The 115,343-nt window shown below is 63.1% G+C and carries 95 protein-coding genes, 1 tRNA gene and 1 riboswitch (1 of these 97 running past the window's edge); of the genes, 58 read left to right on the top strand and 38 right to left on the bottom strand.

Annotated features, from left to right (window positions below; all coding sequences use genetic code 11):
* The first annotated feature begins 177 nt into the window (after positions 1–177).
* From GVL04_RS10215 to GVL04_RS10190, 6 genes are all read left to right on the top strand, one after another.
* Positions 178–678 carry an HNH endonuclease gene (locus GVL04_RS10215; RefSeq protein WP_159703451.1) on the top strand — a complete coding sequence of 167 codons (501 nt, stop codon included), beginning with the start codon at positions 178–180 and terminating at the stop codon, positions 676–678.
* 42 nt (positions 679–720) lie between these two features.
* Complete coding sequence (locus GVL04_RS10210) at positions 721–1,626, top strand: NTP transferase domain-containing protein (RefSeq protein WP_159703449.1); 906 nt, start codon at positions 721–723, stop codon at positions 1,624–1,626.
* Positions 1,623–2,981 carry a molybdopterin molybdotransferase MoeA gene (locus tag GVL04_RS10205; RefSeq protein ID WP_159703447.1) on the top strand — a complete coding sequence of 453 codons (1,359 nt, stop codon included), beginning with the start codon at positions 1,623–1,625 and terminating at the stop codon, positions 2,979–2,981. Before GVL04_RS10210 ends, GVL04_RS10205 begins: the two co-directional genes overlap by 4 nt.
* A gap of 51 nt (positions 2,982–3,032) precedes the next feature.
* Positions 3,033–5,339 (top strand): FdhF/YdeP family oxidoreductase, encoded by a 2,307-nt coding sequence (locus GVL04_RS10200; RefSeq protein ID WP_159703445.1) that lies wholly within the window; start codon positions 3,033–3,035, stop codon positions 5,337–5,339.
* A gap of 1 nt (position 5,340) precedes the next feature.
* Positions 5,341–6,231: a formate dehydrogenase accessory sulfurtransferase FdhD gene (gene fdhD, locus GVL04_RS10195; RefSeq protein ID WP_159703443.1), complete on the top strand. Its 891-nt coding sequence runs from the start codon at positions 5,341–5,343 to the stop codon at positions 6,229–6,231.
* Between the two features lie 149 nt (positions 6,232–6,380).
* Positions 6,381–9,410, top strand: coding sequence for a glycoside hydrolase family 38 C-terminal domain-containing protein (locus GVL04_RS10190; RefSeq protein WP_159703441.1), 3,030 nt, complete (start codon positions 6,381–6,383; stop codon positions 9,408–9,410).
* A gap of 33 nt (positions 9,411–9,443) precedes the next feature.
* On the opposite strand, the gene GVL04_RS10185 is transcribed toward GVL04_RS10190, so the two are convergent.
* The 7 genes from GVL04_RS10185 to GVL04_RS10155 all read right to left on the bottom strand — a co-directional run bounded on the left by GVL04_RS10185 (position 9,444) and on the right by GVL04_RS10155 (position 15,361).
* Positions 9,444–10,502 (bottom strand): hypothetical protein, encoded by a 1,059-nt coding sequence (locus GVL04_RS10185; RefSeq protein ID WP_235036239.1) that lies wholly within the window; start codon positions 10,500–10,502, stop codon positions 9,444–9,446.
* Between the two features lie 3 nt (positions 10,503–10,505).
* On the bottom strand, positions 10,506–11,414 hold the full coding sequence (locus tag GVL04_RS10180; protein WP_159703439.1) for a hypothetical protein: 909 nt from the start codon (positions 11,412–11,414) through the stop codon (positions 10,506–10,508).
* A gap of 13 nt (positions 11,415–11,427) precedes the next feature.
* Positions 11,428–12,234, bottom strand: coding sequence for an amino acid ABC transporter ATP-binding protein (locus GVL04_RS10175; RefSeq protein WP_159703437.1), 807 nt, complete (start codon positions 12,232–12,234; stop codon positions 11,428–11,430).
* Entirely contained in the window at positions 12,221–12,880 is a 660-nt protein-coding gene (locus tag GVL04_RS10170; protein WP_159703435.1) for an amino acid ABC transporter permease, read from the bottom strand. The genes GVL04_RS10175 and GVL04_RS10170 overlap by 14 nt, the downstream gene beginning before the upstream one ends.
* Positions 12,881–13,696 (bottom strand): amino acid ABC transporter substrate-binding protein, encoded by an 816-nt coding sequence (locus GVL04_RS10165; RefSeq protein WP_159703433.1) that lies wholly within the window; start codon positions 13,694–13,696, stop codon positions 12,881–12,883.
* A 238-nt stretch (positions 13,697–13,934) separates the two neighbouring features.
* A complete protein-coding gene (locus tag GVL04_RS10160) occupies positions 13,935–14,642 on the bottom strand; it encodes a hypothetical protein (protein WP_159703431.1) in 708 nt (235 codons plus the stop codon).
* Positions 14,639–15,361, bottom strand: coding sequence for a hypothetical protein (locus GVL04_RS10155; protein ID WP_159703429.1), 723 nt, complete (start codon positions 15,359–15,361; stop codon positions 14,639–14,641). Before GVL04_RS10155 ends, GVL04_RS10160 begins: the two co-directional genes overlap by 4 nt.
* A 210-nt stretch (positions 15,362–15,571) precedes the next feature.
* Between GVL04_RS10155 and GVL04_RS10150 the strand changes: the two genes are divergently transcribed.
* Together GVL04_RS10150 and GVL04_RS10145 are read left to right on the top strand one after the other, a co-directional pair.
* A complete protein-coding gene (locus GVL04_RS10150; RefSeq protein WP_159703427.1) occupies positions 15,572–17,233 on the top strand; it encodes an ABC-F family ATP-binding cassette domain-containing protein in 1,662 nt (553 codons plus the stop codon).
* A 2-nt stretch (positions 17,234–17,235) separates the two neighbouring features.
* Positions 17,236–19,149 (top strand): ABC transporter ATP-binding protein, encoded by a 1,914-nt coding sequence (locus tag GVL04_RS10145; RefSeq protein WP_159703425.1) that lies wholly within the window; start codon positions 17,236–17,238, stop codon positions 19,147–19,149.
* Here the strand turns inward: GVL04_RS10145 and GVL04_RS10140 are convergent, their stop codons facing one another.
* From GVL04_RS10140 to GVL04_RS10130, 3 genes are all read right to left on the bottom strand, one after another.
* Entirely contained in the window at positions 19,150–19,548 is a 399-nt protein-coding gene (locus GVL04_RS10140) for an NUDIX domain-containing protein (protein WP_159703423.1), read from the bottom strand.
* Positions 19,545–20,003, bottom strand: coding sequence for a DUF6314 family protein (locus tag GVL04_RS10135; protein ID WP_159703420.1), 459 nt, complete (start codon positions 20,001–20,003; stop codon positions 19,545–19,547). The genes GVL04_RS10140 and GVL04_RS10135 overlap by 4 nt, the downstream gene beginning before the upstream one ends.
* Before the next feature lies 1 nt (position 20,004).
* Positions 20,005–20,077: transfer RNA gene (locus GVL04_RS10130), tRNA-Arg, on the bottom strand.
* 108 nt (positions 20,078–20,185) lie between these two features.
* Here GVL04_RS10130 and GVL04_RS10125 point away from each other — a divergent pair.
* Positions 20,186–20,989: a hypothetical protein gene (locus tag GVL04_RS10125; protein WP_159703417.1), complete on the top strand. Its 804-nt coding sequence runs from the start codon at positions 20,186–20,188 to the stop codon at positions 20,987–20,989.
* Positions 20,990–21,059: 70 nt separating this feature from the next.
* Positions 21,060–21,887 (top strand): DUF998 domain-containing protein, encoded by an 828-nt coding sequence (locus tag GVL04_RS10120; RefSeq protein ID WP_159703415.1) that lies wholly within the window; start codon positions 21,060–21,062, stop codon positions 21,885–21,887.
* On the opposite strand, the gene GVL04_RS10115 is transcribed toward GVL04_RS10120, so the two are convergent.
* Positions 21,826–22,452 (bottom strand): hypothetical protein, encoded by a 627-nt coding sequence (locus GVL04_RS10115; RefSeq protein ID WP_159703412.1) that lies wholly within the window; start codon positions 22,450–22,452, stop codon positions 21,826–21,828. The genes GVL04_RS10120 and GVL04_RS10115 overlap by 62 nt on opposite strands.
* 33 nt (positions 22,453–22,485) lie before the next feature.
* On the opposite strand from GVL04_RS10115, the gene GVL04_RS10110 reads away from it, so the two are divergent.
* The 7 genes from GVL04_RS10110 (at position 22,486) to GVL04_RS10080 (ending at position 29,562) form a co-directional block, all read left to right on the top strand.
* Positions 22,486–23,331 (top strand): inositol monophosphatase family protein, encoded by an 846-nt coding sequence (locus GVL04_RS10110; RefSeq protein ID WP_159703409.1) that lies wholly within the window; start codon positions 22,486–22,488, stop codon positions 23,329–23,331.
* A gap of 142 nt (positions 23,332–23,473) precedes the next feature.
* The gene (locus GVL04_RS10105; RefSeq protein ID WP_159703406.1) at positions 23,474–24,763 is read left to right on the top strand and encodes a choice-of-anchor G family protein; all 1,290 of its coding nucleotides are present in this window, start codon (positions 23,474–23,476) and stop codon (positions 24,761–24,763) included.
* Positions 24,764–24,805: 42 nt separating this feature from the next.
* The gene (locus tag GVL04_RS10100) at positions 24,806–24,988 is read left to right on the top strand and encodes a hypothetical protein (protein WP_159703403.1); all 183 of its coding nucleotides are present in this window, start codon (positions 24,806–24,808) and stop codon (positions 24,986–24,988) included.
* A 94-nt stretch (positions 24,989–25,082) separates the two neighbouring features.
* The gene (locus tag GVL04_RS10095; protein ID WP_159703400.1) at positions 25,083–26,444 is read left to right on the top strand and encodes a glycosyltransferase family 2 protein; all 1,362 of its coding nucleotides are present in this window, start codon (positions 25,083–25,085) and stop codon (positions 26,442–26,444) included.
* 5 nt (positions 26,445–26,449) lie between these two features.
* A complete protein-coding gene (gene xrtS / locus GVL04_RS10090) occupies positions 26,450–27,040 on the top strand; it encodes an exosortase S (RefSeq protein ID WP_159703397.1) in 591 nt (196 codons plus the stop codon).
* Positions 27,030–27,911 carry a septum formation family protein gene (locus GVL04_RS10085; protein WP_159703394.1) on the top strand — a complete coding sequence of 294 codons (882 nt, stop codon included), beginning with the start codon at positions 27,030–27,032 and terminating at the stop codon, positions 27,909–27,911. Before xrtS ends, GVL04_RS10085 begins: the two co-directional genes overlap by 11 nt.
* The gene (locus GVL04_RS10080) at positions 27,904–29,562 is read left to right on the top strand and encodes a hypothetical protein (RefSeq protein ID WP_159703391.1); all 1,659 of its coding nucleotides are present in this window, start codon (positions 27,904–27,906) and stop codon (positions 29,560–29,562) included. Before GVL04_RS10085 ends, GVL04_RS10080 begins: the two co-directional genes overlap by 8 nt.
* Before the next feature lie 4 nt (positions 29,563–29,566).
* Here the strand turns inward: GVL04_RS10080 and GVL04_RS10075 are convergent, their stop codons facing one another.
* From GVL04_RS10075 to GVL04_RS10065, 3 genes are read right to left on the bottom strand one after another with little or no spacing between them, the layout of a single operon-like run.
* Positions 29,567–30,208 carry a hypothetical protein gene (locus GVL04_RS10075; RefSeq protein ID WP_159703388.1) on the bottom strand — a complete coding sequence of 214 codons (642 nt, stop codon included), beginning with the start codon at positions 30,206–30,208 and terminating at the stop codon, positions 29,567–29,569.
* Positions 30,202–31,347 carry a hypothetical protein gene (locus GVL04_RS10070; protein WP_159703385.1) on the bottom strand — a complete coding sequence of 382 codons (1,146 nt, stop codon included), beginning with the start codon at positions 31,345–31,347 and terminating at the stop codon, positions 30,202–30,204. Before GVL04_RS10070 ends, GVL04_RS10075 begins: the two co-directional genes overlap by 7 nt.
* The gene (locus tag GVL04_RS10065) at positions 31,344–32,570 is read right to left on the bottom strand and encodes a sensor histidine kinase (protein ID WP_159703382.1); all 1,227 of its coding nucleotides are present in this window, start codon (positions 32,568–32,570) and stop codon (positions 31,344–31,346) included. Before GVL04_RS10065 ends, GVL04_RS10070 begins: the two co-directional genes overlap by 4 nt.
* 87 nt (positions 32,571–32,657) lie before the next feature.
* Here GVL04_RS10065 and GVL04_RS10060 point away from each other — a divergent pair, with 87 nt between their 5' ends.
* The 6 genes from GVL04_RS10060 (at position 32,658) to sucD (ending at position 40,629) form a co-directional block, all read left to right on the top strand.
* A complete protein-coding gene (locus GVL04_RS10060; protein WP_159703379.1) occupies positions 32,658–33,311 on the top strand; it encodes a response regulator transcription factor in 654 nt (217 codons plus the stop codon).
* Positions 33,312–33,389: 78 nt separating this feature from the next.
* Positions 33,390–35,933 (top strand): DNA helicase PcrA, encoded by a 2,544-nt coding sequence (gene pcrA, locus GVL04_RS10055; RefSeq protein WP_159703376.1) that lies wholly within the window; start codon positions 33,390–33,392, stop codon positions 35,931–35,933.
* Positions 35,934–36,077: 144 nt separating this feature from the next.
* Positions 36,078–37,556 (top strand): Ig domain-containing protein, encoded by a 1,479-nt coding sequence (locus GVL04_RS10050; RefSeq protein ID WP_159703373.1) that lies wholly within the window; start codon positions 36,078–36,080, stop codon positions 37,554–37,556.
* Positions 37,557–37,578: 22 nt separating this feature from the next.
* Positions 37,579–38,268 carry a hypothetical protein gene (locus tag GVL04_RS10045; protein ID WP_159703370.1) on the top strand — a complete coding sequence of 230 codons (690 nt, stop codon included), beginning with the start codon at positions 37,579–37,581 and terminating at the stop codon, positions 38,266–38,268.
* A 276-nt stretch (positions 38,269–38,544) separates the two neighbouring features.
* A complete protein-coding gene (gene sucC, locus GVL04_RS10040) occupies positions 38,545–39,714 on the top strand; it encodes an ADP-forming succinate--CoA ligase subunit beta (protein WP_159703367.1) in 1,170 nt (389 codons plus the stop codon).
* A 12-nt stretch (positions 39,715–39,726) separates the two neighbouring features.
* The gene (sucD, locus tag GVL04_RS10035) at positions 39,727–40,629 is read left to right on the top strand and encodes a succinate--CoA ligase subunit alpha (RefSeq protein WP_159703364.1); all 903 of its coding nucleotides are present in this window, start codon (positions 39,727–39,729) and stop codon (positions 40,627–40,629) included.
* A 148-nt stretch (positions 40,630–40,777) separates the two neighbouring features.
* Here the strand turns inward: sucD and GVL04_RS10030 are convergent, their stop codons facing one another.
* Positions 40,778–43,699 carry a chitobiase/beta-hexosaminidase C-terminal domain-containing protein gene (locus GVL04_RS10030; protein WP_159703361.1) on the bottom strand — a complete coding sequence of 974 codons (2,922 nt, stop codon included), beginning with the start codon at positions 43,697–43,699 and terminating at the stop codon, positions 40,778–40,780.
* Positions 43,700–43,820: 121 nt separating this feature from the next.
* On the bottom strand, positions 43,821–44,612 hold the full coding sequence (locus GVL04_RS10025; protein ID WP_159703358.1) for a gamma-glutamyl-gamma-aminobutyrate hydrolase family protein: 792 nt from the start codon (positions 44,610–44,612) through the stop codon (positions 43,821–43,823).
* A gap of 73 nt (positions 44,613–44,685) precedes the next feature.
* Between GVL04_RS10025 and GVL04_RS10020 the strand changes: the two genes are divergently transcribed.
* Positions 44,686–45,837 (top strand): LOG family protein, encoded by a 1,152-nt coding sequence (locus GVL04_RS10020; RefSeq protein WP_159703355.1) that lies wholly within the window; start codon positions 44,686–44,688, stop codon positions 45,835–45,837.
* Here the strand turns inward: GVL04_RS10020 and GVL04_RS10015 are convergent.
* The 3 genes from GVL04_RS10015 to GVL04_RS10005 form a co-directional block, all read right to left on the bottom strand.
* Complete coding sequence (locus GVL04_RS10015) at positions 45,834–46,724, bottom strand: matrixin family metalloprotease (RefSeq protein ID WP_159703352.1); 891 nt, start codon at positions 46,722–46,724, stop codon at positions 45,834–45,836. The genes GVL04_RS10020 and GVL04_RS10015 overlap by 4 nt on opposite strands.
* Before the next feature lie 110 nt (positions 46,725–46,834).
* Positions 46,835–47,725, bottom strand: a complete 891-nt coding sequence (locus tag GVL04_RS10010; RefSeq protein WP_200846808.1) for a matrixin family metalloprotease — start codon at positions 47,723–47,725, stop codon at positions 46,835–46,837.
* Positions 47,726–47,810: 85 nt separating this feature from the next.
* Complete coding sequence (locus GVL04_RS10005; protein WP_159703349.1) at positions 47,811–48,983, bottom strand: VIT1/CCC1 transporter family protein; 1,173 nt, start codon at positions 48,981–48,983, stop codon at positions 47,811–47,813.
* 231 nt (positions 48,984–49,214) lie between these two features.
* Here GVL04_RS10005 and GVL04_RS10000 point away from each other — a divergent pair, with 231 nt between their 5' ends.
* Positions 49,215–49,403: a hypothetical protein gene (locus GVL04_RS10000; protein ID WP_159703346.1), complete on the top strand. Its 189-nt coding sequence runs from the start codon at positions 49,215–49,217 to the stop codon at positions 49,401–49,403.
* Here GVL04_RS10000 and GVL04_RS09995 read toward each other — a convergent pair.
* A complete protein-coding gene (locus tag GVL04_RS09995; protein ID WP_159703343.1) occupies positions 49,400–49,729 on the bottom strand; it encodes a hypothetical protein in 330 nt (109 codons plus the stop codon). The genes GVL04_RS10000 and GVL04_RS09995 overlap by 4 nt on opposite strands.
* Positions 49,730–49,745: 16 nt before the next feature.
* Positions 49,746–49,865, bottom strand: a riboswitch (SAM riboswitch).
* A 115-nt stretch (positions 49,866–49,980) separates the two neighbouring features.
* The gene (locus GVL04_RS09990) at positions 49,981–51,516 is read right to left on the bottom strand and encodes a sodium:solute symporter (RefSeq protein ID WP_200846807.1); all 1,536 of its coding nucleotides are present in this window, start codon (positions 51,514–51,516) and stop codon (positions 49,981–49,983) included.
* Between the two features lie 266 nt (positions 51,517–51,782).
* Between GVL04_RS09990 and GVL04_RS09985 the strand changes: the two genes are divergently transcribed.
* Positions 51,783–52,358: a helix-turn-helix domain-containing protein gene (locus GVL04_RS09985; protein WP_024819844.1), complete on the top strand. Its 576-nt coding sequence runs from the start codon at positions 51,783–51,785 to the stop codon at positions 52,356–52,358.
* A 27-nt stretch (positions 52,359–52,385) separates the two neighbouring features.
* Here GVL04_RS09985 and GVL04_RS09980 read toward each other — a convergent pair whose 3' ends face one another.
* Entirely contained in the window at positions 52,386–54,359 is a 1,974-nt protein-coding gene (locus GVL04_RS09980) for an APC family permease (RefSeq protein WP_159703337.1), read from the bottom strand.
* 231 nt (positions 54,360–54,590) lie between these two features.
* Between GVL04_RS09980 and speB the strand changes: the two genes are divergently transcribed.
* Positions 54,591–55,652, top strand: coding sequence for an agmatinase (speB, locus tag GVL04_RS09975; protein ID WP_159703334.1), 1,062 nt, complete (start codon positions 54,591–54,593; stop codon positions 55,650–55,652).
* Positions 55,649–57,352: a thiamine pyrophosphate-binding protein gene (locus GVL04_RS09970; RefSeq protein ID WP_159703331.1), complete on the top strand. Its 1,704-nt coding sequence runs from the start codon at positions 55,649–55,651 to the stop codon at positions 57,350–57,352. Before speB ends, GVL04_RS09970 begins: the two co-directional genes overlap by 4 nt.
* Before the next feature lie 61 nt (positions 57,353–57,413).
* On the opposite strand, the gene GVL04_RS09965 is transcribed toward GVL04_RS09970, so the two are convergent.
* Positions 57,414–58,748: an MFS transporter gene (locus GVL04_RS09965; protein ID WP_159703328.1), complete on the bottom strand. Its 1,335-nt coding sequence runs from the start codon at positions 58,746–58,748 to the stop codon at positions 57,414–57,416.
* Positions 58,749–58,779: 31 nt separating this feature from the next.
* Positions 58,780–59,808 (bottom strand): MBL fold metallo-hydrolase, encoded by a 1,029-nt coding sequence (locus GVL04_RS09960; RefSeq protein WP_159703325.1) that lies wholly within the window; start codon positions 59,806–59,808, stop codon positions 58,780–58,782.
* Between the two features lie 95 nt (positions 59,809–59,903).
* On the opposite strand from GVL04_RS09960, the gene GVL04_RS09955 reads away from it, so the two are divergent.
* The 16 genes from GVL04_RS09955 (at position 59,904) to GVL04_RS09880 (ending at position 86,838) form a co-directional block, all read left to right on the top strand.
* A complete protein-coding gene (locus GVL04_RS09955) occupies positions 59,904–60,800 on the top strand; it encodes a LysR family transcriptional regulator (protein ID WP_159703322.1) in 897 nt (298 codons plus the stop codon).
* Positions 60,801–60,885: 85 nt separating this feature from the next.
* Positions 60,886–61,368 carry a MarR family winged helix-turn-helix transcriptional regulator gene (locus tag GVL04_RS09950; RefSeq protein ID WP_159703319.1) on the top strand — a complete coding sequence of 161 codons (483 nt, stop codon included), beginning with the start codon at positions 60,886–60,888 and terminating at the stop codon, positions 61,366–61,368.
* Between the two features lie 9 nt (positions 61,369–61,377).
* On the top strand, positions 61,378–63,444 hold the full coding sequence (locus GVL04_RS09945; protein WP_159703316.1) for an MFS transporter: 2,067 nt from the start codon (positions 61,378–61,380) through the stop codon (positions 63,442–63,444).
* A 342-nt stretch (positions 63,445–63,786) separates the two neighbouring features.
* Complete coding sequence (locus GVL04_RS09940) at positions 63,787–65,520, top strand: ABC transporter ATP-binding protein (protein WP_159703313.1); 1,734 nt, start codon at positions 63,787–63,789, stop codon at positions 65,518–65,520.
* Positions 65,517–67,595, top strand: a complete 2,079-nt coding sequence (locus GVL04_RS09935) for an ABC transporter ATP-binding protein (RefSeq protein ID WP_159703311.1) — start codon at positions 65,517–65,519, stop codon at positions 67,593–67,595. Before GVL04_RS09940 ends, GVL04_RS09935 begins: the two co-directional genes overlap by 4 nt.
* A 74-nt stretch (positions 67,596–67,669) precedes the next feature.
* Positions 67,670–68,086: a thioesterase family protein gene (locus tag GVL04_RS09930; protein ID WP_159703534.1), complete on the top strand. Its 417-nt coding sequence runs from the start codon at positions 67,670–67,672 to the stop codon at positions 68,084–68,086.
* 9 nt (positions 68,087–68,095) lie between these two features.
* On the top strand, positions 68,096–68,860 hold the full coding sequence (locus tag GVL04_RS09925) for a copper homeostasis protein CutC (protein WP_159703308.1): 765 nt from the start codon (positions 68,096–68,098) through the stop codon (positions 68,858–68,860).
* 143 nt (positions 68,861–69,003) lie between these two features.
* Positions 69,004–72,057: a glycoside hydrolase domain-containing protein gene (locus tag GVL04_RS09920; protein ID WP_159703305.1), complete on the top strand. Its 3,054-nt coding sequence runs from the start codon at positions 69,004–69,006 to the stop codon at positions 72,055–72,057.
* 1 nt (position 72,058) lies between these two features.
* A complete protein-coding gene (locus GVL04_RS09915) occupies positions 72,059–73,993 on the top strand; it encodes a DUF5107 domain-containing protein (protein ID WP_235036238.1) in 1,935 nt (644 codons plus the stop codon).
* A 186-nt stretch (positions 73,994–74,179) separates the two neighbouring features.
* Positions 74,180–78,466 (top strand): glycoside hydrolase, encoded by a 4,287-nt coding sequence (locus tag GVL04_RS09910; RefSeq protein WP_159703302.1) that lies wholly within the window; start codon positions 74,180–74,182, stop codon positions 78,464–78,466.
* Positions 78,467–78,560: 94 nt separating this feature from the next.
* Positions 78,561–79,184 carry a hypothetical protein gene (locus GVL04_RS09905; RefSeq protein ID WP_159703299.1) on the top strand — a complete coding sequence of 208 codons (624 nt, stop codon included), beginning with the start codon at positions 78,561–78,563 and terminating at the stop codon, positions 79,182–79,184.
* A gap of 7 nt (positions 79,185–79,191) precedes the next feature.
* Positions 79,192–82,131, top strand: a complete 2,940-nt coding sequence (locus GVL04_RS09900; RefSeq protein ID WP_159703296.1) for an RICIN domain-containing protein — start codon at positions 79,192–79,194, stop codon at positions 82,129–82,131.
* A 129-nt stretch (positions 82,132–82,260) separates the two neighbouring features.
* Positions 82,261–83,253, top strand: a complete 993-nt coding sequence (locus GVL04_RS09895) for a DUF916 domain-containing protein (protein WP_159703293.1) — start codon at positions 82,261–82,263, stop codon at positions 83,251–83,253.
* 243 nt (positions 83,254–83,496) lie between these two features.
* Positions 83,497–84,813, top strand: a complete 1,317-nt coding sequence (locus tag GVL04_RS09890) for an ABC transporter substrate-binding protein (RefSeq protein WP_159703290.1) — start codon at positions 83,497–83,499, stop codon at positions 84,811–84,813.
* Between the two features lie 115 nt (positions 84,814–84,928).
* Positions 84,929–85,939: a carbohydrate ABC transporter permease gene (locus tag GVL04_RS09885; protein WP_159703287.1), complete on the top strand. Its 1,011-nt coding sequence runs from the start codon at positions 84,929–84,931 to the stop codon at positions 85,937–85,939.
* Positions 85,936–86,838: a carbohydrate ABC transporter permease gene (locus tag GVL04_RS09880; RefSeq protein WP_159703284.1), complete on the top strand. Its 903-nt coding sequence runs from the start codon at positions 85,936–85,938 to the stop codon at positions 86,836–86,838. Before GVL04_RS09885 ends, GVL04_RS09880 begins: the two co-directional genes overlap by 4 nt.
* A gap of 30 nt (positions 86,839–86,868) precedes the next feature.
* Here GVL04_RS09880 and GVL04_RS09875 read toward each other — a convergent pair whose 3' ends face one another.
* Together GVL04_RS09875 and GVL04_RS09870 are read right to left on the bottom strand one after the other, a co-directional pair.
* A complete protein-coding gene (locus tag GVL04_RS09875; RefSeq protein WP_159703281.1) occupies positions 86,869–88,002 on the bottom strand; it encodes a LacI family DNA-binding transcriptional regulator in 1,134 nt (377 codons plus the stop codon).
* A 99-nt stretch (positions 88,003–88,101) separates the two neighbouring features.
* Positions 88,102–89,187, bottom strand: coding sequence for a LacI family DNA-binding transcriptional regulator (locus GVL04_RS09870; protein WP_159703528.1), 1,086 nt, complete (start codon positions 89,185–89,187; stop codon positions 88,102–88,104).
* Positions 89,188–89,256: 69 nt separating this feature from the next.
* Here GVL04_RS09870 and GVL04_RS09865 point away from each other — a divergent pair, with 69 nt between their 5' ends.
* Complete coding sequence (locus GVL04_RS09865) at positions 89,257–90,174, top strand: carbohydrate ABC transporter permease (protein WP_159703278.1); 918 nt, start codon at positions 89,257–89,259, stop codon at positions 90,172–90,174.
* Here the strand turns inward: GVL04_RS09865 and GVL04_RS24670 are convergent.
* A complete protein-coding gene (locus GVL04_RS24670; RefSeq protein WP_235036242.1) occupies positions 90,171–90,338 on the bottom strand; it encodes a hypothetical protein in 168 nt (55 codons plus the stop codon). The genes GVL04_RS09865 and GVL04_RS24670 overlap by 4 nt on opposite strands.
* Between GVL04_RS24670 and GVL04_RS09860 the strand changes: the two genes are divergently transcribed.
* The 9 genes from GVL04_RS09860 (at position 90,328) to GVL04_RS09820 (ending at position 98,627) form a co-directional block, all read left to right on the top strand.
* The gene (locus tag GVL04_RS09860) at positions 90,328–91,134 is read left to right on the top strand and encodes a carbohydrate ABC transporter permease (RefSeq protein ID WP_235036241.1); all 807 of its coding nucleotides are present in this window, start codon (positions 90,328–90,330) and stop codon (positions 91,132–91,134) included. The two genes, GVL04_RS24670 and GVL04_RS09860, sit on opposite strands and share 11 nt — an antisense overlap.
* Positions 91,135–91,202: 68 nt before the next feature.
* Positions 91,203–92,558: an ABC transporter substrate-binding protein gene (locus tag GVL04_RS09855; protein WP_159703272.1), complete on the top strand. Its 1,356-nt coding sequence runs from the start codon at positions 91,203–91,205 to the stop codon at positions 92,556–92,558.
* Between the two features lie 75 nt (positions 92,559–92,633).
* Positions 92,634–94,403, top strand: a complete 1,770-nt coding sequence (locus GVL04_RS09850; protein ID WP_159703269.1) for a beta-galactosidase family protein — start codon at positions 92,634–92,636, stop codon at positions 94,401–94,403.
* Positions 94,404–94,405: 2 nt separating this feature from the next.
* The gene (locus GVL04_RS09845) at positions 94,406–95,401 is read left to right on the top strand and encodes an aldose 1-epimerase family protein (RefSeq protein ID WP_159703266.1); all 996 of its coding nucleotides are present in this window, start codon (positions 94,406–94,408) and stop codon (positions 95,399–95,401) included.
* A gap of 2 nt (positions 95,402–95,403) precedes the next feature.
* Positions 95,404–96,378, top strand: coding sequence for a UDP-glucose 4-epimerase GalE (gene galE / locus GVL04_RS09840; protein WP_159703263.1), 975 nt, complete (start codon positions 95,404–95,406; stop codon positions 96,376–96,378).
* Positions 96,379–96,408: 30 nt separating this feature from the next.
* Positions 96,409–96,624 (top strand): hypothetical protein, encoded by a 216-nt coding sequence (locus tag GVL04_RS09835; protein WP_089593971.1) that lies wholly within the window; start codon positions 96,409–96,411, stop codon positions 96,622–96,624.
* On the top strand, positions 96,614–96,979 hold the full coding sequence (locus tag GVL04_RS09830) for a hypothetical protein (RefSeq protein ID WP_159703260.1): 366 nt from the start codon (positions 96,614–96,616) through the stop codon (positions 96,977–96,979). Before GVL04_RS09835 ends, GVL04_RS09830 begins: the two co-directional genes overlap by 11 nt.
* Positions 96,980–97,299: 320 nt before the next feature.
* Positions 97,300–97,923 carry a hypothetical protein gene (locus GVL04_RS09825; protein ID WP_159703257.1) on the top strand — a complete coding sequence of 208 codons (624 nt, stop codon included), beginning with the start codon at positions 97,300–97,302 and terminating at the stop codon, positions 97,921–97,923.
* Between the two features lie 101 nt (positions 97,924–98,024).
* Positions 98,025–98,627, top strand: coding sequence for a DUF1349 domain-containing protein (locus tag GVL04_RS09820; protein WP_159703254.1), 603 nt, complete (start codon positions 98,025–98,027; stop codon positions 98,625–98,627).
* A gap of 5 nt (positions 98,628–98,632) precedes the next feature.
* Here GVL04_RS09820 and GVL04_RS24825 read toward each other — a convergent pair whose 3' ends face one another.
* Together GVL04_RS24825 and GVL04_RS09810 are read right to left on the bottom strand one after the other, a co-directional pair.
* Complete coding sequence (locus GVL04_RS24825; RefSeq protein ID WP_159703251.1) at positions 98,633–100,309, bottom strand: peptidoglycan DD-metalloendopeptidase family protein; 1,677 nt, start codon at positions 100,307–100,309, stop codon at positions 98,633–98,635.
* A 252-nt stretch (positions 100,310–100,561) separates the two neighbouring features.
* Positions 100,562–100,849, bottom strand: coding sequence for a chorismate mutase (locus tag GVL04_RS09810; RefSeq protein WP_159703248.1), 288 nt, complete (start codon positions 100,847–100,849; stop codon positions 100,562–100,564).
* Between the two features lie 67 nt (positions 100,850–100,916).
* On the opposite strand from GVL04_RS09810, the gene GVL04_RS09805 reads away from it, so the two are divergent.
* The 3 genes from GVL04_RS09805 (at position 100,917) to GVL04_RS09795 (ending at position 104,727) form a co-directional block, all read left to right on the top strand.
* Positions 100,917–103,151 (top strand): McrB family protein, encoded by a 2,235-nt coding sequence (locus GVL04_RS09805; RefSeq protein WP_159703245.1) that lies wholly within the window; start codon positions 100,917–100,919, stop codon positions 103,149–103,151.
* A gap of 91 nt (positions 103,152–103,242) precedes the next feature.
* A complete protein-coding gene (locus GVL04_RS09800) occupies positions 103,243–104,451 on the top strand; it encodes a restriction endonuclease (protein ID WP_159703242.1) in 1,209 nt (402 codons plus the stop codon).
* A gap of 36 nt (positions 104,452–104,487) precedes the next feature.
* Positions 104,488–104,727 carry a PLDc N-terminal domain-containing protein gene (locus GVL04_RS09795; RefSeq protein WP_159703239.1) on the top strand — a complete coding sequence of 80 codons (240 nt, stop codon included), beginning with the start codon at positions 104,488–104,490 and terminating at the stop codon, positions 104,725–104,727.
* Between the two features lie 4 nt (positions 104,728–104,731).
* Here GVL04_RS09795 and GVL04_RS09790 read toward each other — a convergent pair whose 3' ends face one another.
* Positions 104,732–106,402 (bottom strand): PAS domain-containing sensor histidine kinase, encoded by a 1,671-nt coding sequence (locus GVL04_RS09790; RefSeq protein WP_159703236.1) that lies wholly within the window; start codon positions 106,400–106,402, stop codon positions 104,732–104,734.
* 99 nt (positions 106,403–106,501) lie between these two features.
* Between GVL04_RS09790 and GVL04_RS09785 the strand changes: the two genes are divergently transcribed.
* Positions 106,502–107,242, top strand: coding sequence for a response regulator transcription factor (locus GVL04_RS09785; protein ID WP_159703233.1), 741 nt, complete (start codon positions 106,502–106,504; stop codon positions 107,240–107,242).
* Positions 107,243–107,256: 14 nt separating this feature from the next.
* Here the strand turns inward: GVL04_RS09785 and fdxA are convergent, their stop codons facing one another.
* The 8 genes in view from fdxA to GVL04_RS09745 are tightly spaced (at most 47 nt apart) and all read right to left on the bottom strand, a layout consistent with a single transcriptional unit that may run on beyond the window.
* The gene (gene fdxA / locus GVL04_RS09780; RefSeq protein WP_159703230.1) at positions 107,257–107,577 is read right to left on the bottom strand and encodes a ferredoxin; all 321 of its coding nucleotides are present in this window, start codon (positions 107,575–107,577) and stop codon (positions 107,257–107,259) included.
* A 6-nt stretch (positions 107,578–107,583) separates the two neighbouring features.
* Positions 107,584–109,059, bottom strand: a complete 1,476-nt coding sequence (locus GVL04_RS09775; RefSeq protein WP_159703227.1) for an aldehyde dehydrogenase family protein — start codon at positions 109,057–109,059, stop codon at positions 107,584–107,586.
* A 26-nt stretch (positions 109,060–109,085) separates the two neighbouring features.
* On the bottom strand, positions 109,086–109,898 hold the full coding sequence (locus GVL04_RS09770) for an SDR family oxidoreductase (protein WP_159703224.1): 813 nt from the start codon (positions 109,896–109,898) through the stop codon (positions 109,086–109,088).
* On the bottom strand, positions 109,898–110,842 hold the full coding sequence (locus GVL04_RS09765) for a dihydrodipicolinate synthase family protein (RefSeq protein WP_159703221.1): 945 nt from the start codon (positions 110,840–110,842) through the stop codon (positions 109,898–109,900). Before GVL04_RS09765 ends, GVL04_RS09770 begins: the two co-directional genes overlap by 1 nt.
* Before the next feature lie 47 nt (positions 110,843–110,889).
* Entirely contained in the window at positions 110,890–111,696 is an 807-nt protein-coding gene (locus GVL04_RS09760; RefSeq protein WP_159703218.1) for an enoyl-CoA hydratase-related protein, read from the bottom strand.
* Positions 111,693–112,952 (bottom strand): CaiB/BaiF CoA-transferase family protein, encoded by a 1,260-nt coding sequence (locus tag GVL04_RS09755; protein WP_159703216.1) that lies wholly within the window; start codon positions 112,950–112,952, stop codon positions 111,693–111,695. The genes GVL04_RS09760 and GVL04_RS09755 overlap by 4 nt, the downstream gene beginning before the upstream one ends.
* On the bottom strand, positions 112,949–114,331 hold the full coding sequence (locus GVL04_RS09750) for an FAD-dependent oxidoreductase (RefSeq protein ID WP_159703213.1): 1,383 nt from the start codon (positions 114,329–114,331) through the stop codon (positions 112,949–112,951). Before GVL04_RS09750 ends, GVL04_RS09755 begins: the two co-directional genes overlap by 4 nt.
* Before the next feature lie 9 nt (positions 114,332–114,340).
* A protein-coding gene (locus GVL04_RS09745; protein ID WP_159703210.1) for an MFS transporter crosses the window boundary here: on the bottom strand, positions 114,341–115,343 show its 3' portion. It continues 329 nt past the right edge of the window; the window shows 1,003 of its 1,332 coding nt (coding positions 330–1,332); its start codon lies off the right edge, out of view; it ends in the stop codon at positions 114,341–114,343.

Genomic DNA, 115,343 nt, shown 5'->3' with positions numbered 1-115,343 from the left:
GGGTGTTCTGCTTTAACCACGCATGAACTCTTGCCGACACTGCACGCGAAACCGCAGAAAGATTCGTTGATACGGCATATAAGTGCTTACCCTTATGTTGTCGATCCACAGCCCGTACAAGCAGAGGGCAGCCGGCCCTCGTGCCCCTGACGGGTGCGGCCGTGAAGAGGTACGTGCATGCGCACACTCGTTCTGAATGCTGGATATGAACCGCTGGCGGTAATAACATTCCGCCGGGCGCTGGTCCTTGTGCTGACTGGGAAAGCTAGCGTTGTGGCCGAAGGCGACGAGCCTGTCGTCGGGCCGCAGGAGATTCTCGGACGACCATCCGTGATCCTCCTTAACCGCTACATCCGTCCCAGGTACAACAGGATTACCGCCGTGAGTCGCCGCGGGGTCCTTCGCCGCGACGGTCACCACTGCGCCTACTGCGGGAAAACAGCCCACACCATAGACCACGTCCACCCCAAGTCCAGGGGTGGCGCGGATTCCTGGGAAAACCTGGTTGCGGCGTGCTTGAAATGCAACAACGCCAAGAGCGACCACACGCTGGCCGAAATGGGTTGGAAACTCCGTTTCAAGCCCGGTGTGCCCCAGGGAACCATGTGGCAGATCAAAGAACTCGAGAAACCTGCGCCGGACTGGGACCCGTTCCTGTTGCCGGAATCCGCTGCCTGATCGATTTCTGCTGACCTCCGGACGTCCGGGTAATCTGGGCGGATGGAGTTCAACGCCGTGATTTTGGCGGGTGGCAGGGCCACCCGCCTCGGGGGCGTGCCCAAGCCGTCGCTGACATACGACGGCGCGTCGCTCCTTTCGCATGCCCTGCAGGCAGTCCGGGGTGCTGCAGCCGTGGTGGTCGTAGGCCCGGATGCGTCAGGAACCGGCGGTGAGTTGGTGCCGGACAACGTGCTGAGGGCTCGGGAGGAGCCGGCGTTCGCGGGTCCGGCCGCGGCGATTGCTGCGGGCTTGGCAGCGCTGAAAAACAACGGCATGGGCGCTGCATGGACGCTTGTCCTGGCTTGCGACATGCCCCATGCGTCCCGTGGGGTTGCCCTCCTCTGGGAAGCACTTGCCTCACAGCCCGGGGTGGAAGGGGCCATGGCAGTCTCCGCGGACGGACGGAAGCAACCGCTGTTGGGGGCCTACAGCACCGCAGCCATGGAACGGGAGGTGGCCGTAGCTTCGCAAGGTTCCGGGTTAACGAACTCTTCAGTGTTCCGGCTGCTTGCTAGGCTGAATGTGCTGGACGTTGCCGTCCCCGCAGGCTCTACGGATGACGTGGATACGTGGGCGGACGCAGCGGCCTTGGGCATTGACTACGAGTTGGAGGCGGACGTGAAGAGCCAGGAAGAGACGCTCGAGGAATGGTGCCGCACATTGCTGCAGGCGTTTGAGCTTGAAGGCGTTGAAGTGGACATCAACGAGGTCCTGGCGGTGGCCGGAGTTGCTGCGCATTCAGTGGTGCGCCCCGCCGCACCCTTGACCACCTTCATCGCCGGTTACGCCGCCGGCATGGCCCGCGGCATTGGCCAGGCCAGCGACGACGCATCCATGAACGCTGCCTTGGACCTGGCCCGCAAAGTTGCCCAGGAGTATTCGGAGTCCGGGGCTGGCGCCGAATGACGGAGGCCCCCAACGAGGGCCATCACGCGGCACACACGTGGCATGAGGCTCGGCAGCGCGCGTTCGATGGTGCTGCTCCCATCCCGCCCGGCCCTGTCCCGCTGCGTTCAGCCCTCGGCCGCACCTTGGCAGCGGATGCCCTGGCCGTGCAGGACATGCCCCACTATGCTTCTTCCGCCATGGATGGCTGGGCCGTCAATGGAAGCGGCCCGTGGATACTGAGTGAGCCGGGCCAGAGGCTTGCACCACACCAGGCAAGTCCCATTGTTACCGGTGGGATGATACCTCCCGGGGCCAAGGCCGTGCTGCGCAGCGAGAGCGGCGTCATCACCACGGACGACGACGGCCTCCCGGTCCTTGCGTTGGGCGGCACCGCCAAACCGGGGGAGCCGCGCAACGGCCAACACATCCGCAGGGCTGCTGAAGAGGCCGCCGAGGGCGATGTCCTGCTCAAATCCGGGACAGTGCTCAACCCGGCGCACATCGCGCTGGTGGCGGTGGCAGGCCTGGATCACGTCGAAGTCATGGGCAAACCACTGGTCAGGTTCCTTCTGACGGGTTCGGAAGTGGTGGCCCAAGGTATCCCGCGGCCCGGACAGGTGCGGGATACGTTCGGCCCGCAACTCGGCGCCGTGGTGGAACTCCTGGGCGGTATCGCCGGGGAACAGCTTAGGGTGGGCGACAGCTATGGGGAATGGCTCGCCGCACTTCAGGACACCGAGCCGTCCCTGGACGAACTCACAGCGGACGAGCCATATGCAGAAACTGAACCGCCTGCCGACGTCGTTATTACTACGGGTGGGACAGGGCGGTCTGGGACTGACCACTTCAGGCGGGCTGTGGCCGAACTTGGTGGCCGGTTGCTGATCGACGGTATTGCCATGCGGCCTGGACATCCGGCCGTACTGGCAGAATTGCCCGATGGCCGGTTCGTCCTGGGTCTGCCGGGAAATCCGCTGGCCGCGATGATGGCAATGTTTACCTTGGGGGCGCCCTTGCTGGCCGCGTTGGGCCATGGAAGCCTCCAGGAAGTGGGCGAAGTTCCGTGTGGAGCGATGATCGAGGCGGATCCCGGACGAACCCGCCTGATGCCGTTCAAGCTGGTGTATGGGTTGGCGTCGCCGGCACAGCACGCGGGCCCTGGCATGATGCGTGGCCTGGCCGGTGCGGACGGGGTCATGGTGGTACCGCCGCACGGAGTCCAACTGGGCGAGCTGGTCCCGGCCTTTGCCTTGCCGTGGGGCAAACCGTTGCCCGCGCCGAAGACACCGGAAGACAAGCCCCGCAAGGCGCCGCAGCGGAGCCAAAAGAAGACCCCATCAGGTCCGGTGGACTGGAGTGCCCTGGACTCATGAGGGCAGGGGGCAGCCTCATGGGCGGCGCCAACAAAGTGCAATGATGGACTCATGAACAGGCATGCTCCCGAACAGGACATCAACGAAGATGACCTGCAAATCCATCCGCCCAAACAAGCTGCGGCAGGCCTCAAGGCCGTCACTGTTGCCCTTGAACGGGGCTACGCCCAGGCCGGAGTAGCCCGCACTGTCCGATCCATGCTCAGGGTCAACCAGCATGATGGCTTTGACTGCCCCGGATGTGCGTGGCCGGAATCGATCACCGGAAGGCGCAGTCCCGCGGAATTTTGCGAGAACGGGGCCAAGGCGATCGCCGAGGAAAGCACCACCCGGACTGTCGGTGCCGAATTCTGGGCGAAACATTCCCTGGCCGACCTCGAGGACAAGACGGAGTACTGGCTGGGGAGCCAGGGAAGATTGTCGGAGCCTGTGGTCATCAAACCGGGCGACACACACTACTCGCCCATCAGCTGGACCGAGGCATTCGCCCTGATCGGCGAGCACGTCAACGCCACCACGCCGGACAAGTGCGTCTTCTACACCTCCGGCAGGACGGCCAATGAGACGGCCTTCATGTATCAACTGTTCGCACGAAGCCTCGGCACCAACAACCTGCCGGACTGCTCCAACATGTGCCATGAATCCTCCGGGAGCGCGCTCAACCCAACCATCGGCATCGGCAAGGGCACCGTTTCCCTGGAGGACATCCACCACGCCGAGTTGGTGTTGGTAGTAGGCCAGAACCCGGGAACCAACCATCCCCGCATGTTGTCAGCCCTCCGCGACTGCAAGAACAACGGGGGAAAGATTGTGGCCGTCAACCCGCTGCCCGAGGCCGGCCTCCTGAACTTCAAGGACCCGCAATCCCTCAACGGCGTGATCGGTGGCGGCACCACCATCGCGGATGAATTCCTGCAGATCAAGGTCGGTGGCGACCTCGCGCTGTTCCAGGCGCTGGGCCACCTGCTCCTGGAGGAAGAGAAACGAAACCCGGGCACCGTCGTCGACCATTCCTTCATTGAGGAGCAGACCGAAGGGTTCGCGGCCTACAGGGAAGCGCGTTCGGTGCTGGACTGGGCCGAAACAGAACGGGCAACAGGCCTGACCAGGGAAGAAATCACCAAAGCCGCCGACATGATGGCGGCGTCCAAGGCGACCATTATCTGCTGGGCCCTGGGCCTGACCCAGCAGCCGCATTCTGTGGATACCCTGCGGGAAATCATCAATCTCCTGCTGCTCCAAGGCAACTTCGGCAAACGCGGGGCCGGTGCGTGCCCCGTCCGTGGACACTCCAACGTCCAGGGTGACCGGACCATGGGCATTTGGGAGAAGCCCAAGGAATCGTTCCTGGCCGCGTTGGACGCGGAATTCGGCTTCCACATGCCCCGCGACCACGGCTATGACTCCGTGGAAACCCAGCACGCCCTGGAAAAGGGCGACGTGGATGTGTTCGTTTCCATGGGCGGAAACTTCGCAGCCGCGGGATCGGACACCGCGGCCCTGGAACAGGGGCTGAAGAACGCAGGGCTGACCGTCCACATTTCCACCAAGCCCAACCGCGCCCACGTGGTGCACGGCAAGACGTCCCTGATCCTGCCCACTTTGGGCCGGACGGACACGGATGACAAACACCCCAAGGGAAAGCAGTTCCTGTCGGTGGAGGACTCCATGTCAGTCATCCATAAAACGCAAGGCCGGCTGGAGCCGGTCTCGGAGCACCTGCTGAGCGAACCGGTGATCGTGGCCCGCATGGCCCAGGCGACGCTGGGTGACAACCACAGCGTCGGCTGGCGGGCCATGGCAGAGGACTACGACGTGATCCGCGACCACATTGCCAGGGTCATTCCGGGCTTTGAGGACTTCAACGCCAGGGTCCGCACCAAGAACGGTTTTGTCCTTCCCAACCCGCCCAGGGATACCCGCACCTTCGCCACGGACATCGGCAAGGGGCGGTTCTCGGTGCGGCCACTTGAGTACCTGGAAGCCCCTGCCGGTCACTTGATCCTGCAGACGGTCCGCAGCCACGATCAGTACAACACCACGTTCTATGGCTTGGATGACCGGTACCGCGGCGTTTCCGATGGCAGGCGGGTGATCCTGGTGCACCCCGGAGACATTGAGGATTTGGGATTCCAGGACCGCGATCTGGTGGACGTCATCTCCACGTTCGCTGGGACTGAACGGCGTGCCAACAAGTTCAGGCTCGTCGGGTACCCCACAGCCAAGGGATGTGCCGCAGCGTACTTCCCGGAGGCCAACGCACTGGTGCACCGCGAGCTGGTGGCCAGGGAATCCAACACCCCTGGCTACAAGGCCATGACCGTGCGCTTCGTTAAGAATGAGGAGAACGGATCCTGACATGGGACGAGTGACGCAGCGCCGCAAGGTGCACAAGTTTGTCCTGGACGGTTCACCGCAAGCACTGGAGCATCCCGTCCGCTTCAAGGAGGACGTGCTCGCGGTGGAGGAACCCCTGGAGATCCGCCTGGGGGAGATGTCCTTCTCCGTGACCATGCGCACCCCCGGGGACGACTTCGACCTCGTGGCGGGATTCCTTGTCTCGGAGGGCATCGTATGGGAGGCCTCGCAGCTGATCTCCGAGCGATTCTGCGCGGGGGAGAACGAAGACGGTGTGCAGACCTTCAACGTGGTGGACGCCCAGCTCAGGCCGGACGTGGTGAGGCCGGACACCGGGCGCAACGTCTACACCTCCAGCTCGTGCGGGATTTGCGGCACTGATTCCATTGACGCCGTCCGCAAGTCCTCCCGGCACAGCCCCAAGGAAGACGATGTCACCATCCCGGTCCGGGCGCTCGCAGCCCTGCCGGACCGCCTCCGGGAGGCGCAGGCGGTCTTCGACAAGACCGGTGGCGTCCATGCTGCGGGCCTGTTCAGGATTCACGACGACGGCACCACCGAGCTGCTGTGCCTCCGCGAAGATGTGGGCAGGCACAATGCGGTGGACAAGGTGGTGGGCTGGGCCTTGCGGGCAGGAATGCTGCCGTTGAGGGGCACAGTGCTCCAGGTTTCCGGCAGGGCATCCTTTGAACTCGTCCAGAAAGCTGCCATGGCCGGCATTCCTGTCCTGGCCGCCGTCAGTGCGCCGTCCAGCCTCGCAGCGGAACTGGCGGAGGAAACGGGAATTACGCTGGCAGGGTTCAGCCGCGGACTCAGCCTGAACGTGTACGCAGGACGGGACAGGATCGTCGGGGAAACAGCCGAATCGGAGCGACAGGCCGTTGGGGGATAGCAGTCAATCACTTGGCTATTAAGCTGGAACAACGTAGATTTTATCCATCGATTGGAAGCGTGGCGACCCCAGAATCGCCGCCCGTGCCCGGCACCTTCGGGGCGCGGCTACCAACCTTGTTATTCAGCCCAGGCCCAAAGGGGAATTAATTGCACGACGACCGCCGGATCACTGAACAGCGTCTCGACCGATTCGTTCGGGAACGCATTCTTCCGGCCATTTACGGCAGGGCCATACCGCTGCAGCTCAGCAGCTGGGATGCTCCGGGGGAGCCCGTGCCGGCTGCGGAGGCCATGCGCCAGCTCTTCACACCTCAGGAGCATGGCGCCCCCTGGGGAAAGGCCTGGAGCACCAAATGGCTGCACCTTCAGGGCGAAGTTCCGCAGGACTGGGGCATGGCCGAGTCCACGTCGGTGGAGATCATCGTTGACCTTGGCTTCAACAGCGACGTCCCCGGTTTCCAATGCGAAGGCACTGCCTGGCGTGCGGACGGCAGTATCATCAAAGCGATTTCCCCCCGGAACTTCCACGTCCCGCTCAAACTCCTGGGTGGAGGACTGTCCGTCGATTTCTATGTCGAGGCCGCGGCCAACCCGGATGTTGCGCAAGGCTGGTCCTTTGCACCCACGCCGTTGGGGGATAAAGCCACCTCCGGCGACGATCCCCGGTACCGCCTGGGCCGCATCGCCATGGCAGAGCTGAACGAAACCGTCTGGGAACTGAACCAGGACATCTGGACGCTCAGTGGCCTCATGCATGAACTCCCTACGGAACTTCCCCGCCGCCATGAAATCCTGCGGGCACTGGAACGGATGCTGGACATTATGGACCCGGACGATGTCGCCGGGACTGCGGAGGCAGGTCGCGAGGAGTTGAAAGTGGTCCTGGGCCGTCCCGCGTATGCGTCCGCGCACCAGCTTCTGGCCACAGGCCATGCGCATATCGACTCAGCTTGGCTGTGGCCTGTCCGTGAAACCATCCGCAAGTGTGCCCGGACGTTCTCCAACGTGGTGGCCCTGATGGATGAGGATCCGGATTTTGTGTTCTCCTGTTCCTCGGCCCAGCAGATGGCTTGGATCAAGGAGTACTTCCCGGAGCTCTTTGTCCGGATCCGGGAGAAGGTCAAAGCCGGTCAGTTCATTCCCGTAGGCGGCATGTGGGTGGAATCGGACACCAACATGCCCGGCGGCGAGGCGATGGCCCGCCAGTTCGTGGAGGGCAAGAGCTTCTTCCTGAAGGAGTTCGACGTCGAGTGCCAGGAAGCCTGGCTGCCTGACTCCTTCGGCTACTCCGGCGCCATCCCGCAGATCGTGAAGGAAGCCGGTTCCCGTTGGTTCCTGACACAGAAGATTTCCTGGAACAAAGTCAACCGGATGCCGCACCACACCTTCACCTGGGAGGGCATTGATGGCACCCGGCTGTTTACGCACTTCCCGCCGGTGGATATGTACAACGCTGAACTGCATGGGCGCGAGCTGGCGCACGCAGAGCGCAATTACCGGGACCACGGCCGCGGGACCATGTCGCTGGTGCCTTTCGGTTATGGCGACGGCGGTGGCGGACCTACGCGGGAAATGGTGGCCGCTGCGCACCGCACGGCAGACCTCGAGGGTTCTCCGAAGGTCCGCATGGGCACCGCCAAGGACTTCTTCACCAAGGCCGAGGCCGAGTACACCAACATGCCGGTCTGGGTGGGCGAGATGTACCTGGAAATGCACCGCGGGACGTACACCAGCCAGGCCAAGACCAAGCGTGGCAACCGCCGCAGCGAACACCTCCTGCGTGAGGCCGAGCTGTGGTGCTCCACAGCTGCCGTCCGGCTCGGTGCTGACTATTCGTATCCCCAGGGCGAGCTGAAGCGGCTCTGGCGGCTTGTCCTCCTGCAGCAGTTCCACGACATCCTGCCGGGCAGTTCCATTGCTTGGGTCCACCAGGATGCCGAGCGCAACTATGAGGCCATTTCCCGTGACCTCGAGGCCATCATCAGCGACGCCGCACAGGCCTTGGTGGGGGCCGGGGACACAAGCTACCTGCTCAATGCGGCTCCACATCGGCGCAACGGGGTGGCCGCCCTGGGTATCGCTGAAGGGACCGGATCCGGCGCAGGCGTCCAGGTGGACCAATCCCGGGACGGCTTCATCCTGGACAACGGCGTCATCCGCGCAGTCCTGGACGGGAACGGGCTGCTCACGTCATTGGTGGATCACGCCAGCGGCCGTGACGCGATCGCCCCCGGACAAAGCGGCAGCCTGTTGGAGCTTTTCCGCGACACCCCTAACGAATGGGATGCGTGGGATATCGAAGAGTTCTATCGCCGGAACGTCACCCAACTGACCCAAGCGGACACCATCGACCTCGAACGAACGCCGGCCGGCGTCGTCGTGGTGGTCAAACGTAAGGTGGGTGCCTCCACCATCACCCAGCGCATAACCCTCGACGCCGGCGCCAAGTCGCTGGGCATCGCCACCACCGTGGACTGGCAGGAACGCGAAAAGATGCTGAAGATCGCCTTCCCGCTGGATGTGAGGGCGGATCGCTCGGCATCGGAAACGCAGTTTGGCCACGTCTTCCGGCCCACCCACACCAACACGTCCTGGGAAGCGGCAAAGTTCGAGATTTGCGCCCACCGCTGGATCCACGTAGCCGAACCCGGTTATGGAGTCGCGGTGAGCAACTCCTCGAGCTACGGGCACGATGTCACCAGGGCGGTTCGCCCCGACGGCGGAACCACGACGACGGTCCGCACCTCCCTGCTGCGGTCCGCCCGCTTCCCCGACCCGGAAGCAGACCGGGGAGAGCACACCCTGGAACTGTCCATCAGGCCAGGGGCAGCGATTGCCGACGCCGTGGAAGAGGGGTACCGGACCAACCTGAAGCCGAGGTTCGTCACCGGCGGGCACGCTGTGGATCCGCTGGTTTCGGTGTCCAACCCCGCCGTGGTGGTGGAAGCCGTGAAGCTGGCCGAGGACGGTTCAGGCGATGTCATTGTCCGGTTGTACGAATCGCTGGGTGAACGCTCAGCTGCCACTGTCAGGCCTGGTTTCGAGGCTGTTGGAGCGATGGCTACTGACCTGCTGGAACGGCGCGTAGAGACGCCTGGGGTGGCTGTGGAGGACAGCTCGGAAGTTAAGCTGTTGCTTCGTCCGTTCCAACTGGTGACACTGCGCTTCGCGCGCTGACGGGTACCCCCGGCGCCGCATGCCGCCGGTGGACTATTCGACCAGTTCGACGTCCACTGCGTCTTTGAGGATTTGAACCCGCAAGGGGATCACGGCGTCGTAGCTCTTGATTTCGGCCGCGATCTTCTTCGAGAACACTTCCTCTACCAGGACAGGCATGTCCTTCACGCCCGACAGGTAGCGCTTGGCTGCGAAGTCAAACTCTGACCTGTTGTTCTTGATCCGGGTATTGAGGGCCTTGGCCTCGTCGGCAATCTTCAGCAATTCCTCATCGGAGGCGTTGCGTGCGGTTGCTTCATTCGTCTTCTGGACCAACTGGTCCTTGAGCTGGACAAACTCGTTGTAATTCTCTTCAGACTTTGCCGTCACCTCGGCGTTCGATTCGAGCTGCCCCACCCGGTTATCGAAGGTGCGGGCAAATTCGACATAGGCGACGTTCTTGGATTGCTTGAGCTGGTCCGCGGCTTCCCTGCAGGGGGCCGCGGCCTGTCCGAGCAGGGTTTGGCGCTCCCGAAGGGTGGCGGCCTTGGAACCGACAAACAGGCCGTTGCAGCCTGCACCGTCGGCCCTGAAGAGGCCTTCAAACTGTGGGTATGACTCCACCAGGCCTTCCATATGGTCGATGAAGCCTTCATACGAGTCTTCGAGTTGCCCGATGGCGACGCCGATCCCGTCTGCACGGGACTCGTGGGCCGACTGCACTTTCTGCAGTGCGGACCGGGCCTCATCTGCGGCTTTCTGGAACTCGCCCCGTTCCTTCTGGGAGTTCTTCTCGGCCTCTTCCTGTGAGGCGGGGGCGTTCCGTGCCTTCTTGTAGGCAGCGAGGTATTCATTGGCTGCCGGCTGAAGCTTGGCCCGTGAGTCCACCAGCGCAGTGAGCTGGCCTTCCTTCAACAGTTGCAGGCTTTCCTTGCGTTGCTGCCCGGAGATTTGGGTCACGGTCACAACGGCGGCCGCGGCAATCACCAACAGGACAACAACGCTGGAGATCAGGATGAGGGCCAGCTTGCGCTTCCTGGGCGCGGGCTGCTGCGAGGGGTTGGGCTGTTCCGCGGGGCCTTCGTGTTGCGTGGGGCCGGGTTCAATCGTCATGGCCTATTCCCCGTCCTTGCCTGCAGCATCAAACTGGTCCGTGCGCTTCTTGAGAGCACTTTCAAAGGTCTTGTTCGAGTCGTTGGCGTCGGCGACCAGCTGGTTGTACTTCACTTTCACGGCACTTTCGTACTTCGTTTCCGTCGTCGACAGGGCCTCATTGATGTCCAGCATTGCCAGGGCGGCCAGCGTCCGTTTGGCCAGGCGCTCAAAGTCGTCCTTGGCATCGAGGACTTCCTGTTGCTTATCCCGCTGCCCGCGGATAATGCCTTCCACTGAGGTCAGCAACTCGGTGGTTTCGGCGTCGGTATTGTCTTTGGCAGTGACAACTGCGGCGAGGCAAGCATCAGCACCCTTGACGTAGTCTTCGGAATACGTCTCGGCGCCGACATTCAACGTTGAATGCAGCGGCGCGCAGGGACCGCCAATGGACTGGGTGATGTTTGATGTGTTGACCAACAATTGGTCGTTGTAGGAAATCACCGCACCGTAGTGCTCCTTGAAGCGGTTGAAGGCGTCGCTGACTTCCTGTTCCTTCACAGTCGGCGAGGAACCCATTCGATCCAGCCGGTCCAGATTTATCCGTGACTCACTTTTCAGGCGGCCACCATCCTGGTTGAGGACCTGGTCCTTTACCTGCTGTTCCGCATTCTCGGACATCACGCTTGAGTAGCGGACCGAAAACTGGTTGAACAGTGGATCGTAGAGGTTCATTGAGTTGTCCAGTATGACGCGTTCCTTGTCCAAACGGACCACATCTGCGCGCTGGAGGCCTGCTGGGCGGGAGAGGGCAAACCACGTGCCGAGTCCTCCAGCCAGAACAGCGATGACGACCACCGCGACGACGATGACAGTACGCCGGGACTTTCTGCGGCCTGGTTGGGCTGCTGAATCCAAAGTCTCTTCCCCCATTTTGTTGAGTCTCCTAGACGTCGTGCTGTAGCCGTTTCACAAAAAGCTTGGTCCGTTCCTGCCGGGGTGCGCGCAGCACCTCGGCAGCGGGACCCCGTTCCACCACTACGCCGCCGTCCATGAAGATGACCTCGTCCGCCACGTGCTGGGCGAAAGCAAGTTCATGGGTCACGATCACCATGGTCCAGCCCTCTTCAGCGAGTTCCTTGATGACGCCCAGGACCTCTCCCACCAATTCAGGGTCCAGTGCCGACGTAGGCTCGTCGAACAGGAGCAACTGGGGCTTGAGGGCCAGGGCCCTGACAATTCCCACACGCTGCTGCTGTCCGCCGGAAAGCTCAAAAGGGTACGCGTCGCGCTTGTCGGCAAGACCAACCCGTTCAAGAAGGCGTTCGGCTTCGGCGATGGCTTCGGCACGCGGCCGCTTCTGGACCTGGACGGGGCCCTCAATGATGTTCTTCAGCACCGTCATGTGCGGGAACAGGTTGTAGTGCTGGAAGACCATGGCGCTCCGGTCCCGCAGCGCGGCGATTTCCTTCTTGCCAACTTTGGCGTCGAAGTCGATGGCGAGCCCGCCTGAGGCATCGCTGTCGCCGAAGGTGACCGTGCCGCCGTCGGGAATTTCCAGGCCGTTGAGAGAGCGCAGGATGGTGGTCTTGCCCGAGCCTGAGGGCCCGATCAGGGCCACCACCTGACCGCGGCGGATATCGATGTCGATGTCCCGCAGCACCACGTTGCTTCCGAACGCCTTGGCGAGGTTCCTCGCTTTCAGGACCGACGTGGCGCGCGGCTCCGGAATGGATTCGTTAGTGGGCGACATAGCGGTCCAATCTCTTTTCCACGGCGGACTGCGCGGTGGAAAGGACCAGGCAGATGACCCAGTAGACCAGGGCTGCCTGCAGGTAGAGGATCAGGAACTCGTTGCTGAACGCCGCGATTTGCTGGGCGTTGCGGAAGAGTTCGGTGACCAGGATCAATGATGCGAGGGACGTGTCCTTCACCAGCGAAATGAAGGTGTTGGACAACGGCGGTACTGACACCCTTGCAGCTTGGGGGAGGATGATGCGGACCAGGGCCTGCGGGCGCGACATGCCGATGGTGTGGCCGGCTTCCCACTGGCCCTTGGGCACGGACAGGATGGCGGCGCGGATGATCTCGGCCGCGTAGCCGCCCACGTTCAGGGAGAACGCGATGATGGCGCTGGGCCAGGGATCCAGCCGTACCCCGATGCTGGGGAGCCCGAAGAAGATCACGAAGAGCTGCACCAGCAGGGGAGTGCCGCGGATGACCGATACGTAAAAGCGGCCCAGGCCCGAGAGGATCCAGTTGGGGCTCAGCCGCAACAGGGCAACCACCAATGCCAAAACCAGCCCGAAGGCGAACGAGGCGAGGGTCAGGGGAATGGTGCCCGTGACGGCGCCTGTGATGATCGGCCCGAAGGAACTCCAGATGAGGTCCCAGTTCATTTACTTGGTGACATCTGCGCCGAAGTACTTATCCGAGATCTTCGCGAGGGTGCCATCGGCCCGGAGATCGGCCAGGGCTTTGTCCACCGCTGCCGTGAGCTCAGTGGACCCCTTGCGGAAGACGAACGCACTCTCGGTCTTCTCCGGCGCTTCGGCCGCGACCTTCAGTCCGGAGTCCGGAGTGTTCTTGGCGTAGTCCAAGTAGGTGAGTTTGTCGTTCACGGTGGCATCCACGCGTCCTTGTTGCACCAAGGTGGCGGACTGTGCCCAGCCTTCCACCGCCTGGACGTTGGCGCCGGCTTCAACGGCCATCTTGTAGAAGTTGCTGGTCAGTGACTGTGCAGTGGTTTTTCCCTTGAGGTCGGCGAAGCTGTTGATGCTGGTGTTGTCCGACTTGGTCACCACCACTCCGGTGGAGATGGTGTAGGGCGTGGAGAAGTCGTATTTGGCCTTGCGCTCATCATTGATGGAAATCTGGTTGGCGATGGTGTCAAAGCGCTTGGAGTCCAGTCCGGCGAAGATGCCATCGAACTGTGTTTCCTGGAAGGAGGCCTTCACCCCGAGTTTCCCGGCCACAGCCTGGGCGATCTCGACGTCGAATCCGGTCAGTTCGCCTGCACCGTCAGCGTGGAAGCTGAAGGGACGGTACGTGCCTTCGGTGGCGATCACCAGTTCGCCTTTGGACTTCACATCGGACAGGGACGTGTCGCCGCCCGACTGCGCGGGCGCGGACCCGCCACCGCACGCAGCAAGTGCAAGGGCGGCCGAGGCCAGCGTAGCTGCGAGGACAGAGCGGCGGGTGCGAAGGCTGTTCATGGAGCCATCTTAGTCACGGACGGAACCGGGCCCGGGTGGGGCGTGCGGGCGTCCGCCAAAGTACCGTTAAAAAGGCTGAGTGGGGGCGGTCCCCAACAGCCCGCCACCACTCATCCCCCCAATTGTGTTCACGTGGGCGCCACATCCACCGGAAACCCGTTCTCTGATTCCGGTGTCAGGCTGCAACCGCGTTCACACATTCATGATTGTGCCACGATCTAATGGTTTTGTGAAAGTCTTACGCTGAGAGACGTCGTTTTCGGCGCGAATAGGCTTTCGAGAACCAGATCCCGGCCAGGCCGATGGCCGTTGCCAGCACTGCGGAGTAGTTGATCAGCGAACGCAACCACAGGTGGACCAAGGGGATCAGGGGGAAGAGCTGGGAGATCAACAGCAAGGCCAGTCCGACGAAGAGCAGGGCAGAGGCGCCCCTCAGCAAAACAGGGTAGCGGCCAACGATGGTCCGCCAGATCGCAGGCAATAGACAAGCCGACACATAGCCGGGATAGAAGCGCCCCAGTGCCGCGTATGCCTCCATTGAGGGTCCCCACGTCAGCCCCGTCATGCCCACGGTGGAACCGCGTGTGTCCGTGATGACGAAGAAGAAAATGGTCAGCGCCACCGTGAATCCCAGGACGGTCAGACCCCAGGGGCCGCGTATGGCGCGGACGGCTGACTGCGAGCCGAACCCCATGGCGATCTTGATGCCCATGAGCAGGAACGTTCCGTAGAGCAGGAACCGCAGGATCAGGTTAGTGACGTTGATTCCGCCCAAGAGTGCGTCGATGGCAAGGTAGGGCCCCTCGATGCTGAGGAGGATGTCCAGGGTGATCAACGCGAAGATGTAGAAAACCACCCGGTTCTCACCCTGGATCAGACTCGGGATCCGCGCAATCGTAATTGCCAGGCAAACAACCAGCGTCACCCAAGGCAGGACAGCCGTCATCCGAGGTTCTCCCATATTCGTTCAGTACGTTCGTGGTCTTGTTCCTGGCGGCGCAGTGTCTTGCCGAGTGCCAGGAGCCGTTCGCCGGCCAGGGTTACCAGTTCGCTTTGGGACATTTTGTCCAGCGCCTCCTGGCGGGCATTGGGTGGCCATCCGGCCTCGGCTTCGGTGATGAGCCCGCCCGCAACAAGTCCTCCGGCCGGTCCTACTCCTGCTGCGCGGGAGGTGGCGATGGCGAGTTCGGGTGGAAGCCTGTTGGCCGTCAAGTGTGCCGAGAAGTTCTGCGGGGCGATCCCGGTGGTGTCGCTGACCCGGTGGCGTAACTCGCCGTCGTCGATCGCGTCCACCCAGTTCCGCACCGACGTAGGGTGCGGTGGTTCGGAAAGGTGACCAGCGGGGGCGGAGCCTGGTTCGCTTCGGTCCACTACCGCGCGCAGCAGATCGATGGTGGCGATCTGGCTCACGAGTTCGCAGCCCGTGGGCGGGACAGGGGCGCCGCGGAGTTCAGAGTAAAGATCAAAGGTGGACAGAGCTTCCACGGGGCTCACATGGAAGCCGCGGCTGATACTCACCAAAGTGGACTCGGCGACCTTGCCGCGGACCAACTGCTGGGCCAATGTTGTCCGCTTGATGCCGGCGATCCTGCAGACGTCAGCTGTACTGGCATCGGGCGCAACGCCGTGAAGCCAGCGCTGGAACGCCTTGGACTGTAAGGGCATGTAGAACTTTCCGGGACGGGTCGCGGGGCAGGACAAGAGTAGGCCGCAAGTGGGAGTACGAATCGATTTTACGCCGACGCCACATTGAATTATGCTTGATGCTTGAACCCGTTGGTCCGTACACCCCCCAAGTCCGGACCAACGGGTTTTTCCATGCCTGCGGGAATCGCGGCCTGAATTCCTGCGTTTTCCCTGCTGGAGGATACACACATGACAGCAACTTTGGTGGCCAAGGATCTTGCCGGTGGCCACGGCCATCGAACACTTTTTTCCGAGCTTTCCCTGACGGTGGCTCCCGGCGACGTTGTCGGCGTCGTCGGCGCGAACGGTGCCGGCAAATCCACACTGCTGCGCATCCTTGCCGGTGTGGACCAGCCCCAGGCGGGCAGCGTCAGCCTGGCTCCGTCGGATGCTTTTGTTGGCTGGCTGCCGCAGGAGCACGAGCGAACTGCCGGTGAAACAATCGAGGCGTACATCGCCAGGCGCACCGGCTGTGCCCAGGCAACAACAGAGATGGAAACCACCGCTGAGGCCCTCGGCTCCGGGGCTCCCGGAGCCGATGATGCCTACTCCTTGGCCTTCGACCGGTGGATGGCATCCGGGGCGGCAGACCTGGAGGACCGTATCCCGGCCGTGCTGGCCGACCTCGGGCTGGAGCTTGGCGCAGAGGTCCTCATGACCGGACTTTCCGGCGGACAGGCCGCGCGGGTGGCATTGGCTGCTTTGCTGCTCGGCCGCTTCGACGTAGTCCTCCTCGACGAACCCACCAACGATCTTGACCTCGACGGACTGGCCAGGCTTGAGGCCTTCGTCCAGGGTCTTCGTGGCGGTGTTGTCCTGGTATCCCACGACCGTGAATTCCTGGCCCGCTGCGTCACTACCGTGGTGGAACTGGACCTCGCCCAGAATTCCGTGGCCGTATATGACGGGGGCTACGAGGCCTTCCTCGAAGAGCGTGCCGTGGCAAAGCGGCACGCCCGTGAGCGCTACGAAGAGTTCGCCAATACCAAGGCAGACCTCGTATCCCGCGCGCGCACCCAGCGGGAGTGGAGCTCCCAAGGCGTCCGGAACGCCATGAAGAAGAACCCGGACAACGACAAGATCCGTCGTGCCGCGAGCAGCGAATCGTCAGAGAAGCAGGCCCAGAAGGTCCGCCAGATGGAGTCCCGCATTGCCCGGCTCACAGAGGTGGAAGAACCTCGCAAGGAATGGCAGCTGCAGTTCAGCATCGGCCAGGCACCCCGCTCGAGTGCCGTCGTCGCCACCTTGCGCGACGTCGTTGCCCGGCAGGGTGACTTCACGCTGGGACCGGTGAACCTGCAACTCAATGGCGGCGAGCGCATCGGCATCACTGGACCCAACGGCGCCGGCAAATCGACGCTCCTGCGCCTGCTGCTGGGAACGCAGGAACCGGACGACGGCGATGCCTCGATGGGCGCCTCCGTAGCCATCGGCGAAATCGACCAGGCGCGTGGACTGCTCGACGGCGGGCGGCCGCTTGGCGACGCTGTCGAGGCCGTGTTGGTGGACTGGAACGGTGCGGACGTCCGCACGCTCCTTGCCAAGTTCGGCCTGAAGGCAGACCACACCGCGCGGACAGTGGATTCGTTGTCCCCGGGGGAGCGAACGCGTGCTGCCTTGGCCCTGCTGCAGGCCCGTGGCGTGAACCTGTTGGTGCTGGACGAGCCCACCAACCATTTGGATCTCCCTGCGATCGAGCAGCTTGAAGAGGCGCTGGAAAGTTACGAGGGCGCGCTCCTGTTGGTCACTCATGACCGACGGCTGCTGGAAAACGTCCGTCTTGATTCGCGCTGGCACCTCGAAAACGGCCAAGTCCAGGAACTTCACCACATCCCAAGCCAGGAGAAGTAATCATGAGCATGGACCGCGTGGCGTGGAGCTCGCTGTACAACATCACCACAGCCAAGAGCGGATCGAAGCCGTTCTCCAAGGAAACACTCAAGCGCGTCCTGGCTTTTGCTGCCCCGCACAAGGCCAAGCTCATTGCCTTTGTCATCGCTTCCATTGCCGGCGCCTTCCTGGCTGTTGCTACGCCAGTGCTTGCCGGTCAGGTGGTTGACGCCATCATCGCCAACGCCGGTGTTGGAACGGTGATTTGGCTCGCCGTCCTGATTGCCATCGTTGCAGTGGGCGAGGCCGGTGTCGGACTGCTGACGCGCTGGCTTTCTTCCATCATCGGCGAGGGCGTCATCGTTGACCTCCGGACCCGGGTTTTTGACCATGTGCAACGAATGCCCATCGCTTTCTTCACAAGGACCCGCACAGGTGCACTGGTCAGCCGCCTGAACAATGACGTCATCGGGGCGCAGTCCGCCTTCGCCGGCACGCTGTCCGGAGTGGTCAGCAACGTGGTGGCTTTGGCCCTGACGCTTGCGGTCATGCTGAACACCTCTTGGCTGGTTACTGTTCTGGCCATGGTCCTGCTGCCGATCTTCCTGATTCCCGCCCGCCGGATGGGCTCCAAGCTGGCCGACCTTCGCCGCGAGGCTGCGGCAAACAATGCGGCCATGGGTACGCAGATGACCGAGCGTTTCTCCGCGCCGGGAGCCACCCTGGTGAAGCTGTTTGGGCGGCCTGATGAGGAATCCCGTGAGTTCGCTGCCCGTGCCGGCCGCGTCCGGGACATCGGAATCCGGACCGCCATGCTGCAGTTCACTTTCGTCACGGCGCTGACCTTGGTGTCGGCGTTGGCTCTTGCCCTGGTCTACGGCCTGGGCGGCTGGTTGGCGTTGGGCGGACAGTTGGCGCCAGGCGATGTGGTGGTCCTGGCACTGCTCCTGACCCGCCTCTATGCTCCGTTGACTGCCCTGTCCAACGCCCGCGTGGAAATCATGAGTGCCTTGGTCAGCTTTGAGCGTGTCTTCGAAGTCCTGGACCTGCAGCCTCTGATCACCCAGAAGCCGGATGCCGTGGAAGTTCCGGCCGGACCGGTGGCCGTGGAGTTCGACGACGTCCGCTTCTCCTACCCTTCCGCCGATAAAGTGTCCCTTGCCTCCTTGGAAGAGGTAGCAACCCTGGACACCCGCGGTGGCGAGGAAGTCCTGCACGGGGTCAGCTTCAGGGTGGAACCCGGCCAGACCGTGGCATTGGTGGGCTCCTCCGGTGCAGGCAAGTCCACTGTGGCGCAGTTGCTGTCCCGTTTGTACGACGTCGACTCAGGCGCCGTGCGCCTTGGCGGGCAAAAGCCCGGAACCGGCGTGGATGTCCGCGATCTGGGTTTCGATTCCCTGCGGGACACGATGGGCATGGTGACCCAGGACGGCCACCTGTTCCACGAAACCATCGCGTCCAACCTGCGCCTCGCCCGTCCGGATGCCACCGAAGACGACATGTGGGATGTACTCCGGCGGGCACGCCTGGAACCGATGATCCGGTCATTGCCTGACGGCTTGGAAACGGTAGTGGGGGAGCGCGGCTACCGGCTCTCCGGCGGTGAACGCCAACGCCTCACCATTGCCCGCCTCCTGATCAAGCAGCCGCGTGTTGTGATCCTCGATGAAGCCACCGCGGCCTTGGATTCCACCAACGAAGCCGCCGTGCAGGCGGCCTTGGGTGAGGCGCTCAAGGGGCGTACCGCCGTCGTGATTGCGCACCGGCTGTCCACCATCCGTGCGGCGGACGCCATTTTGGTGGTTGAGGACGGCATGATCGTGGAACGCGGCACGCACACCGAACTGCTTGCGGCCGACGGACGGTACGCCGAGCTGTATCAAACCCAATTCGCCGAAGCCACAGCGGTGGCCCAGGAAGCCGTCCCGGAGCTCTAGCTATTTCAGCAGCGGGATGACGTGGTCCGTCAGCAGGGGCGCAAGGTCCGTGGGCAACGGCCCGTTCAGGTCCAGCCAACGAATCTCGGCGATCTCCGCGGAAGGGTGCGCCTCCCAGGTTCCGGGAGCCGTGAAGACTGTGGCCTCAATGTTCGTCGCTGCTTCATTGGCAGCCACTGCAAGCCAGACACCAAGGGGCTGGAGCCGGTCCGCTGCTACTTCGATGCCGACTTCTTCATGCAGTTCCCGCGAAGCTGCTTCAGCCGCTGTTTCGCCGGGCTCGGGCTTGCCGCCCGGGTGCATGAACTTCTCCGTCCCGCGCTTGCGTACTGTGAGCAGGTGGCCTTCGTCGTTGTAGACGCAGACGGCGCTGACAACGATGAGGTCCGTTGCAGTCACAGTTGCCTCCCGGCGTTGAGTCTTGCCAGGTGCGATTCCAGGAGCAAATCCTTGGCGGGCCCATGGACATCCCACGTAAAGCTGAACGAATCCGGGCCCTCATAGACGTAGTTGACGCGGTAATCGTCGGGATCGCACCAGTGCTTGTCCTGGTTGCCCAGCTCAGAGAAGCTCATGATGTGGAAGGGCCTGCCGTCGGGAAAGAACACATCCATCGAATCCGGGGCGGCGCCTGGTTTGAGGACATACTCGCGGAAAGCCGGGCCGGAATGGGTAGGCCAGTGCATGGTGCCGTCTTCGCGGTAGTCCAGACCGCCGTCGGGGTTCAGCGCATAGCGCACGACGCCGGTAAAAGTACCGCGGGTGCCGGAGGCCCGGTCCAGGAGTGTCCGCTCCACACTCCAGCTGCCGGCCAAGTAGGCCTGCAAGTCCTGGGTGGGTTCCTGGTGGTTCAAGTGCCCTCGATTGGAATCGAACCAACGACACCGGCTTTAGGAGAGCCGTGCTCTATCCACTGAGCTACGAGGGCCTGTGTGTCCATGGCTCTGAATCCCACTGCTGGAGCTCGAGGGCCCGGACACGACTACAAGCATACAAGCTGCCGGGGCGCTGCCCGAACACCGCTAGGCTGGCGAGCATGAAAGGGCACTCGACTGCACCGGCGCCGGCCGGATCGTTCCTCCCCAACCTCCGCAGCGTCAGGGCAAACATTGGCGGTTGGGCGCAGCTGAGCGTCGTCCAGTACTTTGTTGCCGAAGCCGCCGTGATCCAGGCCTGGGCAGGTCCGGAGCCTTACAGCAGGGCCACCGGCTACATCAGTGACCTTGGAGCCGTGTCTTGTGGTGTGTACGAGGACAGGGCCGTCTGCTCGCCCTTGCACTTGCTGATGAACGCCTCGTTTGTGGTCCAAGGACTGGGCCTGATCCTGGGGGCACTCTTCCTGACCGCCGGGCTCTTGTGTGTTGCTGCCCGGCCTGGTGTTGCTGCCCGGCCTGGTGTTGCTGCCCGGCGTTTTCGGTCCGTTGCAGCTGATTCCGCTCCAGCCCGCTTGCTGACCGTGCCGTGGATACTGGCTGTCGCAATCCGCATCCTGACTGGAGCCGCCGGCGTCGGGACGGTCATTGTTGGCCTGGTGCCTGAAGACCTCGACTCGCCATGGCATTTTGCGGGTGCCTTGATGTTCTTCATAGGGGGAGGTTTTGCGCTGCTCCTGCTCGGCATCCTGTGGTTTCGACAGACTCCGGTCAGCTGGTTCCTTGCCCTGTGCGGCCTGGTTTGCATCGGTGCGCTCATCACTGGCGGGGTCACCGGGATGGAAGTGCCCCTGCCCGGCCTCTTGGAGCGGCTGATGGGGTACCCGGTGACTATCGGGTTGGCCGCAGCCGGCCTGGTGATCGCCCAGCGGGTGCACACGGAACGCAAGGCAGCACGGTTGGGCTGAGGGCAGGCTGTGATGCACGCAAAAGCGAACAACTGGTGCGCCGGTCCGTGGCGGGGTCTATTCTGTCGCTATGACGACGGCGGCTGGTCCGCGCGGCACTGACCGCGGGCTTCTGCCCGACCTCGCCGGGAGACGCGAGCTGGTTGGGGGATGGGCAGCGATCACGCCCATCCACTACTTCATTGTGGAAGCCGTCGCGATAGCTGCGTGGCTGGGCAGTCCCGGCTATGAACGGCGGGCGCACGTCATCAGCGATCTCGGCGCGGCCCACTGCGGACCCTTCAATGGGTACGAAGTCTGCTCCCCGCTCAATTGGCTGATGAATGTCTCGTTCGTGCTTCAGGGCGTAGCCATGATTCTGGGCGCCGTATTGGTGAATACGGCTGTGTTGTCCATCGCAGCCGAGCCGGGTGCGCGGGTCATCACTCCCCGGATGGCCTCGGAATCCCAAAGGACGGCCGAGTCTTTTCCCTGGATCGCGGCGGGCGCGGTGCGGGCCCTGATCTTCGTGGCGGGCATAGGCCAGGCAATGGTTGGCCTGGTTCCCGAAGACACTGACCTGGCGCTGCATCTGGTCGGTGCGGGCATGTATTTCATCGCCGGCCCACTGTCCTTGGCGATCCTGGGCGTCGTATGGCGCAGGCATACGCAGATGTCCTGGTTTGTCCTGGTGTGCGGCGCCGTGTCCCTGGGAACCACCATCTACATCCTTGCAGTGGGGCTGCGCGTGGAGGAACCGGGCGCGATCGAACGCACCATGGCCTATCCGATCATCATGGGGCTATCCATGGTGGGCCTGGTGGTGGCACGACGCGTGACCAAGCAGAGGAAAGCTGTCAGGGCTGCCGTGCGTTCTTCCGTCCCAGGAACACCGCAGCCACGCCGCACAGGAGGCTGATCAGGAACAGCACCCACGACGCAATGGTGAGCGAAGAGGCCAAAGCCACCGCACCGGCGTCGGGCGTGTCCGCGGAGAGCATCGAATCGATGGCGACATTGGACCACAGGTGGGCCACCGCGAACAGCAGCGGAGCAGCCCACATGGCCCAACGCCATGACTTCCGTGCCACATTCGTGCCGATCAGCAGGAGCCAGCTGAAACCGAAGATCAGCGGAAACAGCGTGCCGGCTGTCTTGTGGACGTAGTTCAGCTGGCCGCGCGCGGACTCGTCCATGGCATCGCGGAGCTGGGTTGCATAGTCCTGCGAGAAACCGCCGATCAGCGAGTCCGGCATCGCCAGGCCACCGGAGAGCTGCGTCATCTGGTTCAGGGTCAGCAGGTGCAGGTACCAGAACAGGAACAGGCTGGCCACGACTCCCGCGATCTCAATGAGCTTGGAGTTGCTCTGTGCCTTTTGCGGGGTGCGCTGGGTGGTGGTGTTGATCACGGGAGGCAACGTGTGATCGGGGACCACTGCCTTTGCTCCGTGCTTCTTGATGCGCTGCGCTGGTGTCTTGGCCATGTCATCCATTATCCCGCCACCTAAGCTGGAACCATGACCACCGGCAGGCACACCGCAACTGAACTCGATCCCTCACTCGACGACTACCAACTGGCAAGCGCGCTTGTCCGCGAAGCAGGCCAACTGGCGCTGCTCATGCGGATGGGCGGCCTGCAGGGCGAACGCAAGACGTCGGTGTCCGACGTCGTCACGGCAGCCGATCACGCTGCCGAGGCTTACGTCCTGGAACAGTTGCGGCGCTGCCGCCCCGAGGATGGCATCCTCGGGGAAGAAGGTGCATCGGTGGCCGGTACAAGCGGCCGGACCTGGGTGATCGACCCCGTGGACGGCACCTACAACTTCCTGCACGGCTCCACGTACTGGTGCTCCGCCATTGCCCTGAAACGGGACGTTTCAGACCGTGGAGGCAACGCGGTTGTGGACCCGCACGTACTGCTTGGCGCCATCTACCAGCCCGAATTGGACAAGCTCTGGCTTGGCGGCGAGGAACACCAGGCCACACTGAACGGAGAACCGATCTCCGGCTCCGGCGACCGCTCCGTGGGGGAAATCAGCGCAGCTACCTACATCCACCCCACCTGGCTGGCGGATCCCCGCACGGCCATGCCGTGGCACGCTGCCGCGATCACCGCGGCGTCCCTTCGTATGTTCGGCTCCGGCTCCTGCGACCTTGGCCGGGTTGCCGACGGAGAACTCGGCTGCTGGTTCCAGCACAGCTGCCCCGAATGGGACTGGCTCCCCGGTAAGGCGATTGTGCGTGCTGCAGGCGGGGACACCGCCGTCGTGAAGGTCAACGGACTTAACTGGTTCGTCGCTGGAGGCCCGACGGCGGTGCGCGAGTTGAGCGCCGCCCTCACCTCTGTTCCCCAATTTGCCTAGGTGCTGAAACCGGGTTAACCCCTTCGGGTACCCCTGCGAAGCTCCACTGTTTGCCCTTGTTATTTTGCACCGGGGGGCGTTTGCCCCCACGGTCTCAGCTGCAGGCCAGCCCTGTCCTGCAGCGTTCGCAAGGGGGAAGTACTTGAACAGCAAGAGCAAGCTGTGGCCCACAGCCGTCGGCGTTACCGCCGTCTCGGTTTTGGCCATCGGCCTCGTGGCCGCACCGGCAGCCAACGCAGCACCTACTGACGTGATTTCCGTCGGCAGTGGGCAGATCATCGATGGCTCAGTCCTGGCCATCCCGAACTTCGCCGGCCTCGCAGCCAACGGCGCAGCCAAGGCCGAGCAGATCGGCACACCGCCGTCCGGCCCGGCCATCATCGAAAACACCACCCCGCTGGATCTCAGCGCGGTCTTCGGCGTAGTCAACGTCGGCGCGGGCAACATCCCGCTCCTGCAGGACAACGGCATCATCCAGGTTGGTGCAGTCAGCCAGTACGGCAAGGCCGTCAACGACGGCTCCTCCGAAGCATTCTCAGGCACTGTCTCCGGAGCCCCGGGGCTGGTAACCCTGCCCGCCGGCCTTCCGACCTCGGGTGATCCGGCCATTCCGGCAGCCCGCATCTCGGCCGGTACCGCAGACATCCTTGGCGGCACCGACCTGGTCAATGTCCAGCTCGACATCACCACCCTCGCGGCAGCAGCCAAGAAGGACCAGGGTGCAGCGCCGCAGGGCGCCTACGCCCTTGCCGGTGTTTCGGCTGAGGTCGGCGGCACAGTTGTGGGAGGCGTTGCCGGCACCGTCAGCACCGCGATCAACACAGCCAACCTCGTCCTGACTCCGCTCGGCGTGACGGTTGCCAACCCGGTGGCCGGCGGCACCATCGCCATCACCGAAGCTGACCTCCTGGCCGCGGCAGGCGTCGCGGACCTGAATTCACTCGCGCCTGGAACGGATTTGGTTTCCTTCCTTCCGCAGGCTGTCGCCACGAAACTGACCTCCGTGGTCAGCAGCACGCTGGCGACTGCCACCGCCGCCGTGAATGGCCTTGGGCCAATCGCCCAGATCACCGCCGGACCCGCTCTGGCACTCCTGACCACGGCACTTAACGGTGTTGTCGCAGGCGTGGCAACCACCATCGTCACCCCGCTTGGTTCAGCCCTGACCGCTTTGGTTTCGGCCAAGGTCAACGTCCAGGAAACCGCACCGTCGGGCGCCTTCACCCAGCGCGCCCTGCAGGTCGGCATTGCCGGCGGCGCCATTGCCACCGTCAACCTCGCCAACGCAACTGTTGGTCCCAACCTTGACGCAGCGGCGATCCCGCTGGTCAACGCCGACACCATGGCCATCAGCGGTGGCGTGGCCCTCCTGGCACTGCTCACCTGGCTGTTCGTTCGCTCGCGCCGCCGGTCTGCGGTAGCTGCTGCCTGATCGCCTTGAGCGCATCAAGCATCAGCGAAAGGAGAACTCCTTATGTACGGCCATAACTGGACTGCAGGCGGCACAGCAGCCGGCGGTACCGCCCTCGCTGTCACCGGAGCCCCCACCCTTGGTTGGGTCATCCTGGTGGGTGTTGCCTTGCTGATCACCGGCTTCGTGGTCCTGCGTAACAGCAGGCTCAAGGCTGCGAAGCGGGATACGGGCCCTAACCCGTAGCACCACCGGCGGGACGGCTCCTGCAAGGGCCGTCCCGCCACCCTTAATCTTTCGAACAGGCCTCCCTTGGCCACGCCCCAAGCATGGGAAGTAAATGTCGGTACTCGAATCCGCGCAGGCGCTGGCTTTTGTGCTCCTGGTGGTTTTTCTGTCGTATATCCTCGTGATCCTGGTGCCGTTCCTGCGGCGCAAACCCGATCCCGAGGGCGATCCCGGCTCTTTCTCCTGGCATGTGTTCATTCCCTGCCGTGACGAGGAAGTGGTCATTGGGAAAACGCTGGAGCTGCTCCGTGCAAAGTTTCCAGAAGCCCATGTCTGGGTTGTGGACGATGACAGCGACGACGCCACCGCGGCCATTGTTGAAGCAGCTTCGGATCGCGACAGCATGATCCACCTCGTCCGCCGCCGGCGTCCGCTGGCCCGCACCGGCAAGGGGGACGCCCTCAACGCCGCCTACCGGACCCTGGACGGATGGCTGCCCACCGCCGTCGACCGTTCCTCGGTGATTGTCCTGGTAGTCGACGCCGATGGTCACCTTGCCGACAACGCCTTCCGGCAGGCCGCCGGTCCCCTCGCGTTCGGCGACGCAGAAGTGGGCGCCGCCCAAACCGCCGTCTGGATGTCCAACCTGGAGGACCCGGAGCTCAAGGGTGGCCAGGGGCTCCAACGCGTCAGGAAAGCCTTCGGCCGCTACCTGGTCCTGATGCAGGACATGGAATTCCGCACCACCATCGCAGCCATGCAGTCCCTCCGGCGCCACACACTGACTGTGGGGCTGGGCGGAAACGGGCAGTTCACCCGGCTGTCCGCCCTGGACGCCATCGCCAGGACGTCGGGACAACCGTGGCACGGCGCGCTCCTTGAAGACTACGAACTCGCCATCCACATCATGCTGGGCGGCTACAAGACCGTGTATATGCACGACACCCACGTGGCCCAGGAGGCCCTTCCGGATCTCCGCCGCCTCCTGACCCAGAGAACGCGCTGGTGCCACGGAGGCATGCAATGCAGCACCTATTTGAAGCGGATCTTCGAGTCGCCGTACTTCAGCAATGTTGGCGCGATCGAATCCAGCTACTTCCTGATCCAGCCGTTCATCCAGATTGTTGGCCTGGTCCTCTGGCCGACGCTGTTCGTCACCATGGTGGCCCAGGGTGCACTGACCATGGGCAGCTTCGCAGCTTGGATCTCCGCGGCCTGGTTCATCATTCCGTTGATCTTCGCCACCGGCGTGCTGCCCTTCGCCCTGTGGGGACTGGTGTACCGGCGACAGGTGACGCCGGAAAAGAACTTCATGCTGGGCGTGGTGTGGGGCCTTGGCTACTGGCTTTATATGTACCAAAACTACGTGACGGTCCTGCGGGCAACGTACCGTCTCATCACGGGCCGTCAGGGCTGGGCAAAAACCCGCCGCAACCATGAGTCCGACGTCAAACTCCTAGCGAAGGAAGCCTAGTGGCAATGAGCGCCGACATCAGCAACATCACCGTCCCCCGTGGACCGCGCGCCATACCCGTCCGGAAGGGCCGCGGCGGAGGCGTGATCGGGCTGGTCTTCATCGCAGCGGCCGTAGTGGCGATGCTCCAACAGGAAAGCATCCGGGCAGCCGAAGCCTGGCTCATGGCCACCGTTTTTGACGGGATCCTCGGCGGGGCGTCCTACAGTGTGGACGACATCATCTTCCACAACGTGGGCGGCGGCCAGCCCTACGCACTCATGGTCACTGGTCTCTGCTCCAGCGCAGTCCTCCTGACACCCATCGCCGCACTGGCCGGAGTCCTGTTCCTCATGGGCCGCATCCCGGTTGCGCGGCTCATGCCCGCTGCCATGACGGCCCTGGTCATCGTTTCTGTCAGCAACGCCATCCGATACTTCATGATCGCGGCGGCACAGCAGAGCTGGGGCCAGCAAGGTTTCGACCTCATGCACCACTTCTTTGGTTCCTTCGTGGTGATTCTGGGCTTCGTGGCCGCCATCATCGTCCTGGTGCGGGCCGCCGTCGTCCGTAAAGGCCGTGCCGTTCCGGGCCGCAGGGGCCGGCGTGCGTCGTAGGTTGCCACTGGTATTCGCCGCTGTTGCGCTCGCAGCCCTTGCCCTGTCCGGGTGTGCACCCACTGATGCCTCGACAGATTACGCAGGTAACGCCACCACGGTGTCGTTGGATAGCACCGCTGTGGGCCAATGCCATGTGATCAGCACCCCCGAGGAATACGCTGCAAGCAGTGACTCGCGTCCGGCCGTTGCGTGTTCCGGGCCGCACACCACTCAGACGTTCCTGGTTTCCACAGTCCCCGAGCCGTTGGCAGGCCAGTCCGAGCGCCCGCTCCACGAGCAATTGCAAAACCTCACCACTCGTCTCTGCCCGGCGGCAGAGCTGCGCAAGTACCTTGCCGGCAACGACCGCGACGCTACGGCGGGCATGGCCGTCACCGGTTTCTATCCGAGCCGGTCCGAGTGGGCTGCCGGGAGCCGGACTGTCCGCTGCGACGTCCTGCTGACCTCGCCCGACCAAGCTCCGCGGGAAACCACCATGGACCTGAAGGACGCGCTCGCGGGGCCGGATTCAGCACAGATCCGCCTTTGCTATGCCCAGGAAGTCAAGGACGGCGTGCTCAGCTCCGAAGGTTCGGATACCACCTGTTCCGAGCCCCACACCACCGAGGACGTCAGTGCTTGGTTCGGCCAGGACGCCTCGTTGCTCAGCCTCGCCGCACAGCAGGAACGGTGCCTGCCGTTTGTTCTTGACTTCCTGAAAGTGGACGTCCTGCCTACGGACGTGGAAGTTCGGCCAATTGTCAGGATCGACGGCGGTGCAAGGGCCGTGCGTTGCGGCGTGGCACCGCTGCAAGCCGGCCCGGAACCGTGGACGGGAACGCTTGCGCCCCTGGTTGGAACACTGAATGGGGGAGCGGCCAATGGTTGAGACCCAGACTGTAGAGCCGAAACCGGTCACACCGGAAGCGGAGGAGTTCGCTCCCACGCCTGTGCGGTCCGGCAAGAGCCCGCATTCCGGACCGCTTCGCAGGGTAGCGGGATATCTTGCCAGGCTCTTCGGACCGGGAGAGCTGGCGATTGGAGGAGTCCTCGTCCCGGCTGTCCTTGCCGGCGTGGTGTCCGCCGTCGCCATGTTGGTGAGGCTCTTCGTTCCATGGCCCGTAGGCATGGGGGACCAAGGAGACGGCCACGCGCTGGTCTGCTCACTTGGCGTAAGCAATGTCCGGCCCTGGGATTATGCCGACTTCACAAGATTCATGTACCCGAGTTGGACCCCGCACCAATTCGTCGGTGAGGCGTGCGGGGCTGTTGGCTCGGGTGAAGCTGTGTACTCGTCCCAACTGGCCTTCCTATGGTTGGGCAAGTTGATCACCCCGTTGTTTGGTTGGGGTCCCGGCCTGGATATGCGGGCCGTGGGGATTGTCTGCTGCCTCGTTTTCGGTTCGCTGATTGCTGCGCTGGTTGCTGTGCTGCCGGGACGCGCCAGCTTCCGGCTCTTGGTGGCCGCGCTGGTCACTGCAGTGATGGCTGACGGTGTCTTTGCTGATTTCTTCATTTCCCCCTATCCCGAACCGGCCGCTTTCCTGGGGACGCTGGCATTACTGGTGGCGCTGCTGCACTACTGGAACGGCAGTGGAAACCGCTGGTTGGCCATCCTGTGGGTAGTCGCGGCAGGTATTTTCACTGTCGCGGCCAAGCCCGAGATGGTCTCGTGGCTGCCCGTGCTCGCAGTGGCGTTGTTGTGGCTGCCGTACGTTCGTTCGCAACGTTCCGGCCGCAGGGCACCGGCGGCAGGCTGGTGGCGGCAGCGCATAGTGCCGCTGGCCGCGATTCTGGCAATCGTAGCCTTCGCGGTGGCATTCCTTGCCGCTCAGCCCAAGCGCACCAGTGACGTCAACCTCTACAACGCTGTCTTCGCCGAAATCCTGCCGTACAGTCCGGTTCCTGAAGATGATCTCAAGTGGCTGGGCTTGGACCCGGGTTTCCTCGCGGCAAGCGGAACCACTGTTGCGTCGCCGCGTTCAGCTGCGTTGAACCCCAAGTTCCACGAGTTCCAGGAGCAGGCCGGACCGGCAAAGCTCGTTGGGTTCTACCTCACGCACCCTGAACGGCTGATCGGTATGGGTGAACGGGGGATCACCGCCATGCTGACACCCGAACTTGGCTACATTGGTTCGTACATGGAGGGGCAGGGGCATGAACCTTTCGGCAAGGACCGCCGCTTCCCGGTGATCCTGGGCCTTTTCACCGCCATGAAAGCCGTGCCTGTGGCCTTGGTGGCCATGCAGTTGCTGACTCTGTTGCTGGGCTTTGCCGTTGCCTTCCGGAAGAAGGCAGCCGTGGGTCGCCTTGCGGTAGTTGTTGTGGTGGGCGGGTGGTTGCAGTTCTGGGTGGTCATGCTGGGATCGGGACAGCCCGAGATTTATCGACAACTGTTGCTTTCAGGGTTCCATGCTGCGCTGTGTGTGCCTTTGCTGGTGGCGTTGATCAGCATCCTGGCGTCCCAACCGCAAAAGCCGGTGCTTCAGCAACCGGAACCCGAGGGTGCCTCAACAGGCGACGCCGGAGCCACGACCTGAGAGGCTACGAGACCCAGCCGTCAGCGTTTAGCTGCTTGCGCAGGCTGATCACATTGCCGAGCTTGATTCCGGCCGCGGCGTAGCGCTGCCGGATCCTGTGCAGGTGGGCCTTGACGGTTTGTTCGCTGATCCCCATGGCATCGGCGACTCCGCGTACGGACAGGGCTTCGCTTCCGAGGTAGAGCTCTGCCAGCCGCTGCTCCCGCAGGGATAACTTGATCCGAACGGGTGCCGTATCCACCATGATGGCGGCGGCGTCGGGGTGCACGTACGGCTGCCCGTCAGCCGCGGCCCGGATGGCCGTCTCGGTATGAGCCGGACCAGCAGACTTTGGCACGTATCCCAGGGCACCGGCGGCGCGGGCTGCCCCTGCTTCCCATCCGTCCAAGGCGGTGGCAAGGACCACCACCCGGAGGCCGGCGTCAATAAGCCAGTGGACCGCAGGGATCAGTTCAGCATGGTGGTCCAAGGTCCCCAGGACGGCAACTGAAATGGACTGGTCACAAAAATCGGGCTTTTCCGGGCGGAGTGGAATGGCGTTGAGCCCGGAGGCAACCACCAAGTCCGGAGCGTTGCAACGCAGCCATGCATCCAAGGTGTCGATCATCAGCTGGTGATGATCCACCACCACCAATCGTGTCACCATGATTTCGGCGCCTTGGTACGAACCATGATGCTGGCACCTCCTGGATCGGTGTGGACGCGGGGGGCACCCAACAATTCGAGCTCGCTCCACAATGCCGGAGTGCATCGGTTGGGGTTCAGCTTGGTCACCCGCCATGTAATGAGCACCATGGAGTCCACATCCGGCTCCACAAAGATGTGGATCCGGCGGGGCTGGCCAATCATTGGTTTGTCCGGCTCGCCTGCCGGTGTGGCCAGAAGCATGGTTGCCGCCAAGACAGCTGACCGCGAAGCCTGCGGCATCCGGTCCACCAGGTCCGATTGCGCCACGACCATCACGGTGGATTCCAGGTCGGCCAACGCCAAGGACTCAGTGAGCCAAGTGGTGGATTGCGACAGCATCAACTGGCTGCGCAACTGCCTTGCCAACGCCTGGGCCTGTTCAGTGAAGTGCGGGTCGAGGGGGAGTTCACGCCCCTGCGCAACCTTGGCGAACAACTGCTGGATCTGTTGGTGCGTTTCGGCCAGGCCCTCCACCCTCTCGGAGTCGCGGGACACGGATTGTTCGGTCAGCGTGTTCAGGGCCGCCAGGGTCCTGCGCTCCATGGCGCCGTGCATGTGGCTGTGGAGGATAAAGACAGACAGGCCGCCCAGGAGGCCGGGGAGAAGGGTGATGAAGAAGATGAGCAGCCCTTCCCCGGAGCCGAATCGCGGGGTGGTGGCGTAATAGGCGCCGCTAAGGACGGAATTGGCGGCCACCAGGACCAGGAAGCCCAGCAGGTCCCAGCGCATCGCAACGAGGAATACCAATGCTGTCCCGAGGAGGACGTTCAACGCCAGGGACAGGTAACCCGAAGTGAGCGTGACGAATTGGGCGGTCATGGATCCGGAAGCAATGGATGACGCCAGCCAGATGAGGCGCAAGTGGGGCAAATGGCGGCGAGGAGTCTTCGGGTCTGAGGCGATGCTGGCCACGGCAAGCCCCAAGAGGTCGAACGCCAACGCGCCAAGCTTCAAACGGTCAAGGCTGCTTCCATCGAGGGAGCCAGCGTTGAGGATAAGGGAAATGGTCCAAATGGTCAGGCTGGTGATCACTACGACGGTCCGGGAAACGAACAGTGGTCCGTCCCTTCGGGCTGTATTGAGGTGGGCCAGGCTCATGCCGCGTCCGCTTCGAGGACAATTGTGGTTCCACGGCCGGGTGCTGACATCACCTGGACCCGGCCGCCTACCCCGCCCATGCGGTTCACCACGGAATTCTTCACCCCGAAGCGTTCCTTGGGGATGGAGTCGGGGTCGAACCCCACCCCGGAGTCGCTGATCAACACCGACACCAGGGAACCGGAACGCGATACGAGCACGTCAACATGGTCGGTTCCTGCGTGGCGGGCGGCATTGACCATGCATTCTTCGGCGGCATCGGCAATTGCCAACTGAATCGGCGCCGGCAAAGTCCCCCCTTCGCCGAAAACGTCGACGGCGAATCCGTCACGGCAGTGGTGGAGGGCACGGTCCATCAGCAGCAGGGCAAGTTCGTTGCAGGGTTCGACGCCGGCCACCGCACCTTGACCACGGACGGGACCGTCCAAGTGCCTCGTCTCATCCCTGATGGGAGTTTCGGCGGCCGTGGTCCACGAACCCGGCCCACCGGCGTCGTGCGTTTCAACAGTGAGCATTTCCCGCAACTCGTCCGGGACCGCTCCTGCTCCGCCCCTGGCCAGGAGCGTCAGTGAGCGCAGGACTGTGTCATGCAGGACCCTGGCCTCGGCTGCGGTGGCGTCGATCCTGGCGCAGGCTACAGCCTGGGCTGCCGCCGATTCAGCCCTGACGGCCTGATCGCGCCAATAGGCTGCGAGGGCCTTGGGCGCTGAATGGCCCACCACGAACATGACGTACCAAGCACCTGCGACCATCAGCATGGTGGAGGGCCCCAAGCCATGAACCATGGATGACATGAGGGTGTGTCCCAAGACCAGCACTGCCAGAATTCCCGTGAACACCGCGGATTGCCATGAATCACGCAAGGACAGGACCAGTGTTGAACTCGCTGCAAGGATGAGGCTGTGCGCCAAGAGCAATGAGTCTGAATCCTGGCGGTACGTGACACCGGCAAGGAGCTCGGAAAGGATGATCAGTGCAAGGACGATCGTCAGCCTGAGAGGCCAGACATCACTCCGCCACATCGCCGTCAGGCAAGCGAAAACCAGCATCACCAACCCGGCGGCAACCATACGGTGCCATGCCGGCCCGCCCATGGTTGGCCCCAGGTACAGCCACGAAGCCGCGACAAAGGCGAAGCTGACCACGGCACCGCAACGGACCAGCACGTCGGAACCATCCTGCACCGGCCGCCCAGCTGCCGGCCGGTTAATCCATGCCCCCATGAATGTCTCCCCCGAAACCGTGTCACCTAAAATGGTGACGACATTTCCAAATCATATGGGGGGAGGGGCACGTTGTTGCGATACCCGGTGTCCCAACCCACCATTGAAGTCGACATCGTGGAAGACCACGCCGTGCTTCTTGAGGGATTGGCTCAATGGCTCGAGGCCAATGCCCCCGGGATCAGGGTGGTGGGGCGGTACCGTTCGTGGGCCGAAGCAGCGGCGAACCTGCGTGCATTGTCCGACGTCGTGGTCCTGGACGTACTGCTCGGCGACCAAGTACCGCTTCGCGCCAAAATCCAGGCGATCGTCTCAGCCGGGCCACAGGTGGTGGTCTGCAGTTCAGTAGTTGACCCTGCCGTGATGCGCCAAGCCATTGCGGCGGGCGCACTGGCATACGTCCCCAAGACGGCGCCCGCCGGGGTGGTGGAAACCGCGCTCCGCCAGGCTGCGCAAGGGATCTCTTACATTACCGAGGAAATTGCCGCGGCCTTGCAAGCCGAGCAAGCCGGGCCGCAATTATCGGCGCGGGAGCATCAGGTGGTTTCCGTGTATCTGGGCGGGGTTGCCGGCACCCTTGCAGAAACCGCGCAAGTCCTCGGAATTTCCGTCGATGGGGTGAAGAAACACCTGGCGGCGGTGCGGCGGAAATTCCAGGACGGTCCCGAACCGTTGACCCGGCTGGCACTCAGGGAGCGATTGGTCTCGGGCGGTTGGCTGCTCGAGGACCCTAACCAATGACCTCGATGGCCTTCGATCCGGCCACTGTGGATAGCGCGCCTTATAGTGTCGGAGCCACCGCCTAGACTGGTAGGCACCATGGATATGTTGTTTGACCCCTACGCAGACGGACCCTTCAAAGCAGGCACCAAAGCCGCAGTCAAGGCTGCCCCGGAGCTTTCCCACTCAGGCGGAGGCGCTGCCGGCGCCCGCCTCCAGGCAGGCAACAGCGGGTCATCGGGTGCTCCTCAAGGACCAGCTTCAGGTGGATGGGGCAACCAAAGCGGCTCCGGCCTGCCATCTGCTGACGCCCTCCTCCAAGGTCTGAATCCGCAGCAGGAAGAGGCAGTCAAGCACGCAGGCAGCCCCTTGTTGATCGTGGCTGGAGCCGGGTCAGGCAAGACCCGCGTCCTCAGTAACAGGATCGCTTACCTCATCGCCACCAAGCGGGCCCACCACGGGGAAATCCTGGCCATCACCTTCACCAACAAGGCGGCAGCGGAAATGCGGGAACGCATCGAAGCACTGGTTGGCGGCCGCGCCAAGAGCATGTGGATTTCCACCTTCCACTCCTCCTGTGTCCGCATCCTGCGCAGGGAAGCCACCACGGTCGGGCTGAACTCGAATTTCTCCATCTACGACTCCGCCGACTCCCTGCGCCTGATCACCCTTGTGGCCAAGAACCTGGACCTTGATCCAAAGAAGTTCGCGCCCAAGGCCATCCAGCACAAGATCTCTGCCCTCAAGAACGAACTCATCGACGCGGACTCCTACGCGTCGTCCGCGAATTACAACGACCCCTTCGAAACGGCCGTGGCCGAGGTCTTCAAGGGCTACACGCAGCGCCTGCGCCAAGCCAATGCCATGGATTTCGATGACCTCATCGCGGAGACCGTTTACATGTTCCGGGCTTTCCCGGCGCTTGCAGAGTCCTATCGGCGCCGGTTCCGCCATGTCCTGGTGGACGAATACCAGGACACCAACCACGCCCAGTACGCCTTGGTCCGGGAAATCGTGGGCCTGGGGACGGATACCAGCGTCCAACCCAGCGAACTTACCGTGGTGGGCGACTCGGACCAGTCCATTTATGCCTTCCGGGGTGCGGACATCCGCAACATCGTGGAATTCGAGGCCGACTACCCCAATGCCCGCACCATCAAGCTCGAACAGAACTACCGCTCCACGCAGAACATTCTCAGCGCCGCCAACTCGGTGATCTCACGCAACCCCAACCGCCAGGAAAAGCGTTTGTGGACCGCTGAAGGGGATGGCGAAAAAATCGTCGGCTACGTTGGGGAGAACGAGCACGACGAAGCGCAGTTCATCGCCAAGGAAATCGACCGGCTGCAGGACGAGGAAGGCCTGCGTCCGGGCGACGTCGCCATCTTCTACCGCACCAATGCCCAGTCGCGCTCCATCGAAGACGTGCTGGTCCGGGTCGGCTTGCCGTACAAAGTTGTTGGCGGCACACGCTTCTACGAGCGCAAGGAAATCAAGGACGCCCTGGCTTACCTGCGTGTACTGGTGAACCCGGACGACGACGTCAACCTGCGCCGCATCCTCAACGAACCAAAGCGCGGGATCGGTGATCGGGCCGAAGGCGCCGTTGCTGCCCTCGCCGAACGTGAGCGATCCTCCTTCATGGCCGCCGCGCGCCGTGCGGACCAAGCGCCCGGAATGGCCAGCCGCTCCGTCAATCTGGTCCTGGGCTTCGTGAAGCTGATGGATGATCTCTCCGAGGTAGCGTCGGGTTCCGGTGCCGCTGCGGCCTTGGAAGCCGTCCTGGAGCAAACCGGCTACCTTGCCGGGCTGCGCGCCAGCACTGATCCGCAGGACGAATCCCGCGTGGAAAACCTCGCCGAACTAGTGGCAGTGGTCCGTGAGTACGAACGTGACAACCCGGAAGGCTCCCTGGGAGAGTTCCTGGAACAGGTTTCCCTGGTGGCGGACGCCGACCAGATTCCGGATGCTCCCGGTGCGGACATCGATGCTGCGGTGGCAGAGGCCAAGCGCATGGGAGTGGTCACGCTGATGACCCTGCACACAGCCAAGGGCCTGGAGTTCCCGGTGGTCTTCCTGACGGGGATGGAGCACGGGATCTTCCCGCACCAGCGTTCGGCCACGGATCCCAAGGAGCTGGCAGAGGAACGCCGGTTGGCCTACGTGGGCCTCACCCGCGCACGCAAGCGCCTCTACGTCACGCGCTCGGAAGTCCGCAGCATGTGGGGCCAAAGCCAGTACAACCCCGCCAGCCAGTTCCTCGAAGAGATCCCCTCCGAGCTGGTGGAATGGAAGCGGGAAGGCATGAGCCGCCAGGCCGGTGGCTGGGGCAGTGCCCCGATCGGCTCCAACCGCTACGGCGGTTCGTTCTGGGGAGCGGGCACCTCACGCGGTGTTGCGGCCAGCCCCACCGCGGGGTTCGACGCCGACGTTCCTGCCGCCGTCGCACGCAACCGGGTGCAGCCGCAGAAGGAAGTCATTTCCGTGGTGGTGGGGGACAAGGTCAACCACACGAGTTTCGGTAACGGCGTGGTCCTGGGCGTTGAAGGGTCGGGGGACAAGACGGTGGCCAAAGTGAAGTTCGACGTCGGAGAGAAGCGCCTGCTGCTGCGTTACGCACCGCTGACCAAGCTTGATGCCTAGCCTCGGTCCAGTTCGACACCGCTACCCATTGTCCTGAGTCTGCAGCACGCCTAGACTGACCGGGCGTTGCGCTGGGGCGGACGTCTCTTTGCTGCCCCACCTTGCAACGCCAAAAAGGTTGCATTCCTGTGGGGGAGGACGCGCGTGGGCGCTTTTGTTTGGGAACGTCGATTATTTGGTAAGGCCACGAGGCTGCTGCTGGTTGGGGCCGTGGCGAGCGCCTTGGCGCTTCAGTTCGCGCCGCCCGGGATGGCCGATGCGGAGGTTCCTGCGCCGAGTGCAGGGCTTGCCTCGCATGACGATCGCGGTGTCGTCGAGCCCACACTGGGTCCCATCGCGACACCGCCTGCGACCCCGGAGCCCACGCCGTCGCCCTCTGTCACATCGCCGGTCGATGCAAAACCACAGCCGGCGATCACCGAGCCGTCCACCCCGATCACGACTGAACCCACGCTCCCGGGCGGGGAGCCGCAGGCCACACCTGCGCCCACCACGGGGGTAGTCCATGCCGCGGCCGGAGAAGTGCCGGCCGCGGAGGCTGAACCTCTGGCTGTCCGCAGCTACGTGGAGTATGGGTATGTTGGCAAGCCCTACGACGCTCCGCTGGTGATATCTGGTGGAACCGCGCCCTACACCGCAGCTGTCACCAATCTGCCGCCGGGTGTGACGTTCGACGAATCGACCTTGAGTTTCGTCGGGTCTCCGACAGCGGAGGCATTCGCCACGGCGGTGGTCACAGTAACGGACTCCTCGGCCCCGCCGCAGGTGATCACGCAGGACGTGTCAGTGACTGTGTGGGACTATTTCCAACCGCATGTTCAGGCCGTGAGCTACACGGGTGAATTCCAGGATGGCATCCTGGGCGTGCCGTACAACGCGGAATTGCGGATCTACACCGCCGGTTCGATGCCCTACACGCTTACCTGGGTCTCCGGAGAGCTTCCTCCCGGCCTGTCGCCCAGCGGCAAAATAATCGCAGGTACCCCCACCACTGTGGGAACTTATTCATTCACGGTCCGCGTAGCCGACGAGTTCAGCAGTACTGAGGCTTCGTTCAGCATCACGGTGCGGGCCTCGGCTCCGTTGGGGATCGGGTACATCGTTCCTCCCGCCGTGCTGGGGGAGCCGTACTCCGCGAAGATCGCCGAAGTCACTGGCGGCGCGGCCCCGTACGACTTCTGGTGGTCCACGCCGCGGCACTCGGCTGGCAGCTTGTGGTGGCACGATCCAGGTCCTGACGGGCTCCGTATCGACGCCAACGGGATGTTGAACGGCACACCCACCAGCGCAGGGACATTCTGGGTCCAAGTGGGTTTCCGCGACGCTGGGCTGGTTGAGCGGGAGATCTTCTGGACAACCGTGACGGTGCTGGCAACCCGGCCTCCCGTCGTCGAACAGCCGCCCGCACCGAACCCGCCCGCGGCTGTGGACGCCCCCGCACCCCCAGCAGCGGTGACTCCGGCCGGTGCGCTGGCGTCGACGTCGGGCACTGAACTCGCGGCTACCGGGCTGCCGTCCGGAAGCTTGACCTCGACTCTTTGGGTCGCAGCGGGCTTGCTGGCCGTGGGTGCGGCACTGGCCGCGGGCGCTCTTCGCCGTCCGTGGCGGAGAACCCGGGCGTGAGGTTACCGGCATAATTGGTGGCATGCGACGGACTGTTCTGGGGATTCTTGCTGCCGCGCTCTTGGTCTTGACCACAGGGTGCTCCTTCGCCACCGAGGATCCGGACTACGTTCCTCCGGCCCCGTTGGCGCCGCTTGAGCAACTGCAACAGGTTCCCGTCACAGAGCAGACCACCCTGTCCGCGGGCGAAGACGTCACCGCTTTCGTCACGGAGGACCGGAGCATTGTGTGCGCCATGACGTCCTCACGTGGTGGCCACCTCAACCTGCCCTACGAGACCAATTCGTACTCGGACGCCGCCAACAACAAGTTTGCTGTCATCCCGGTGGCGCATTGCGAACTGGCGAAGTATGCCAAACCGGAGCTGGCTGACATTGCCGATGACTGCGCCGGAACCGGTCTCGGCTACCTCGGAGGGACAGTGCTCCTGTCCCCGGACAAGGCCGTCTATGGCTCGTGTCGTTCCGGCGTAACACAAATGGAGTCGGAGTTCGGGCCCAAAGGCAGCCGAAGCGGTCCGATCTCCAAGCTCCGGGAATTGGCGGATGGGCAGAACATCGAGCGCAACGGTCTGCGGTGTTCGGCGTACAACGGCGGTGTTGCCTGCGGAAACGTCTCCGGTGGCGTCGCCTTCTTCGTGACTTCCAAGGGTTACCAGTTGATTTCCGACGGCGGCAAAACAGTCAGCGGGAGCCTGAAACAAGCGTCTTAGCCACAGGTGGACAGGCGAAGGGCGGCCGTTGAACGGCCCAAAAACCGCGTCATTCTGCGGTTTTTCTACAGCCGATAGAAGTGTAAGGTTACTCACTTAACAGGTAGTGTGTAGCTGGCGGGACTCCTCATAGGGCTAAAGTTCCGAGAGGACCTTACGCAATGTGACCGGCTTCAATCCTGGTTGTTTACCGCGTACTTTCCGCAGCTGGCTATCGCGGTCATCGCGGTTCCCGGCTGAACAGAAAACTACTTCGACGTAGAAGGACACTAAACCGTGGACCTGTTTGAATATCAGGCGCGCGATATGTTCGAAGCGCACGGTGTACCCGTGCTCGCCGGCATCGTGGCGCACACTCCTGAAGAAGCAAAGGCAGCTGCCGAGAAGATCGGCGGCGTAACTGTCGTCAAGGCACAGGTTAAGGTTGGTGGCCGCGGCAAGGCTGGCGGCGTCAAGGTTGCCAAGACCGCCGAAGAGGCGCTTGAGCACTCCACCAACATCCTGGGCATGGACATCAAGGGCCACACCGTCAACAAGGTGATGATCGCCCAGGGCGCGGACATCGCCGAAGAGTTCTACTTCTCGGTCCTCCTGGACCGCGCCAACCGCAACTACCTGGCCATGTGCTCGGTAGAAGGCGGCATGGAAATCGAGCAGCTTGCTGTCGAGCGTCCCGAGGCCCTGGCCAAGATCGCCATCGACCCCGCTGTGGGCATCGACCAGGCAAAGGCTGACGAGATCGTCGCAGCTGCAGGTTTCGCTGAAGAACTGCGCGGCAAAGTGGCCGATGTCATTCTGAAGCTCTGGGATGTCTTCAAGAAGGAAGACGCCACCCTTGTTGAGGTCAACCCGCTGGTTCGCACCGGCGCTGGCGACATCGTTGCCCTCGACGGCAAGGTTTCCCTGGACGAGAACGCTGACTTCCGCCACGTGCACCACGCACACCTGGAGGACAAGGACGCAGCTGACCCGCTGGAGGCCAAGGCCAAGGCCCAGGACCTCAACTACGTCAAGCTGGACGGCGAAGTAGGCATCATCGGCAACGGCGCCGGTCTTGTGATGTCCACCCTCGACGTCGTTGCTTACGCCGGCGAAAACCACGGCAACGTGAAGCCCGCCAACTTCCTGGACATCGGCGGTGGAGCGTCCGCCGAGGTCATGGCCAACGGTTTGGACGTCATCCTTGGCGATTCCCAGGTCAAGAGCGTTTTCGTGAACGTCTTCGGTGGCATCACCGCGTGTGACGCAGTGGCAAAGGGCATCGTGGGTGCACTTGCTGAGCTTGGTACCTCCGCGAACAAGCCGCTGGTAGTTCGCCTCGACGGCAACAACGTCGAGGAAGGCCGCCGCATCCTGACCGAGGCCAACCACCCGCTGGTTACCCTGGCCGCCACCATGGACGAGGGCGCCGACAAGGCCGCCGAGCTCGCCAACGCAGCTAAGTAAAGGGACGCGACAATGTCTATCTACCTCAACAAGGACTCCAAGGTCATCGTTCAGGGCATCACCGGCGGCGAGGGCACCAAGCACACCGCCCTGATGCTCAAGGCCGGCACCAACATTGTTGGTGGCGTCAACGCCCGCAAGGCCGGCACCACGGTCCTGCACGGCGACAAGGAAATCAACGTTTTCGGCACCGTCAAGGAAGCCATTGCTGAAACCGGCGCAGACGTCTCCATCGTCTTCGTTCCGCCGGCATTCACCAAGGACGCCGTGGTTGAAGCCATCGAAGCCGGCATCGGCCTCGTAGTCGTCATCACCGAAGGCGTTCCGGTCCAGGACTCCGCCGAATTCTGGGCACTCGCCCAGTCCAAGGTGGACGCTGACGGCAAGCAGATCACCCGTATCATCGGGCCGAACTGCCCCGGCATCATCACCCCGGGCGAAGCCCTGGTTGGCATCACCCCGGCGAACATCACGGGCAAGGGCCCCATTGGCCTGGTGTCCAAGTCCGGTACCTTGACCTACCAGATGATGTACGAACTCCGTGACCTCGGCTTCTCCACCGCAATCGGTATCGGTGGCGACCCCGTCATCGGCACCACGCACATCGACGCCCTGGCTGCGTTCGAAGCTGACCCCGAGACCAAGGCAATCGTCATGATCGGCGAAATCGGTGGCGACGCTGAAGAGCGCGCAGCCGACTACATCAAGGCCAATGTCACCAAGCCGGTTGTCGGCTACGTTGCCGGCTTCACGGCACCCGAGGGCAAGACCATGGGCCACGCAGGCGCCATCGTTTCCGGCTCCGCGGGCACCGCACAGGCCAAGAAGGAAGCTCTCGAAGCCGCAGGCGTGAAGGTCGGCAAGACGCCGTCCGAGACCGCCAAGCTGCTGCGCGAAGTTTTCGCAACGCTCTAGGTTCATCGCCGAAGGGCAAAAGAAGTACGACGACGGCCCGGCGCCTTCCCCACGGAAGGTACCGGGCCGTCGTCGTACTTCAACGTAGCTGACGCGGGCCGAAGAGTCTGGGGGAAAACTCCGACCCGCGCCAGGTTTATGGGGCAGGCTAGGCGATGACTTTCATGGCCTGCCAGCCGGTGCCGAGGCTGATCGGCGGTACGTTGCTGAGCGCTCCGCCTCCCGATCCGGGATACAGCCACAAGGTGTCTCCGATGCGGCCCACGACGTCGTTCCTGCCGTCGCCGTCAAGGTCCCGCGGACCGGCCAGCGCAGTGCGGGTTCCCCAGCCCGTCCCGATCTGCGTCCATTGCAGCCAGCCCCCGGAGCCGTTGCCCGGATATAGCCATAATGCGCCTGTGTCGGTACGCCGCGCCAGTACGTCTCCTTTGCCGTCCCCGTTGAAATCACCGGTGCTGAAGATGGCGTTCATGACGTCCCAACCCCAGCCGACGGTGTAGGGAGTCCGCTGTCCTCCGGTTCCGTTTCCTTCGTAGAGCCGGAGCTCGCCGTTGCTTCGCCGGCCGATGAAATCGGGGATGCCGTCGCCGCTGAAGTCTCCGGGGGAGAAGAGCTGCGTCATGGTGCTCCACCCGGTGCTGACCTGGGTCCGTGCACCAAAGCTGCCTGCGCCGTTGCCGGGATAGAACCAGAGGATGTCGCCGGCCCGGGCCAGGAGGTCAGGCTTGCCGTCCTTGTTGAAGTCACCCGGGGTGACAGTGTCCGTGATGGTGGACCAGGCTGGTGCTGCCAGGGCGATTTGCCGCGGATCGAGTCCGCCGGAGCTGTTGCCGGGGTAGAGGTACAGGTTGCCGGCGGTATCAGCGGCCAGCACGTCCGCACGGCCGTCACCGTTGAAGTCATGGGCCGACGGCGGTCCGGCTGCGGGCACTGTGTAGGTCTGGGTACCCACGGCCGAGGTGTTGCCGGCAGTGTCCACGCCGATGTACTTGAGCACCAACGTGGTGCCGCCCATGACGATCGGGTTGGCGGGGTTGTACTTGATGTTGGTGGCTGATTCCGTAGCCGTTGGCGTGCTGCCGTTGGTGGTGTAGTAGATGGCAGCAGGCTCATTGGCGGACAGCGCGATGGTGGCCCCACTGGCCAAGGCCCTGCTGGTGGGATTGGCCGATACCGTGGGCGCGGTGGTATCCGGTGGCACGGAGTACGTCTGCGTGGCTACCTCGGACACATTGCCGGCAGTATCCCGGGCGAAGTACTTCAACATCATGGGACCGGGACCGTTGAAGGGGATCGCCGCGGTGTACAGGAGTCCGGCGGTCAGGGGGTCGGTGCCATCTGTGGTGTAGCGGATGTCGGCCGGCTCGTTCGCAGCCAAGGTGATGGTGGTGCCTGGTGCGTACTCACCTCCCAGGGGCGTGGCTGTCACAACGGGTTTAGTGACATCCGGGCCGGTGGAGTACGTCTGGGTGACCACAGCTGACGAATTGTTCGCGCTGTCCACAGCGAAGTACTTCAAGGTCAGCGGACCGTTCAGAATCAGCGGAGCGGTGTACTTGCTGCTTGCCGTAGTGGGGGTGCTGCCGTTGGTGGTGTAGTAAATGGTTGATGTTTCATTGGCGGTGAGGGTGATGGCCTGGCCCGCCGTGTAGCTTCCGCCTTGCGGCGCCGCGGTGACTACCGGAGCCACGTTATCGGTGCCCAGATACGCCTCAAACTCGGCCAACCCGGCGTTGGTGGTGCCCGAACTGACTGAGGTGATGTTGAGCCGCACCGAGCTCACTGTCTTGGCCGGGAAGTTGATGGTGAGGCCGGACCCGTTGTTGGGCAGGGCTGGAACGGCCACGGTAGTTCCATCAGAGAACTGCAGGTTGCCACCGGTAATCTGATCGGTCAGGAGAGGCCGATCGGACAGGGTGACCGCATTGATGGTCCGGGTGGGGGAGAAGTTGTACTGAATCCAACTGCCGGCCTTCTCACCAGCAGAGACCCACTCCCGCGTGGCATCCATCGGAGCACCCCACTGGTAACCGTCCCGGGCCTTCTCCGGGCTCTGGGCGGCGGCCTTCTGCGAAGACGCCGTGACGGTGGTGCCCGCCGATTTAGCAGCGTTGCCCACCCACTCAATGGCTGTGATGTATTGCCGCTTCAGCCATTCGTCATAGGGAGAATCCGGGCACCCTTCGCCGGGGCTGCTGCAGACGTACATGTCGAAATCGGCGAACCGGACAAACGTGTCCACTTTGGCCGTGAGCTCGGCCCCGGTCACGTTCTGGGCATATTCATCGATGACGTAGGCATCGTAGGCCAGGGACGTGTGCGGCCCGGTGTAGCTGCGGGTCGCCAGCTGGGCGAACTTGGCAGTGGCCCAGTGGTCACTGTGGTCGTAGGGGTTGTTGAAGTTTCCGGTCCAGTCCTGGGTGCGGAAGGTGGTGGGCTGGAAGTTGGCCACCATGCGGTTCAATGCGGTTTGGAACTGGGATTTGGTGAAGGTCGCTGCATTGTCCACGGGCCGGATGGAGGAGAGCCGGCCGTCCCAGAGTTTGAGGATGCTCTGGCTGTTGTAGGCGGCGCTGCCCAAGCCGTTGGGAAAGCCATCGGGAAGCCTCATATAGACCACCGAGACGTTGGGAGCACCGTTCAAGGTCCGCAGGGTCAGTGGACGCCCGGGCACTCCGGCATCGGACGTTGTCCAGCTATTGGCAACACCGGCCATTTTGGCGTAACTGGCTTGGATGCCTGACTCGAGGCTCCGCCAGTAGGTGGCTCCCTCACCGGCTTCTCCCGCCGTGGTAAACACCGTTTGAACGCATCGTTTGGCTTGGATGTCCCGCATGAAATCCGGGCTGAGGAAGAGCAGGTCGTCGTCCGTGTGGGCAACGATCTGCATGGCGCCGCCAGTTCCCGCACAAGGCGGTTCAGCGGCAGCGGCAGGCGATGTGGAGGTCAGGACGAGTCCGCCCATGACCAAAGCAGGCCCGAGGAGCAGGCTTAGCAGGCGCGTGGGGAAGGAAGGGCGGCGATTCGGATGAGAGGATCGGCTGACGTGTTTTGGACGGTCCACAACCATGCTCCTTTGAGCAGATGTTGGGCCCCCCAGCCGGCAAACTTACGACGCCACCTGGACGTCATTCGAATGAAATTAGGCTCTTACTGAACTTTCAACGGGGTTGAAAGCGATGCAGTGAGCGCTACTGTACTCCACCGGGAGGAGCCTGGGTAGGGTTCCGGCAGACTTCCACGAAGGATGTGAAAGGCAGCAAGCGATCCGAATCGGGAAGCTGGGACACCTCGGGGTGCCACTGCACGGAGGCAACCCACCGTGACGGGTCTTCCAGGGCCTCCACCGTACCGTCGTCGGCGACGGCCGCGACGATCAGGCCTTCGCCCACCCTTGCTACCGCTTGGTGGTGCCCGGAAGCAACCTTGATGGTGCTCCCTTCGGGGGAACCATACAGCGAGGCAGTCTTGGATCCGGCTGTGAGCAACACATCGTGCCATGCCCATTCGCTGGCCCCGGTATCGTGTGGATCCAAGCCGTTGTGGGTCACAGTAGTGGGTGCCATGTCCTGAATCAGCGTTCCACCATAAAGAACGTTCAGCAGTTGGTGGCCGCGGCAGATACCCAGCAGCGGCAGGCCGGCGTCGATGGTTGCCCGGGCAACGTCCATGTCCAGATGGTCCTGCTCAGGGTTGACGTCGTACAGCGAGTCCTGCGGATCCTGTCCATAGAGGCGTGGATTGATGTCGCCGCCGCCCGGCAGCAGCACGCCGTCGAGCCTTTGCATTTCAATGGCCAGCCTCCCGGCGCTGTCCGCAGACACCGGAGTCAGGAGCACCGGCCGCGCACCGGCCTCACGCAGCAGGTCCACGATGAAGGTGAACAGCTGGTTGGCCTCACCCACACGGGCGTCCGGGCCGTCCGAACTGCTGAGACGGACCGGAACGCCGATACGCGGACGGGCAACTTCTGAACTCTTCATCCTTCATGATGCACCGCAAAACAGCCGGGTGCGCAAACGCCTGCGTCATAGCCAGCGATACTACGCTGAAGCCATGAACCGCAGCGCACCCTTGAACCCGAGTCCGCGAACTCTCGATATCCAAAGCGTTGTCCACTTTGAACACCTGGTGAGTGCCGGGGCGGGGTCCATGAACGGTTGGCACGCGCAGTCGTTGGACCTTCGCGGCCACGCCCGGGATCTTAAGGCCCTCAAACCTCAAGGCGCGATCTTCCTGGGATGCACTTTCGACGACGGCGTGGAAGAGAGCCTCCGACGCCGCGGAGCACTCATCTTTCCCAAACTGCAGGGCGTCCCGTTCGACCCCTACCGGAGCACCCTCTACAGTGCTGCGGAGCTCTACCAGGACATCTCCTCCACGGAATACGAAGCCACCCTCGACGCACAGGTCTACCAATGGAGCATCCTCCCCGGACAGCGGGCAAGCCTCGACGCCACCCTCGCCGCGGCCCTTCACGACCACGCAATCGGCGACGCCCTGGATGAGCTGCTGGACCACGGGGCGCTCGCCGGGACCAAGATCGTGGGAGTCATGGGTGGACACGCCGCCCAGCGTGGCACCAGCGAATTCGCCGACGCCGCGAGGTTGGGGCGCCTGCTCGCCCAGGCCGGTTTCGCTGTCGCCACCGGAGGGGGACCCGGTGCCATGGAAGCGGCCAACCTGGGCGCCTACTTGAGTGGACTGCCCGACGCCGACACGACAGCCGCGCTTGGAACCCTCGCCGAGGTACCGGGATTCAGGCCCTCGGTGACGGCCTGGGCGCGGCAAGCAGCCGCCGTCGTCGAACGTCATCCGGAAGGCACCCCGACGCTCGGAATACCCACGTGGTTCTACGGCCATGAGCCTCCAAACCTCTTGGCCACCCACATCGCCAAATACTTCGCCAACGCCCTCCGGGAAGCCATCTTGTTGGAGCTTTGCAACGGTGGGACCATCTTCCTTCCAGGTGCCGCAGGAACGGTGCAGGAAATCTTCCAGGACGCCTGTGAAAACTACTACGGAGCGCCGGAGACCATCACTCCCATGGTGCTGGTGGGACGCGAACATTGGGAACGGACACTCCCGGCGTGGCCGATGTTGCAGGGCCTCGCCGCTGGCAAGCCCATGGAGCACAGGATCTTCCTGGTGGATAGCGTGGAGGAGGCGCTTGCAGTCGTGGCCGGCCAAGGGGTGAAGCGCCGCTAGAAGTCCTTGCTGCAAGGACCTTGGCCGAGTTGGGCCAGGCCCGTCCGGTCGCCGGCAGCGTACTGCCGGACCCACGACGCCTGGTCAAACATGAGCTGCCGGGGATCGTCCACGTGGTCCAGGCCCAGCAGGTGTCCCAGCTCATGCATGATCACCGCGATGCCGATCTCCTTGCCTTCGGAAGTGTCCACAATGCCGGCGAACTGGGGCGCGTCCAGGGACACGGTGCCTGTGACATAGGCTTTATAGCCGTTGCTCAGGCCAATCGATGAGCTTCCGCCCAGCCCCACGGTCTGGCCCGTCAGGCGCGGCACTTGCTCCGGAGTGGTCCAGGCGATCAGGACGGGTGCCCAGCGGTCCCCGTACCGGGCCGGCTGGTATCCGGATCTGTTGGTGGAAGGGACTTCGGAACTGGGACCGTCGTAAATGAACTTCAATCCGGTGGCCACGCTGGCTTGCCGGACGGCTTCTTCCACCAGCGGCTGCCAGGAAGGATCCGCCTGGTCCGAGTTCACCACGTAATGGATGGGCCTGCACGGGGAGTAGGCCAGGGGGGTTCCGTCTTCTTTGACGGCGAGGAACTTGTAGGAGGTACTGGTCCGGTTTACTGGCGCAGGCGTTCCAAGCGGCGCGTCGGCTTCTTCCAACCCCGGTAACGGGTCCTGGCGTTGTCCGAACGGTACCAAACCGGGGCGTGGAGCCTGGCTCTGCGTGGCGGACGATCCGTACAGGAACCGCTGCAGGTCGCCGCTGAAATACGCGCCCGCGCACACCAGGCCGAGGACGCCGAACAGGAACAAGATGGCGGCGATGCTGCTGTGCTTGATCGGTGGGCGCGGCGCTGGGGGATCGGGGTCCGGCCACTGGGGCGACCCGTAAGGTTCCATGGAACCCCCTGACGTGGAGGCCGCGGACGGGAGGTGGGGCGCCGCCGTCGGCCGTAGTCGTCAGCATAAGTCCGGACGCCACGGGAGTCCATGATGGAACTGATCGGCTGCTAGAGGTCCTTGCGGCAGGGTGCCGACGCGAGGAGGCGCAGGCCGTTCAGGTCGCCGGCCGCGAGGCCGTCCGGGGCGCCGATTTCCGGGTACATGAGCTGGACCGGATCATCCACGTGGTCCAAGCCCATCACGTGTCCCAGTTCGTGTTGCATGACCGCCAGGACGTAGTCGGCACCTTCAGGGTCGGCCAGTAGTTCGGCCACCTGTGGAGTGTCCAACTCGAGGCTGCCGGTGATGTAGCTTTTGGGTCCGTTGTTGAGCGAGTACATGGTGCTGCCGCCGGTCCCAATGACCTTGTCTGCCAAAGCCGGCACGGCCTCCGGGGTGGTCCATGAGATCAACAGGGGAGCCCATCGCTCGCCGTATTTGGCGGGCTGGTATGGTTCGCGGCGGTCCACCGGCAACTCATCGGTGGTGCCGTCGTTGACGAACTGGATTCCCGAAGCGGCGGAGACATTGGCGATCGCAGCCTCCAGCAACGCATCGGAGCCAACAGGCGCGGATGCGTTGTTCACTACGTAGTGCAGCGGCCGGCACGGTGAATAGCCAACCGGAGTGCCGTCGTCGTTGGTGGCCAGGAACTTGTAGGAATCGTTCGCCGTCCCGGGCGCCGGCGGGGAGGCGAGCGGGGCGTCCGCCTCATCGACGCCCGGCGGCGGGGCATCGGCGGCACGGGCAGGTTTTGTCTTGCTCGGCCCGTCCTGGGCTGCGCCGGGGACACTGACGCCAGGGAAAAGTGCGGTGATGCGGGGGTCGCCGTGCAGGAATCCGCTCACCAGGACAGCCACTGTTGCGGCGATGCCGGCCATGAGGAGGCCGCGAAGGACCCGCCAAGCAGTTCCCGCACGTCGGTGCTTTGGCGCACGCGTTTCCCGCTCCGAGTCCACGGTTCTCCAATCCTCACGCCCTGGTCACGCGGGGCAGCGCGGAGGACGAACCAACATTACGGGCTGCGGAGGGAGCCGTCCAAACCTAGACGATCGTTGCGCCGAACACCAGGCCCAGCCCGTACGTGGCAGCCGCCGCTCCGAGACCAATGGCGAGCTGCCGCAGCCCGCGGCTCAGCGGCGACGTTCCGGACAGCAAGCCCACGACGGCGCCAGTCGCCAGGAGCGCGATGCCCACCAGCACACCGGCTACCAGCAACGCAGCCACACCCGTCATGCCGAAAATGAACGGCAGGATGGGCACGATGGCGCCCGAGGCGAAGAAGCAGAAGCTGGACAACGCGGCGCCCCACGCCGAACCCACGGATTCATGCTCATCGGTGGCCGGTTTCTCCGGCTGCAATGAGAGGCTGGGGTCGCAGTCGCAGCTGAACACGCCCATGCGCTCCGCGGCGCGGTGCTCCGCGGCTTCGTGGGTCATGCCCCGCGCCAAGTACACAAGAACCAGCTCGTTGTGCTCGATGTCCAACGAAGGTGCCGCTGTGAGCGTGGCCTGGGTGGGCAATGTGGCGTTGAGCAATTCCCGCTGGGAGCGGACTGAGACGTACTCGCCGGCGCCCATGGACAACGCCCCGGCCAGGAGACCTGCCACGCCGCTCATCAGCACAACGGGGCTGGGCACGCCGGTTGCAGCCATGCCCATGACCAGCGAGAGGTTGCTGACCAAGCCATCGTTTGCGCCGAAGACGGCAGCGCGGAAAGTGCCGGAGAGCCTGTTGCGTCCACGCGTTGCCAGGCCCCGGACTACTTCTTCGTGGATCTGCTCATCGGCCACCATGGCCGCTGTTGCCGCCGGCTCGGTGCCGTAGGGGGAGCGGCCCTCTGCACGCTGGGCCAAGGCGAGCACAAAGACTGACCCGAAGTTCCGGGCCAGGAAGCCGAGGAATTGGCTGCGGGCCGATGCTGCCTTGGGCATTCCGGCGTGCTCGCCAAGGAGCTTGAGCCAGTGTGCCTCGTGCCTGCCTTCGGCCTCGGCCAAGGCGAGCAGGATTTGGCGTTCTTCGCCGTCGCGCCGTTGGGCGAGTTCCCGGTAGACAGCGGCCTCGGCGCGCTCATCGGCCAGGTACTGACGCCAGCGGCGGATGTCCGACGCCGTGGGTGAGGCCGGTAACGTTCCGGCGTCTTCGGGGGTGTTTTGTTCGGGAGCAGGGTCCGGAGCTGGGCTCGACGAACCGGGGGATTCCTGGTGCTGTTGCACTTTCTCTCCTGTGCTGGGTGGGGTAGTTTCGGCCCCATTGCACGCCCCACATTACCGCTTATTGGCGGGGATTTTTGGCTGGTATTCCTCAACTGGAATGTTCGGCGCACCGTAATTCCGGGCACCCTTGACCCTCGACTGGGCCGGTGCTCAGATGGAAGGACAGGAGCGGGGAGCTCCCCGCATTCCGGTTACCGGGCTTTGACCGGCCCACGAGACGGAGGTTGCATCATGGACACCACCGAATCACACGCCAGCCACCCGCGGGCGACCATCGAGTCGGACCCAGCCTATGACTACGCCGAGGACCAGGAAGTGGACGAAGCCTGGGTTGAAGAGGTGGATGCCCCGGAGGATGACGAGCGGGTGGTCCCGATCGATGAAACCGAGGACTTCCGCGAGGAGGAAGAAGGAAACTAGGCCTGCTCGCCGTGGCAGAGGGGGAAGTGCCGCTGCACGCCCTCGCGTTTTCCGACGGCGGCAACGGTCACCGTGAGGACCCTTGAGGCCGCACACCATTGTGTTGGCCGGACCGCCTGCGTCAGGGCCTGGGTGATCAGCCGCGGTTCGGGATGCCTGAACCGCGCCGTACCGGCGTGGGACATGATGGTCACCGTGCCCAGGAAAAGGTCGACGGCGGGAATGACCGTGACCGTGCGGGCTGCGGTTTTGGAGGGGGTGCTTGTGGTCGGCGCACTTGCGGCCGGCGCGCTGGGTGCCTGGGTGGTATCGCCTTGGTACGGCAAGGGACTGCTCCTCGGTGGAGTGCTCTTGCCCGCTCGGTTGTCTTTGGTCCGGGGCGGGCCGCTTCTTCATCCGAACCACCCGTGAACATGGGGTTGGTGTGTGGCCAGTCGGAGCTTGGCACCACATCTCTTGAAGCTGGGACAACCCTACCGCACCGGGTGTGTGCTTCCGGGGACAAGACAACGGCGGCGCTTCCCCGAAAAGGGGAGGCGCCGCCGTCGAACGTTGCTGTGTTACTTGCTTTGCACGCTTACTTGTGGCTGCTGACCGGATGGGCTTCAGGCGGAAGCTCTTCCGAGACAGCACCTGCGACGCGCTTGTCCCATGCCTCGCGGACCGCGGGGTCAGTGGGCGGGGTGAGCAGTGAAATCACTACGTAGACGATGAACGACGCCGCCAGGCCGAAGTAGATCGGCTCATTGGCGTAGACGCCATCAGCGCTGGGAATGACTCCAACGGCGAAGAGGATCAGCAGGACAAGCGTCAGAACCGAGCCCACTGCCATGGACCACGCTGCGGCGATGCCTGTGCCGCGCTTCCACACCAGTCCGCCCAAAATTGCTACCAGGAGGCCACCTACCAGGATGTCGTAGGCGATGGTGAGGGCGACAACTACGTCCTGCGCAGCCATGGAAATCAGCACGGCTACGATGCCGAGACCAAGTACCCAGTAGCGGTTGGCCTTGACGTCGTGCTCGGGGTTTTCCGTGTCATCAGTGTTGATGGTCTTGCCGAACCAGCTGGCCACGAATGGAACAACGTCTGCGCGTGCCACCGTTGCCGCAGCAATCAGGGCTCCGGATGCGGTGGACATCATTGCTGCAACGGCTGCAGCCATGACCAGGCCACCAATGCCGACGGGCAGGATGTGCGTTGCTACCTCTGCGTAAACCACGTCCTTGCCGAGGTTGGCGACGTCGATGTCCGGGAGGGCGACGCGGGCAGCCAGGCCGATCAGGGCGCCGGCGACGCCGTAAAGGATGCAGTAGACGCCTGCGGTGGCGCCGCCCCAGCGTGCGACGGTGGGGGTCTTGGCCGTGAAGACGCGCTGCCAGATGTCCTGGCCGATCAGGAGGCCGAGCGTGTAGACCACGAAGTACGTGATGATGGTCTGGATGCCGATGCCGTCGATCTGGAAGAAGCTGGCGTCAAGGCGCTCACGGATGCCGTCCATGCCGCCGGCAGCGTTCATGACGAACGGGAGCATCAGGAAGAAGATGCCTACGGTCTTGATGATGAACTGGACCTGGTCGGCCAGGGTGATGGACCACATGCCGCCGATGGTCGAGTAGACCAGGACGATCGCGCCGCCAACTGCGATTGCCAGCCAGCGTTCCCAATCGAAGAGGACCACAAAGATGGTGGCGTAAGCGCCGGTGGACGTGGCGCACAGCATCAGCGTGTACGCCAGCATCACGATTCCGGAAGTCTGCGTGGCCTTGCTGCCGTAGCGAAGGCTCAACATCTGGGAGACCGTGTAGATCTTCAGGCGCTGGATGGTGCCGGCGAACAGGAGGCTGAGCAGCAGCACGCCCGAGCCGATTGCCACAACCAGCCACATGCCGGAGATGCCGAACTTGTAGCCGAGGCCGACGCCGCCAACGGTGGATGCGCCACCGAGGACCACTGCGGCCATGGTGCCGGTGTAAAGGAAGGGGCCCAGGCGGCGGCCGGCCACCAGGAAGTCGCTGTTGTTCTTGGTGCGGGACTTGCCCCACCAGCCGAATGCCAGCATGGCGAGCAGGTACACCACCACGATTGCGATGTTAATAGCCGAAGATTCCATGAGAGGTCCTTGGAGCTGATGCACAGAGGTTGGGGTTTCCGACGATACTCCTGCGAAGCGTCGAAGTCTCTGTGCTGATGATTGGAGATTGGGGATGTGTTGTGTGCCTCACAGACAACACTTGTTGCCTATGAGGATATGTTGTGATCGGAGTAACAGTCAAGATGCTTTGGTCATGGTTGCGCCGATTCTGGCCTTGTTGGCCTGTCTCCCGGCTACTATTGCTCCAATGACAGGGCCACATGACAGGCCTGAAAGGTTCGTGAATGAAGGCTCTACCCGTTGAACCGAGCAATGTTCCCGTTGCCATCGGTTCCAGAATCCGCGCAGCCCGGCAGGCGCAGCGTCTCACCATTGAGCAAGTGGCGGACGCTACAGGGCTGACCAAGGGCTTCCTCAGCCGTGTGGAACGCGACCTGACATCGCCGTCGGTCGCCTCCCTGGTTACTCTGTGCCAGGTCCTGTCGGTATCGGTGGGCGACTTGTTCGCAGCTCCGGAAACCCACCTGACCAAACGCGACGACGGCCCACGGATCTCCCTGGGTGGCCAGGGCATAGTGGAGCGCTTACTGACCGCCCGCTCGGAGCGGCGGCTCCAGATCCTCCAGGCAACCATCGAGCCCCGAGGCCGCGGTGAAAACGAACTTTACGCCGTGGACTGCGACGTCGATGTTCTGCACGTGGTCAAGGGTCGGATCAAGCTCATCCTGACCAACGAGGAATACGACCTCGAAGAGGGGGACACCCTCTCCTTCCCGGGCCGCGAACCCCATACCTGGATCAACCCCACGGACGAAACCGTCGAGGTGCTCTGGGTGCTGGTTCCAGCGGCCAGCCGCTAGTTTCGCGCCAACGCGCGGGGGCGGCGGTTAGCCGACGTGCACCCACGGCCGGCGGGTGATGTCCGGCTCGGCTTCCCTCAGGACTTCACGGGTTACCGGCGCGATTTCGCCTTCGCCAAAGAACAGGAACTTGCTGAGGTTGGAGATCGGGTTGCCCTCGGTCCAACGGAAATAGATGTGCGGCATGAACCCGGTGACGTCGCGGATGTGCAGGAGGACGGCGGCCACGGTGTTGGGCACGTTGTTGCTGTGCACTTCCAGGATTTTGAACCCGTGCCTCTGCTTGCCTACAACCTGGAGTTCCTGCTCGAAGTCCGAGCTGTCGTCCACGATGACCTCGATGAACACAGCGTCGCAGTCAACGGGCAGGTGGTTGGCCTGCTGGGCGTGCTGGAGCTTCTCCCGGTAGCGGTTTGCACTGAGATGCTTGGGCTCGTGGGCGATGATACGCACTGGTCCTTCGGCAGCGTTCGCCGTGAATTCGAGGGCTTTCTCGTCCATCTTGATGTGTGTGGCGCGGAGTTCGAAGGCACGCCTCATGCGGGATATGAAGCTGACCACCATGATGCCCAGAATGAACAGGGCCGCGATCTTCAGGCCGTCGGGGCGCTCGATCGAGTTGACCACGGTGGTGTAGACGAAGACCAGGGAGATGATTCCAAAGCCGATGGTTTGGCCCCGTTGCTTCCGTCGCCTCGCGGACAGCGTCACTGCGATGGACGCGGAAGTGATCAGGACCAAAACACCGGTGGCATACGCGCCACCCTGGGCGTTGACGTCCGCCTGGAAAATGACGGTGACAATGAAGGCGATGACCGTGAACACCAGGACCAGGGGGCGCAGTGCACGTGCCCACGCCGGCGCCATGCCGTAGCGGGGCAGGTATCTCGGGACAAGGTTGAGCAGTCCTGCCATGGCGGAAGCGCCGGCGAACCAGAGGATGGCGATGGTGCTGACGTCGTAGACCGTTCCGAAGCCGTCGCCCAGGAATTTGTGGGCGAGGTAGGCAAGCGCGCGACCCTCGGCCTTGCCGCCGGATTCGAACTCCGCCGCCGGGATCAGCATCACTGTGGTGAAGCTGGAGGTGATGAGGAAGGAGCTCATGATGATGGCGGCGGTGGTGAGGAGCTTGTGGGCTCCCTTGATCCGGCCCGCGGGGTTGGCGTCGGTGTCAGAGGCATGGCCTTTGATCTGGGGCATGACGGCCACGCCGGTCTCAAATCCGGAGAGGCCAAGTGCCAGGCGCGGGAAGACCAGCAGTGCCAGGGCGATCATCATGATGGGGTCACCGTGGGATGTGGTGAGGGCGGTCCACCAATCGGTGATGACGCGGGATTCAGTGAAGACATGCGTGATGGAAACCATGATCACCACCAGGTTCAGCGCCAGGAACGCCGCCACGAGGACCACGGCCACGTTGATGGCTTCCTTGAACCCGCGGAGGAAGACGACGCCGAGCCCTGCGATCAAGGCCAAGGTGATGACTACGTGCTGGCCTTCGAGGAAGTGCGGAGCGAAGGGGTTCTCGATGAGGTGGGCTGTGGCGTCGGCGGCCGAAAGCGTAATGGTGATCATGAAGTCCGTTGCGGCGAAGCCGAGGAGGGCCAGGACGAACAGCTTGCCTCCCCATCGGGGCAACAGGCGTTCCAGCATGGCGATGGAACCCTCGCCGCGCGGGCTTTCCTTGGCAACGCGGCGATATACGGGCAGTGCGCCGGCAAGGGTTGCGAACACCAGGAGCAGTGTGGCCAGCGGGGACAGCAGGCCTGCCGCCAGTGCGGCGATGGCCGGCTGATAGCCAAGGGTGGAGAAGTAGTCCAGGCCGGTGAGGCACATGACTTTCCACCAGGCTTGGGGCTTATGGGAGTCCGTGGGGCGGCCGTGAGGGCCTTGCCGCTTTCCTGAGGTTTCCGGCATTCCTTCCAAAAGCCATGCTTTGAGCTTGAAGGAATTCTTTGGCCGGTTGGCCGGGTCGGCCGGAGGCCTCGTCAGGGTGGTCACGTTGTCCTTTCGCGCAGCACGGTACTGCTTCCGCTAGGAGCGTATGGCCGCATTCGACGCCGGGACCCCGGTTTTTATGGAATCTTTACGCCCGCTGTGACCGGCATCTCACCCTCTGCAGTTTCAAATCAAACTTGTAAACAGGTGATGCATATTAGACAACTTCGAGTGTATGATGGGTGTCACAGCTAGTGATCCAATCCCCCCAACGATTACAAGGAGTGGCACATCTTGGAAGAGCTCCGTATTGAAGCCAACGGGAACCTCGGCCCCATCGATTCGTCCCGCATCCCGCGCTACGCCGGTGCCGCCACCTACGCCCGACTGCCCCGCCTGGACCAGGTCGCCAAGGCCGACGTCACGGTGGTTGGCGTCCCCTTCGACTCCGGTGTTTCCTACCGTCCCGGCGCCCGCTTTGGCGCCAACCATGTGCGTGAGGCCAGCCGTCTGCTGCGCCCGTACAACCCGGCCTGGGACGTCAGCCCGTTCGAGAACATCCAGGTTGCCGACGCCGGTGACATGGCCGTGAACCCGTTCAACATCAACGAGGCCATCGAGACCATCCAGCAAAATGCCCTGGACCTCACGGCCAACGGCAGCAAGCTGGTCACCCTCGGTGGCGACCACACCATTGCCCTCCCGCTCTTGAGGGCAGCAGCAGAGCGCGCCGGCGAACCCATCGCCATGCTCCACTTCGACGCGCACCTGGACACGTGGGACACCTACTTCGGCGCCGAGTACACGCACGGTACGCCGTTCCGTCGCGCAGTGGAGGAAGGCATCCTGGACACTGAAGCCATCAGCCACGTCGGTACCCGCGGTCCGCTGTACGGCAAGAAGGACCTCGACGACGACCACCGCTTCGGCTTCGGAATCGTCACCTCCGCTGACGTCTACTACCAAGGCGTCCTGGAGACGGTAGCTAAGATCCGTGACCGCATTGGCAACCGTCCGCTGTACATCTCGGTGGACATCGACGTCCTGGATCCGGCGCACGCTCCCGGCACCGGAACCCCCGAAGCCGGCGGCATCACCAGTCGCGAACTCCTGGAAATCATCCGCGGTTTCCGTGGCATGAACCTCGTGGGCGCGGACATCGTGGAAGTTGCTCCGGCCTACGACCACGCAGAAATCACCGGTGTTGCAGGCAGCCACGTTGCCTACGAACTGGTGACCCTCATGGCTGACAACGCCGTGGAAGGTGACCGCCTTGGCACCCCGAACGGCTACGCACAGCAGGCCCTCGGTGCCCGCATCGCCGAGCTCGCCAAGGCAACGGGAGACCAGCGATGATCGACTTCGATCCCGGCACGGCAGCCCCGACGAAGGGCACCAACCAGCGCAACGGCGGGGACCTCGTCGTCGAGACCCTTGAAGCGCTTGGCGCGAAGACCGTTTTTGGTATCCCGGGCCAGCACGCGTTGGGACTTTTTGACGCCATGGGCCGCGGCAATCTGCACTTCGTATCCTCCCGTGTGGAGAACAACTCTGCCTTCGCAGCTGACGGCTACTCCCGCGCCACCGGTGAGGTGGGTGTGCTGTTCCTGTCTACAGGGCCGGGTGCGCTGACGTCCCTCGCCGGTCTGCAGGAGGCCTACGCCACGGGTGTTCCCATGGTGGTTGTTGCCAGCCAGATCCCGCTCGACGGCCTGGGCGCACGCCGCAAGGGCATGCTGCACCAGCTTGATGACCAGAAGGCCTCGGCTGCGAACGTCACCAAGAGCCAGCGCCTGATCCAGCACGCTTCCGGCATCCCGTCGGCCATCCAGGACGCCTGGACCGAAGCGATCTCCTCGCCGCAGGGCCCGGTCTGGATCGAAATCCCACAGAACGTCCTGCTGGATCCGATCATGGTTCCCCCGGTAGAGGACGCCCTCGCCGAGGCATTCGATAACCCGCCGCGCGTGGAGTTGATCCGCGAGGCCGTGAAATGGCTTTCGACGGCGGAACGTCCGGCGATCATCGCAGGCGGCGGTACGCGTCGTGGCCGGGCCGAGAAGTCGCTCCTCTCGATCGCCGAGCAGCTGCGCGCCCCGGTGATCTGTACTCCCGGCGGCAACGGTGCGTTCCCTTGGACCCACGAGCTGTCCTTGCAGTCGTGGATCGAGGACCGGTACATGACCGATATCCTCGAAGACGCCGACGTCCTGATCGTCATCGGCTCGTCCTTGGGTGAAGTGACGTCGAACTACTTCACGTTCGAGCCCCGTGGCAGGATCATCCAGATCGACGCCGAACCCCGCGTCCTCGAGTCCAACCGGCCCGGGCTTGGCATCCGCGCCGACGCCGGCCAGGCGCTCGCTGCGCTGGACGAAGCCCTCGCTGAGGCAGGTGCAGCGGACGCGACACAGCGTTCCTGGCACGGCACCAGCCCGGAAGACGTGGTCAAGGAGTCCTTGGCCAAGGTCACTGCACGCCTGGAATCACAGGACCTTGCCAAGGAACTGAAGTTCATGTCGGACATCCGCGAGGCTGTGCCGGCTGATATGCAGACGTTCTGGGACATGACCATCTCCGCTTACTGGGGCTGGAGCTGCTGGGATGCCCGGCAGGGCCAGTTCCACTCCGCCCAGGGCGCCGGAGGCTTGGGCTACGGATTCCCCGCAGCCATCGGCGGGGCGGTAGGCCTGGAAACCACGGGCAAGCCGAGCCGGGTACTCGCAGTATCCGGTGACGGATCGTCCATGTACTCCATCTCCGAACTCGCCACCGCCAAGCAGCACAACGTGCCGGTCACCTGGTTGATCGTGGACGACGGCGGCTATGGCATCCTGCGCGAATACATGGTGGGTGCTTTCGGCCAGGCCACGGCCACCGAACTCGCCCGCCCGGACTTCGTCAAGCTGGCCGAGTCCTTCGGTGTCCCGGCCCGCCGGGTTGCCCCCGAGGAAGTGGGGGACGCGCTCAAGGCGTCCTTCGAAGCGGACGGCCCCAACGTCGTCGTGGTTGAAACGCTGCTGAAGATGTTCGGCCCCACGCACTTGGACGACTGACAGCCCAAACAGCCAGCCCCCGCACGGTCATCCGTGCGGGGGCTGGCTGCTTTAAGGAAACTCAGTCGAGTTCGCGCTGGGTGCCCTCAGGAGTGAGTTTCACAGCGACAACCGCGGCAAGCATCGCGGCGATCCAGAACACCGCGATGAGCCACAGGCCACCGCCGGCCGCGAGGCTTAGGCCGGCGACGATCATGGGAGTGAAGCCGGCACCGATCATCGAGGCCCCTTGATAGGCCAGGGAAGCGCCTGTGTAGCGGTTGCGGGTGGGGAACTGTTCGGCCACGTAGGCGGCAATGGGCCCGTAAAGGAAACCTTGCACGAGGCCATTGCCCAGCACGATGGCCAGGGCAAATGCCCACAGTTCGCCATTGTTAATGAGCAGCAGGATGGGGTAGGCAAGGGCAGCGCCCAGCAGGGACGCGCCGATGAGGACGCGGCGTCGGCCGATCCTGTCGCTGAGGCGTGCCGAGTAGAAGCAGATGATCAGCGTGAGCAGTGCCGCGAACGCCTTGATGTTCAGGACACCGTTCTTGTCAGCGCCGTTCTCAACGGCAACCGAAACACCCCACACCGTGGTCATTGATTGGCACACATAGAACGCTGTGGTTGCCAGCAAGCCGAGCACCACGGCTCGTCGGTTGTTCTTGAGGACGTCGAGCAGGGGCACCCGCCGTTTGGATCCTTCCGCTTCCAGTTTCTGGAAAGCAGGAGTCTCGGACACTTTGAGGCGGATGACCATGCCGACAGCGATCAGCGCGGCACTGAGCAGGAACGGCACGCGCCAGCCCCATGCCAGGAAGTCGTCGCCGGAGAGTGCTGCGAACAGTGACAGCGCGAGGGTACCCAGGATGGCCCCAGCCGGGCCGCCCGCGTTGGCGAAAGCAGCCGCGAATCCGCGGTGCTTCTTGGGCGCGTGCTCTATGGCCATGAGTGCAGCGCCACCCCACTCGCCGCCAACCGCGACGCCCTGAACCAGCCTGAGCGCCACCAACGCGATGGGCGCGGCAATGCCGATCTGGGCCGTGGTTGGCAGCAATCCGATCATCGTGGTCCCGAAACCCATGATGAGCATGGAGAGGACCAGCATTTTCTTGCGGCCCACCCGGTCACCGAAGTGGCCGAAGATGAGGCCGCCGAGGGGGCGGGCAACGTAACCGACGGCGAGCGTGACAAAGGACGCGAAGAGCGCGAAGCCAGGGCCGAGATTGGCGAAGAAGACCTTATTGAAGACCAGGCTGGCGGCTGTGGCGTAGAGCATGAAGTCGTAGTACTCGATGGCACTGCCGATGAAGCTGGAGGCAAGGATGCGGCGCATGTCCTTGGACTTCATGAAATTTTCAGGTGCGAGGGGCGCAGTTCCTGGCAGGATGTCCTGCGGCGATGCTGGGCTCATGTGATTCCTCAGGTGGCTAGGGGTCCGGCTATCAGCGTTGACGGGCGAACGGGATGACGTCGAGATCGTTGGGGACGGTGAACTTTCCCGTGAAATGTTCTGCGGCCTCGTGCCAGACGGATGCGGAGGCCGAGCCGGGTACGAGGTGATGCAGGGCGAGGTGCCTGGCGCCGGCGGCTTCGGCCAGTTTCGCTGCCTCGCGGACGCTGGTGTGGGATTTGTAGTGGTGGTCCCGCGCGGCCCGGCTGCCGTCGTCGGTCTTGTCCGCGTAGAGCGATTCCACCCAGGCGAAGTCGATGGCCTCATGCAGCAGCAGGTCCGTGTCCCGGGCCAGCGTGATCATGTTCCGGGTATAGGCGGTATCGCCGGAAATGGTCACGGAGCCCTCAGCGGTCTCGAAGCGGAAGGCGAACGCAGGAGCAACCGGCGGGTGTTCCACCAGGATGGCCGTCACAGTGACAAGCTCATCCCGGTAAACCTCGAACGGCTCCATGTCCGGCGTCGGATTGCTGTTGGGGTGATACCGGGTTTCGACTGGTATCCGGATATCCTCGGCCTTGAATATTTCCAAGGGGCTGGGCCGGAGACTGTCCAGAATGCGGTCATTGAGGTCCGTAGCGTGGGCGGCCATCAGTTGCTCGAACATCTGCCGGGTACCCGGCGTCGGATTCTCCGGCGCCAGCGGAAGGGGTTCGACGACGGCGCGTGGCGACACCGGGGGAAGCTCGCCCCGGTTGCCCGGACCAATGATCCTGACCGGGTTGTCGCTGCGATCGGCTAGTGCGTACAGCCCGAAAATGCCAAGGCCTGCGAGATCGTAGACGTGGTCCGAGTGCAGGTGCGTGATGAGGAGAGCGCGAAGGTCCTTGAGCTCAAGCCCGGATTGGCTGAGCCTGCGCCCCGCCCCCTGACCGAAATCGACCAGGTAGAAGGCGTCTCCCACCACCACGGCCGTGGCGATTCCCGTGCGCTCGCCGGAGTCGGCTTCCGTCCACCAGCGGGGGCCGCCTGCCGTGCCCAACGTGATCACGTGTGGTTTCAGGGATGACGTCGTCGTCATTGTTTCTCCTTGCAGTTCTTGGCTTTCTTCAAGTGTGGTCGGGCTCATGCGACTTGTATAATCAATCAATTCTAAGAAGTTCATAAGGAGAACTGATGGGTGAAGTGACACTGCGCCAGCTCGAATACTTCGTGGCTGTGCTTGACCATGGGTCCTTGACCAAGGCGGCCAGCGAAAGCAATATCTCGCAGGCGGCTGCCTCCATGGCGATAGCCCAGCTGGAGAAGAGCCTGGGGCTTGACCTGCTGATCCGGACCCGCGCCAAGCGTGTGGAGCCAACACTGGCCGGCATCGAGCTCGGTGTTCGGGCGCGGCGGATACTGCGGGAAACAACTGACCTGCAGGGCGCACTGCTGGGTTCCCATGAAGAAATGCGTGGCCGCGTGTCCATTGGCTGCATGATCGCCATTTCGCCCCGGGTCATTCCCGGCCTGGTCCGCTACTTCGCCGGCAAGTGGCCCGGGGTCGACCTGGATTTCGTGGAGGGAACGGCCGAGGAGCTCCAGCGGGCCGTGGGCGAAGGGGAGCTGGACCTTGCCTTCGTGTACTCCCTCCAGGTGGTTCCCGGTGTCGATGTTGTGGAGGTGGTGGAATCCAGGCCGCAGTTCATGCTCGCTGCCAGTCATCCCCTGGCGGGCAGCGCCTCACTCCGGTTCGCAGATCTGGCTGACGAGGATGTTGTCCTGTTCGACGTGCCACCCAGCGCGGAGCGCGTAACGGCGATGTTCCGTTCGGCCGGAATCGAGCCCAAAGTGCGGTGGAAAAGCGTTGTCGCCCAAACGATCCGGGGCATCGTGGCCAGTGGGGTAGCAATCTCGGTGACCCATGTATGGCCGGGCATGGCGTCCCGTTACGCCGCGGACAAGGTGGTCCTGATTCCCATTGAGGGTGAGCTCCCGGAGAACTGGCTGGTTGCCGCCGTTCCGCCAGGTGTGAAGCGGCCGCGGCGGGTGGACGAAGTTATTGCGGCTTCTCGAGAGATGGCGCTCTGACCCCACATTCCTTCATCTTTAGTTTCCCAAAGCAATCAAATTAAGTTATGGTTGCTTTAGGCAAACAAAAAGAGGGGTGTTTCCCATGTCCGTCGGTTCTGCCACAGCGACCGATCTTGTGCATCAAATCTTCGACCTCCAGCGCACTCTGCGCTGCGTGGTGACCGCCCACATGGCCCGCGTTCCCGACGTCGGAATGGCAGTGCAGGGCGTCATGAGGTTCATCGGCGAGGGGGAGACGCGCGCAACGCAACTGGCCACGCGCCTTGGCGTCAGCGCCCCGGTCCTGAGCCGGCACATCACGGAGTTGGAGGACCTGGGCTTTGTCGTCAGGAGACCCGATCCCGCGGACGGACGGGCCCAACTCCTCGCCCTCACGGACAGGGGCACGGCGAAACTGCGCGAATTCGAAGAACAACGCAGCGTGAGACTGCGGGATTACCTGGCGGATTGGAGCGAGGCAGACGCCCTCGAGGCCTCCCAGGTCATCAACAAACTCACCGAGTCCCTCAAGGACTCAATCCGGGCAACGGCGGCCGGCTCCATCACAACAAACCAGACAGCCTAGGAGCCAAGCATGGCCACACCAGCAGTTCAGAACACCAAGGCGGTGGACGCCTCAGTTAACAAGGCCGCCGCGCCCATGACGCACCGTCAGATCATGGAAGCCCTGACGGGCCTCCTGGCGGCCTTCTTCACGGCGATCCTCAGCAGCACGATCGTCGCCAACGCACTGCCCACCATCATGTCCGAACTCAAGGGCACGCAAACCGACTTCGCCTGGGTCATCACGGCCGCGTTGCTGGCGAACGCTGCAACCACACCCATCTGGGGCAAGCTCGCGGACCTCTTCGACAAGAAGCTCCTGGTCCAGCTGAGCATCATCATCTTTGTGGCCGGTTCCGTCATGGCCGGCCTGTCCGAAACCATCCCGTTGCTGCTGACCGCACGCGTTATCCAGGGTGTGGCCATGGGTGGTCTTACCGCCTTGGCCCAGGCCATCATCGGCTCCATGATCCCGCCGCGTGATCGCGGTAAATACTCTGGCTACATGGGCGCAGTCATGGCCGTCGGCACCGCCGGTGGCCCGCTGCTGGGCGGCTTCATCGTTGACAGCCCGTTGGGCTGGCGCTGGACGTTCTTCGTCTGCGTGCCACTGGCCGTCGTCGCGCTCATCCTGCTCCAGGTGACCTTGAAGATCCAGCACATCAAGCGCCCCGCGAAGATCGACTGGCTCGGTTCCATTCTGCTGACCTCGGGCGTGAGCCTTCTCCTGATCTGGGTTTCCTTCGCCGGCAACCCGGACTACTACGACTGGTTCTCCTGGCAGTCAGCCCTCATGGTGGGTGGTGGCGTAGCGCTGCTGGCCGTGCTGGTGTACGTGGAAACCAAGGTTGCGCAGCCGATCATCCCGCTGAAGATCATCTCCGAGCGCACCACGGCCCTGGCCATCGTCGCGTCGGTTGCTGTCGGCATCGCCATGTTCGGTTCTTCCACGTTCCTGGGGCAGTACTTCCAGGTTGCCCGCGGCGCCACGCCCACCGAGGCCGGCCTGCTGACGCTGCCGATGATCGCCGGCAACCTGATTGGTTCCGTGGCGTCGGGCATCCTGATCAGCCGCTTCGGTAAGTGGAAGAGGTTCCTGATCGCCGGCTCCGTCCTGCTGATCGGCGGCCTGGCGTTTGCTGGAACCATGGACCACACCACTGAACTGTGGATCGTGGCCATCTACACCGGCGTGTTCGGCCTTGGCCTTGGCATGCTGATGCAGAACCTGGTGCTGGCCGTGCAGAACACGGTCCAGGCCAAGGACATCGGAACCGCGAGTGCCTCCGTGGCGTTCTTCCGCTCGGTGGGTGGCGCGATCGGCGTTTCCGTCCTGGGCGCCATCATGTCCAACCATGTGAAGGATTTGGCCGTTGAAGGCATGGCCGCCGCAGGTATTCCGGTCCAGGGTGGCGCTTCCGGAGCAAGCATGGACCTCGCCGACATGCCTGCTCCCATCGCCGAGATCATGCGCGCTGCCTATGGCGACGCCACTGCACAGATCTTCCTGATCTCCGCGATCATCAGCGTGGTGGCCCTCCTGGCCGTGCTCTTCATCAAGGAGCGTCCGCTGCGCCGTACGGTGGATGCGGCTCCTGAGAAGGAACTCATCGCCACGGCATCGGGAGACGCCGGGATGTCGCTGGACACTTCTTCTCTGGACGCAGTGAAAGCGGACGACGACGGCGGCAGCGCCATGGGTGCCGGACGTACAGTTTCCGGGGCCGGACGTCAGGCTCCCAAGCAGGACTCCGGGGCTGACCTCGACCTCGAGTTTGCCCGGATCCTCACACAGGAACGCCCGCACGCGCCGGCCGGTGTCAAGGATGCAGCCGATGTGAAGGAAGTGCAGGAGCAACTGTCCCGCACCCAGTACGTCCTGGCCGAACAGCAGTTGCAGCTCAGCCGTGCCAATGTGGAACTGCAGACGCGGCTGCGGGAGCAGCAAAACATCGCGGAGCAGCAGGCCAAAACCGCGGAGGAACTCGCTGCGATCCGGAAGGAACTCAAGCGCGAACGCAGGCAGCAAGAGCGTATGGCGCTGTTGCTCCTCCAAGGCGTGGAAGCCCGTCCGGACCACGGCAAGCACGCAGGCTGAATCCGGCTTCAAATCCCGGTCCCGTTCGAAATTCCCGGTGTACTAAGCCCGGTGCAGCCGTACTAAGGTGCAGCGAACGAGTGTGGGACGCAAGGCGCCGGCTGGAATTCCAGCCGGCGCTTTGCTGCCTCTACTGCTGTCCCGGCACCCTGGGTGCTCCCTCAGCGGATGCCCCTCAGCGGGAGCATCCGCGACACGGCAGATACTCCGCTGGGATGATCTTTTCCGTAAGTTGTTTCGCCGGGGCAACGGATTTCGTAGAGTAGGGAGGCTAATACTGTCAGCCCCTGCTGCAACACTTCTCTTATCTCATTCACGCACTCTTTCTAAGGACCCGTGGGCATGCTTGTCACCCTTATACGGCGCTACTCCAAGCCGTATTTGCCGCAGATTGTGGCCGTGCTGATCTTTCAGTTGGCATCCACCATCGCCACGCTCTACCTTCCCAGCCTCAACGCCAAAATTATTGATGAGGGAGTTTCCCGCGGCGACACCGATTTCATCTGGCAGACCGGCGCGCTCATGCTCGCCGTCGCCCTTGGACAGGTGCTCACTGCCATCGTCGCCGTTTACTTCGGCTCCCGCGTGGCCATGGCCATTGGGCGGGACCTGCGCCGCGGTGTATTCCGCCAGGTCAGCAGTTTCTCCGCCCAGGATGTCAACAAATTCGGTGCACCCACGCTGATTACCCGTGGAACCAATGATGTCCAGCAGGTGCAGATGCTTGTGCTGATGGGCTTGAACTTCATGGTGTCCACGCCAATCATGTGCATCGGCGGCATCATCATGGCGCTTCGCGAGGATCTCAATCTTTCCTGGCTCGTGTGGGTTTCCGTCCCGGTCCTGGTGGCGGTTGTGGGTTACCTCGTGGTCCGCCTGATGCCGCTGTTCCGTTCCATGCAGACCAAGATCGACGCCATCAACGGCGTACTGCGCGAGCAGATCATCGGTATCCGTGTGGTCCGCGCCTTCGTTCGTGAACCCCACGAGGCAAAGCGCTTCGGCGACGCCAATGAGGAACTCACTGCCGTGTCAGTGAAGATCGGCAACCTGTTCGTCCTGATGTTCCCGGCGATTGGCATGATCCTGCACCTCTCCACAGCGGCGGTGTTGTGGTTTGGTGGACAGCGCGTGGATTCGGGCGAGATGCAGGTGGGCGCACTGACGGCGTTCCTCCAGTACCTGCTGCAGATCCTCATGGCTGTCATGATGGGCACGTTCATGGCCATGATGATTCCCCGCGCTTCTGTCTGTGCAGACCGTATTGGCGAAGTGCTCGACGTCGAGCCTTCCATCCACAACCCCAGCTCGCCAGTTGTGCCTGCCGAGAAGAAGGGACGCGTCGAGTTCCGGGACGTCACCTTCAAGTACCCCGGTGCCGAGGCTCCGGTGCTGAGCAACATTTCCTTCACGGCTGAGCCCGGCAAGACCCTGGCCATCATCGGCTCCACGGGCGCCGGCAAGACCACCCTGGTTTCGCTGCTGCCGCGGCTTTACGATGTCGCTTCGGGTGACGTCCTGCTCGACGGCGTCCCCGTCACCGACATGGACGCCTCCGAGATCACCAGCCGCGTATCGGCCGTGCCGCAGAGGCCGTATCTGTTCTCAGGAACCATCGAGCACAACCTCCGCTTCGGCAAGCCGGACGCCACCGACGAGGAACTGTGGGACGCGCTGGAAACCGCGCAGGCCAAGGGATTCGTCGAGGAGAAGTCGTCGGGCCTGAACCGGCGTATTGCCCAGGGCGGAACCAACGTCTCCGGTGGCCAGCGCCAAAGGCTGTCCATTGCCAGGGCCTTGGTGACGAAACCGAATGTGTACCTGTTTGACGATTCCTTCTCTGCCTTGGACGTCGCCACGGACGCCCGGCTTCGAAAGGCCTTGAAGGCCAAAACCCGGGACGCAACGGTCATCATAGTGGCCCAGCGCGTCTCAACCATCGCGGATGCGGACGAAATCCTGGTGCTGGATAACGGCCGCATCGTTGACCGCGGAACACACGACGAACTCCTGGAGACGTCACCCACGTACCAGGAAATCGTTGAATCACAGTTGAGCGTGGAGGAAGTGGCATGAGCGAGCAGGGCCAGCAGAAGAAGCGCGGCTGGGCTGCCAAGGCAGAGGCCGCCAAGGATGCCAAGGCAACGGCCGAAGCCGAGGTGGCGACAGAGCTGCTTGACGACGAGGATTTCGTCGAGGAGGAGTACGTCCCCTCGGAAGCCGACGGCGGCATGTTCGGCGACGTTCCGGCTAAGAAGGCCAAAGCGTTCTGGCCGTCCGCCAAGCGTCTCATGGGGCTGTTGAAGCCCGAGAGCGTTGGCGTATACATCGTGATCGGCCTCGTCGTGGTCTCGGTAGTCCTCAACGTGATTGCTCCCAAGGTCCTGGGCAGCGCCATGGATGTCATCTTCGGTGGCGTGATGGGCAAGCAGGTCCCCGAGGGCGTCTCCCAGGATCAGTTCGTGGAGCTCCTGCGCCAGCAGGGACAAGGCAACTTTGCGGACATGGTGTCCAAGATGGAACTCACCAACGGGATCGACTTCCCCAAGCTGACGTTCCTGATTTCGATCGTGCTCCTGATGTACTTCGTAGCCAACATCTTCTTGTGGGCCCAGGGCTGGTTGCTCAACCGAATTGTCATGCGGGTCATCAAGAAGCTCCGCAATGACGTGCAGGCCAAGCTCAACCGACTCCCGCTGAACTACTTCGACACCCGCCAGCGCGGCGACATCCTTTCCCGCGTCACCAACGACGTCGACAACGTCCAGCAAGGTCTCCAGCAGGCTTTCTCCCAGCTGGTCAGCTCCGTACTGACAGTCCTGGGTATCACGGTCATGATGTTCATCGTGTCCTGGGAGCTGGCTCTGATCGCCTTGATCGCGCTTCCACTCTCCGGCATCGTGGCGGGTGTCATCGGCTCACGCAGCCAGAAGCTCTTCGCAGCTCAGTGGAAGAACACCGGCTCCCTCAACGGCCAGATCGAGGAATCGTTCTCCGGCCACGATCTTGTGAAGGTGTTCGGCCGTGATGCCGACATGCTGGAGCGCTTCGACGCCAAGAACGAGGAACTGTACAAGGCATCCTTCGGTGCGCAGTTCGTGTCCGGTGTGATCTTCCCGGCCATGAACTTCGTTTCCTACCTGTCCTACGTCGGCATTGCCGTAGTGGGTGGCTTGCGCGTTGCTTCGGGTTCCATGAGCCTGGGCGACGCCACGGCATTCATCCAGTACTCGCGTGAGTTCACCCAGCCGCTGGGCCAGATCGCCGGCATGGCGAACATGCTCCAGTCCGGCGTGGCCTCTGCCGAGCGCGTCTTCGAGTTCCTTGATGCTGATGAAGAAGTCGAAGAGAACGGAACTCGTCACCTGCCCTCCAAGACCGACGGCCACGTCGAGTTCGAGCACGTCTCGTTCAGCTATGTGGAGGACAAGCCGCTCATTGAAGACCTGTCCTTCGCTGCGGAACCCGGCCACACTGTTGCGATCGTAGGACCCACGGGCGCCGGCAAAACCACCTTGGTGAACCTCGTGATGCGTTTCTACGAGCTCAACGCCGGCCGGATCACCTTGGACGGTGTGGACATCAAGGACCTCACCCGTTCCGAGCTGCGCTCCAAGGTGGGCATGGTGTTGCAGGATGCCTGGCTGTTCGGCGGCACCATCTACGACAACATCAAATACGGCAAGCTGGACGCCACCGAAGAGCAGATCATGGAGGCGGCCAAGGCCACCTACGTGGACCGCTTCGTACGTGCGCTCCCGGACGGTTACCAGACGATCATCGACGAGGAGGGCAGCAACGTCAGCGCCGGTGAGAAGCAGCTCATCACCATCGCCCGTGCCTTCGTCTCAGATCCTTCGCTTCTGATCCTGGATGAAGCCACGAGCTCCGTGGACACCCGCACCGAGTTGCTGTTGCAGAAGGCCATGGCCGCCCTCCGCACGGACCGGACGAGCTTCGTGATCGCCCACCGCCTCTCCACTATCCGCGACGCCGACACCATCCTGGTGATGGAGAACGGCAAGATCGTGGAGCAGGGCAACCACACCCAGCTGCTCGCCCTCCAGGGCGCGTACTACCGGTTGTACATGTCGCAGTTCGCAGGCGAGGAAGAGACCGCAGTGGATGATTCGACGGCGGTGCACAGCTGAGTACCGATTCACTGAAGACTGGGCCAACGGCCCAGGATTCCGTTGCACCCCAGCGCATTGAGGTCCTCGTGCCGATGCGCTGGGGTGACATGGACGCTTACGGACACATCAACAATGTGCAGATCGTCCGTATGTTGGAAGAAGCCCGCATCGCAGCCTTCGGACCACCCCGCGGCGCGGGCCTTCCCGGCGTAGAGCCTCCGGCGGCCCTGTTCAACGATGTCGAAGAGGGCACCATGACGCTTGTGGTGGAGCACAAGGTCCGGTATGTCCGGACCTTGGAGTACCGCAACATTCCGGCCGTCGTGGAGATTTGGGTTGGTGCCGTCAAGGGCGCCAGCTTCGATCTTCACTACGTCATCAAGGACCCCGTCACCCGGGAGGACTGCGTCAAAGCCACCACCCACCTGGCCTTCGTGGCCGAGGCCACAGGGCGGGTGCTCAGGCTCACCCCGGAACAAAAGGAAAAGCTGGAGCTGTACCGCGCGTAGAGTTTCAGCATGAAACTTGAAATTGCCGTGGTTAGTGCGGCCGGTGCAGGTACTGCCGCCGCCGAAGGAGCCAACCGCATTGAGCTCTGCAGCAGCCTGGAACTTGGTGGAATCACGCCCAGCCAGGGACTCATGGAAGCCAGCGTGGAGCACGTTGACGGCCGCTTGGAAATCCATCCGCTGATTCGTTCAAGACCCGGTGATTTCCGGTACACAGCGTCGGACGTGGACACCATGGTCCACGAGATACGGCACCTTCTTGCGCAGGGAGCACACGGAGTGGTGGTGGGGGCTCTGACGCCGCAAGGCGACGTGGACATTCACGCGATCCGGCGGCTGGTGGACGCGGCCAGGGAGGCCAACGCGGACGCCCAGTTGACCTTCCATCGCGCGATCGATCAATCCCGCGATCCGTTCGCGGCACTGGATCAATTGCTGGATCTCGGCTTTACCAGGGTCCTCACGTCGGGGCACCAGGCCACTGCCGGCGCTGGACTGGAAACGTTGACCGACATGGTGGATAGAGCAGGTGGCGCTTTGGAGATCATGGCCGGCGGGGGACTGTCCTTGGAGGACATCCCCGCGATGCATGCAGCGGGCCTCTCCGCCGTTCACCTTTCTGCCAAGAAGACAGTCTCCACGCTGGGGGATGGCGCAATCTCCCTTGGTGCCCAGGATGGTACAGATCCCACCGCCTACTGCGTCACCGACCGCGAGATTGTCCGGGCAGCCAAGGCGAAGGTCAACGCGCTGAACCTGGCCGCCACGAAGTAGCCCGGGCGTCCAGTGTCTTAGGGCAGAAATGCCAGTGAGTACGCATCGCAATAACTCTTTACGGTTACAGGGAACGCCGGAATGATGTAAGGATTCACCAACTCGGTGAACAGCCTCGGAAGCAACCTTCAGGAGTCCCAGCGATGCCGCTGCCCACGCCGGATTCACCGGCCGTCATGTCCCCTCCAACAATCTCCCAAAACTTCAGGACGACGGGCCATCCGGAGGTGGCATGTGGCATCGGAACCTGGGACAAGCTGCTCTACGGAAACCACCGGTTCGTGGTGGAAGCGGTGCGTGGTGGAAGTACCGGAGCAGCCCGCGCACACAGGGTAGTCCTTCCTTGGCGTCGGCAAGACCAGGACCCGGCATCGGTGGATGTCATGGTCGTCTCGGAAGAGTCGGGCACCAGGGTGCGAAACGTGATCGTGGAAGAGGCCACCCGGGAATCGGGGACCCTGCTCTTCGAAGCCATCGACGGCCCCGGGATCTACTACTTCTACTACCTGCCCTACGCGATGCTGGGGAAACCCCACTATCCGCAGGCGCAGTACCTCCCGGGTCGCCCGGCGGCAGAACCCGCGTGGGCTGCCGCCGTCGTGCGTTCTCCATGGGCACCCGCAGGGCAAGTCGAGCTGCCCCAGGCACGTGTCCTCCGCTATGAGGCCGCCAGCGAGCGGGACTCCTTCGCGCCGATGAACTTCACGGCCCGCGCTGATGAGCTGGATGAACTCCACAGCAGCCACGCGGGCGAGGCCTTCCTGCTTTTCCCTGAGGACCGGCTGAATCCCGTGTCCATGCGTGATGAACTACCGGCTCACTGGGTGATCGCTGGCCCGTCGCGGACCGTCCATGGAGCTGCCCAGCCCGGCGAGGACTTCGTGGTCCAACTTGGGCTGTACGCCCTGGAAAACGTGGACGGAGTGAACGTCCACGTGGCCTCGCCAGGGGGCGGTCACTGCATCAACACCGATGGCGTGGACCGACTGGGTCATCCATGGCAGAGGACGCTGAGCGTTCCGGTCGGGAAGGTGCAGGCACTGTACGTGGTCCTGCCGGTGCCTTCGGAGAGCGCGGGAAGCACGATGGCAGCGGCCGTGACCGTCACGGCCACCGGGCAAGCGGCTCAAGAGGTTGAAATCCGCTTGGACGTGGCTGCCGAAAAGGACGCAGACCCGTCGATTGCGGCGGGCGGTTTCGGCGACCCCCGCTTCCTGCGGAGGCTGGCATGGCTGGATTCAACGGTGGCCCAGGATGCGGAGCTCGTGAAGCCGTTCACTGCCATCACGCTGGATGAAACGAGCAGGAGTTTGGGAATCCTGGGCAGGACCCTTCGGCTGACCGCATCGGGGCTTCCGGCGCAGGTGACGTCCACCTTTACCGCAGCTGTCACGTCAACCGACGGCCCCGCCGTCGAGCTTCTTGAGGCTCCGATCAATCTGGAGATAGCGGGGATCGACTGGAGCTACTCACCGCTCAGTTTCACGGTGGAAGGGGCGGCGCGAATCTCCTGGCGCTGCCACTGGAATGGACAACAGGGCGGCAAGGCCGCCGTATCCGTGGACCTGACCGGCGTGCTCGACGCCGATGGAACACTCTGGTACTCGCTGCACCTCACTCCGGAGCGGACTGTGGAGGTGCCCGACGTCGGCCTGCAGCTTGAGTTCCACGAGGCTGCGGTGCCGCTCGCGATGGGCTTGGGCGTCCCGGGCGGACGGCGGCCGGGAAACCTGGACTGGACGTGGGACGTGGCAGCGAAGAACCAGGATGCGCTGTGGCTCGGTGGGGTGAACGCCGGAGTTCAGCTGGCCCTTCGGGATGGCAGCTACGAACGACCCCTCAACACCAACTTTTACCGGGAGAAGCCCCTGGTGGAGCCGGCGTCGTGGGCCAACCGGCAGCCCGGCAACGGGAACGGCGACGGGACCCGCGGCGGTGTCACGTTGCGAACTGACGATGGCAAAGTGACGGTTCGCGCGTTCAGCGGCGCACGGACCTTGATGGCACATGAACCGGTGGACTTCAATTTCCGCCTGCTCCTGACCCCGTTCAAGCCCATCGAGCCCGGTAAACACTTGGCCAAACGGTACTTCCACGCCCCTGTGAACCCGGCGGACATCAGGGCTTCAGGGGCCACCGTGGTCAATGTCCACCACGCCACGGCCCCGGCGCCGTACATCAACGACCCCCTGCTGACCGGGGACTCACTGCGCGAATACGTAGCTGCGTGCCATCGGCAGGGATTGAAGGCCAAGATCTACAACACTGTCCGGGAGCTCACGTTCCACAGCCCGGAGCTGCTGCCGCTGATGCAACTGGACCATGAGATCTTCAGCGATGGCCCGGGCAAGGGACACATCTGGCTCCAGGAGCACGCGGGGAGCGGCTACGTGTCCGCCTGGTTCGCACCGAACGTTGAGGACATCGCAGTGGTGACCACGGGCGAATCCCGGTGGGAGAACTTCTACGTTCGCAGCCTGCAGGAGCTGGCCAGTGGCGAGGACGGGATCGATGGTATCTACCTTGATGACATCGCCTATGACCGCCACGCCATGCTGCGCGTCCGGAAGGTCCTGCAACAGGCCTGCGAGGCCCGCGGCGTGCACGGCCCGGAAATAGACCTGCACTCCGCCAACCAGTTCACAGCGCATGACGGCTACGCGTCCTCGGCCAATCTGTACATGGAACAGCTGCCCTATGTGGACAGGCTGTGGCTGGGGGAGTACTTCGACTACGACACCACCGATCCCGATTATTGGCTGGTGGAACTGTCCGGTATTCCCTTTGGCCTTATGGGCGAGATGCTGGAGGGCGGCGGCAACCCGTGGCGTGGGATGGTGTTCGGCATGACTGGCCGGGCGCCCGCCGTGGACAACCGGCCGCTCTGGGAGTTCTGGGCCGAAACCGGGCTGGAGCACGCGACGATGCAGGGGTTCTGGGACCACCACGCACCGGTGCGGACAAGCCACCCTGATGTCCTGGCCACCACGTGGATCACCGACCGCGGAATGGTCGTAGCGCTGGCTTCATGGGCCGGGCAGACTGAACATGTGAGGTTGATATTCGACGACGAAGCGGCCGCCTCCAGCGCGAACGCCCCAGCGATCCCAGGCTTCCAATCCGCCGCGAGCTACGCGCCCGGCGATCCCATTACTCTTGAGCCGCAGCGCGGCCTCCTTCTCACGATCGGATACTGACGTGCCCCTTACCGCCGGCTCCAACCTCACGATTACCACCATTTCCCTGACCATGGCCGAGCTCGGTCCGCTCAACCCCTTGCCCGTGGTTGCTGCCGAGCTCGACCAGCCCTACACCGTGGGCGAGGGCGTTCCCGAGGATCTGCAGGCCTCGGCGCGCTACGGAGTGGTTCCCAACGTTTACCCATACTTGATGCAGGACGGTTACAGCCGCGAGGCGGCGCCCAAGGACGTGCCCGCCGTCGTGCTGGAAAACAGCAAGCTCAAGGTGACGGTCATCCCGTCGCTGGGCGGCCGCATCTGGGAACTCTTCGACAAAGCGACCGGCAAGCAGCTCCTCCACACCCACGATGCTCCGCAACTGGCAAACATCGCGCTGCGCAAAGCGTGGTTCGCGGGCGGACTGGAATGGAACATCGGTACCCGCGGGCACTCGCCCACCAGCTGCGATCCGTTGCACACGGCCATCGTCCACACGTCTGACGGCAAGCACATCCTGCGCATGTGGGAGTTCGAACGGCTACGGGAAGTGGTCTTCCAAGTGGACATCTGGCTCCCCGCGGACTCGCCTGTGGTGTTCGCTGCGGTGCGGATCCGGAATCCCAATGACCACGACGTCCCCATGTACTGGTGGAGCAACGCCGCCATCCCGGAGACGGACCGCACCCGAGTCATCGCCCCGGCTGACGAGGCCTATGGCAGTGACTACACCACGGACATCACCCGCGTCCGGCCCACCAGCCACGAAGGCTATGACGGCACGTGGCCGGTCAACAGCCCGCACGCGGCTGACTTCTTCTTCGACATCGACCCTGCCGAACGGCGCTGGGTTGTGGCAGCGGACGACGACGGCGACGGGCTGGCGATGCTGTCCACGGGCCTCCTGCGGGGAAAGAAGTTGTTCGTGTGGGGCCAGGGACAGGGCGGCAAACGGTGGCAGGAGTGGCTGAGCCCCGGAGCGGGGCCGTATGCCGAGATCCAGGCCGGCCTCGCGCAGACGCAGTTTGAACACCTGGTGATGCCCGCCGGCGCTGAATGGGCGTGGGTTGAGGCCTACGGCAACGGGCACCTGGATCCGGACACATCGCACGGCACCAACTGGGACGCCGCCGTGGCCCATGCCGGCGAGAGGCTGGAACAGCTCCTGCCGCACGAGGAACTCGAGGCCATGCTGTCCGCAGCCGTCAGCGATGCCGACGTCCCTCCGTCCAAAATGCTGCTGCACGGCAGCGGCTGGGGAGTGGTGGAGCGCGCCCGACGGCAGAAAACGGGCAAGCGCTGGGTTGACGAGAGCGGAACTCCGTTCGTGGATGAAAGCGTCACGGAGGAACAGGAACCGTGGCTTGGGCTGCTGCATGGAAAAGCGTTCGACGGCGCGCCCAGCTTCGTGGCGGGGGCGGACTGGGCCGAGTTGCTGGCGGGGGAGGACGGCCCGGACGCCAAGCTGCAACTCGCCACCATGAGGCACGGCCGGCAGGACCTTGAGGGCGCCAAAGATGGCTATCGGCGCGTGCTGGCCTCGGACGCCGGACCGGGGACAATGGCGTTGGCGTACCGCGGACTGGGGCTGGCCCTGCTTGCGGGCGGACAGGACACCGCGGGACTTGCTGAGCTCCGGAAAGGCGTGGAAGCTGACTCAACCAACCCTTCGCTGCTCACGGAGGCCATCACGCTCAGCATCCGGCACGGGGACCCGGTGATGGCGCTGGAACTGAACGATGTGGCACCCAAGGAGGGTGCCGCCGTCGGACGTTTGAGGTTCCTCAGGGCGTTGGCGCTCGCAAGGACCGGAAACCCCGGTGGGGCGGCTGCGATCCTGCGCGAGGGCGTCGAGATCCCGGACCTCCGGGAGGGGGAGGATGCGCTCGCGGCGCTGTGGCAGGAAGTCTGCCCGAACGAGGCGGTGCCTGCCGCGTACCAATTCGGGATGCATTAGTCCCTTCGAAGGATAAAAAGTCCCGGGGATAGTGGGTTCCAGTGGGAATGCGCTATCCCCGGCGGCCGGGTGGCAGACGTTGGGCGGCCAGCAAAAATCACCACTTGACGGGTGACGTGGGTCACTGTATGTTTACGTAAACCTCTTCTATGTTCACGTAAACATGAACGGATTGGATTTAAGACAATGTTGTCGAGCTCGCACGCATCGTCGCGTCATCGTTTGGTCGCGGCCTTAGCTGCTTCAACCCTCGCCCTAGGCGCCCTTCCCCTGCTGGCCTCGCCGGCATCCGCCGCTGAGGACCTTGTCCTCACCCCCAACCCGGCCCAGGCAGGCCCGTCGTTCAAAGGCTGGGGCACCAGCCTCGTCTGGATGGCCAACGCCACCGGACAGTATCCGGAAGCCATCCGGAACGATCTGATCGACAAGGTCTTCGGTGACGACGGCCTGAACCTCAACATCGCCCGCTATAACGTTGGCGGTGGCAACGCCACGGATATCCCTGACTACCTTCGTCCCGGCGGAGCTGTTCCCGGCTGGTGGAACCCGAATGCCGGCCTCTCCGACCAGGATGGGCCGATCACCACGAACTACGCTGACCGGGACCGTTTCCTGGCCGCCTGGACCGGCGAGAACGCCTCGGATTACAACCTCGACGCCGATGCTTCCCAGCGTGCCTGGATCGCGGCCATCAAGGACAAAGTGACCACCTGGGAGGCCTTCAGCAACTCGCCGCCCTACTTCATGACCGAAAGCGGCTACGTCAGCGGTGGTACAGACCCTAACGCCGACCAGATCAAGCCCGCAGCCATCGGTAAGTTCGTCAACTACGTCAAAAAGGCGGCTGAGCACGTCGAAGAAACTGAAGGCATCAGCTTCGACACGATCAACCCCCTCAACGAGCCCAACACGAATTACTGGAAGACCACCTTCGGCGGCAACGGCCTGCCAAATGGAGGAGGCCAGGAGGGTGCCCACGCAGGCCCCGCACTGCAATCCCAGGTGCTGACCGCCATGGCTGCAGAGCTTGCCGAGCCAGGTACCACCACCGAAGCAAAGGTCTCTGGTCCGGACGAGACCTCCCCGAGCCGGTTCCTGGAGGATTGGAACGGGTGGACCGCGGAAACCAAGCAGGCCGTGAGCCAGCTCAACGTCCACACGTACTCCACCGGCGACCGTCTTGCGGTTCGCGACATCGCCAAGGCAACGGACAAGCCGTTGTCCATGAGTGAAGTGGAAGGCAACTGGGGCGGCGACTCCTGGAACCCGGACAGCATCGAGAACGGCCTCGGCATGGCCACCCGCATCACGGACGATCTCCGTGAGCTCGACCCCGAATCCTGGGTGCTGTGGCAGCCGGTCGAAGACCTCTACAACATGGAACTCGGCGAGAAGAAGAACTGGGGATCCGTCTTCATCGACTTCGACTGCAACGCCGATGGTAACTCCGTGCGGCGTCTGGCTAACGGTGCCGCCGATCCTTCATGCCGCACTGCTGTGAACTCGAAGTACAACGCCATCCGCAACTTCACCCACTACATCGCACCGGGTGACCGGATCATTCCCACCAGCGACGGCAAGACCACATCTGCGCTGAAGGCCGATGGTTCCGGCCTGTCGATGGTGCACACCAACGATTCCGATCAGGCCAAGACCATCAAGGTGGACTTGTCCAAGTTCGCAACGATCGCTGCCGGTGCCACGGTCACCCCGGTAGTTACCACCCAGTCTCCTTCCGGAAATCCGACGGCCAACGCGCTCGTCAGCGGCACCGCCGTCGCCATCGACGCCGGAACGCGCTCCGCGACGCTGACCGTGCCCGCCAAGTCAGTTACCACCTTCCTGGTCAACGGTGCATCCGGCGTCGCCACCGATGCGCCGGCAGTCCAGGACGGCCAGTCCTACAGCTTCGTCGGAGTCCAGAGCGGACGCGCAGTGACGGCTTCGGATGGCTCGCCGAAGACGGTTCTCAGTGATTCGATCGCAGGCGAGAACCAGGTGTGGAAAGCAACCCTTATCGCTGATGAAGACGGCACCACCCGTGACCGTTTTGTTTTGAGGCTCGCCGATGGCCGTGCTTTGGCGGCCGATACCAACGGCACTACGTTGCGCACCATCACTGACGAAGAAGCACGCACGGATAGCTCGGCCCAGTGGCTGTTCAGCACCACGGACGGTACCTCGTTCAGCCTCCTCAACGCTGGCGTTCACCAGGTCCTGGACGTCTCGAACCAGTCCACGCATGAAGGTGCCTGGATTGGGTTGTGGACCTCCAACGGTGGGGCCAACCAGGCCTTCACCCTGCGGAATGCCAGTGAGGGCACCGGCTACAACAGCTTCCGGCCGGGCCAGGACTGGCGGGATAACAACGGCAACCTGATCCAGGCCCATGGTGGTCAGGTGGTGACGTCCAAGGATTCCGAAGGTAAGACGATCTACTACCTGTACGGGGAGGACCGCACCAACGGTTACCACTCCGCACCGGGCGTGCACGCTTACAGCTCCTACGATCTGTACAACTGGAAGGACGAGGGAGTTGCGCTGAAGACGTTGTCCTCACGCGGGCAAATCGACTCGGATCCGTACTTCCAGAATCTGTACTCGGGCTACACCACGGAGCAGAAGGACGCCGTCTACCGCGACCTCGGAACAGTGCCTGTGAATGGCCAGACCCCGCCGATCCTTGAGCGGCCCAAGGTCATCTACAACGCTGCCACCAACAAGTGGGTCATGTGGGTCCACGCTGACGGGCCGTCGTCGTGGTCTACCGCTCAGTACGCCAAAGCCAACGCAGGCGTAGCAGTTTCTGATTCACCGTTCGGACCGTTCCGGTACATCGACAGTTACCGCCTCCACAAGGCAACGGCCGGCGATCCCACCAACAAGGCTCCCAACAACCCGGGCATGGCCAGGGACATGAACCTCTTTGTGGATGACGATGGCACCGGCTACATCATCTACTCCAGCGAAGAGAACGCCACCATGTTCATCTCCAAGCTCAACGCTGACTACACCTACCTGTCCGCTTCGCCGGACACTGCGGTGGAGGGTGTGGACTTCCGGAGGGCCTTCGTCAACCAGTCCCGTGAATCACCGGCCATCATGAAATACCAGGGCCGCTACTTCATCATCTCTTCGGGAACCACTGGTTGGTCGCCGAACCCGTCCCGGTACGGCACGGCCACCAGCATCCTGGGGGAGTGGACTGACATGGGAGATCCGTTCAGCAGCGATGTTTCCTGGAACTCCAACAACTCCCAGCCCACGTCGGTGATCCCCGTTGATCCGGCCAATGGCAAGTTCATCTACATGGGTGACCGCTGGAACGGCGGATCGGATCAGGCCCTGGCCACCGCACCCATGGTGTGGTTGCCCCTCCAGATGGGCGAGGGCGGCAAGACCCTGGCCGTGAAGTCCCCGTCAGAGTGGAAACTTGAGGACCTTGACGCGAACGCGGTCTGGAACGTCACCGGTGTTCCTGCCAGCTTGGCTGTCGGCTCAACGTTCAGCGTCAATTCGGTGACGGTCACCCAGAATGGCCAGAGCTCCACCCAGCCCGTGACCTGGCAGGTTACCGGCAACACGAACACTGTGGGCGTCATTACTGCCACGGGTACGCTTCCCGGTTTCGGGAACCGGACGTTCACCCGGACCATCCCGGTTGTTCCGGACGGTGTTCAGTACGCAGTGAACGCAGGTGGGCAGCAGACCGCTGATTGGACCGCGTTGATGGCAGCAGCGGCCCAGGACGGTCCTGTCCTGAACAGCGCGGCGGACCAGCCGTTCGGCGCTGATCCGGCTACGGGCAAGCGCTGGGGTTACGAAAGCCAGGACAGTGGAGTCTCCGGAACCGCGGATGGCAATATCTTCACCACCCTCCGCTACGCCAAGGCTGGGAGGGACCTGACCTACAAGTTCAACGATCTGGCTCCGGGCACCTACACGGTCTACGCCGGGTACTACGATCCTTGGGCCCAGTGGGACGACCGCGGGGCCAAGGTCACCGTCAATGGTGCAGTGGTGGAAGCTGACCATGACTACAGCGGCGACTACCAGTCCGCGGCCTACCAAAACGTCACGGTGGGTTCCGACGGCAAGATCACGTTCTCGCTTAGCCCGACGCGGGGTCCTGACGTGCAGCTGAGCTGGCTGATGATCGCCAATCCGGTACCGGCCGCACCGCAGCTGAACGTCACCGCAGTCGCCAGCACCAAGTGTGTTGCCGGCAAGGTCACCGTGACCGCGCAGCTGACCAACAACGACACCAAATCGGTCCAGGCCACCTTTACCTCGGCCTACGGAACCAAGTCCTTCGCTGAGGTGAAGCCGGGCAAGAACGCGGTCCACGCCTTCACCACCCGTGCCGCTTCGGTACAGGCAGGCACCGTAGCCGTCGAAGCCAAGACCACAGTCAACGGCCAACCGGTAACCGTAAATGTGAACGCCGCTTACGCGGCAGCATCCTGCAACTGACGTAGAACTGGTGGCCCGCCTGATGGCGGGCCACCACCCTCTTCGTCCCACCAAGCTCCGGCCGTCCAGCCGGACTTTACTAAGGAATCAAGAAATGACCCGACATAAGAAGGTGGCCCGCTGTGCCGCCGTCGTAACAGCTACGGCCTTGTTGCTGGGTGTCGCCGGTATGGCGATGGCCGAGGAAAACCACGGTGACCAGGACGTGGACGTGAACGTTGGCATTACCGAGCTGGCTGATGGCGGTGTGCTTGCCATGAGCGTTGCGGGCACTGCTACGGCTCTCACCGAGGACGGTTCGACGCCCACCGTACGGCAGTTCAAGGGAACGTTGCCCACGGTGACTGTCACCGATACCAGGGCTGCCGATGAAATCCCGGCGGGTGCCGGTTGGTATGTGTTGGGAACGTCGTCAGACTTTGCCGGGGCTGCTGGTCAGCCGGCCATCAGTGCCTCCCACTTGGGGTGGCAGCCGCAGATTATCGACGGCGGGGCCTCAGGTCAGGTGGCCGAGGGCGACCAAGTGGATACGGTCATGGATTCCGGACCGGTCGCCGTTGGCCTGGTGGACCAGGAGTTGCTCGCCTTGGCTATCGACTCCAGTGCCATTGCCTCTGAAGGGCAGTGGACCGCCAGCGCGGACCTCTTCCTTCGCACGCCCGCCACAGTGGCGCCGGGAAGTTACACGGCGAAGCTGACCCTGTCCCTGTTCGAATAGAGCGCTGATGGCAAGCCCGGCAACGTGGCCGGCTGAGAGTGAAATCGTGAAAATCGCCAATACCCCCTTTAACCGGCGTGGCTTCCTGGCAGGTACGGTCCTGGCCGCAGGCGCCGTCGCCTTCCCCTATTCGCAGCGCGCTGCGGCCGCTCCACCAAGTTCTGCAGTCCTCCCGGAGCGTGGAATCTTTGACATCAGCCCCGCGTCGTCCTGGTCCGACGGTTTCCTGTCCGGCAATGGTGAGTACGGTGCCATCTTCCACGGGACACCTGCCGCGGAAAAGGTAGTCATGAACCATCACCGGTTCGTCATGCCAAACGGAACCCGCGGGATGCAGGCTCCGTATTTGGCCGATCGCCTCCCGGCGGTCCAGGACAAAGCCCTCGCTGGTGACTATTGGGGAGCCGCTTCAACTTTTGCGTCCGACTGGGATCTACAGTGGACACAAAGTTTCCACCCGGGTTATGAACTCCAACTTTCCAGTCCTGGTCTGACCACTTTCAGCGACTACGCCCGGACTACGAATTTCCGGACGGGCGAGGTAGTGACCACATGGTCTGACAATGCCGGACTCTGGAAGCGCCGCGCCTTCGTCTCCAGGGCGAGCACGGCTGTAGTGCAGGAGCTGCTGCCCGCGGCCAACGGCAAAATCAACACGGTCCTGAGTATCAGCACTGACCTTGAGGGCGTGCCGTCCTCCGTGACCTATGGTGTCGAAGCGACCGTCAGTGGGCGGAACGGCTATTTGGGACTCCGGGGAACCTACCCCGCCGGGCTGGGGGCTTTCGGATACGAAGGCGTAACGCGGGTGGTCATTACCGGTACGGGCTCCTCCATCACCACCGACGGCACCACGTTGACCATCACCAACGCCACCAAGGTCATCCTGCTGACCAAGCTGGGCCGCTACGAATCGGCCAGCGAATGGAACAGCAAGCCGCTTCACGCTGCACTTAGTGTCCTGCTGACCGACTACGACGCCCTGCTGCGCAAGCACACGCCGAAGCACCAGGCACTGTTCGATAAATCGACCTTGCAACTGGACGTTTCCCAGCAGGACCGTGAACTCTCCACCAGCGAGCTCACATCGCGTCAGAATTCAAACCGATCCACCATCGACCTCGCCCTGCTGGAACGCATGTACGACTCCGGACGGTACTTGTTCGCGAGTTCCAGCGGTGTCCTGCCACCGCGCCTGACGGGCATCTGGACCGGGAGTTGGACAGGCGCCTGGGCCGACGACTTCACCACTGACGCAAACATCAACCTGCAGGTTGCCGGCGGAAATATCCTGAACCACGGCGACGCGATGAAAGGGTACTTCGATCTGGTCCTCGGGCAACTGAACGACTGGCGCAGCAACGCCACCCGGATCTACGGAGCAAGAGGATTCCTGGCCCCCACCCGGACCGATGGTGAGCATGGGCACATGCTCCACTTCAACGGCTCCGATTTTCCGGGCCAGGCCTGGACCGGTGGCGCGGACTGGATGTTGTATCCACTGCTGGAGTACTACCAGGTAACTGGCGATCAGGCCTTCATGCGCGACAAGCTGGGGCCGGCCCTCATGGAACTGGCGCTGTTCTACGAGGACTATCTCTCCCGCACGGACGCACAGGGGAACGTGGTTTTCGTGCCTTCCTTCTCCATGGAGAACTCGCCGTCCTCAACTGGCCAGATGCTGTCCACCAATGCGACCGGTGAAATCATGGCCGGCCGGCACGCCCTGGAATCGGCCATCCTCGCTGCCAACGCGCTCAACCGCGAACAGGGAGCCGGCCAAGGCGTGGCCCGTTGGACCGCGCTTTTGGCAAAGCTGCCCAGCTACGGCATCAACGGCGACGAAGCATTGGCCGAATGGTCCTGGCCCGGGCTGACGGACCGCTACAACCACCGGCACGTCCACCACCTCTACGGCGCCTGGCCACTCCACGAGGTTAATCCGGAAGACAAGCCTGAACTGGTGCGGGCCTCCCACCGGGCGCTGGAACTTCGCGGCGACGAGAACTACTCCGCGCACGGCAGCTTGCATCGCGCACTTGCTGCGGCACGCCTGAAGGACGGGGCCGGGGTTTACACGAACATCAAGAAGGTTCTAGGCAGCAACATGGTGTTGCCCTCGCTCATGACAACCCACAATCCCGACCTGCACATCTACAACTCCGACGCGGCCAACTCCCTCCCGGCGATCCTTGCCGAAGCATTGATCTACAGCCGTCCCGGAGTCCTGGAGTTCCTGCCGGCCCTGCCAGAGCAACTGTCGAAAGGATCCATCACCGGCGTTCGCGGACGGAATCGGGTCCTCGTTGAAAACCTGGTATGGGACATCGTGGCACGGACCGTCAAAGCCACCATCGTCTCAGATATCAGCCAGAGCCTCGAAGTGGTGTGCCGCAGGGGAATCACGTCCATCACCGCATCAGGGGGAGTGGTGGGTGGCTCCTCGCTCGGAGACCACGCCAGGACACTCCAATTGGCTGCCGGCCAGCGCAGCGAAATCCTTATTGGCCTCCTGCCCACCACCGTCAAGCTGGTCAACCGCAACAGCGGAAAAGTCATGGACGTCGATGGGCAGTCCCACAGTAACGGCGCTTCGGTCATCCAATGGCCTTGGAGCGGCGGCGCCAACCAGCAGTGGAAGATGATCCCCGTCCACGACGGATCGTTCAGGCTCGCCAGCGTCATGACCGGAAAAGTCCTGGACAACCCCGCGAATTCCACCATCAGCGGCCAAGAATTGGACCAGTGGACTGACACTTACGGTCCCAACCAATGGTGGCGGCTGGTTCCCTCCGGCAACGGTGCGTTTTATCGCTTGGTCAATGTGGCGAGTGGGCTGTGCCTGGATGTCAAGGATGGCTCAAGCTCCGATGGTGCGCGGCTGGTCCAGTCCACCACAAGCGGCTCGCCGAGCCAGGAGTGGGGCATCGAAGCTGTGCAGGCGTAGCAGCGGCCGTCCCTGTTCGAATAACTACTGCGGAGGTATCTTCGTCCCATGAGGTCCCCAACCCTCAAACTGTCCGATCATGGACTCCTACGACGCTGCGTCATCGCCGTTTGCATCCTAGGGGCAATCGTGTGCGCGAGTTTCGCTTCTGCGACCACGGGCTTTGCCACCACCGGTGATCCCCAAGACAGTCCTGTAACTTGGGCTGTGACTCCCGCTGATGCGGCCGGTCCCGATGGCCGCTCTTGGGTTGAACTCGAACTCGACCCAGGAGCCAGCATCGATGAGCACTTGGCGGTCAGAAACCTCAGCGACAGGGACGTTACCTTTGCCCTCACCGCGGCAGATGGGTACTTCACTCCAACAGGGCGCTTCAACATGTTCCCCGCCGACAAACAGTCGGTTGCCGCAGGTACCTGGATCTTGATGGACAAGACTGTCACCGTGGCGGCCGGCGGCACCGCCGTCGTGCCATTTAAGGTGACGGTCCCTGATAAAGCCACACCAGGGGACCACGCAGCTGGAATCGCTGCCTCGATCTTTTCGCAAGGCGGCTCGGACGGGACGCAACTGGGCGTGGAAAGCCGCGTTGGATTCCGTGTCATGACCCGGGTGAAGGGCGAGGTCAAACCTGGGCTCAGCATGAAGGCAACCGCGAGTTACGACACGTCGTGGAACCCCTTGCAACCAGGATCTGCGGACCTCACCGTTGATCTGGAGAACACAGGCAACGTCCGCCTGTCGGTGGACCCCTCCGCCATGGTGAATGACGCCCGGTGGCCGGCTGCCGGAACCGACGAAGCCCGAAGTCTCGAACTGCTGCCAGGTGACCGGCGAACCGTCAGTATCCACGTTCCGAATGTGTGGCCGCTGGGCATCATGACGTTGCCCTTGATGGTCTCACAGGGGGTGATTGCTCCGGACGGCTCCACCCAGCCCGTGGATCCTGTCCAGGAAAGCGTGGCCCTATGGGCGATTCCGTGGCCGCAGCTGGCCATCCTCGTTGCCTTATTGCTCCTGTTTGCCGGCCTGTTCCGTGGCCGCAGGCGCCGGCAAAAGGAGCTGGTCCGGCTGGTTGAGGAGGCCCGGGAGGCTGGGCGCCGGGAAGTCGAACGGCGCTGATTCCCGGGCGCGTGCCTTGCTCTCGAAAAGTTTCGGAACGCAGCCAAAATACCCTTGCCAAAGAACGCATGTTTACGTAAACTTCTTCCAACTCGATGTTTACGTGAACATTCACGGGAATGTTGATGAGATCCGGCGACTTTCTGCTTCCACAGGCCCACACTTGAGCTATCTCACAGTCGACACAGAGCGCACGCGGATGTTGGACAGTCTTACGAAGAACCACGATCCAAAGGAGTAATCATGGCTACAAATCTTGGCCCCTTCCAGGCGGCGGAAGGCGCTGGTCCAGGACGGCGTACCTTCCTCAAGACGCTGGGAATCGGCGCAGTTGCTGCGGCCGGCATCCCGCTGCTTTCTGCTTGCACCGGCGGCTCGGGTCCGGCTCCCGGTGCGGCATCGAAGAGCCTCACGTTTGGCTCAGGGTCATCGGACGAGGTTCCCCGGAATGCCTACAAAGCCGTAACGGATGCCTTCACGAAGAAGTCGGGATTCGATGTGGTGACCAACGTGGTACCCCACAACGACTTCCAGAACAAGATCAATTCGTACTTGCAGGGCAGCCCGGATGAGTCCTTCACCTGGTTTGCCGGCTACCGCATGCAGTACTACGCCGAGAAGGGGCTGCTTGCCCCCGTCGACGACGTGTGGGAAAAGATCGGCGGCAACTTCTCCGACGCCATCAAGAAGGCGTCCACCGGCCCCGACGGCAAGATGTACTTGGTCCCCAACTACAACTACCCGTGGGGCTTCTTCTACCGGAAGAGCTTCTGGGCGGAAAAGGGCTACTCAGTTCCCGCTACCTTTGATGAGCTGACCACGCTCGCTGCCAAGATGAAGGCCGATGGCATCATTCCAATCGGCTTCGCCGACAAGGACGGCTGGCCCGCCATGGGCACTTTCGACTACATCAACATGCGCCTCAACGGGTACCAGTTCCACATCGACCTGACCGCGCACAAGGAAAGCTGGGACCAGAAGAAAGTCAGCGACGTCTTCGATACCTGGAAAGCACTCCTGCCGTTCCAGGACCCTGCGGCCCTGGGACAGACCTGGCAGGACGCGGCCAAGGCCCTCGAGGCCAAGAAGACCGGCATGTATCTCCTGGGTTCGTTCGTGACACAGCAGTTCACGGATCCCGCAGTACTGGCGGACATCGACTTCTTCCCGTTCCCCGAGATCGCCATGGAAGGCACTGACGCTGTGGAAGCTCCCATCGATGGCCTGTTGCTGTCGAAGAAGGGTGGCGAGAACCAAGCTGCCCGAGACTTCCTTGCCTTCATGGGCACCCCGGAGGGCCAGGACGCCTACGCGGCCGTGGATACCTCGAATATCGCAACGGTGAAGGGCGCTGACACATCCAAGTACTCCGCCCTGAACAAGAAGTGTGCGGACACCATTGCCAACGCCAAGTACATCAGCCAGTTCCTGGATCGCGACGCTTTGCCTGCCATGGCCAACAACGTGATGATTCCGGCCCTGCAGTCCTTCATCAAGGACGGAAGCATCGACGTAAAGAACCTGGAAGCCCAGGCCAAGTCGCTGTACGCGGCCCAATAGAACAGAGCCGTTCCGGCTACAGGGTTGATGGCTAAACGGCCAGTCATCCCCGGCAGGGGCCGGCCGGACAATGCGTGAGGGCCGGCCCCTGACATGAAGACAAAAGGAATCATCCATGAGTACCACAGCCGAAAAACCGGCCTCTCAAAACGGCGGACCCCCAGACGACGGATCACGCAAAGCAGCATCGCGTGCGGGGGAGCAAGTTCCCGGAAGGACGCGGACCAAATCCAGGAAGGTTCGCCGCCTCAGCCGCAGGGACAAGATTGTCCTCGGGGTCATGGTTGGCCTCCCTACCTTGATCCAGCTGCTGTTCGTTTGGCTTCCCACCCTTTTCTCCATCGGGCTGAGCTTCACGCGATGGAACGGCCTGGATGTTGCGGATATCAAGCAAGCCGGGTTGGACAACTATGAGTTCATCAGCCAGAACTATCCACCGTTCTGGCCGGCAATCCAGCACAACGTCCTGTGGCTGGCATTCCTTGCACTCATCGCCACACCCCTGGGACTGTTGCTCGCTGTACTGCTTGACCAGAAGATCCGCGGAAGCAAGATTTACCAGAGCATCTTCTTCACTCCGGTCATGCTCTCACTGGCGCTGATCGGCATCATTTGGCAGCTGTTCTACAACCGCGACAGCGGACTCTTGAACTTCCTTCTGGGGACGGCCGGCACGCCCCAGGCCGTGGACTGGTTCGGTGACTCGAATGTCAACATCTGGGCAGCCATGATCGCGGCTACCTGGCGCCATGCCGGGTATGTCATGATCCTGTACTTGGCCGGCCTCAAAGGCGTGGATCCCTCCCTGAGGGAGGCGGCGGCCATTGACGGCGCAAATGCTGTCCAGACTTTCTTCCGTGTGGTCTTCCCGGCCATGCGCCCGGTGAACATCGTGATCGTGGTTATCACGATCATCGAGTCCCTCCGCGCCTTCGACATCGTCTATGTCATCAACCGTGGCACCAACGGGCTTGAACTGCTCAGCGCCTTGGTGATCCAAAACCTGATCGGTGAAGGACAGGTGATCGGCGTCGGTTCAGCATTGGCCGTGGTACTGCTGGTGATTTCCCTGGTGCCGATTGTCTTCTACCTCATCCGCACCTTCGGCAAGGAGAAAGAGGCATGAGCACCATCGCCCGTACCCTTCCTGTCCAGACCGGCAGGACCGGCAAGACCGGCAAACGCCACTATGGCACGCACATTTTCCTCATCGTCATGGCCGCCATCTGGTTGGTACCGCTGGTCTGGTCGCTCTATACGGCGCTCCGGTCCAAAGAGGACACCGACAAATACGGCTACTTCAGCATCGGCGGCACCTTCAGCTTCGATAATTTCATCCAGGCCTGGAACCAAGGTGGATTCTCGAAGTACTTCCTGAACTCGGTCCTGATCACCGTTCCAACAGTTCTGCTGACCCTGCTCTTTGCCTCCATGATGGCGTTTGCTGTTTCCCGTGTGAGCTGGAAGTTCAACATCACCTTGCTGATCATGTTTACTGCCGGCAACCTCCTGCCCCCGCAGGTCCTGGCAGCGCCACTGTTCGAGATGTTCAAGCACGTGTCTTTGCCGTATGCCGTCAGCGATTCCGGCAATCTGTTGAACACCTACATTGCGGTCATCATTGTGGACACTGCTTTCCAGATAGGGTTCTGCACCTTCGTGCTCTCCAACTACATGAAGGCGCTCCCTGATGACCTGACAGAGGCGGCCATGGTGGATGGGGCGGGCATCTGGCGGCAGTACTGGAGCATCATCCTTCCGCTGTGCCGTCCAGCGCTCGCTGCCTTGGGAACGTTGCAAGTCATTTTCATCTACAACGACTTCTTTTGGCCGCTGTTGTTCATCCAGAGCGGTGACAGGCTCCCCATCACAACCGCCATTAACAACCTTCAAGGCCAGTTCCTGAGCAACTACAACCTGATTGCGGCCGGCGCCATGATCACACTGATTCCAACCCTGCTCATCTACCTGGTCCTGCAGCGGCAGTTTGTGGCCGGGCTGACGTTGGGTGCCAGCAAGGGCTAGGAGTTGTCCAAGCGTTGCTGCGGGCAGGGGTTATCCCTTGTCTGCAGCAACGTTCTTTCTCCGCGCAGATGGCCGCCGTGCTCCCTCCATGGGAGCGGCGGTGCTCTTGCGCACCACCATGCTGGTAGGCACGGTGGTGAAATCGTCCACCGATCCGGTACCGGCAATCTGCTGAAGCAGGTTTTCGATGCTCAGACGGCCCACGGCGTAGAAATCCTGGTGGATCGTTGTCAGTGGCGGCCAGAAGGACGTGGACTCGTCCAGGTCGTCGAATCCAACGATGCTGACATCCTCCGGAATGCGCCGACCCTGTTCATGCAGTGCACGCATCGCTCCCAAGGCCATTTGGTCGTTGGCGGCAAAAATGGCGGTGAGGTCCGGGTTCCGGGAAAGTTCCAGACCGATTTGATAGCCGGATTCCGTAGACCAGTCGCCATGGAGAACCGCGGGGGCCTCGATACCGGCTTCCTTCAGCGTCCGCCTCCACGATTCTTCCCGGTGCGTCGCGGAGAAGGAGGTGGTGGGTCCACCGATATGCCACACCTGTTGGTGGCCAAGGTCGAGAAGATGCTGGGTAGCGAACCTTGCACCCTGAGCCTGGTCAGTATCCACCATGGGATAGCCAAAACCGGCGTTGGAATCGATCACGACGGCTGGCAGGTCCTCAGGAAGCGTTATGTCAGCGTCGTCCAGCAGGTGGGCCTCGAAGATGACAACCACACCGTCGACCTGCTGTTCCCGCAGCCTTTCGTAGGCCCCGGAAACCGTTCCGGTGGTGGGGTCCTGCACAGGGATGAGCGTCACGGAATAGCCGGCCAGCGAGGCAGCAGTTGCGATGGCATCCAGGGTTCGCATGTTGCCGAAGCTGGAAAGAGTAAACATGATGACGCCGATGGATTTAAACTGGCCGCTTTTGAGCGCACGCGCTGCCCGGTTGGGTCGGTAGCCGAGCTGCCTCATGGCGTCGAGGACCCGGTTCTTGGTGGTCTCTTCGACGTTGGTGAGTCCGTTGGAAACCCGGGAGACCGTTTGTGCCGATACGCCCGAGGCCTTGGCCACGTCCCCGATGGATGGACCTCGTTTTGCGCGCGACTTGGCAGCAGGCTTTCCGGACTCCCCGGGCGGGGCCGCCGGAGCCTTGAGGCTCGTGTTCTCTTGATCCATGTTCACCTAAACAGGTTACTTGCAATCGCTGCATATTTGCGTCAGGAACGTCCCGTGCCCCGGGATTCCCCACGTACGGTTGGCTACGGGAACACTGCCCTACCGGGCCGGCGCGGCCGTGCTTTTGCGCACCACGAGTCGCGTTGGCACGGTGGTGACGCCGCTACCCGGGCTCTGTCCGGCCATCTGCTGGAGCAGGTTCTCAATGCTGAGCCGTCCCACGGTGTGGAAGTCCTGGTGGATGGTTGTCAGGGGTGGCCAAAAGGACGTGGATTCCTCGAGGTCGTCGAATCCAACGATGCTGACATCGTCCGGAATGCTGCGTCCCAGTTCATGAAGGGCGCGCACTGCCCCCAAGGCCATTTGGTCGTTGGCGGCAAAGATGGCGGTCATAGCGGGATTCCTGCCGATCTCAAGGCCTATCCGGTAACCGGATTCAGTGGACCAATCGCCATGGCAGACCGGCGGGGCCTCGATGCCCGCCTCCTCCAGCGTCTGCTTCCAGGACTCTGCCCGGTGGGTTGCGGAGAACGACGACGGCGGGCCGCCTATGTGCCACACCTGGGCGTGCCCGAGGTGCAGCAGATGTTCGGTGGCCAGCCGGGCGCCCTCGGCCTGGTCGGTGTCCACCATCGGGTAGCCATATCCGGCGTTGGAGTCGATCACCACAGCGGGGAGGTCGTCGGGAAGTGCGATATCGGCTCGGTCCAGCATATGCGCCTCGAAGATAATGACCACGCCGTCCACGTCCTGCTCCCGCAGTCGGTTGTAGGCCCCGGACACCGTTCCGGTGGTGGGACCGTGCACTGGGATCAGAGTCACGGAGTAACCGGCCTGTGAGGCAGCGGTGGCAATCGCATCCAGGGTACGCATGTTACCGAAACTGGACAGCGTGAACATGATGACGCCGATGGATTTGAACCGGCCGCTCTTGAGCGCCCGCGCGGCCCGGTTTGGCCTGTAACCGAGCTCCTTCATGGCGTTCAGGACCCGGTTCCGGGTGGACTCTTCCACATTGGTGAGCCCGTTGGACACCCGGGAAACGGTTTGGGCTGAGACGCCGGCAGCCTGGGCTACGTCCGCAATGGACGGGCCCCTGGATCCCCGGGCTGTTTCTGGAATCGGTTTCCGGGTTCCTGCGGCCGTGGCGGATTTGGCTGTCTTCCCTCTGCTGCCCTCTTGCATGTTCACCTAAACATGCTAATCTTCTTTCAAGAATGTTTGCGTAAACATAGCGAGAAGAGAAGAAATATCATGACAACGACGTCGCCCGTGGCGGACGCCCCACCGTTGGTCCAAAACCGGAAATGCGCAGGACGATGGATGGGGTGGGCATTCGTTGGCCCATTCATGGCTGTCTTCCTGCTGGTGTTCGTGGCACCTGTCCTCTACGCGTTCTACTTGAGCCTCTTCCAGAACCAGATGGTGGGCGGCGACAAGTTCGTCGGGGGAGCCAACTACCTTCAGGCGCTTGGCGATCCCCAGTTCTGGGATTCCGTGACCAGGGTGGCTGTCTTCCTGGTGGTCCAGGTCCCCATCATGTTGTTCCTTGCCCTTTTCGCAGCCTTGGCCCTGGACAGCGGGCGTCTCCGCGCGTCGTCGTTCTTCCGTATTTCAGTGTTCCTCCCGTACGCGGTCCCGGCAGTAGTGGCGACGTTGATGTGGGGATTCATCTACGGCCCCCGGTTTGGCCTGTTCGGCAGCATCAACGATTTCTTCGGGCTGGACCTTGCGGAGCCCCTCTCTTCCAGCTGGATCCTCGCCTCGATCGGGAACATCAACACCTGGGAGTTCACGGGCTACAACATGTTGATCTTCTATTCAGCGCTGAAGGTCATCCCTGCGGAACTGTATGAGGCAGCAAACCTTGACGGAGCAGGCACGTTCCGGGTGATCCGGAGCATCAAACTTCCCTCCATCCGCGGAGCCATCGGCATTGCGAGCATCTTCTCGGTCATCGGCAGCTTCCAGTTGTTCAATGAGCCGAACATCCTCAAGGCGTTGGCACCAAACTCCATCAGCTCCTACTTCACGCCGAACATGTACGCATACAACCTCTCGTTTGCAGGCCAGCAGTTCAATTACGCCGCGGCTATCTCCATCATCATGGGCGTCCTGACGGTCATTGTTGCCTACGTCGTCCAGCTCTCCGGCTCGCGAAAGGATGCCTAGCCCATGTCCGTACGTTTGAGCCCAGCCCATTCCAGCGATACCGCGCCCAAACCGTCACCGGCGGTGAGGCCCCGGCGGTCACCTGCACCCAGGTTGAACACCCGGCGCCACGGCGTCAGCCGGAAGCGCTCGTCCGTCCTTCTCACCATCCTGATGGGGGTCATGGCAGTGTACGCACTGCTTCCCTTGTTCTGGTTGCTGGTCAACTCCACCAAGACGCAAACCTCCCTTTTCAGCTCCTTCGGCCTGTGGTTCTCCGGGGACTTCGCACTGTGGGACAACATCGTGGGTACCCTGACCTACAACGACGGCGAATTCCTGCGCTGGCTTGGAAACACCGTGCTCTATGTCGTGGTGGGTGCCGGCGGGGCAACATTCCTTGCCACCCTGGCCGGCTACGGACTGGCGAAGTTCGATTTCCCCGGCAAACGCGGCGTCTTCGCAGTCGTCCTGGGCGCAGTGGCAATTCCGGGCACTGCCCTGGCTGTCCCGACGTTCCTCATGTTCAGCCAGATGGGACTCACCAACACCCCATGGTCGGTCATCATTCCGTCCCTGATCAGCCCATTCGGGCTCTATCTGGTGTGGATCTACGCCCTCGAGTCCGTCCCCACCGAAGTCCTGGAGGCAGCCCGCATGGACGGGGCAGGGGAGTTCCGGACGTTCTTCACCATCTCACTGAGAATGCTGGCGCCGGGCTTCATCACCGTTCTCTTGTTCACCGTGGTGGCCACGTGGAACAACTACTTCCTTCCCTTGATCATGTTGAGCCAATCAACCTGGTACCCGCTCACCGTCGGGCTCAACAGCTGGAACGCCCAAGCGACCACGGCCGGAGGCGAAGCCATCTACAACCTCGTCATCACCGGATCACTGCTCACCATCGTGCCCATCGTGGGGGCTTTCCTCTTCCTCCAGCGCTTCTGGCAGTCGGGACTGTCCGCCGGAAGTGTGAAGTAGCCAGACCCGACGACGGCGACCTCCCGCCGTCGTGAATTTCCAAACCGCATCTGAAAGGCACCAATTCAATGAAGAACAACCATCGCTTCCGGCGGGTGGCCACTGCCGCCCTGGCGGCCAGCCTCCTGGTGGGCGGCCTTGCCGCCTGCAGCGGCTCCAGCACAACGGCCAACGCCGGGGCCGAAGGCGCCAGTGCCGAAGACATCGCGAAGGCACTGGACACCGAAACCACACTCACGGTATGGGGTTGGGCGCCCCAGCTCGAACCGATCGTGGAGGCCTTCGAGGCCAAGTACCCCAAGGTCCACGTCAACCTGGAAAACGTGGGCACCGGCAACGCCCACTACACAAAGCTCCAGAACGCCGTTAAGGCCGGAAGCGGTGCTCCGGACGTTGCGCAGATCGAATACAACGCCTTGCCGCAGTTCGCCCTTTCCGATTCCTTGGTCAACCTGAAGGACTTCGGTGCCGAGGAGCTTAAGGACAATTACACCCAGTCCACGTGGGGGTCCGTAAACCTCAACGATGGCGTCTACGCCCTCCCGCAGGACTCCGGCCCCATGGCCATGTTCTACCGGGCGGACGTCTTCGAAAAGCACGGCATCAGCATCCCCACCACCTGGGATGAGTACGTTGAAGCCGGCAAGAAGCTCCACGCTGCGGATCCCAAGGCTTACATCACCAGTGACACCGGCGATGCCGGCTTCACCACCAGCATGATCTGGCAGGCAGGCGGCAAGCCCTACACGCTCGACGGAAGCACCAAGGTGGCCGTTGACCTCCAGGATGAAGGCGCCAAGAAGTGGACCGGCACCTGGAACCAGCTGCTCAAGGACGACCTCCTGTCACCCGTCACCAGCTGGAGTGACGAATGGTACAAAGGCCTGTCGGACGGCAGCATCGCCACGCTGATCATCGGCGCATGGATGCCGGCAAACCTGGAATCGGGCGCGGCAGGAGCCAGTGGTCAGTGGCGGGTCGCCCCGATGCCGACGTACGAGAAGGGCGCAGCCGCAACGGCTGAGAACGGTGGCGGCGGCGACGCCGTGCTGAAGCAGAGTAAGAACAAGGCTGCAGCCTACGGCTTCCTCCAGTTCGCCAACGGCCCTGAAGGGTCCAAGATCCACGCCGCAAACGGTGGCTTCCCCTCCACCAAGGCTGATCTTGAGAGCGAATCATTCCTGAACGCCGAAAGCGCCTACTTCGGCGGCCAGAAGATCAACGAGGTCCTGGTCCAGGCTTCCAAGGACGTTGTTCCGGGTTGGAGCTACCTTCCTTTCCAGACCTACGCCAACAGCATCTACAGCGACACCGTTGGCCAGGCTTATGGCTCCAAGGGCGATCTGAATGACGGCCTCAAGGCCTGGCAGGACGCCACCGCCAAGTACGGCCAGCAGCAAGGCTTCACAGTCACCACCAAGTAAGACGTGGCGCGGGTCCAGGGTCACCCCCCTGAGGCCCTGGACCCCGCTCCACCATTCCAGATTGGATTTCACCCCATGCCAACCTTCACCATCGGCGAGCAGGACTTCATGCTTGACGGTCAACCCCACCGCATCCTCTCAGGCGCCCTGCACTACTTCCGCGTCCATCCGGATCAATGGGCGGACCGGATCCGGAAGGCCAGGCAAATGGGGCTCAACACCATCGAGACCTACATTCCGTGGAACGCCCATGCTCCGTCCCCGGAGGTCTTCGACACCTCAGGTGGTTTGGACCTGGGCCGTTTCCTGGACCTGATCGCTGCGGAAGGAATGCACGCGATCGTTCGCCCTGGGCCGTACATCTGTGCGGAGTGGGACAACGGCGGGCTCCCTGCCTGGCTGTTTGACCGCGGCGCTGCGGCCATCCGGGCCGATGATCCCGTGTATATGGCAGCACTCACTGAGTATCTCGAGCAGCTCGCACCCATCCTGGTTCCCCGCCAGATAGATGCCGGCGGTCCCATCATCCTGATCCAGATCGAGAACGAATACGGAGCTTACGGCGCCGACCGGTTCTATCTTGAGAAGCTCGTCAAGGTCAACCGGGAAATCGGACTGACCGTGCCGTTCACCACCGTGGACCAGCCCCAGGACGACATGCTGGCCAACGGCAGCCTGCCGGAACTGCACAAAACGGGCTCGTTCGGCAGTCGCTCTGCGGAGCGCCTGGAAACACTTCGCCGCCATCAGCCCACAGGTCCCCTGATGTGTTCCGAATTCTGGGTGGGTTGGTTCGACCACTGGGGCGCGCACCACCACACCACCACCGTGGAGCAGTCCGCCAACGATCTGGAGGTGCTGCTGGAGCTTGGCGCGTCCGTGAATATCTACATGTTCCACGGCGGCACCAACTTTGGATTCACCAACGGTGCCAACGACAAGGGTGTTTACCAGCCGATCGTCACCAGCTACGACTACGACGCCCCTTTGGACGAAGCTGGAAACCCGACGCCGAAGTACTGGGCCTTCCGCGAGGTCATTTCCAAATACACAACCCTCGACGACGACGACGTGCCGGCACCTGCGCAACTCGGTTCCAGTTTTAGCGTCCCGCTGGCGCAGTCCCTCCCGCTGTGGGATTGCCTGGACCGGCTCGGGAAGTGGACCTCGCACGAGGGAATCCGCTCCCACGATGAGCTGGGCCACTACTCCGGCTTCACCCTCTACCGCAGGGAAATCGAAGTTTCCGGTCCCGCTGTGCTGGAGTTCGACGAAGTACGTGACCGGGCCCAGGTATTCCTGGACAGGGTGCCGGTGGGAATCCTCTCCCGGGATCACCACGAAAGTTCCCTGGCGCTGCCCCATGACGCGGTTGGCACGCTGGAAATCCTGGTGGAGGACCAAGGACGCGTGAACTACGGTCCCCGTTTGGGGGAGTCCAAGGGCCTGATCGGAAAGGCCCGGATCAACGGAGAAACTCTCTGGAACTGGGACATCCTTCCCTTGGAACTCGACGACGCAGTTCCGGTCTCAGCGGCGTTGGAGGGACAGCCCTCCCTTCCTGACGTACCAGTGTCCGGGCCGGTCTTTGTCCATGGGACTTTCGACCTCCCCGGCGGCGGCGATACCTTCCTTTCCACCATGGGTTGGACCAAGGGCGTGGTGTGGATCAACGATTTCTGCCTGGGACGGTACTGGTCCCGCGGACCGCAGGCCACGCTCTACGTTCCCGGCCCCCTCCTGCGAAAACACGGCAACACCATCACCGTGCTGGAACTCCAGGCGGCCACCCACAGCTCGGTTTCCTTCGTGGCCAGCCACGACCTTGGCCACACGGAGTTCTAACCATGACGCTGACTCAAGCAACAACGGCAGGTATTGCTGCTCCGACCGGCCGACAGTTTCGGATTTCCGCGGAGCCGGAGGCAGATGGCCGCGTGGTCGCGGCGGTGATCACGGAGATCGGCGGCACCATCCGCAGCCTCACAGTGGACGGCGAGCCCTTGATCGAGGAGTTCCCCGAGTTCGGCATCCCCAAACACTGTGAGGGCGAGATCCTCATTCCTTGGCCCAACAGGGTCCGGGATGGGCGATGGTCGCACGACGGGAAAGACCTCCAACTGGCCATCAGCGAATCCGAGCGCGGCAACGCCATTCATGGCCTGGTCAGGTTACGTCCCCACACCCTGGTTCACCGATCCGGAAGCGAGTTGACTCTCCAGGTACGGATCTACCCGAGCGAGGGCTACCCGTTTGCCGTGGATGTGGAGACGACATATTCGGTGTCTCCGGAGGGGCTGACCGTCACCCATGCGTTGACCAACAAGTCGGCCGTGCCCGCCCCTGCCGCCATTGGCTCACACCCGTACATGCGGGTTGGTGCAACGCCCATGCAGGACGTTTCACTGACCATCAACGCTGCCTCTTATGTGGTGGTGGATGAGCGCCTGAATCCCGTGGGCACGTCCCCTGTGTCCGGAACCCCCATGGACCTGTCAGCGGGACCCAAAGTGGGCTGGCTGCACCTGGACACAGCCTTCCTGGATCTCACGCCGGCGCCGGACGGAATGTACCGGCACCTCCTGGAGGCGCCCAACGGAGACGCCGTGGAGGTCTGGGGCGATGCCAACTACCAGTACGCGCAGGTGTACACCACCACGAGCTATCCAGCGGGAGGCCACCGGACTGCGGTAGCGGTGGAACCCATGACGGCGCTCCCCAACGCCTTCAACTCCGGAGCCGGCCTGCGCTGGCTTGAACCGGGGGAGGAGTGGATCTCGACCTGGGGGATTTCACACCGGCTCCGCCCCGCACAGGGCAACCACCATAGAGGAGAGAACTGACCATGGCATGGCTAGTAACTGGAGGAGCCGGCTACATCGGCTCCCACGTAGCCCAAGCACTCATGGATGACGGCCACGACGTGGTGGTCATCGATGACCTGTCCAGCGGCAAGCGCGGATTTGTGCAGGAAGGCGCAGCCTTCGAACAGGGATCACTGCTGGATACTGGTTTCCTTAAAGACGTCTTCGCACGCCACGACGTGGCCGGCGTGATCCACTTAGCGGGTTTCAAGTACGCCGGTGTATCGGTTGAATGGCCGCTTCACACCTATTTCCAGAACGTCACCGGTACAGGAAACCTGCTCGCCGCCATGGAAGCAGCCTCTGTGCGGGCGATGGTCTTTTCCTCCAGCGCCGCCGTTTATGGAAACACGGACGTGGACTTGGTGACCGAAGCGACGCCGACGAGGCCGGAATCTCCCTATGGCGAATCCAAGCTCATTGGTGAGTGGCTCATCGCAGACCAATCACGGGCAACCGGGCTTCGCCATACATCCCTCCGGTATTTCAACGTTGTTGGCTCCGGGATTCCGGACGTGGTGGATGTCAGCCCGCACAACCTGTTCCCCTTGGTCTTCCAAGCGCTGAAGGATGGCGCAACGCCAAAGATCTTTGGTACTGCCTACGCCACACCGGACGGCAGCTGCGTCAGGGATTACGTCCACGTTGCCGACGTTGCCGCGGCCCACGTGGAAGCTGCCCGGAAACTCCAGGAGGGCGTTGACCTTGAACCGGTCTACAACCTTGGCAGCGGTACCGGGGTATCTGTCCGTCAGATCATGACCGAAATGGCGTCTGTGACCGGCATTCAGTTCGCTCCACAAATTTGCGCAGCCCGGCCGGGTGATCCTGCCCGGATCGTGGCTTCCGGCGAACTGGCACGCCGGGACATCGCCTGGGAACCGAGGCATACGCTCCGGGACATGATCTCCAGCGCCTGGGCGGCAGCCGGGAACCAGAAGTTATCCACCCACTAGCACTGCAACGCACTATCCCAAAGGAACATCATGATCGACGCCCCGGAACTGCTGGCTACCGTCACGGCTACCAGCAAGACCACCATGGAAATCAACCTCAACGCCGCCATCCAGGCTGCGGAGCAGCGTGCGCGCAATGAAGGCCGCTGCGGGATCCTGGTCACGCGGCTGGACTATGCGTCCTACACGGTGGAACTCTCACCGGACGTGCCCTACGGCTACACCTATGAGAAGCATGACGCCTGAGGCGAAGGGATCGCGGGGCACGCCTCGCTCCGCCCGCCGGCGCTTCACTGTTCGAATTCGTTCAGCGGATTCTGCCAGGATCCTGTTGTCATGCGTGCTGGTCGGCTTCAGCCTGGTGCTGGGGCTTACGCCGGGTTGGGCTTCGGAGATCAACGGCTCCAACATCAAGATCAGTGTTGACATTGCGCCGCGCACACAATGTAGCGGCCAGTGTCTTCCGAACGGACTCCCCGCGACGGGCCTCGACCCCGTAGGGGCCCTCGTGGCTGCCGGGCTCTGCGGCGGGACCGGGGTGCTCCTCCTGTTCGTCGGGCGCGGGCAAGCCGCTACGCGACGCATTACCACGGGCCGCTAAACGGGTGTGCGACATCATGGATGCACGCACCACCAAAAGGTACAAAAAACCCTTGCTGGGCGCCAATATTCCGTGTAGGTTTACGTAAACATTCTTAAGAATCCTTGCACCTGGTTACCTGAGTCACCTGCTTCGGTGCGCACAGCCGCGCATCGCCCAGCCTGCCCACCCACCCCCGAGGCAACCGCTCATAGCGGGCGAGGGAGGGTGGAATTTCGCCCAACTGGACTCTGTATACGAGCACGGAGTCCGCCCTGGCGCTTCCCTTACCGACACATCTGGATATGAATCTCCCCGCATTGCAATGAAGGAGCAAGACGATGGGCAAAGCAAGCTTGATCGTAAGAATTTCGGCAGTTGCCGCTGGCACTTCCATACTGGCCGGCGTGGCCGGGGCCGCAATGGCTGAAGAAAACCATGGCGACCAGGACGTCGACGTGAATGTGGCGATTGCGCAGATCGATGAGCCTGGAATTCTGGCCATGAGCGTGGCAGGAACCACGGCCACCCTGACGGAAGCGGGCTCGTCTCCAACTGTCCGCCAGTTCACGGGTTCGCTGCCCACGGTAACGGTGACTGACACGCGACTCCCGGACCAGATCCCGGCCGGGGCCGGCTGGTACGTCATCGGTACATCAACCGACTTCACGGGAACCACGGGCCAGCCGGCGATCGGAGCTGGACATCTGGGTTGGTCCCCATCGCTGATTGACGGTGGCGAATCGGGCCAGGTCGCCGAGGGTGACGTAGTGGAGACGGTCATGGATTCGGGCCCGGACGCGGTGGGCCTCGTCGACCAGGAACTGCTTGCGCTGGCCCTGGATTCAGCTGCGATTGCGCCTGAGGGCCAGTGGACGGCAACGGCGGGCCTGTTCCTCCGCACGCCAGCCACCGTCGCGCCCGGCGACTACACCGCGAACCTGACGTTGTCGTTGTTCGAGTAGACGCATTGGTGGTCCGGCTCCTGGGGGAGCCGGACTATTTTGTGTCCAGTATGCAAAAGTTGCAGAGAAATGTCCTGACTGCCGAATACAAGGAGCGCCCATTGATTCCCGAAATAGCTGGACTTCCTTCCCTGGAGTGGACGTCATCGCCCAGTCACGCGAGCTACGACGACGCCGAGGGAACACTCACGCTCACGGCGGCGCCCGGCGTCGATTGGTCCAACGATTCCCTCGGGGGCGAACAGCAGCACCGGGCCTCGGCCCTGGCTTTCACGGCTCCCACGTCCTTCTCGCTGTCGGCCAGGGTCATGGTCGCCTCGCCACGAACAACGTTCGACGCCGGCGTGCTGGCTTTGTGGGTGGACAACGACCATTGGGCCAAGCTCTGCTTCGAATACTCCCCGCAAGGGGAAGCCATGGTTGTCAGCGTGGTGACCAATACTTACTCTGACGACTCGAACGGTCCCGTGGTGACCGCACCGTGGATCTACCTGCGGCTCAGCAGGGTGGGCCCCGCGTGGGCGTTTCACTCGTCAACGGACGGCCAGGAATGGTCCTTTGTCCGTCTCTTCAGGCTGGACACGGACAAGCCAGTCCGCGTTGGGTTCATGTCGCAGGCGCCCATGGGGGACAGCTGCGAGGCGCGGTTCGACAGCATCGACTTCATTCAGACAGCTCCGGAGAACCTCCGCGACGGCAGTTAGTTCGCCTACGGCACGGCGACCATGGATGCAGACGACGCCGGCGCAGTAGTGGCGGGGGCAGGTGCTGTGGGCGTTGGTGTCGGTTCAGGCGATACCACGGCTTCCGCAGTAGGTTCAGTTGTTGGTACAACGGGTGCCGTGCTCGGCAGCACGACAGGCGGGGCAGTGTCTGTGGTTGGCGCTGTGGTGGGCGTCGGCGTTGGTGCGGCAGGTGCGGTGGGCGTTGGTGTCGGTTCAGGCGACACCACGGCTTCCGCAGTAGGTTCCGTTGTTGGTGCGGCCGGTGCTGTTGGTGCTGGCGTCGGTTCTGTAGTTGGCGGTGAGGTGGGCGTCGGCGTAGGTGCGGCAGGTGCTGTTGCTGCTGGCACAGGCGGAGGCGATGCCACGGCTTCCGCAGTCGGTTCAGTTGTTGCTGTGACGGAAGGTGTCGGCGGTGTCGATAGTGTCGGGGGTTCGGCGGCAGGTGCCTCCTGGTCCCCAAGAGCGGTAGTGAACGTCCACAGCGGCAGGTTCCAGGCCGGCGTCGTACCTGTTTGCGGTGTGAAGCTCGTCAGTAGCAGGGCATCGACGGAAGTCTCGAGTGTCAGGGGCACCAGGGTCCATGCTGATGGATCGGTCAGTGTTCCGTTCATGATTGTTTCAAAGTGCAGATGGCACCCGGTGGAAGAACCGGTGGAACCGACCAACCCGACGACGTCGGAAGCTGAGACCATTTCTCCCTTGCGCACCGCGACGGACTGCATGTGGTTGTAGGTAGTGACCAGGCCGTTACCGTGGTCGATTTCCACCCGGTTTCCTCCACCCCAGGGGTGCCAACCGACCTCGCGCACGGTTCCCTCATCGGCAGAATGCACCGGTGTGCCACAGGCCGCGGCGTAGTCCTGCCCCGTATGGAATTCTCCTGCCGAACCCGTGACCGGGTTGGTGCGGGGCCCGAAAGGTGAACTCGGATGCAACTTCCCAAGCGGAGATATCAGGGTTCCTGGGCCTGGCCGCGCTTGTCGGCCGGCGCTGACGCCCACGGTTGCGATCCAGGAGCCGCGGCCGGTGGAGCAGGCTGTAATACCTTGGGCGTCCACCAGGCCCACGATCTCCTGGGCCAACTGCCGGTACTTGGTGTAGTGGTCTGGATCCTGGTTCCGCTGCACACGGTGGATGGCGATGCTGGAAGGCAGGAGTTGCCAGTCCTTGATGTCTTTCAGTGCCACGAAGAAGCTGGTCGCGCTGACAAAAGGATCCATACGATCGGAGTAGGAGGCCCATGCTCCGTTGGCGCGCTGCTGGAACAGGCCCCTCGAGTCCGGCCCCGCGGCGTCTCCGTAATCCTTGCTTTCAAGGGACGATTCGCCGAGCGCGGCTTGGACGCCGAGGATCCGGGCATCGATCGGAAGCGCCAACTTGTCCGCCGCCGCCACAATCGCCGAAGCATTCCGGAGTTGGACGTCTGAAACGGCACCGACGGCGGGGAGGCTTCCGCCTGCGGCGGCTGTTCGCTGACAGGGCGTGGCCGCTAAAGCATTCGTGGGTGCGAAGGCTGCCGGGGTGGCCTTGGTGGATACGCTTGCGGCCGGGGATGCCGGTTCGTTCGAAGAACCGATGGCTCCTGGAGGGGCAGGGGCGACGGCCTGGGCCTGGACTCGCTCCGTGGCTGGGGGCAGCGTCTGGACGCCGCTTGGATGCAAGCTTCCTATCAAGGTTGCCGCGGACAGGACTGCCAGGGGTAACCGGATCCCTTTCCACGGCTTAGGGCGAGGAACGTGGGAGGTGGTCCCCGCGCCGCGTCCTTGATCAAGCTGGCCGGTATTCACGGCGCTCATCATGAAGGGCTGGCAGTGGCCCAGCCAATAAGTTGGAGGTCGACGACACTGTCTTATTCCGTTCATGTTTACGTGAACATCATGTCAACGTAAACATACCTCTGGCCGGTGAGATGGTCAAGGTTTGTGCTGCTGGTGGATTGACAATTCCAGGTCGATAAACGCCGCGATCATGGCCCGGTACATTCGCTCGACCACATCCGGTGCCGCCCCGGACTCCTCAGCGATTGCCCGTACCTTTGCAATGACCTTTTCGACTCGTTCAGGCGCCCGGACGGCGGCCCGATCCGCCTTGAGCTTGCCGGCCTCCTCTACCCAGTGTTGCCGCCGGGAAACAAGCCCCACGATCTCCCGATCCAATTCATCGATCTCCGCGCGAATACTCTCAATGTCCAGGCTCTTCATCCCACCAACCCTACTCAGGCCCTGTGGATATCCGGATGCTTAGGTAAGCCAAACAAGGTAAGTTGGCATGGTGATTCCCTCCGTGAAACCTGCCATTGACCGCGCCCCCGGAGTCTCCAAGGAGATCGAGGACGCGGCTTGGTATGTGCTCGGTCCGGCGCTGCAGGGGAGACCTTCGGCGCTGGACGGCGGGACCTTGACGTGGACCGCGGATGCCGCCGGAGAGTTGCTGGAAAGGCTTGAGCGCGGGGTTGAGGACTCCAAAGCGCCCATGATGACCAACCTCCGGCAGAACCTGGACGGCGCGTCCAGGGAAGCCAAGCTGCTTGCCGTGGAATTGCTGTTCCTGCAGTCGCTGCCGCTCGCCCATGAGGTCAAGTCACTCAGGGTGAAGCGCGCCCGCGTTGCCGAAGCAGCGTCCTGGGTTGAGCCGCCTATTGACCTGCCGGATGAACTCTACGAGGGCATGACGGACCACGGAGTCATCCGCGACCGCACTGCCGAATTCAACTGGACCATCTGGGACCACTTGAAGTGGTTGTGCCGATTTGTGGCCCATGTGGACAGCCAAAACACCGACGCCATCAACCAGGCGCTCGCGGACCCCCTGAAATTCCATGAGCTCGCGGCGGCAACGCCCGAGGACCAGCCCGCCCTGCGCCGCAGCATCGAGTACCTGGTGTGGCCCAGCTACTTCGAACCCGTGGTGGCGGATGTGGAACGCCAAGAGATCCGGGACGCTTTTGCTTCGCTTGTGGGCGGCGCCAAGGGTGACTCGGATGAAGACATCACGGCGGACATCCACCGCATCCGCCTGCACCTGGACGAGCAGGCCGGGCAGCGCATCGACTGGTACGCCCGCCAACTGGTGAGCCAGTGGCGCAAGGTGGGAGACCCGGGCCGTCGTTCCTGGCTCCTGCGCACGCATCACGACAATGCGGACCTCCTGGCGGCCTGGGTCGCCGAAGAAAAGGCCACCCTGGACGTGGAGCACCTGCGCACGCTGACCGCAGGCGTCACGGCAGGAGTGGTTCAGCATGCAGTGGACGAGGATTACAAGCACCTTGGCTACGTGGAGCGGGAGGACACCAAGACAGCCGTCTTCGCCTTCCTCACGGTGATGAAGCCCGGCGACCTCACGCTCTACCAGCACGCCGGACGGGTACGGGTCGGCGTGGTCCTCGGCGAGCCCGAACATCACGAGGACAACCGTCGGATCCGCCGCAAGGTCCGCTGGTTCGATGACAGCTATGCCATTCCCGAGCTTCCCCGCCACGCCCAGCGGCAGCTCTCTACCCCCGGCATCCTGGTGGATGTCACCAGGGTCATCCAGGCACTGCAGGAACTGCTCCCGGTAGAAGCTGAAACTGACGGCGAGGACGAGGCCCCGCCCACCGCCGTCGTCGAGGTTGTCCAGCAAGGCTTCCGGCCCCTGACCGAGGAGTTCGCAGCGTCCCTTCACATGGACCTCGAGCCACTCACGGAGATCGCGGAACTACTCGAGGAGAACCGGCAGCTGGTTCTTTATGGTCCTCCGGGCACCGGCAAGACCTACCTTGCCAAGCACCTCGCCGCCGAACTGGCCGGCGATCATACCGACGAACGCGTGAAGCTGGTCCAGTTCCACCCGTCCTACGCCTATGAGGACTTCTTTGAGGGCTACCGGCCGGACAAGACCGACGACGGCCAGGTGTCCTTCAAGCTCGTCGCCGGGCCGCTGCGACGGCTCGCCGAGGAAGCCGCCAAGCCGGAAAACGCGCACAAGCCGTACTTCCTGATCATCGACGAAATGAACCGCGCCAACCTGGCCAAGGTGTTCGGCGAGCTCTACTTCCTGCTGGAGTACAGGGACGACCGGATCTACCTGCAGTACAGCCCCAACGAGCCTTTCAGCCTGCCTGACAACCTCTACATCATTGGCACCATGAACACGGCGGACCGCTCCATCGCCATGATGGACGCCGCCATCCGCCGCCGTTTCGCGTTCATCGAACTGCACCCCAACGTGGAACCGGTCAAGGGATCGCTGCGGCGGTTCCTGGAGGCGCGGGGACTGGACACGCTCAACGCGGACCTTCTGGATGCGCTCAACGCCGCGATCGATGACTGGGACCGGGACCTGATGATCGGGCCGTCGTACTTCATGAAGAACGCCGCCCAGAATCCGACGGGCCTGCGCCGGATCTGGAAGTACGAGCTCATGCCGTTGCTGGAGGAGCACTACCACGGGCAGCTGAACCGGGCACAGCTGGAGGAGCGCTTCGGCCTGGACCAGTTACTGGGACGTCTTGCAGCCCGCTAAAGCCATCCCACCCCGGCCCGGCCGGGCGCCTGCCAGCGCTTCTCGGGCACCTGCCAGCGCCGGCCGGGTCACGGGCCCCCGGCATATCGTCATGGACGAGCTGTCCGGCGGCGTGGTGGACAAGCTCGATCCCGAATCTGCAGCGTTCCTCAATGCCAGCGGCCTGGCCAAGGCCTCTCCCATGGGCATGGGCCTCTACAGGATCGAGCCAGTGGGCAAAGTAGGCTCCGTCCGCACTCCCACAGTGCAACTGGAAGTCCGGCCCAAGGACCGCCTTGGCCTGAGCCGGCTGCTGTTCCTTCTGAGCTACGCCGGGGAACAGGGTTTCCGCGACCATTCGGTGGAAGCCGTGGAGCATCCGGACCTGTGGAGTGCCCTGGCTGAATCCCTGGCGCAGTTGGCGGACCGGGCCCTCAGCCGCGGAGTCCTGCAGGGCTACTTGACGGTGGAGGAATCGCTGCGGACCGTCAAAGGCCGGATTCGGATCTCGGACCAGATCTCCCGCCGCCCGGGAATGATGGTGCCCCTGGAGGTGTCCTACGACGAATTCACCGAGGACATCGCCGAGAACCGCATTCTGCGTGCCGCGTTGGAGCGGATGGGAAAGGTGCCCGGGGTGCGGCCCGACGTCCTGATCCCACTGCGGCAGCTCAAGGGAAAGCTCGACGCCGTCACACGGCTTCAGTCCGGAGCGCCGCTGCCGCCGTGGCGGGCCAGCCGAATGAACCTCCGGTACCACCCCGTGCTGAGGCTGTCCGAAGTGATCCTGCGCAATGCCTCCGCCGAGGCGGGCGAGGGCAAGCAACAAACGGCGTCCTTCGTGGTGGACATGGCCAAGGTGTTTGAGGAGTTCGTGGGGACCGCACTGCGCGGGGCCATGGCCGCCCATCCCGGGGAGATGCGCCTCCACTATGGAGCCCTCCTGAACGAGGCAGTCAATGACTCAGACCGTCTGACGGTCCGCCCCGACGCAGTGCACTTCCTTGGCGGCCGCCCCGTGGTGGTCTACGACTCCAAATACAAAGCAGCCTCCGACGCCGGCGCCTCGCTCGGTGCCGACCATTATCAGCTGCTGGCGTACTGCACTGCGCTCCGGGTTCCCACAGCTTGGCTGGTCTACGCAGGTGCCGGGGAAGTGAAGCTTCGTAGAATCCTCAACACGGACATCGACATTGTGGAATACCCGCTGGACCTCGCGCTGCCGCCGTCGGAGATTCTTGCGGCCGTGGCCGACCTCGCTGAGCAATCGTGGGGCGAAGTAGTACGCCAGGCCGTAGCGGGCCGGTCGGCGTCGGACTAGCCTGAGACATAAACCGTTCGGCGATAAGGAGGCATCATGGCCGGCAAGAAATCGTGGCGCGACATGAGTCAAGCTCAACGCATTTCAGTCGTGGTCAGCGGAGTGTTGAACCTGGCCCTGCTGGTGGCCGCGCAGCGCAGCATCGCCAAAACCCCGGACTCAAACATCAGGGGCAAGAAGGCAGTCTGGCGCGCAGTGTCCTTCATCAACTTCTTCGGCCCGGTCAGCTACTTCCTGTTCGGCCGCCGTCGGGATGCAGCAGGGCTCAAGAACTAACCACTCAGGCTGGCATTTTCACCGTAAAGGTGGTGCCCCTGCCCGGTTCGCTGGTAAGCGTGATGGTGCCGCCGTGGGCTTCAACGATTGCCTTGCTGATGGGCAGCCCAAGGCCGACGCCGGGGATGGTGCTGTTACGGACGCCGCCGGCACGGAAGAACTTGGTGAAAGCCTCGGCCTGCTCCTCTTCGTTCATGCCCATGCCAGTGTCGGTGACCCGGCAGAACACGTAGTCCTGGTCCTCCCAGGCAGCTACTTCCACGTCGCCGCCGTCGGGTGAGTACTTGATCGCATTGGACACCAGGTTGTCCAGCACCTGGGCAATGCGGGAAGAATCAACGTGGGCTTCCAATGCTTCGGGAATATCCATGGAGAGCCGGATGCCGGCCTTGGCTGCGCGTGGTTCGGCGGAGTTGACGCTGCCACGCACCAGTTCGGCAACGTCCACCGCGTGCGGCTGGATGACGATGTGGCCTGAGCGCACGGCCAGAAGATCGGAAACGAGGGTGAGCAGTCGCTCGGCGTTGCGCCGGACGATGTCGAGTTGCTTGCGGCCCCGCGCATCCAAAGCGTCGGGATCGTCCATGATCAGTTCCACGTAGCCCAGGATGGACGTTAACGGTGTGCGGAACTCATGGGACACGTTGGCAACGAAGTCGTCCTTGGCTGCCAGCGCGTTAACCAGCTCCGTCACGTCGCTGAAGACCACCACGGAGCCAGCGAACTTCCCGGCGTCGTCCGCCATGGGACGTGCGCTGGCGGTGAAGGCGCGCTGCTCCTGTCCTGCTCCGAGCCACACCAGCTGGTCGGTGAACCGTTCGCCCAGGACGGCTCGGCGCACAGGACGGCGGTCCGTGGCCAACGGAGTGGTCCGGTCCGTGTCGAAGATCAGCAATTGGGACTCGTTGGGGTCCGCGTTGTCCGGGGGAGTGGCCAACGTGTGGGTTTGGCGTTGGCGGCGGTTCATGAGGATGTCGTGCCCGTCGCCATCCACGGCCACGACCCCCAGAGGCAGGGCCTCCATAACGGTATTCAGGAGCCGTTCCTGCTTGGTGCTGACACCCAGTGCTTCCTTGAGTGCCTCGTCCTTTTCCTCCATGGCACGTTGCTGGCGCACCATGCTCAGGGTCAGGACGCTGACGGAAACTCCGATCCCGAGAATGAGGATGGGGAAAAGGAGAGGCTTGGTGAGGGCCTGTTCGGTCACATCACCCCGGATAAACAAAGGAACCCAGACAATGCCGAGGGGCCCAATGAAGGATAAGGCGATGGCCAGCTTTGGATAGAGGCCCGAGGCACACAGCCAAATAACTGGAAGGACCACCAGGACGCTGAGGCCCGTGAGCGCTTCCTGCCCTCCCTCGCGTCCGAACGCTATGGAGAACATATCCAGGATGGGGATCACCAGGAAGCTGGCAAAGGGCAGCCGATGCCAAGGCACAATGACGCACAGGGCAAGGAGGAATGCCTGACTCAACAGGAATATCAGGAACTGCGGATTTTCCAGCGTGGCCGGGAAAAACAGCCAAACCAGGATGGCGGAAATACAAACACATACCGACAACGGCAGTTGGCTGAGGACAACACGCATACGCAGGGTATGTTCGTGGAACGAGCGTTGGAAAACCAAGAGTTTCTTCTTTTCACCAATATCCCAAGTCGAAGGGTGGGTCATGGCACATCCACCACGGATGCAGAAGAAAGTCGGTTCATGAGATCAGCCTAACCATAATGGATATACTTCTGAGGTTATCGAAGGGGCTGAGGGGCAGCGATGAGTGAAGTTCGTGTGGGGCTGGTCATTGAAGATGACCAGGATATTCGGGAATTAGTACGTGTGGTCCTATCCCAGGCGGGGTTTGATGTGCACACTGCGTCCACCGGATCTGCAGGTGTGACGTCGGCCCGTGAACTGAATCCGGACGTCATTACGTTGGACCTGGGCCTACCCGACATCGACGGCTTTGAAGTCGCACGCCAGATCCGCAAATCCTCCGACGCCTACATCATTATGTTGACGGCACGCGCCGAGGAACTCGATACCCTCATGGGTCTGGAGGCCGGTGGCGACGACTACCTGACCAAGCCGTTCCGACCCCGCGAACTGCGCGCCCGTGTCGAGGCCATGATGCGAAGGCCCCGCGCGTCGTCGGACTCCAGGAGCGTCCCCGAAGCCGCGGACCCCGAGGTGAGCCACAACGGCTTGGCCGTCTCGGCTGGCTCCCGCACCGCCGTCCTGAACGGCGCCGAGCTGAAACTCACCCGGACCGAATTCGACCTCCTGCTTGCCTTGCTGGAGACCGGGCGGATTGTGCGGACCAAGGCAGACCTCGCCCGTCGCCTCCGCAACGAACCGTACGACGTCGGAAGTTACGTCAGCGACGCCGACGAACGCGCCGTTGAGGTGCATATGGGGAACCTGCGGAAGAAGCTGGGCGACAGCATCCAGGCGCCCCGCTGGCTTGAGACGGTCCGCGGCGTCGGTTACAGGCTCGCGCCCGCCTCAAGCAACTAGGTGACACGCAACAGTTAAACCACACGCAGGGGCTCCGCCGCGACCACCGGGTGGTCGCGGCCCAGATTGCCCAGCTCGCCAGCACCCTGCGGCGAGCCCAGTTCCTCGAAGAACTCCGCGTTCGCCCGGACGTAGTCCGCCCACTCATCCGGGACGTCGTCCGCGAAGTAGATCGCTTCCACGGGGCACACGGGATCGCACGCACCGCAGTCCACGCACTCGGACGGGTGGATGTAGAGCGAGCGATCGCCCTCGTAGATGCAATCCACCGGGCATTCCTCAATGCATGCCTTGTCCTTCACGTCTACGCAGGGCTGGGCGATCACATAGCTCATGGCGCGCTACACACCCGTGTAGACGGTCTTGCCCCAGGTGTAGAAGTCCAGGGCGGACCTGCCTTGCTCGCGGAATGTATTTGTTGAGGAGTCCTTCACGCCACCGAAAGGCACGTTGAGGTCCAGCCCCGCGGTGGGGCGGTTCACTTTGACCACACCGGCCTGCGCCCTTGCAGCGAAGTCCGTTGCGAGGGCCAGCGAGTCCGTGCAGATGCCGGCGGTGAGGCCGTAGCGGGAATCGTTGATGGCAGCGAGGCCGGCCTCGTAATCGGGCACCTCAAGTACCGCAACCACCGGCCCGAAGATCTCCTCCGTTACCGCTGCGTCGTCCATTGGCAGGTCCGTGAGTACCGCGGCCGGGAAGAACAGCGGGCCGTTCGGGTCGCCGTCGTAGCTTCCATGCAGGAGCGTTGCGCCGCGTTCGACGGCGGTACGCACCGCGGCCTGGTCCTGCCCGAATTGCTGCCTGCTCACCACGGCGCCCATGCGGGCATCCGGGTCAAGACCGTCGCCGGTGCTGTAGGCCGCAGCCTCCTGGACCAGTGCTTCCAGGAACGCAGCGCGGATGCCCGGCGTCACGTAGACACGGGACGTCGCCGTGCAGGCCTGTCCGGTCAGGCCGAAAGCACCTGCGGCCACCACCTGCGCGGCTTTGCGGGCATCGGCGTCGTCGAGGACCAGGACACCGTTCTTGCCGCCCATTTCCAGTTGGACCCGGGCACGACGGGCGTTGAGGATTTCCTGCAGCCCGAGGCCGATTTTGGTAGAACCGGTGAAGGACATGCCGGCGATGCGCGGATCCCGGGCCAGGGCATCGCCCACCACGCGGCCCTTGCCGTGCACCACGTTGAAGACGCCCGCAGGCAGTCCGGCGTCCTGGAGTGCACGGGCCAGGTGGGTTGCCGACAACGGTGTGAGTTCCGCCGGCTTGATGACCACGGTGTTGCCGCTGATCAGTGCCGGGGCGGTCTTCCATGCCGGAATGGCGATGGGGAAGTTCCACGGGGTAATCAGCCCAATGACGCCCAGCGGCTCGCGGCGGGTAGTGATGGTGGTGTCCGGCAAGCCGCTGGGCAGGACCTCACCGGCAGCGGCCCAGCCGAGGGAGCCAAAGAAACGCAGGACGTCGGAGGCGCGCTTGACCTCGCCCTTGGCCTCGGCCAGGGTCTTGCCTTCTTCGCGGACCAGGTCCTCGGCGATGGCTGCCTGGCGTTCTATCAGGAGGTTGCCGGCAGCGATGAGGATGGCGCCCCGCGACGGCGCGGGCATGGCAGCCCACCCGGGCTGTGCCGCAGTGGCGGCGGTGATGGCAGCGTCCACGTCCTGGGCTGAGCCGCTGGGGGAGAGGGCCGCGAGCTCTTCCGGACGGGCCGGGTTCATCCGCTGCGTGTTCGCCTCGCCCAGCCATTGGCCATTGATGAGGTGTTGTGCGGTGATGGTGGCGTTCAAGGCAAGGGTGGTTTCCAAGGCTGTTGACGTCATTGTTTTTCCTTTGAAAGTAGGGGGGGTTAGAGGCTGCGGATCAGGCCGCCGTCGCACCTGAGCGCGACTCCGGTGATGTACGACGCCGGGGCGCTGCACAGGAACGCGGCAGCCGCACCGAACTCGGCGGGCTCTCCATAGCGGCGGGCGGGGATGGTCTTGCGGGATTCGAGTTGGATGTCTTCCGTCGTGGTGCCGCGTCGTTTGGCGGCGGCTTGGTCAAGCTGGGTGACGCGGTCGGTGGCGATCCTGCCGGGAAGGAGGAGATTCACGGTGACTTCATCCAACGCCACTTCGGCGGCGAGCGTCTTGAGGTAGCCGGCCAGGGCGGCCCGTCCAGTGTTGGAGACGGCAAGGTTGGGCAGCGGAGCGACGACGCCGCTGGATCCGATGGCCAGGATGCGGCCCCAACGCCGTTCCCGCATGCCCGGAAGGACGTGCGATACCAAGGCGTGGTGGGGTTTGACGAGGAGATCGAAGGCCGCAGCGATGTCGTCCGAGCCCAAGGTCGCGGCGGCGCCGGGCTTGGGGCCGGGGCCGTTGAGGACCAGGATGTCGATGGCCCCAAGGTCCGCCACGGTTTGTTCAACTGCTGACTCGATGCCTTCGGGGGTGGTGAGGTCGGCCTCGATGGCGATGGCGTCAAAGCCGCTGGTACCCAGTGAGCCAGTCCCGTACGCCGCCTGCAGTTCACCGGCGATCTCCTTGGCGCGGTCCCTGCGGCGGCCAACGATCGCCACCCGTACTCCCTCGGCAGCCAGGGCACGCGCCACGGCCAGGCCCAGCCCACCCGTGGACGCAGCAATCAATGCGGTCTTGCCGGCGATTCCCAGGTCCATCAGAAACTCCCCACTGCAGTTTTTACGGTTTCCAGCGCTGTAGCGGCTTCGCTAAGGTGCGTCCCCATGCTGGTCCGCAGGTTTTCGGGGAAGCCCGCCGCTGGTGCCCGGACGCCCGAGTCCTTGATCAGGCCTCGCTCGCGCAGACATTCCTTGCGGATGGCCAACGCCACCTTGGCCTGCTGCTCAAAGTTGATCAGCGGCAGGTAGGGCAACAACTCGCGTTGGGCGGCCTCGTAGCCGTCCTGTTGCCACGCCCGTACGCAGGCGATCAAAGCTTCGGGGTAGGAGAAACCCGTCATGGCTCCCGCGGCGCCGGCCATGAGTTCGTCCAGCAGCCCTTGCCCGCCAAGACCACCAAAGATGGAAACCCCGACGGCGGCACTCAACTCCGCGATCGCGACGCTGGTGGGCGGTGCCTCGGCCTTGACGGCGATGACGTACTCGCAGGCGTTGACCACGGAGATCAGCGCGGACGTGGCGATGCTGACACCGCTGGCCAGTGGATAGTCCTGCAGGACAACGTTGGCGCCGGTAGCGCGGTGAATGGCATTCAGATGGGCAATCACCATCTCGGCTCTGGCAGAGTTGGCCTGCACCATCACGGCCGCGAGCCGGCTGCCGGCCACTTCCTTTGCTGCAAGTACTTCCTCGATGGCAGTGCGGGTGGCCAGGGCGGTCACTCCAACGACCAAAGGGAGTGAGGTGCATTCGACCACGGTTTCCAGGACATCGCGGCGTTCCTCGGCCGTGAGCGCGGCTGCTTCGCCGAAGACTCCCAGGACGGTGAGCCCGGTGGCGCCGATGGCTTCGTAGTGCTCCACAAGCCCGGCCAGACTGTCCAGGTCCACGTCGAGGGTGCTGCCTTGGAACGGTGTAGCGACAACGCCCCACACGCCTGCCGGTAGGGATTCTCGGTTTTTGGGCGCGGAAGATTCAGTCATGGTTGGTTCCTTTCAGTGCGAACCGCAAAGTACGGGAAACGGATTGCCTAGCACCCTGGCCAGACGGGCGTGCGCTTTTCCTGGAAAGCGCGGACGCCTTCGGCTGAGTCTTCGCTGTCCAGGGCAGCCATGAGGGCCGGCAGCCGAAGGCCGCGGGCTTCCTTCGCCGTGAGGTGGGTGGTCTGTGTGACCATCTGCTTCACTGCCCGGACCGACGTGGGGGCGCAGGCAACGATGTGGTCCACCCAGCGCTGCACCGCGGCGTCCAGCTCTTCAGCCGGAACCACCTCGTTGACGAGTCCCATGGAGTGCATTTCCGCGGCGTCGGCTTTTCGACCGGTCAGCAGCATGCCCATGGCCTGCGTGTGCGGGATCCGCCGCACCAACTGGTGGATGCCGCCGTCGAGCGCCAACCGCCCAACGCGGGGCTCGGTCAAGCCGAACTTCGCGGTATCGGCCGCCACCACGATGTCTGCGCCGAGCACCATCTCCATACCGCCGCCCAGGGCGTAGCCGTTGACTCGGGCGATCACCGGGATGTCGAGGGTGGTGCGCAGGCTGAGGCCGCCGAAGCCGTTGGGATCCAGTGCGGCCCAGTATTCGAGGCCCGTCTTGTCCACGGCGGAGGCAGACATGTCCGCGCCCACCGAGAAAGCACGGGATCCGGCGCCCGTGATGACCACGGCACGCACTGATGGATCGCTCTCCAGCTGGTCCCAGATCCCGTTGAGTCGGGCTTGGGCGGTGGCATCGACGGCGTTGAGCACGTGCTGGCGATCGATAACCACCGTTGCCACGTGGTTCTCGATGGTGAGAGTGACAGTGTCAACGAGCTCCTGTACCGAAGCCGTCATCGGAGGACCCCCAGCTGCTGCAGGCGTTCTATGGTGTCCCGATCGAAGCCGTTCTCCAGTAGGACCTCCACGTTGTGCTCGCCCAGGCGGGGCGCTGCACGCCGGATGGTGGGAGGCGTTGCCGAGAGCCGGATGGGCGCGTTCAGCATGCGGACCGTGCCTACAGAGGGATGTTCGGCTTCCACGATCATGCCGTTGGCTTCCGTCTGTGCATCCGCCAGTGCCTGCTCCAAGGTGTGCACCGGGGCGTTGAGCAGCCCTTGCTCCTCGAGCTGGTGCGTCCAGTACTCGGTGGAGTTGGTGGCGATGTGCTCACGGAAGATCGCCTGCAAAGCCGGCTTGTTCTTGAACTGTTGCTCCAGCGACGCGAACTCCGGACGCTGCGTCAGGTCCTCGTCCAGGCCCAGGGCGTCGGAGATCCGGGCCAGCGGGTCCGGCGTGAAGCCGCCCACCATGCACACGGCACCATCGGTGGTCTCGAAGACGCCACTCAGGGGCATGGCACCCCAGTTGACCTCGTAACCGCGGTTGAGCTGCATGCACGCCTCCTGCATCTGCAGGTGCAGCATGGAGTCATACATGGTCACCTCCACGCGCTGGCCAACCCCGGAGGTTTCCCGGGTGCGTAACGCCAGCAGGATGCCCTGCATGAGGTGCATGCCGGTGATGTAGTCGCAGAGGGTGGTGGGGTAGATGGCCGGCTTGGTGTCCTCGGATTCCCTGCGCCACATCACACCGGAGTATGCCTGGGCGATCGCGTCCTGGCCGCCCTTGTGCGAGTAAGGCCCAACCGGTCCGAATCCGGTGCCGGAGGCCCAGATGATGCCGGGGTTGGTGCTCTTCAATTCCTCGTACCCGAAACCCATGCGTTCCATGACGCCGGAGCGGAAGTTGCTGACCACAACGTCTGCATCGGCCAGCAGCCTGTGCAGGACCTCGCGGCCTTCTTCGGTGCGGGTGTCCACGGAGACGCTGCGCTTGTTGCGGTTGATGGACAGGAAGATCGGGTTGTCCTGGCCGTCCTGGTCCGGGAAGGAGTTGCGCGAGATATCACCGGCGCCCGGGCGTTCCACCTTGATGATGTCCGCACCGTAGTCGCCCAGCAGCTGCGTGCAGGACGGGCCCATGAACACTTGCGTGAAGTCGACGATCTTGATGCCGTCCAGCGGGAGCGGCACCGTTGCGGGCGATCCGGTGGCGAGTGCCGCCGTCGTGCTGTCCGCTGTCTGTTCGAGTTCCACAGTCACGGCGCTCATGCCGGCACCGCTGCGGTTGCGTCGACTGTGGCGTTCGACGACGGGACGTCGCCCGGGTCTGCACCGTGGCGGCGCATTCCCTGCTGGATGTCCAGCGCGGAGACGTCGCGGACCAGGAGGTTGTTCTCCACGGCGAGGGCGGCTGCGATGCCGACGGCCTGGCCCATGGCCATGCAGGGCGGGATCTCGCGGGACATTTTCTGCGCCTCCGGTGTTGCGGAGTAGTGGCGGCCGGCCACCAGGAGCTGGTCCACTTCCTTGGGCAGGAGCGAGCGGTATGGGTAGTAGTAGTCGCGGCCGCGGGCCACAGTGTCCGCGAAGTGGCGGCGCTGCGTGACATCGTCCTTGGTCATGACGTATTCGCCCTGCAGGAGCCGGGTCTGGCGGACGCCCATCTGGGAGGCGACGTCCAGCATGTAGCAGTTTTCGAAGCCCGGCAGGTTGGCGCGGACGTAGTCCACGGCTTCGGAGATGCGGTCGCGGGCGGCGAATTCCGCGGCAGTCATGTCGGCGGGATCGACGCCGTCGAAACCTGACATGTGCGGGGCGTTGCACCAGACCACGCCGTCGATGGGCGTCTTGAGCCACCACAGTTCCCAGGCGCCGCCAAGGAGGCGCTTGATTTTTCGGTTGATGGCGCGTGCTTCCTTGGGGTTGGCCTGTTCGAAGGCCTCTGCGGCGTTGGTGTCCACATTGCCCAGGCGGAAGACGAGGGTGGTGAGGTAGTTGTCCTTGGCGTAGCTGGCGCCGGCACGGGAGGCGACGTCGATGTCACCGGTGGTGTCGATGACGACGTCGGCCATGAAGGCCTGCGGGCCAAGCTTGGTTTCGCAGATGACGCCCTTGATCACGCCGTTGTCCACGATGGGGCGGGAGAACCAGGAGTGCAGGCGGAGGTCCACGCCTGCCTCGCGGACGAGGTCGTTGGAAACTCGCTTCCAGCCGTCGGGATCGAAAGCCGCGGCGTAGCAGATGGGCTTCGGATTGGTGTGGGAGTGGAAGTCGAAGGTGCCGTAGCGGCCCCACTTGTTCCAGAGTTCCTCGGAGGTCTTGCGGTCATCGGCCGGTGGGACGATTGCCAAGCCCAGTTTCTGCAGGCGTTCCACGTACTCGGAGACGATGCCGGTGACGGTGATCTCCTGGCCGTTGATCATGTCATCGAGGACCAGGACCATGCCGCCGGATGCCAGGCCTCCCAAGGATGAGTAGCGTTCCAGCAGGGTGACCTTGGCGCCGGAGCGGGCCGCGGTGACGGCAGCGGCCACGCCGGCGGGACCACCACCAACCACAAGGACATTGGAGCGTGAGATGACCGGGGCGGTGAGGTCCGCCGTCGTGGTGCTGAGTTCGATGGACGAGCTGTGTTCAAGCGAGTTCATGGTGAGTCCTTACTTTCCGACGAAGATGCCGTTGGAGCGGCGTGCGGCGAGGTAGAAAACGATGCTGAGGATGGAGAGGGCGGCTACGTAGACCGGGAAGACCCAGCTGATGTTCAGTGATTGGAACCAGACCAGAAGATAGGAAGCCGTGCCGCCGAAGAGGGCGACGCCGATGCCGTAGCCCAGGGCCACGCCTGTGCCTCGGATGTTCTTGGGCATCAGGGACGAGCTGACCACGTTGTAGAGGGTCATGTTCAGGACCAGGACAATGGAGCCGCCCAGGAGGACTGCTGCGAATCCGCCGATGCCCGGCTGGACGTACATCAGCATGAGGAACACGGACGGGATGGCAAGGATTCGCGTGACGAGGAACCACTTGGACATTGCCTTGCCATCGGCCAGCTTGCCGATAACCCAGCTGCCGACCACCAGGATGACGCCCAGGACGGTGGTGAGGGCGAAGACTGCGGTGGGATCTTCCTTGAACCCGCTGCGTGCTGCGCTGGGGAGCCCGACGTTCCAGGCGTAGTTGTAGGCCTGGGCCGCGCCCACCACGAAGATGATGGCAAGGACGGACAGCCAGTGCTTACGGACTCCGGACCAGACGGCGCGGGGAGTGTTGGTGGCCATTTCCTCGGCCTTGAGCGTTTCCGGCAGGGAGCGGCGGAGGTAGAGGACCACGAATCCGAAGAGGGCTCCGATGATGAACGGTACGCGCCAGCCCCAGTCGGCCATGGCGGCTCCGCCGAGGACCAGGCTGCAGAGGAAGCTGATGAGCGAAGCGAGCAGGATACCGATGTTGACGTAGAAGGACATGATGCCGGCCACGTAGCCTTCCCGACCCTCCGGGGCGAGTTCAACGGCGTGCGAGGTGGAAAGCGGAGCCTCGATGCCGGTGGAAATGCCTTGCAGGACGCGGCATACCAGCAGGATGATTCCTGCAGCGGGTCCGATGGTTGCATAGCTTGGAGTGACGGCGATGATCAGCGTGGTTCCGGCCATCAGCATGATG

The sequence above is a fragment of the Arthrobacter sp. 18067 genome (assembly GCF_902706295.1).
Lineage (GTDB): Bacteria > Actinomycetota > Actinomycetes > Actinomycetales > Micrococcaceae > Arthrobacter.
Note: the sequence above shows the minus strand (reverse complement) of the source record. Positions and strands in the feature narration are given on the sequence as shown.

Bases quoted from the DNA above. Each gene is read 5' to 3' on its own strand.
- GVL04_RS10215 (WP_159703451.1), top strand. From the start codon at position 178: ATGCGCACACTCGTTCTGAATGCTGGATATGAACCGCTGGCGGTAATA.
- GVL04_RS10210 (WP_159703449.1), top strand. From the start codon at position 721: ATGGAGTTCAACGCCGTGATTTTGGCGGGTGGCAGGGCCACCCGCCTC.
- GVL04_RS10205 (WP_159703447.1), top strand. From the start codon at position 1,623: ATGACGGAGGCCCCCAACGAGGGCCATCACGCGGCACACACGTGGCAT.
- GVL04_RS10200 (WP_159703445.1), top strand. From the start codon at position 3,033: ATGAACAGGCATGCTCCCGAACAGGACATCAACGAAGATGACCTGCAA.
- fdhD (WP_159703443.1), top strand. From the start codon at position 5,341: ATGGGACGAGTGACGCAGCGCCGCAAGGTGCACAAGTTTGTCCTGGAC.
- GVL04_RS10185 (WP_235036239.1), bottom strand. From the start codon at position 10,502: ATGACGATTGAACCCGGCCCCACGCAACACGAAGGCCCCGCGGAACAG.
- GVL04_RS10180 (WP_159703439.1), bottom strand. From the start codon at position 11,414: ATGGGGGAAGAGACTTTGGATTCAGCAGCCCAACCAGGCCGCAGAAAG.
- GVL04_RS10175 (WP_159703437.1), bottom strand. From the start codon at position 12,234: ATGTCGCCCACTAACGAATCCATTCCGGAGCCGCGCGCCACGTCGGTC.
- GVL04_RS10170 (WP_159703435.1), bottom strand. From the start codon at position 12,880: ATGAACTGGGACCTCATCTGGAGTTCCTTCGGGCCGATCATCACAGGC.
- GVL04_RS10165 (WP_159703433.1), bottom strand. From the start codon at position 13,696: ATGAACAGCCTTCGCACCCGCCGCTCTGTCCTCGCAGCTACGCTGGCC.
- GVL04_RS10160 (WP_159703431.1), bottom strand. From the start codon at position 14,642: ATGACGGCTGTCCTGCCTTGGGTGACGCTGGTTGTTTGCCTGGCAATT.
- GVL04_RS10155 (WP_159703429.1), bottom strand. From the start codon at position 15,361: ATGCCCTTACAGTCCAAGGCGTTCCAGCGCTGGCTTCACGGCGTTGCG.
- GVL04_RS10150 (WP_159703427.1), top strand. From the start codon at position 15,572: ATGACAGCAACTTTGGTGGCCAAGGATCTTGCCGGTGGCCACGGCCAT.
- GVL04_RS10145 (WP_159703425.1), top strand. From the start codon at position 17,236: ATGAGCATGGACCGCGTGGCGTGGAGCTCGCTGTACAACATCACCACA.
- GVL04_RS10125 (WP_159703417.1), top strand. From the start codon at position 20,186: ATGAAAGGGCACTCGACTGCACCGGCGCCGGCCGGATCGTTCCTCCCC.
- GVL04_RS10120 (WP_159703415.1), top strand. From the start codon at position 21,060: ATGACGACGGCGGCTGGTCCGCGCGGCACTGACCGCGGGCTTCTGCCC.
- GVL04_RS10115 (WP_159703412.1), bottom strand. From the start codon at position 22,452: ATGGCCAAGACACCAGCGCAGCGCATCAAGAAGCACGGAGCAAAGGCA.
- GVL04_RS10110 (WP_159703409.1), top strand. From the start codon at position 22,486: ATGACCACCGGCAGGCACACCGCAACTGAACTCGATCCCTCACTCGAC.
- GVL04_RS10100 (WP_159703403.1), top strand. From the start codon at position 24,806: ATGTACGGCCATAACTGGACTGCAGGCGGCACAGCAGCCGGCGGTACC.
- GVL04_RS10095 (WP_159703400.1), top strand. From the start codon at position 25,083: ATGTCGGTACTCGAATCCGCGCAGGCGCTGGCTTTTGTGCTCCTGGTG.
- xrtS (WP_159703397.1), top strand. From the start codon at position 26,450: ATGAGCGCCGACATCAGCAACATCACCGTCCCCCGTGGACCGCGCGCC.
- GVL04_RS10080 (WP_159703391.1), top strand. From the start codon at position 27,904: ATGGTTGAGACCCAGACTGTAGAGCCGAAACCGGTCACACCGGAAGCG.
- GVL04_RS10075 (WP_159703388.1), bottom strand. From the start codon at position 30,208: ATGGTGACACGATTGGTGGTGGTGGATCATCACCAGCTGATGATCGAC.
- GVL04_RS10070 (WP_159703385.1), bottom strand. From the start codon at position 31,347: ATGAGCCTGGCCCACCTCAATACAGCCCGAAGGGACGGACCACTGTTC.
- GVL04_RS10065 (WP_159703382.1), bottom strand. From the start codon at position 32,570: ATGGGGGCATGGATTAACCGGCCGGCAGCTGGGCGGCCGGTGCAGGAT.
- pcrA (WP_159703376.1), top strand. From the start codon at position 33,390: ATGGATATGTTGTTTGACCCCTACGCAGACGGACCCTTCAAAGCAGGC.
- GVL04_RS10045 (WP_159703370.1), top strand. From the start codon at position 37,579: ATGCGACGGACTGTTCTGGGGATTCTTGCTGCCGCGCTCTTGGTCTTG.
- sucD (WP_159703364.1), top strand. From the start codon at position 39,727: ATGTCTATCTACCTCAACAAGGACTCCAAGGTCATCGTTCAGGGCATC.
- GVL04_RS10030 (WP_159703361.1), bottom strand. From the start codon at position 43,699: ATGGTTGTGGACCGTCCAAAACACGTCAGCCGATCCTCTCATCCGAAT.
- GVL04_RS10025 (WP_159703358.1), bottom strand. From the start codon at position 44,612: ATGAAGAGTTCAGAAGTTGCCCGTCCGCGTATCGGCGTTCCGGTCCGT.
- GVL04_RS10020 (WP_159703355.1), top strand. From the start codon at position 44,686: ATGAACCGCAGCGCACCCTTGAACCCGAGTCCGCGAACTCTCGATATC.
- GVL04_RS10015 (WP_159703352.1), bottom strand. From the start codon at position 46,724: ATGGAACCTTACGGGTCGCCCCAGTGGCCGGACCCCGATCCCCCAGCG.
- GVL04_RS10000 (WP_159703346.1), top strand. From the start codon at position 49,215: ATGGACACCACCGAATCACACGCCAGCCACCCGCGGGCGACCATCGAG.
- GVL04_RS09990 (WP_200846807.1), bottom strand. From the start codon at position 51,516: ATGGAATCTTCGGCTATTAACATCGCAATCGTGGTGGTGTACCTGCTC.
- GVL04_RS09985 (WP_024819844.1), top strand. From the start codon at position 51,783: ATGAAGGCTCTACCCGTTGAACCGAGCAATGTTCCCGTTGCCATCGGT.
- GVL04_RS09970 (WP_159703331.1), top strand. From the start codon at position 55,649: ATGATCGACTTCGATCCCGGCACGGCAGCCCCGACGAAGGGCACCAAC.
- GVL04_RS09965 (WP_159703328.1), bottom strand. From the start codon at position 58,748: ATGAGCCCAGCATCGCCGCAGGACATCCTGCCAGGAACTGCGCCCCTC.
- GVL04_RS09960 (WP_159703325.1), bottom strand. From the start codon at position 59,808: ATGACGACGACGTCATCCCTGAAACCACACGTGATCACGTTGGGCACG.
- GVL04_RS09955 (WP_159703322.1), top strand. From the start codon at position 59,904: ATGGGTGAAGTGACACTGCGCCAGCTCGAATACTTCGTGGCTGTGCTT.
- GVL04_RS09950 (WP_159703319.1), top strand. From the start codon at position 60,886: ATGTCCGTCGGTTCTGCCACAGCGACCGATCTTGTGCATCAAATCTTC.
- GVL04_RS09945 (WP_159703316.1), top strand. From the start codon at position 61,378: ATGGCCACACCAGCAGTTCAGAACACCAAGGCGGTGGACGCCTCAGTT.
- GVL04_RS09940 (WP_159703313.1), top strand. From the start codon at position 63,787: ATGCTTGTCACCCTTATACGGCGCTACTCCAAGCCGTATTTGCCGCAG.
- GVL04_RS09935 (WP_159703311.1), top strand. From the start codon at position 65,517: ATGAGCGAGCAGGGCCAGCAGAAGAAGCGCGGCTGGGCTGCCAAGGCA.
- GVL04_RS09930 (WP_159703534.1), top strand. From the start codon at position 67,670: ATGCGCTGGGGTGACATGGACGCTTACGGACACATCAACAATGTGCAG.
- GVL04_RS09925 (WP_159703308.1), top strand. From the start codon at position 68,096: ATGAAACTTGAAATTGCCGTGGTTAGTGCGGCCGGTGCAGGTACTGCC.
- GVL04_RS09920 (WP_159703305.1), top strand. From the start codon at position 69,004: ATGCCGCTGCCCACGCCGGATTCACCGGCCGTCATGTCCCCTCCAACA.
- GVL04_RS09910 (WP_159703302.1), top strand. From the start codon at position 74,180: ATGTTGTCGAGCTCGCACGCATCGTCGCGTCATCGTTTGGTCGCGGCC.
- GVL04_RS09905 (WP_159703299.1), top strand. From the start codon at position 78,561: ATGACCCGACATAAGAAGGTGGCCCGCTGTGCCGCCGTCGTAACAGCT.
- GVL04_RS09900 (WP_159703296.1), top strand. From the start codon at position 79,192: ATGGCAAGCCCGGCAACGTGGCCGGCTGAGAGTGAAATCGTGAAAATC.
- GVL04_RS09890 (WP_159703290.1), top strand. From the start codon at position 83,497: ATGGCTACAAATCTTGGCCCCTTCCAGGCGGCGGAAGGCGCTGGTCCA.
- GVL04_RS09885 (WP_159703287.1), top strand. From the start codon at position 84,929: ATGAGTACCACAGCCGAAAAACCGGCCTCTCAAAACGGCGGACCCCCA.
- GVL04_RS09880 (WP_159703284.1), top strand. From the start codon at position 85,936: ATGAGCACCATCGCCCGTACCCTTCCTGTCCAGACCGGCAGGACCGGC.
- GVL04_RS09875 (WP_159703281.1), bottom strand. From the start codon at position 88,002: ATGGATCAAGAGAACACGAGCCTCAAGGCTCCGGCGGCCCCGCCCGGG.
- GVL04_RS09870 (WP_159703528.1), bottom strand. From the start codon at position 89,187: ATGCAAGAGGGCAGCAGAGGGAAGACAGCCAAATCCGCCACGGCCGCA.
- GVL04_RS09865 (WP_159703278.1), top strand. From the start codon at position 89,257: ATGACAACGACGTCGCCCGTGGCGGACGCCCCACCGTTGGTCCAAAAC.
- GVL04_RS09860 (WP_235036241.1), top strand. From the start codon at position 90,328: ATGGGGGTCATGGCAGTGTACGCACTGCTTCCCTTGTTCTGGTTGCTG.
- GVL04_RS24670 (WP_235036242.1), bottom strand. From the start codon at position 90,338: ATGACCCCCATCAGGATGGTGAGAAGGACGGACGAGCGCTTCCGGCTG.
- GVL04_RS09855 (WP_159703272.1), top strand. From the start codon at position 91,203: ATGAAGAACAACCATCGCTTCCGGCGGGTGGCCACTGCCGCCCTGGCG.
- GVL04_RS09850 (WP_159703269.1), top strand. From the start codon at position 92,634: ATGCCAACCTTCACCATCGGCGAGCAGGACTTCATGCTTGACGGTCAA.
- GVL04_RS09845 (WP_159703266.1), top strand. From the start codon at position 94,406: ATGACGCTGACTCAAGCAACAACGGCAGGTATTGCTGCTCCGACCGGC.
- galE (WP_159703263.1), top strand. From the start codon at position 95,404: ATGGCATGGCTAGTAACTGGAGGAGCCGGCTACATCGGCTCCCACGTA.
- GVL04_RS09835 (WP_089593971.1), top strand. From the start codon at position 96,409: ATGATCGACGCCCCGGAACTGCTGGCTACCGTCACGGCTACCAGCAAG.
- GVL04_RS09830 (WP_159703260.1), top strand. From the start codon at position 96,614: ATGACGCCTGAGGCGAAGGGATCGCGGGGCACGCCTCGCTCCGCCCGC.
- GVL04_RS09825 (WP_159703257.1), top strand. From the start codon at position 97,300: ATGGGCAAAGCAAGCTTGATCGTAAGAATTTCGGCAGTTGCCGCTGGC.
- GVL04_RS09810 (WP_159703248.1), bottom strand. From the start codon at position 100,849: ATGAAGAGCCTGGACATTGAGAGTATTCGCGCGGAGATCGATGAATTG.
- GVL04_RS09805 (WP_159703245.1), top strand. From the start codon at position 100,917: ATGGTGATTCCCTCCGTGAAACCTGCCATTGACCGCGCCCCCGGAGTC.
- GVL04_RS09800 (WP_159703242.1), top strand. From the start codon at position 103,243: ATGGACGAGCTGTCCGGCGGCGTGGTGGACAAGCTCGATCCCGAATCT.
- GVL04_RS09795 (WP_159703239.1), top strand. From the start codon at position 104,488: ATGGCCGGCAAGAAATCGTGGCGCGACATGAGTCAAGCTCAACGCATT.
- GVL04_RS09790 (WP_159703236.1), bottom strand. From the start codon at position 106,402: ATGACCCACCCTTCGACTTGGGATATTGGTGAAAAGAAGAAACTCTTG.
- GVL04_RS09785 (WP_159703233.1), top strand. From the start codon at position 106,502: ATGAGTGAAGTTCGTGTGGGGCTGGTCATTGAAGATGACCAGGATATT.
- fdxA (WP_159703230.1), bottom strand. From the start codon at position 107,577: ATGAGCTATGTGATCGCCCAGCCCTGCGTAGACGTGAAGGACAAGGCA.
- GVL04_RS09775 (WP_159703227.1), bottom strand. From the start codon at position 109,059: ATGACGTCAACAGCCTTGGAAACCACCCTTGCCTTGAACGCCACCATC.
- GVL04_RS09770 (WP_159703224.1), bottom strand. From the start codon at position 109,898: ATGGACCTGGGAATCGCCGGCAAGACCGCATTGATTGCTGCGTCCACG.
- GVL04_RS09765 (WP_159703221.1), bottom strand. From the start codon at position 110,842: ATGACTGAATCTTCCGCGCCCAAAAACCGAGAATCCCTACCGGCAGGC.
- GVL04_RS09760 (WP_159703218.1), bottom strand. From the start codon at position 111,696: ATGACGGCTTCGGTACAGGAGCTCGTTGACACTGTCACTCTCACCATC.
- GVL04_RS09755 (WP_159703216.1), bottom strand. From the start codon at position 112,952: ATGAGCGCCGTGACTGTGGAACTCGAACAGACAGCGGACAGCACGACG.
- GVL04_RS09750 (WP_159703213.1), bottom strand. From the start codon at position 114,331: ATGAACTCGCTTGAACACAGCTCGTCCATCGAACTCAGCACCACGACG.